Consider the following 97,532-nt stretch of genomic DNA (forward strand, 5'->3'; position numbering starts at 1 on the left):
GGTTCGCCGCCGCGGCGTACGCGACGAAGGAGCAAGCCGCGGTGCCTAACCGGCGGCCCCTCGGGGCCGCGACTCGAGCGCGCCAGCGCTCCAATAAACACAGCGTTCACAGCCCTGGCGTGTAAACACCGAACCAGCCTCTACGGCTTGGCCAAGCAGAAGGTCGTCTTCGGCTCCGGCACCGTCCGGAACTGGGTGGCGTCCGTATCGCACAGCAGCTCGTCGGTCTCCCCGTCGATCCGCTTGACCACCTTGAACGTCGCCTCCGGCGCCGTGCAGTCGATGGCGGTCGCCGGGCGCGCGCCCGCGTCGGCGTAGCAGCTGCCCTGGGCGAAGTTGGGCGCCAGGCACAGGCCGGTCTCGGTGGTGCCGACCGTGCCGTTGAAGGTCGCGTTGTCGGCGGCGCAGGTCAGCGGGGCGGCGCCGGTGCGCACGATCCGGTAGTTGGCGGTGGCCGACGAGCAGTCGCCGAGCGTCGCGGTCATCGCGTCGACCGCGTTGTCGGTGACCTCGACGCAGGACCCCACCGCGACCGTGTCGCCGGCGGCGGAATCATCCGTCGACGAGCACGCGACGACCGCCCCGACCAGCGCGACCGCTGCCACGGGGGCGAACACGAGCCGTGCCAGCAGTCGCTTTCCTGGGTACTTCACTGAAAACCTCACTCACCGAACAGTTCAGGCGAACATGACCGCCGGTGACGATACCCAAGTCCACATCGCTCGTGCTCGGACCGTCGCCTGGCTACCATCTACACCGATGACACTCGACGATGTCGCAGGCGAGCTGTACGGCCTCGACCCCGGCGTCTTCGTGTCGACCCGCACCGAACGGGCCGCCGCCGCCAGGGCCGAGGGCGACCGCGCGCTGGCCGAGGCCATCACCGCGTTGCGCAAGCCGACGATCGCGGCCTGGACGGTGAACCTGCTGGCCCGGCACGCGCCGAGCGAGATCGCGGCGCTGCTGGATCTGGGCGACGCGCTGCGTTCGGCGCAGCGCCAGCTCTCCGGCGACAAGTTGCGCACGCTGGGCAATCAACGTCAGCAGGTGGTCAACGCGATGACCAAGCGGGCGGGTGAGCTGGCCGCCGAACACGATCGACCGGCGAGTGAACAGGTGCTGCGCGAGGTCGGCCAGACCCTGACCGCCGCCCTCGCCGATCCCGAGGTCGCCGATCAGGTGCGCGCCGGTGTCCTGCCGACCGCACTGACCTATGACGGCTTCGGCCCGGCGGGACTGGTCGCCATCACCGGCGGCAAGACGAGCGCACCGGCCAAGCGGGCGAGCCGCCGCCCCGCTCCCTCGCCGGAGGACATCGTGGCCACCCGGCGTGCCGAGGCCCAGCAGGAACTCGCCGATGCCGAATCCGCCCTCGACGCCGCCCGTTCCGCCCGCGACGACGCCGAATCCGCAGCACGCCAGGCGAAGTCCGATCTCGACGAGATCGAGTCCCGCATCGCCGAATTGCGCACCGAACTCGAACATGCCGAACAGCAACGCCATTTCGCCCGCACCGCGGAGCATCGCGCACGTGGCGAATCCACCGCCGCCCGAAGCCAATTCGAGCGCATGCAGCGCTGGGCGGATCGGGCACGCGCCCGTCTCGACGAGGACTGACGCTCAGGGACGCAGGGTGCCGGGGAACAGGAAGTCCTCCCGTGGCGCGGTCGTGGTGTCGAGCCATTCGGCCAGGAAGTCGTTGAGCGGCAGGGAGGTTCGGCTCTGCAGGAACTCCCGGAACTCCGGCATCGAGGCATGGCCGTCGCGATGGTCGGCCACGAAATCGCGCAGGGCCGTGAAGAACACGTCCTCGCCGATGAGCTTGCGCAGCGCGTGCAGGAACAGCGGACCGCGGTAGTAGACGGAGGTGAACTCGTTGCCGACGCCGGGACTGGCGAGGGCGACATCCCAGAAGCCGTCCTCGTCACGGTATTTCGCGATCTGCTCGCGGTATTCGGTGTCGACATCGGCGCCCTCGACCCGCTCCGGCCAGAGGAAGTCGGCGGTGTAGCTCGCGAGGCATTCGTTGAGGCAGATGTCGGACCACTGCCGCACCGAGACGGTGTCACCCCACCACTGGTGGGCCAGTTCGTGCACCACGGTGTTGAGGTCGACCCACGGCGCGTAGACGGGGCGGGTCTGGGTTTCCAGGGAGAACGGGATCTTCGTGTCGACGTAGATGCCACCGGCGACGTCGAACGGGTAAGGCCCGTACAGGTTTTCGAGGAAGTCGAGGATCTCGGGCAAGCGCTGCTCGTCCTCGCGTTTGTCCTCCGCGCCCGGCGCGAAGGCGCTCAGTACCGGGGTGCCGTCGGCCCTGCGCTGTTCCAGGAAGGTGAAGTGGTCGATCGCGACGGTGGTCAGGTAGCCGATGACGGGCTGGCGGGTCTCCCATGTCGTGTGCAGGTGGCCCTCGCGCACCGCGTGCTCGGTGCGCTCGCCGGTGGACATCACCTCCCAGTCGGCGGGCACCCGCGCGTGCAGCGTGAAGGTCGCCTTGTCCAGCGGAGTGTCGTTGAGTGGGTACCAGGTGCTGGCGCTGTGCGGCTGACCGACCGCGAACGCGCCGCCGCTGGGCGCCCAGGTCCAGCCCTCGCCCTCGGTGTCGGCGGTCTGCCCGGCGTAGTCGACGACGATCCGCATCGGCAGGCCGGGCGGCAGCGGCAGCAGCGGGGTGACGACCAGTTCCTGCTCGCCGTCGCGGGTGAAGCCCGCGGGCTGGCCGTTGACGGTCACCATCAGCACCTCGGGCCCGCGGTAGTCGAGGTTGAACTGGGCCAGTGGCTGGGTGGCGGTGGCGTCGATGCGGGCGGTGCCGCGCAGGTGGTGGGTGGGCGGCTCGTAGTCGATCGTGAGGTCGTAGTGGAGCACGTCGTAGCCGCCGTTGCCGTCGGCCGGATAGTAGGGATCGCCGAGGCCGGAGGCGCCGATCAGCGCCGGATCCGCCACCGCGGGCGGGGCATTCAACGCCAGTGTCGCGAACACCGCGCACAGCACAGCCGACCAACGCATGTCGATGACACCTTTCGCCGGGACGGCCTCGCTGACCCGACCATCGTCGCAGTCGCGCGGCGGCGGCCTCAGCCCAGGTCGTCGGGCAGCTGCTGCGGGTCGAGCAGCAGGCGCTTGGTGGCCGTGCGGCGCACCCGGGTGGCCAGGGTGAGATTCTCGGTGAGCAGCCGCCATTCGATGTCGGTGATGGCGCCGCGGGCCCGCTCGATCACCGCGCTGTCGCGGGTGCCCCAGGCGATGGGCATCGCGGTCACCAGCTGCCAGCGTTCGCCGACCTGGCGCGGAGCGCGATCGGTGCGCACGGCGACGGCGGGCACGCGTTCGCCGCGTTGCGGCGCGTGGCCGGGCAGCGCGCGCACCCGGCGGGTGATCAGCGCCCAACTGCGGGTGGGCGCGGCGGGTTCGGCGATGTCGACCAGGGCGAGCAGGATGAAGCCGTCGGGCCCGGTGTCGGTGACCACGGCAGGCACCAGAGCGCCCTCGTGGTAGAGCTTTTCGATGCTGGAGCGATGCGGCGTCCACAGGGCGACCCACAGCGCGATGGCCGCGACGAGCACACAGACGACGGCCAGCAGATACCCCCACGCCTGGCCACTCCACAGCAGCGCGGCCGTGGCCGCGACAGCGAGCCCGGCCACGAGCAGGGCGACCACGCGCATCCGGCGCAACCCGGTGAACGTCTCGTTGACCGCGTGCGCGTGCTCACGGTCGACCACGAATTCGAAACGGCGCACGCTGTCCTTCCTAGCACAAGTTGCGGAGGGATTGCCTCCACTTATCTGCCGAGGGGTTCGCACATCGCACGCTACCCCCATTCGACCTGGCGATCAGTGCTACGCGCCGCTCACGCCCCCGTCGCCGATGGGCGGGCCGAGCAGATCGTCGGCATCGGTGATGCGGTAGGCGTACCCCTGCTCGGCGAGGAAGCGCTGACGATGCGCGGCGTACTCGGCGTCGAGGGTGTCGCGCGCGACCACCGAGTAGAAATGCGCCTGTCCCCCATCCTGTTTCGGGCGCAGGAGCCGGCCGAGGCGCTGGGCCTCCTCCTGCCGCGACCCGAAAGTGCCCGAAACCTGCACCGCCACCGAGGCTTCCGGCAGATCGATGGAGAAGTTGGCCACCTTGCTCACCACCAGCACCGGGATCTCCCCGGAACGGAACGCGTCGAACAGCGCCTCACGCTCCCGGTTCTTCGTGGCGCCGGTGATCACGGGGGCGTTCAGGTCGATGCCGAGTTCCTCGAGCTGGTCGAGGTAGGCACCGATCACCAGGGTCGGCGCGCCCGGGTGACGGGCCAGGATGGACTCGACCACCGGGATCTTGGTGCGCGCGGTGGAGCACAGTTTGTAGCGCTCCTCCGGCTCGGCGGTGGCGTAGGCCATGCGTTCGGCGTCGGTGAGCGTCACCCTGACCTCGACGCAGTCGGCGGGGGCGATCCAGCCCTGCGCCTCGATGTCCTTCCACGGCGCGTCGTAGCGCTTGGGACCGATCAGCGAGAACACGTCACCCTCGCGGCCGTCCTCGCGAACCAGGGTGGCGGTGAGGCCGAGGCGGCGACGGGACTGCAGATCGGCGGTCATCCGGAAGACCGGTGCGGGCAGCAGGTGCACCTCGTCGTAGATCACCAGGCCCCAGTCGCGGCTGTCGAACAGTTCGAGGTGCTTGTACTCACCCTTCGACTTGCGGGTGATCACCTGATAGGTGGCGATGGTGACCGGGCGGATCTCCTTGCGCTCGCCGGAGTACTCGCCGATCTCGTCCTCGGTCAGGGTGGTGCGCGCCAGCAGCTCGCGCCGCCACTGCCTGCCCGCCACCGTGTTGGTGACCAGGATCAGCGTGGTGGCCTTGGCCTTGGCCATCGCGGCGGCGCCGACCATCGTCTTGCCCGCGCCACACGGCAGCACCACCACGCCCGAACCGCCCGCCCAGAACGAGTCGGTGGCCATCTCCTGGTAGTCGCGCAGGTGCCATTTGCCCTCGGAGTAGTCCAGGCCGATGTCATGGGCCTCACCGTCGACGTAGCCGGCCAGGTCCTCGGCGGGCCAGCCGATCTTCAACAGCATCTGCTTGATGTGGCCGCGCTCGGACGGGTGCACGATCACCGTGTCGTCATCGATGCGGGCGCCAAGCATCGGCGCGATCTTCTTGTGCCGCAGCACTTCTTCGAGCACCGCGCGGTCCAGGCTCACCAGGCACAGGCCGTGCGCGGGATGCTTGACCAGCTGCAGGCGGCCGTAGCGGCCCATCGTGTCGACGATGTCGACCAGCAGCGGCTGCGGCACGGCGTAGCGAGAGAAGTTCACCAGCGCGTCGACGACCTGCTCGGCGTCATGGCCCGCCGCGCGGGCGTTCCACAGCGCGAGCGGGGTGATGCGGTAGGTGTGCACGTGCTCGGGCGCGCGCTCCAGCTCCGCGAACGGCGCGATGGCCTGGCGCGCGTTACCTGCCAGCTCGTGGTCGACCTCGAGCAGCAGGGTCTTGTCGCTCTGCACGATCAATGGACCGTCGGTCACACCTTGCTCCTGTATTTTTGGCGGCTGGCGCCGCGGGTTTTCGGCCTCGTAACCCCGAATCCGAGGGGCGATACTGCGGCTTCGCCGTTACGTCTCGCCCCTCGGATCCGGGGCGGCCGAAAACGTGGTTGGTGCGTTTTGCGGGGAGGGTGGCTGCTGTGGTTGCCCTTGGGGTTGGTGGGCGGCCTTGTTCGATTGTACGGATCGGGACCGACATGACCTGGGGGAAGAGGGAGTGGGCAAGCGATATCGGTCACTACCGGAGCTGGCGAGAATCCGCGGCGACCGCGTCGTCGAGGCAGCGTGGCTGGCGGCTGTAGCCGGTGGCGGTGGCTGTGGTGGCTGCGGCGACCGAGTCGGACGGGGGTCCAGCAGGTGTCGACTGGACCGCGACACGGTGTGGGTGGGCGGGGCAGGCTCGGTAGGTGCTTCAGACAACGGCGGTTCTCGGGGTTGGTGCGGCGGCGCTCGGCATGGTGCTGACGCCGGGGCCGAACATGATGTATCTGGTGTCTCGGACCGTCGCGCAGGGGCGTCGGGCCGGGATGGTGTCTCTCGCCGGGGTCGCGGCCGGGTTCGGGGTGTATCTCATGGCGGCGACCGTGGGGATCACGGCGGTGTTCGCGGTGGTGCCGGGGCTGTACACGGCGGTGAAGCTGGCGGGGGCGGCGTATCTGCTGTGGCTGGCCTGGCAGGCGATCCGGCCGGGCGGGATCTCGGTGTTCGCGCCTGCCGAACTGCCGCACGACCCGGCGCGGCGACTGTTCACCATGGGCTTCGTCACCAACCTGCTCAATCCCAAGATCGCGATCATGTACATGGCGCTGATCCCCCAGTTCGTCGACCCGGCGGTGGGCGCGCTCTGGTTGCAGAGCCTGTCGCTGGGAGCGGTCCAGATCGTGGTCGCCCTCACCGTCAACGCCCTCATCGTCCTCGGCGCCGCGGGCCTGGCCGCCTTCCTCACCGCCCGCCCCCTCTGGCTCCGCACCCAGCGCTACCTCATGGGCACCGCCCTCGGCACCATCGCCGTCCTGGTCGCCACCGACCGCACCCGCCCCGTCCCCGCCTGACCTGGACAGTCGATCACCAGGCTCTGGTGTGAGCATCGCCCGAGTGGCCTCCTGCACCACAGCCTGGTGATCATCCGTCCAGGTCGGCGAACGCCCGTGCGTGCCGCAGCAATACCCGCGCACCGTTTGAGTGCGTAGCGGAGCATGGGCTCGTGGCGGAGCGTGGGCTCGTCGTGGAGCCGCGAGGGAAGATCCCGCGGCGGGGCTCGACGCACACGGTGCCCGGCCGCTACCGGCGCCGCCATTGGCTGATCTGTCCACGCGATTCGGGGGTCGGCTGGCGCGGTGAGCGACGCGCGGTGTGGGTGTGGGACGGCAATGGGTTCGCATGTCACGCTGCATCGGGACTTCGGGCGACAAGGAGTGGGCCGTGAGTGGTGCGGTATTGATGGCGGTGGCCGCGGCTGGACCGTTGCTGGCGGGACTGGACACGACGGCGGTCGTGGCCGGGCCCTCGGTGGCGGGGCTGGAGTCGGCAGTGGCGGCGGTGCATCGCAGCGGGGAGTTGATGGGGGTGATCGCCTTCGCGGCCGCGGGGGCGCTGGCCGCGGTGCGCAAGCGGCTGGATTTGTTCGGGATGGCGGTGCTGGCGTGCGCGACGGCGCTCGGCGGGGGCATCGTGCGCGATCTGTTGATCGGGCGCACACCACCGGCGGCGTTCACGAATCTGACCTACCTGTACGCGGCATTGATCACCGCGCTCGTCCTCTATTTCATCGCGCCCTCGCGCCGCCTCACCAAAGGGCCGCTCGAGGTCGCCGACGCCATCGGGCTCGGCCTGTTCTGCGTCACCGGCACGGTGATCGCCTACAACGCCGGCCTCGCCGCCCCAACCGCAGCGCTGCTCGGCATGACCACCGCCATCGGCGGCGGCGTCCTGCGCGACGTCCTCACCGGCGAAGTGCCCTTCGTCCTGCGCCCCGATCAAGACCTCTACGCCATCCCCGCCCTCTTCGGCGCCGCCGCCACCGCCACCCTGCTCCACTTCGACCTGTACCGTGCCTGGACCGGCATGCTCGCCGCCGCGGGCGCCATCGGCTTCCGCCTCCTCGCCCGCCACTACCAGTGGCACGCCCCCCTCGCCCGCCACGCCCGCGACTGACGATCCGCTGCGCCGCCCTTTCGCCTCGCCGACCTCACCGCAGCGGCGGCCTGCGCGCTTCGGCGGCCGCGATTTCGGCCGCACCGGGTCGGCCAGGCGGTGTCAGTCGTTCACCGCCGCCGGCCCTGGGCGATTGATCGCCAACCACATTGATCGCCAACCACTGGGGACGTTGCTTCGCGGCCGGCACTTCCCTGAGCGCCTGGTGATCAGGCGTCCGAACAGGCGGGCGACATCGGGTCAGCGCACCGTGATTCCCGCGCGGAGGCGGCGGACGCCCTCGTCGATGGTTTCGTCGCGCTTGCTGAAGGTGAAGCGCACCAGGTGTTTCCAGTCGTCGGCGTGGTCGGCGAAGACGCTGACCGGTACCGCGGCGACACCGAGGCGGGCGGGGAGTTCGCGGCAGAACGCCATGCCGTCCTCGGCGCCGAGTGGGCGGATGTCGGCGCAGACGAAGTAGCCGCCGGAGCTGGCGGCGACGCCGAAACCGGTGTCTCGCAACGCGGATGAGAGGCGCAGGCGCTTGTCGGAGAGACTGGCGCGCAGGTCTCGAATCCAGTTGTGCTCGTGAGTGATCGCGTGGGCGACGGCGGGCTGGAATGGACCGCCGCCGACGAAGGTGAGGAACTGCTTGGCCGCGAGTACCCCGTCGAGCAGCGGGGCGGGCGCGCAAGCCCAGCCGATCTTCCAGCCGGTGACATTGAAAGTCTTTGCCGCACTGGACACTACGATGGTGCGCTCACGCATGCCGGGCAGCGTGGAGATGCTGATGTGTTCGGCGCCGTCGTAGACGAGGTGCTCGTACACCTCGTCGGCCAGCACCAGCAGATCGTGCTCACGAACGAGGTCGGCGATGGCGGTGAGATCGGCGCGATCGAGGACGGCGCCGGTGGGGTTGTGCGGTGAATTGAGCACCAGCATCCGGGTTTTCGGGGTGATGGCGGCGCGCAGACTGTCCAGGTCGAGTACGAAGCGATCATCGTCGGGCACCAGGCGCGCGGTACGCCGCTGCGCACCCGCGAGCGCGACGGCGGCGGCATAGGAGTCGTAGTACGGCTCGATGAGCACCACCTCCTGCCCCGGCTCGACCAGGCCGAGCAGGGTGGCGCTGATCGCCTCGGTGGCGCCGACGGTGACCAGTACCTCGGTGGCCGGGTCGTAGGCGGTGCCGTAGCGCCGGGCCCGGTCGTCGGCGATCGCCTGGCGCAGCGCGGGCACGCCGCGGCCGGGTGGGTACTGGTTGAAACCGTCGGCGATCGCCGCGCGGGCGACCTCGAGCATGCCCGCCGGTCCATCGGTATCGGGAAATCCCTGTCCCAGATTCACCGCGTCGTGGCGGACTGCCAGCTCGGTCATCTCGGCGAAGATGGTCGATCCGAACGGGCGCAGACGGGCGACGGTGGGCGGCACAGGCGACATCCCCGCAGCGTATCCCACTTTTCACCGACGTTGCCGAACGATAGCGAACACCTATGTTTCACAAACGTTTTGCCCAGTTGACCTGGGCTATTGTGCGGTGACCCAACCTCAGCTAGCCTCGCCGTGTTCTACCTCACACACCACAGCGTGGTGGTATCTCGAAAGGGGGGCTCTGTGGCCTCACCTCTGCTCGATTTCATCGCCCAACCGGCCGCGTCGGAGGTCGCCGGTTCGGCCCTGCGGTTCATCCAGGAACACCTGTTCGCCAACCCGATCGTCGACTACTTCACCGGTTCGGCGACACCGGACAACAACATGGGTTCCTCGACCGGCGATTTCGATCTGGGATCGTCGACCGGAAACCACAATTGGGGGTCCACCTACCCGTAGACCCCCAGCGCATCGGACCGGATCGCGCGGGTCCGGTCCGATGCGGGTCACCGCAACCGCGCGCCCGACAGTTTCAGCACATTGGCGAAATCGTAAGTCGCCCAGATCTTTCCGTCCTTGACCGCGAACCCGAGCACGCGCACCGGCCGCCCGAAGGGCGAATTCGGATCGGTGAGCACCAGCCCCGACTGCCCGTTGACCACCGCGAATCCCAGCTCCAGCGCCTGGTCCCGCTCGTGCGTACGCCACAGTCCCAGCGCCAGTCGCGCGATCTTCTCCGCTCCCGCAACGACATTGAGCGCGGTCTTGGTCGACCCGCCCGCGTCGGCGGTGAACGTGGCGTCCGGATGCAGGGTCGCCGCCACCGCGGCGACATCGCCGGTGGCCAGTGCCGCGAGGAATCGCCGGACCGCCGCGTCGTGCACCTCGTCGCCCACCGGTTCCGGCGCACGGGCCGCCGTCTTGCGGGCGCGCACGGCCAACTGGCGCGCGGCATCGGCGGTGACGCCGAGGATCTCGGCGATCTCGCCGAAGGGCACCGACAGTCCGTCGTGCAGGACCAGCGCGACCCGCTGCTGCGGGGTGAGCGCGTCGAGCACCACCATCGCCGCCATCCGGCTGTCCTGGTTGCGCACCACCACATCCAGCGGGTCGGGGGTGCGTGAGGGTGCGGCGGCGCTGACGATCGGCTCCGGAAGCCACTGCCCCACATAGGTTTCCCGGCGCACGGCCGCGCTGCGCAGATGGTCGAGGCAGATCCGGCCGACCACCGTGGTGAGCCAGGCGCGCAGGTCCTCGATCTCGGACTGGTGCACCCCGGCCATGCGCAGCCAGCTCTCCTGCACGGCGTCCTCGGCGTCGCCGACGCTTCCGGTGAGCCGGTAGGCGACCGAAAGCAAATGGGCTCGATGCGATTCGAACAGATCGGCGAGAAACGGGGAAACCATCGCCGCCGATCCTACGGACCGAAAAACCTGCTGAGAATCCGGGCGTCGACTGCCAGGATGGCCGGATGTACGAGCACACGCTCACCGACGGCACGGTCTGGCTCACCCGCCCGACCGGCGCCGACATCGACCGCATCGTCGAGTGCTGCCAGGACCCCGAGGTGCAGCGCTGGACGACCATCCCCGCGCCGTATCACCGGTCCGACGCCGAGGAGTTCCTCGACAAGGTGATGGCGCCGGGCTGGGCGAGCGGCTCGCCGACCTGGGCGATTCGCACGGTCGAGAACGGCCGGGTCGAGGGCATGATCGGCCTGACCGGGCGCGGCGCGGGCGCCGGCGAGATCGGCTTCTGGCTCACCCCCGACCATCGCGGCCGCGGCCTGATGTCGCGTGCCGTCGCGCTGGTCTGCGACTTCGGCTTCGCCGCCGACGGGCTCGCGCTGGACCGCATCGGCTGGCGCGCGATCGTCGGCAACCACCCCTCCGCCGCCGTCGTCCGCCGCAACGGCTTCCGGTACGAGGGTCTGGCCCGCTCCGGCGGCGTCCAGCGCGGCGTCCGCGTCGACGAATGGCACGCCGCCCGCCTCCCCACCGACCCGCCGGGACCGGTCGACTGGCCCGAACACCCAACCCATCCCTGAGCCGCCGGACACCAGCCCAACCAGAACACCCCTGACCCAGCCCGCCAACACCAGCCTCGGAACGCCCCAGACCTGGGCACGCCGACACCGACCTGGGCACGACGGTCCACACCCGGGCACGACGCGCTCCAAGCGACGACGACTGCTCGACCCGCCGCACGTCAGGTTGCCCCTGGACCCGACGGTGCGGTGCGACGATGGGCTGATGGGTGAGCGATCGGGTGCGCGAGGTGGGACCTCTCGCGCGAGAGGGGATGCCGCTGATGGCCGATGACGCGCGGTTCGATTGGCTGGCCGACCTCATGGGGGTGCGGCCGGGTGAGCAGGTGCTCGAGCTGGGACCGGGGACCAGTTCTTCGCTCGGACGAGTGGCGGGCCGCCTCGGGACCGGGCGCGTCGTCGGCCTCGACCGCTCCGCCGCGGCGCTGGCTCGTGCTCGCGCCCGATACGCCGACGAGATCGCCAGGGGCCGGGTCCGTCTCGTCGAAGGCGCGATCGGCTCGATCCGACCGGATCGGCTGCTGGCCGAACTCGATCGCAGCACCGATGGGTTCGACCTGATCTTCGCGGTGAACGTCAACGTCTTCTGGACCAAACCGGCCCACGCCGAATGGAACCTGATCCGCGACTGTCTCTCCCCCACCGGCCGCGTCTGGCTCGGCTACGGCTACGGCGCCCCCACCGCCCCCTCCACCAGCCCCAAACCCACCCCCGCCGAACTCACCCACCACCTCGCCACCGCCGGCTTCCGCCCCACCCTCACCGCCGCGGGCGACCTCATCGCCGCCCGCGCCGCCTAACGCCCGAAGATCCCCGCCTCGACCCGTCCGCCGATGAGCAGATCGGTGCCCGCGGGCACCTCGATCGCGTCGACGCGGGGTGCGGTGCACGGGCCGAACTCGACCCGGCCGGGCTGCTGGCGACCTGGACGTGCGATCACCAGGCAGTAGTGGCGTCGGCTACTCGGCTGATACTCACACCACAGCCTGGTGATCACCGGTCCAGTCGACTTGGACGAGTGATCACCACGCCGTGGTGGCGGGGGCTACTCGGGCGATCCTTGCACCAGAGCGTGGTGATCACTCGTCCAGCTGAGGGGATGGAGAGGGCGACCGGACGAGTGATCCGCTGCGATGGGGGTGGCGCCAGGGCGATGTGTGCGTCAGAGTCTGGTCGTCATTCGGCCAGCCAACCGCGGGCGGGAAGGCTGGCCGGGCGAACGGTTACAGCGGTGTGGTGGAGGTGGTTGCTCGGCGGTGCTTACGCCCCAGCGTGGTGATCATTTGTCCCGCTGGGCTCGGCGGGCGGTGCCTCGGTGGGGGACGACCGTGGTGGGGTCTTCGGGCCAGGCGTGTTTGGGGTAGCGGCCGCGGAGGTCGGCGCGGACCTGGGGCCAGCCGGTGCGCCAGAAGGAGGGGAGGTCGGCGGTGACGGCGACGGGGCGTTGGGCCGGGGAGAGCAGGTGCAGGACGAGGTGGGCGCGGCCGTCGGCGAGGGTGGGTGGCTCGGTCCAGCCGAGGATCTCCTGGACCTTGACGGCGAGGATCGGCTGGTCGGCGGAGTAGTCGAGGCGGATGCGGCTGCCTGAGGGCACCTCCAGGCGCTCGGGGGCGAGCTCGTCGAGGCGGGCGGCTTCGGGCCAGGGGAGCAGGCGGCGGAGTGCGGTGCCCGCGTCGACGCGGGCGAGGTCGGATCGGCGACGGGCGGTGGACAGTTCGGGGCCGAGCCAGGTGTCGAGATCGGCGAGCAGGGCGGTGTCATCGACGGCGGGCCATGGTGCGCCGAGGGTGCGGTGGAGGAAGTCGAGACGGTGCCGCAAGGTGCGGGCGTCGTCGTTCCAGCGCAGCAGATCCAGGCCGTCGGTGCGCAGCCCCTGCCGCACCGCGTCGGCGAGCAGTGCCCGATCCGGTTCGCGCAGTGGCTTTTCCGACAGCGTGATCGCACCGAATCGCTCCACCCGGCGGGCGACCACATCGCCACTGTCCCAACGCACCTCGTCGACCTGCGTCACCAACCCCGGCGCGACCTCCCTCGCCAGATCCTCATCGGCAATGGCAGCCAACCGGATTCGCCCCTCGGCCCGCCCCGGATCGCGATCCGCCACCGCCACCGCCAGCCATTCCGCCGCGGCCAGTCCGGAACCCGCGGGCAAGGTCACTGCGGTTCCCCCCGCCATGAGATAGGTCGACGACCCCGCCGCCCGCCTCCGCGCCAACCGCTCCGGCTGCGCTAAGCCGATCAACAGCGCGGCAGTGTCCCCCGCCGTACCCGCCCCTCCGGACCCCGCACCACGCGCCGCGGCGGCAGTGTCCGCGGTCGCACCTGGACCACGGTTCATGACGCCCGCGGCGGTATTCCCATCCGTATACAGACCTCGGTTCGTGGCGTCGTGTGGTGCGTTCGAAGGTTCGTGTTCCGGGGGCTTTGGGCGGCTGGGCGGTTGTGACGTAGTGGGGGTTGTCGATGCGAGGTGTTCGGTGACGAGGCGGGTCAGGCGTTGGACCTCCTTGGTCCAACGGGGTGGGCGTTCGGTGCGGAGGGTGCGGAGGGCGGATGTCGCGTCGGTGGCGGTGGTGAGGGAGTCGTCGTCCATCAGGACCACCATTTCGGCGGCGGCTTTCGGGCCGACGTGGGTGGCGCCGTCGAGGAGGGCACGGGCCAGGCGGGGGTGCAGGCCGAGGGCGGCCATGGCTCGGCCGCGAGGGGTGATGGCGCCGGTGGAGTCGAGGGCGCCGAGGGTGTGCAGGGTGGTGCGGGCGACGGTCAGCGGGCCTTCGGGTGGGGCGTCCCACCAGGCGAGGGCGGAACCGTCGGGGGTGCCCCAGCACGCCAATTCCAAGGCGAGGCGGGTCAATTCGGCGGTGCGGATCTCGGGTTCGGGATAGGCGGGCAGGGTGTGGTGTTCGTATTCGGGCCAGCAGCGCCAGGCCTGACCGGGGGCCTCACGGCCCGCGCGACCCGCGCGCTGTTCGGCGACCGCGGCCGAAACCCGCACTGTCGCAAGGCCGGAGAGGCCGCGACGGTGGTCGATGCGGGGCACCCGGGACAGGCCGGAGTCGACGACCGCGCGCACGCCGGGAACGGTCAGGCTGGATTCGGCCACCGCCGTGGACAATACGACGCGGCGGCGCGCACCGGGACGCAACGCCAGGTCCTGTGTGCCGCTGCCGAGCCTGCCGTGCAACACGACCACATCGACGTCGTCGAGATCACGGAGCAGCCCCGCGGTGCGGTTGATCTCGCCGACGCCCGGCAGAAAGACCAGCACGTCACCCTCCCCGGCCGACAGCGCGTGCCGAGTCGCCCGAGCCACCTGCCCTTCGATCCGCTCCCGTGGCAGCGCGGGCAGATACCCGATCTCCACCGGATAGGTCCGCCCGCGCACCTCGAGCACCGGCGCACGCTCCGAGCCCAGCCCCCCGGTCGCCACCACCACGGCCCCCTCACCGGAATCGGTTCGCACCACACCAGAGGATGATGAGACCTCCCCGGTCACGCCCACCTCGCCGCCAGTCGATGCGGCCACCGGCCCGCTCTCCGTCCCACCCGGCTTCCCGCCGGGCACTTCCGCCACCCGACCGGTCGCCGTCGTACCCGGTCCCGCACCCCGCGATGCCACCGCCCCCGCGTCCAGCCCCTCCCCGAACGACGCCGCGACCGGATCGGTCGCCGATCCCGCACCCAGCAGCTCCGCGAGGCGGTCCGCGGCGACCGTCGCCGAGGTGGCCAGGACGCGCAGGTCCGGGCGCAGGCCCGCGCGGGCGTCGAGGAGCAGTGCCAGCAGGAGGTCGGCGTCCAGGTGACGCTCGTGGCATTCGTCGAGCATGACGGTGTCGACCCCGGACAGCTCCGGGTCCTGCTGGAGCCGCCGGACCAGCAGGCCGGAGGTCACCACTTCGATCCGCGTGCGCGGACTCACCTTCCGGTCCCCGCGCACGGAGTACCCGACGGTCTCCCCGACCCGTTCGCCCAGCAGCGAGGCCATCCGCGCCGCCGCGGCCCGTGCGGCCAATCGCCGTGGCTCGGCCACCACGACCCGCCCCGCCGAACCGGCCGCCACCGCGAGCGGCACCAGCGTCGTCTTCCCCGTTCCCGGCGGCGCGACGAGCACCGCGACCCCGCGATCGTCCAGCGTGGCGACGATTTCGGCCAGTGCGGACCGGACCGGCAGATCAGGGAGTTCAGGCAGTTTCATCGCCCACCAGTGTGGCACCGGCCTCCGACGCACCCGCGTCGGTCCGACCCGCGGCTCTCGTCGGCCCGCCGGCTCGTCGTCGACCCGGGCCGCCTCCCGCTGAACCACGGGCGATCCTGCCCGGTCGCCACTGGGAGGTCCGCCACGAGCGCGCGGCACTGCGCCGCGAAGCGGTGTTGAGGAACGCGCGGTGCAGCGGCGGCGTGTGCAGATTCGCCGAGACCGCCAGTGCGGTCGCTCATCTGTGCGGAAGTCCCGGCTCATAGGCAATGCCGGGATCGGCGCGATCGAATGTCATCGATCAGTGCGGAAGTACCGGCGGGTCGCGAGGTCGGCGGGCAGATAGGCCTCGATGGCGATCTCGTCCAGTGCGGCGTCGAAGGCGGCGCCCAGCGTGGTGACCGTGTTGACGAAGCGAAGTTCGGCTTCGCGAAACGAGACCTGGATGACCAGAGCGGCCTCGGCGGGATCCGGCGGTCCCGGTGCCGGCTCGGGGCCGAACGCGACGAGCTCCTCGTACAGCGCGTGCAGCTGCGGATCACCGGTGCGCGCGGCCTGGTGCGCGAGCCTGGGCAGCAGATACGAACGGACCTGTGCCAGGTTGCGCAGCCGGGGTGCCATACCGTCCGGGTGCAGCCCCAACCGCATCATGTTGATCGGCGGCCGGACCAGTTCCGGATCCGCACCGTCGAGGAAGACCTCGACCGCCTGGTTGGCCAGGACCAGGTTCCAGCGACGATCCACCGCGAGCGCCGGATACGGTTCGTGCGCCAGCAACACCTGCTGGACGGTCTCGCGCGCCCGCGCCGAATCCGGCTCGTCCAGCGGTTGCCCGCCGAACACCGGCGCGTGCCCGGCGGCGACGAGCAGCCGGTTGCGTTCGCGCAGCGGCACCGCGAGCCGGTCGGCCAGGTGCAGGACCATCGCGCTGCTCGGCGTCGTCCGTCCCGTCTCGACGAAACTGAGGTGCCGGGCCGACACCTCCGCCGCGATCGCCAGATCCAGCTGACTCAGCCCGCTGCGCCGACGCCAGTCGCGCAGCAGTTCCCCGACGGGGCGATCGTGGCTCATTCCCCGAGTCTGCGCCGCGCGCACCCCGGCCGCCATTACGCGGCGGGTAATCGACAGCGCCGCCCGCATCCGCGACGGTCACCCCATGGAAACGACCAACAAGCAGCTCGTCCTCGACGGCTTCCGCCGCTTCGCCGCGGGCGAGATCGACGTACTCCGCACCCTCCTGCACGAGGACTTCCTCGAACACAGCCCCGGAAACCCCAGTGGGCGAGACGCTTTCCTCGACTTCATCGGCACCGCCCCGGTCACCGGAGCGCAGCTGGACCTCCGACGAATCATCGCCGAAGACGACCTCGTCGTCGTGCACTACCGGATGACCCCGCGCGACTCGACGGACAGCCTCGCCGTCGTCGACATCTGGCGGTTCGAGGACGGCCGGATCGTCGAGCACTGGGACGTCGTCCAGCCCGTCCCCGCCGCCGACCGGATTCCGCACGGCATGTTCTGAACCGAAAAACGCCCTGGAACACCAGGTTCCAGGGCGTGTCTCGAAGCAGATCAGGCGCGGCGCGCGGCCACCGCGTCGGCCAGGCGGTCGAGCTGGGTGGCGGTGGTTTCCCAGTCGATGCAGGCGTCGGTGATGGACTGGCCGTAGGTGAGTTCGTCGGACTTGCCGAGGGTGAGGTCCTGGCGGCCCGCGACGAGGAAGGACTCCAGCATCACGCCGACGACGCCCTGTTCGCCCGCGGCGAGGCGGTCGGCGATGTCGGTGACCACGTCGACCTGACGGTTGTGGTCCTTGTTGGAGTTGCCGTGGCTGGCGTCGACGACGACGCGCTGGGCCAGCGACGACTTCTCCAGGCGCAGCTTGGCCTCGGCGACCGAGGCGGCGTCGTAGTTGGTGCCGTTGCTGCCGCCGCGCAGGATGACGTGGCAGTCGGGGTTGCCCGAGGTGCGGATCAGCGCGGAGCGGCCGTCGAGGTCGGTGCCGGGGAAGACGTGGCTGGCGGCGGCGGCGCGCACACCGTCGACCGCGACCTGCACGTCACCGTCGGTGCCGTTCTTGATGCCGACCGGCATCGACAGCGCCGAGGACAGCTGGCGGTGCACCTGGCTGGCGGCGGTGCGGGCACCGATCGCACCGTAGGAGACCAGGTCCGCGATGTACTGCGGGGTGATCGGGTCGAGGAACTCACACGCCACGGGCAGGCCGAGGGCGGTGATGTCGACGAGCACCTTGCGGCCGATGCCGAGGCCGGTGTTGACGTCGAAGGAGCCGTCCAGGTGCGGATCGTTGATCAGGCCCTTCCAGCCCAGCGTGGTGCGCGGCTTCTCGAAGTACACGCGCATCACCACGTGCAGCCGGTCGCCCAGTTCCTCGGCCTTGGCGGCCAGCTTGCGGGCGTAGTCCAGCGCGGCGACCGGGTCGTGGACCGAGCACGGGCCGACGATCACCATGAGGCGGTCGTCGTCGCCGTTGAGCACGTCGACGGTGGCTTTGCGGCCGGAACGCACGGTCTCGGCGAGATCGTCGGTGATCTGGTGGACCAGGCGGACCTCGGCGGGCGAGCGCAGGGGGCTCACGCTGAGGGTGCGCTGATCATCGAGATCGGAATGCCGCGAGTCGACATCGGCTGCGGTGGTCATGTGTGGGTCCTTTTCGGTAGAAGGCCGACCCACGGAATTCGCTACCCGTCGAGCCGGTCAAGTAGTCCGGCTCGGGGTGGAGGAAGTCAGCGCGCAGGGTCGCAGACCGGCCCACCCAGGGCCGGGTCGCTAAACCAGAAATATGCGCGCTGCATGTCAGGGACTGTACCACCGGTGAATCGCCGCGGACCCTTGCTCCCTCGCCGGAAGTGCGGACCGTCACACCCGCGACCGGCGAGAACTTCTCGACCGGGCCCGCCCGTGGCACAGGTGCCCGGCCGCCCCGCACGCACCTTCGCGTACCGGGCGGCAGAACACGGGCACCTGTTCGCTCAGCCCCACTGACCAGGGACGTAGTCACCCGCTGGGGTCCGGGCGATGGCGTTGAGGCGGTTCCAGGCGTTGATCATCGCGATGGCACCGATCAGCGCGGCGATCTGGTCGTCGTCGTAGTGCTTGCGGACCCGGTCCCAGGTGTCGTCGCTGACGTGGCCGCCGTCGGCGGCGCGGGTGGCCTCCTCGGTGAGCGCGAGGGCGGCACGCTCGGCCTCGGTGTAGACCGTGGCCTCGTGCCAGGCGGCGACCAGGTTGATCCGCACCGCCGACTCACCCGCGTGGGCGGCGTCCTTGGTGTGCATGTCAGTGCAGTAGCCGCAGCCGTTGATCTGCGAGGCGCGGATCTTGACCAGCTCGTAGGTGGCCTTGGGCAGGGTCGAGTCCTCGAGCACCTTGCTCGCCATGACCAGCCGCTTGGTGAAGCTGGCGGAGACGGGGTTGGCGAAGAGGTTGAAGCGCGGTTCCATGATGGCTCCTTCGTCGTGGGTTCACCGAGACGACGAAGGAGCGCTCACGGGTGTGACATCAGATCAGGCCGCAGAGCTTTTCCGAGAGCTCCCACAGCTCACCGGCCAGGACACGGTCCTTCGAGGCGGCATTGCTGCCACTGCGCGTCGGGTAGCCGCGCAGGCCGAGGAAGCCGTCGGGCCCGTAGAACGCGCCCGGCTCGATATCGGCCGTGGCGGCGAACAGCGAGGGCAGCGCGCCCTGCTCGGCGCTCTGGGCGAACAGGCGGTTGCCCAGCCACATGAACTTGTCCTGGACGGTCTCGGTGTGCGACATGAGATCGGTGGCGGCGTAGCCGGGGTGCGCGGCGACCGAGACCACCGCCGAGCCCTCACCGGCCAGCCGGCGCTGTAGCTCGTAGGCGAAGCTCAGGTTGGCCAGCTTGGACTGACCGTAGGCCAGCCAGCGGTCATAGCGGCGACGCTCCCAGTTCGGATCGTCCAGGTTGATCTTGCCGATGCGGTGCGCGCCGCTGGCGACCGTCACCACGCGGTCGGTGATCCGGTCCAGCAGCAGGTTGGTCAGCGCGAAGTGGCCGAGGTAGTTGGTGCCGAATTGCATCTCGAAGCCGTCGGCGGTGCGCCCCAGCGGCAGCGCCATCACGCCCGCGTTGTTGATCAGCACGTCGACGCGATCGATCGAGTCGGCGAAGGCGCGCACGGAGTTCAGATTCGCCAGGTCGAGCGCGCGGACCTCGGTCTCGCCGGACAGGCTCGCGGCCACCTGCTCGGCCTTGGCGACATTGCGACAAGCCAGGATCACCCGCGCCCCCGCCGCGCTCAGCGCCCGCGCGGTGGCGGCGCCGAGTCCGCTGTTGGCACCGGTCACGATGATCGTGCGGCCGGTCTGGTCGGGCAGGTCAGCGGTAGTCCACTTGCTCACCGGGGAAAGTCTAACGAGCCCGGCGAAAAGCGCGAATCGGCAAGCGCCGGTGCGAGGTTCGCACCGGCGCCGCACCGATCACAGCGGCAGCAGGTGGTGCTTGCGCGGGTAACGCACAACCTTCTTGTCGCGCAACAGGTTCAGCGCGCGACGGATCTCGAGCCGGGTCGAGGAGGGCTCGATGACGCGGTCGATGTAGCCGCGCTCGGCGGCGATCCACGGGGTGGCGATGGTCGCGTTGTAGAAGTCGACCATCTGCTGGCGGACCGTGGCGCGCTGCTCCTCGGGGGTGGCGTCGAGGATCTTGCGCTGGGTCAGGCCGACGGCGCTCTCGGCGCCCATGACCGCGATGCGCGCGGTCGGCCAGGCGAGGTAGGCGTCGCAGCCCAGCGCCTTGGCGCCCATCACGGCCCAGCCGCCGCCGTAGGCCTTGCGGATCACCACGGTGACCTTCGGCACGGTGGCCTCCACGTAGGCGAACAGGAAGCGGCCGCCGCGCTTGATGACGCCCGCCTTCTCCTGCTCGACGCCGGGCAGGAAGCCGGGGGTGTCGACCACGAGGACCAGCGGGATCTCGAAGGCGTTGCAGATGTGGATGAAGTGCGAGGCCTTGTCGCTGGCCTTGGCGTCGAGCGCGCCGGCCAGCACGGTCGGCTGATTGGCGACCACGCCGACCGGACGGCCGTCCACGCGGGCGAAGCCGGTGATCAGGTTCTCGGTGGCGGCGGCGCCGACCTCGTGGAACTCGCCGTCGTCGAAGATCCGCAGCAGCACGTCGTGCATGTCGTAGACCATGTTGTCGGAGTCCGGGACGAGCTTGTCCAGCATCCGGTCGGAGTCGGTGAGTTCCGGCTCGAGCCCGGGGTTGACGACCGGCGGGAGCTCGGTGGAGCTCGACGGCAGGTAGCTCAGGTAGTTGCGGACCCAGTCGAAGGCCGAGGGCTCGTCCTTGGCGACGTGGTGGATGTTGCCGTAGGCGGCCTGGTTGTAGACCCCGCCCAGCTCCTCCATGTCGACCTTCTCGCCGATGGCCTCCTCGAGGATCTTCGGCCCGGTGACGAACATGTGCGCGCTCTCGGTGGCGACCACCACGTCGGTGCAGATCGGCTGGTACACCGCGCCCGCCGCGCAGTTGCCCAGGATCAGCGAGACCATCGGCACCGAGCCCGAGAGCGGTTCCATCATGGTCGCCAGCTCGCCGTACCAGCGCAGCGAGGAGACGGCCTCCTGCACGCGCGCGCCGCCGGAGTCGTTGATGCCGACCAGCGGGCAGCCCATCTTGCCCGCGAAGTCCATGATCGCGGCGACCTTGCGGCCGAACATCTCGCCGATGGTGCCGCCGTAGACGGTCTGATCGTGGGAGAACACGGCGACCGGACGTCCGTCGACGAGGCCGTGCCCGGTGACCACGCCGTCGCCGTAGAGGGACTTCTTGTCGGTGGGGTTGCGCACGAGGGCGCCGATCTCGACGAAGGTGCCGGGGTCCATCAGCATGTTGATGCGATCGCGGGCCGAGGGAATGCCCTTGCGCGCCCGCTTCGCGGCTCCGAGCTCACCGGCCGGTTCCTTGGCGAGTTCGAGTTTTTCGCGCAGGTCGGCAAGCTTTTCGGCAGTTGTGCTCATCAATACATCCAGGTCTCGCGGGCGGATCGGGCGGTACGTGTTCCGATGGACCTTGCCACAGTACCGGGGAGAGACGCAGCTCATAAGATAGGCTTGCCTAAGCTTATCCCCGTGGAGTGAGGCAGACGTGACGTCCACAGCAGCCACCGCAGCCCATCGACAGGGCTATGTTCCGTTCCCCGACGAAGCCGCCGAGCGGTATCGCGCGGCAGGCCACTGGACCGGACGCACCCTCGACGACCTGCTCCGCGACACCGCCCGCGCCCAGCCGCAGCATCCCGCCGTCCACACCGAGACCGGCACGCTGTCCTACGCCGAGCTCGACGCCGCCGCCGACCGGATGGCGCACGGCCTGCTCGCCCTCGGCATCGCCCCCGGCGACCGGGTGATCGTGCAGCTGCCCAACATCCCCGCATTCGCCACCGCCCTGTTCGGTCTGCTGCGGGCGGGCATCATTCCGGTGCTCACCCTGCCCGCCCACCGCCGCGCCGAGATCGAGCACCTGGCCGCGCTCGCCGGCGCCGTGGCCTACCTCATCCCCGACCGGCTCGGCGATTTCGACTACCGCGAACTCGCCGCCACCGTGCGCGAAGCAGTGCCGGGCCTGCGCCACGTGCTGGTCGCGGGCGAGCCGGGCGCGTTCACCGCGCTGGATTCGGTTCCCCGCGAAGGCACTTCGCTGCCCGAACTCGATCCGGCCGAGATCGCGCTGATGCTGGTCTCCGGCGGCACCACCGGGCTGCCCAAGCTGATCGCGCGCACCCACGACGACTACGTCTACAACGCCACCGCCAGCGCCGCGGTCTGCGAGCTCGGCCCCGACGACGTCTACCTCGCGACGCTGCCCGCCGCACACAACTTCCCGCTGGCCTGCCCCGGCATCCTCGGCACCGTCGCCACCGGCGGTTCGATCGCGTTCACCCTCGACCCGAGCCCGGAGTCGGCCTTCGCCGCCATCGAGCGGCACCGGGTCACGGTGACGGCCGTGGTCCCGCCGCTGGCCCAATTGTGGAGTGCCGCGGTGGAATGGGAGGAGGCCGACCTGAGCTCGCTGCGCCTGCTCCAGGTGGGTGGCGCGCGGCTGGCCGAGGTCAATGCCCGCGCGGTGGAACCGGCGCTGGGATGCCGGTTGCAGCAGGTGTTCGGGATGGCCGAAGGGCTGCTGAACTTCACCCGCCTCGACGACAGCGCCGAGCTGGTGTGCACCACCCAGGGCCGCCCGCTCTCCCCCGCCGACGAGATCCGCGTCGTCGACGGCAACGGCGACGACGTCGCACCGGGCGAGGAGGGTGAGCTGCTCACCCGCGGCCCCTACACGCTGCGCGGGTATTACCGTGCGCCCGAACACAATGCGCGCGCCTTCACCCCCGACGGCTATTACCGCAGCGGTGACCTGGTGCGGCAGCTGCCCAGTGGGCACCTGGTGGTGAGCGGCCGGATCAAGGACGTGATCAATCGCGGCGGCGAGAACATCTCCTGCGACGAGCTCGAGGAGCACCTGCTCGCCCACCCCGCCGTCCGCCACGCCGCCGCCGTCGGCCTGCCCGATCCCTCGCTGGGCGAGAAGGTCTGCGTGGTCCTGGTCGTCACCGGCGAGCTGCCGAGCCTGGGCGAGCTCAAGGCGTTCCTCACCGAGCGCGGGCTGGCCACCTACAAGCTGCCCGACCTTGTGCGCCAAGCGGATTCACTGCCGATCACCGCCGTTGGCAAGATCGACAAGAAGACGCTGCGCGCAACGACATAGCGCTCGGCACCGCGGTCTGCGCACCGGAGACAGAGTCGCACCCCGATCTGGACCATCGACCCCGGGCAGCACGCCGGGAGTCGCGGTCAGGCCTTCACGACGTAAGGCGCTATGCTGCCCAGCTTTTCGCAGGTCTCCTCGAACTCGCGCTCGGGTCGCGACTGGCCGACGATCCCGGCACCGGCGCGCAACCACGCGCCCTTGCCGTTCTGGTAGACCGCGCGCAGCACCAGCGTCGCCTCGAACGCGCCGGACGCCGAAACAGCGACCACCGCACCGGAATACAGTCCGCGCGGCTCGTCGTTGCGGAACACCGAATCGACCCCGGCGCGCTTGGGGATGCCGGAGGCGGTCACCGAGGGGAACAGCACCTCGAGCGCGTCCCAGCTGGAGCGGTCGAGCGCGAGCACACCGCGCACGGTGGAGGCCAGGTGCTGGACGCTGCCGCGTTCGCGCACCGCCATGAAATCGGAGACCGCGCAGGTGCCGGGCGCGGCGACCGCGGTGATCTCGGCGAAGGAGGTCTGCACCGAGATCGCGTGTTCCACGATCTCTTTCGGATCGGCGAGCAGTTCGGCGCGGGCCGCGCCGTCGGCGTCGACACCACGGCCGAAGGCGCGGGTGCCCGCCAGCGGCTCGGTGGTGACGATGCGATCGTCGTCGACCGAGGCCACCAGCTCGGGGCTGAACCCGGCCGCCTCCAGACCGCCGAGGCGCAGCAGGAACGAGCGGGCCGGCGTGTTGTGCGCGCGGCCGAGGCGATAGCTGGCGGGCAGGTCGACCGGAAAGGGCAGCTCGACCGTGCGCGACAGGATCACCTTCTGATAACCGCCGGAACGAATCTCGGCGATGGCGGTCGCGACCCGGTCCCGGTAGTTCGTCGGATCGGTCCGCACGTCGACCGGGGTGGCGACCGGCAGGGTCAGGCTCTGCGACTCGGCGATCAGATCGTGGATGTCGCACGTCTCGCTGGGCGTGGCACCGCTGATCGCGATGCCGCCCGCGTCGATGCGCACCTCGATCCGCGCGATCATCAGGTGTGCCAGCGGGGTGCGCTGGGTGAGGTAGTCGGTCGCGGCCAGCGCGTAGGCGCAGAACTCGAACCCGATCCAGCCGTAGGCGGTGCGGCCGTCGAGCGGCAGGTCGGCCAGCGCGGCGTCGATCACCTGGGCGGGGCTGCCGGTCCAGCCGCGCGCGGTGGTCTCACCAGCCCAGACGGTGCGCAGTTCGCCGACATCGAGTTCCACGCCGCCGAGCGGATCGGCGGCGAAGACCCAGACGCCGGGGCGCTCGTAGATCACGTATTCGCCGAATCGATCGGCGGCGGCCAGGTGCGCCATCGCTGCCGCGGGATCAGCCACATACTCCACCCGAACGGGCTGCTCCGTAGACGACAACGATCCTCCAAGGTAAAGCCGATCCAACGCGGAGTAAGGTTAGCATTACCTGGGTAATCTGGTGGGGCTCCGGAACACGGCGACGCGCCTGTCGACCAAGTCCGATGCGGGATGGCCGTACTCGGGCTTGAATGGAGGGATGACGGTTGACGGTGGGCGGCGCGGCCCGCGAACGAGACCAGCATCGGATTCGGTGGTCGCACTCGTCGACGCGGCCTCCGGCGTCGAACGCGAGGTGATCGGCGCCTGGATCGCCGAGGGCGGCCTGAGCCGCGAGATCGACTCGACCGCACCGGTGACCCAGCTCGACCTCGATGCCAAGGCCATCACCAAACGCCTGGTCGGCAGGCACGACGACCCGCTCGTCGTCCCGGTGCGGGTGCTGTGGCTGCCGCCCGAACGCGACGGCGTGCGCCGGGTGACCTTCGCCGATCTGGCGCTGCTCACCAACCCGCGCAAGCCCAACCGGCTGGTCCAGCGCAGACTGCTGCGCACCGAACCCGACCGCCACCAGGTGCTCGTCGGCGCGCCCGCCCGGCTCAGCGCGCTGCGCGCCAACAACCCCGAGGCGGCCGCCCTGCTGCGCGCGGGCACGGCCGATCCGTTCGCCCGCGCGGTGGTGCGCGCCGCCATCGTCGCGCTGGAACGGGCCGAGCGCACCGTCATCGGCGATCGCTACAAGGTCCCGCAGCTGGTTGCCGAGGAGATCCTCGACACCCCCGAATTCCAGCGCAAACTCGACTACATCGCCGACGAGACCGGCGTCGCCCCCGACCAGGTGTACCGCAACGCCGAGAAGGCGCTGCGCGAACTGGTGGCCGCGCAGAGCAGGCTGGTCTCGGACCTGTTCACCCAGGCCATGCGCCCGATCCACGCCTCGACCTGGAAGGTCGACACCGACCTGCGCGGCCTGGACGCGCTGCGCAAGCTCAACCGCAAGTACCCGCTGGTCTTCCTGCCCTCGCACCGCTCCTACGTCGACGCGTTCGTGCTCGGTGATGTGCTGGCGCGCAACGACTTCCCGCCCAATCACGTGATCGGCGGCGCGAATCTCAACTTCTGGCCGATGGGCCCGATCGCCCGGCGCACCGGCACGGTGTTCATCCGGCGCAGCTTCGGCGACGACGAGGTGTACAAGGCCGTCGTCGAGGAGTACTTCGCCTACCTGCTGGCCAAGCGCTTCAACATGGAGTGGTACTTCGAGGGGGGCCGGACGCGAACCGGCAAGCTCCGTCCGCCGCGCTACGGCCTGCTCAATTTCCTTGCCGCCGCGGTGCGTTCACGCCGGGTCGAGGACGTGCTGCTGGTCCCGGTCTCGATCACCTACGAGCGGCTCAACGAACTCGGCGCCATCGCCAGTGAGCAGTCCGGCGGCACCAAGAAGCCGGAGGGCCTGGCCTGGCTGGCCAGATATGTGCGCAGCCAGCAACATTCGGCCGGACACGTGTATGTGCGCTTCGGCGAACCGCTTTCGGCCCGCGAGCGCCTCGGCGTGCACGGCGATCCACTCGACCAGCGCCCGCTCACCATCCCGCTGCGCGACACCACCACCGGCACGACCAGCGTCCCCGACGAGTCGGCGCTGGGCGAGACCGAGCGTAAAGCCGTGCAGCGCCTGGCCTTCGACATCGCGGTCGGCATCAACGAGGTCACCCCGATCGCGGTGAACGCGCTGGTCACCCTCGCCCTGCTCGGCGTGCACGAGCGCGCGCTCACCCTCGGCCAGGTGCGCACCGTGCTCGACCCGGTGCTCGGCTACATCGCGCTGCGCGAGCTGCCCAGCGGCGAGCTGTCCACCCTGCGCGACGAACAGGGCCTGCGGGTGGTGCTCGAACAGCTCGCGCTGGCCGGGGTGGTCACCGTGTATCGCGGTGGGCTGGAACCGGTGTACGCGATCGAACCCGGCGCGCATCTCGAGGCGGCGTTCTACCGCAACAGCGCGGTGCACTGGTTCGTCAACCGCGCCATTCTCGAACTGGCCGCGCTGACCGCGGTGGAAGCCCCCGGGGACGACCCGCTGCGCTCGGCCTGGAAGGCGGCCTTCGCGCTGCGCGATCTGCTCAAGTTCGAGTTCTTCTTCCCCGAGCGCCAGGAGTTCGCCGACCAGATCATCAACGAGGTGCGCCTGATCGTGCCCGAATGGGACGAGCACACCCCCGACGACCGGCTCGACCGCCAATTCCTCGCCGCCCTCACCGATTCCGGCTTCGTGATGGCCCATCGCGTGCTCCGCTCGTTCTTCGACGCGCAGCTGGTGGTGGCCGAACGGCTGGCCGCGCGCTCGGCCGACGCCAAGATCGACCGCAAGGAGTTCATCGACGAGTGCGTGGCCGTCGGCAGGCAGATGCTGTTGCAGCAGCGGCTGCACAGTCCCGAATCGGTGTCCTCGGAATTGTTCACCAGCGCTTGGAAGCTCGCCGACAATCACGGCCTGATCGCCCCCGCCGCACCGGGCGAAGAAGCCGAGCTGATCGAGCGACGGCGCGAATTCGCCGAGCGCCTGCGCGATCTCGGCGAACGGATCGCCCGCGCCGCCTCGCTCGACCCGTCGAACCGGACCACGAACTGATGAGCACACTCGCCGAGGCCGTCGCCGCCATCCGCTCCGGACCGCAGGGACCACAGGTCGCCGCCGTCTTCGACTTCGGCGGCACCGTCGTCGACGGGCTGCCGCGGCGCGGCCTGCTCCGGCGGCTGACGCGTCGCGGTGACGCGCGCCGAGCCACACTGCTGGGCGGCATCCGCCGCGGTGGCGGAGACGGCGACTACGGCCGCTTCCTGCAAGCCGTCGAGCGGACCTGGGCGGGCGCCGGGGAGGACGAACTCGAGCAGCTCGGTCGCTCGGCCTTCGGTCGCGAGATCTACGGGCGGCTGTTCCCCGAGGCGTGGCAGCTCGTGCGTGAGCACCAGCTGGCCGGGCACACCGTGGTGCTGGTCAGCGAACTCACCCGGTTCCAGGTGCGGCCCGCCGCCGACAAACTCGGCATCGAGCACGTGCTGTGCACCCGGCTCGCGGTCGAGGACGGTGCACTGACCGGACACACCGACGGTGTTCCGCTGTGGCGCAACGGAAAAGCCGACGCCGTCCGCGCATTCGCCGCGGCCGACGGGCTGGAGATCGGCTACGTGTACGCCGACAGCGCGACCGACCAGGCCCTCCTTGAACTGGCCGACACCCCGACCGTGATCGATCCCGATCCCGCGCTCGCCGCACTGGCCGCCGACCAGGACTGGCCCACCCTCACCTTCCGGCCGCGCCGAGCACCGGGTCCGCTCGACTACCTGCGCACGGTGGCCGGCTTCGCCGCGCTGATCGGCGGCGCGCTCGTCGGCGTGCTGCGCAAGTCCTACACCGGCAGGCGCCAGGCGATGGCGGACGCGCTCATGCACGACGCCACGACGGCGACGCTGCGCTCCATCGGCGTCGAACTGCGCGTCGTCGGCGCCGAGAACGCTCGCGCCCCACGGCCCGCGGTGTTCCTGTTCAACCACCAGAGCCAGTTCGACGTGATCATCGTGCCGAAGGTGCTCGACGGCGCGGTGACCGGCATCGGCAAGAAGGAACTCGCCAAGCACCCCCTGTTCGGCCCGCTGATGCGGTTCGTCGGGGTCACCTTCATCGACCGCACCGACACCGCCAGCGCCAAAGCCGCGCTCGCACCGGTGGTCTCCACCCTGCGCGACGGCCTGTCCATCGGCATCGCCCCGGAGGGCACCCGCTCGCACACCCCCGGCCTCGGCCCGTTCAAGAAGGGCGCCTTCCACATGGCGATCAAGGCGGGCGTGCCGGTGATCCCGGTGGTGATCCGCAATGCCGGTGAGATCGCCTGGCGGGATTCGCCGATCGCGCGCTCGGGGGTGGTCGATGTGGCGGTGCTCGCGCCGATCGACGTCAGCGAGTGGGACCCGGCCGACCTGGACGGACACGTCGAGGAAGTGCGCCGGTTGTTCGAACACACCATCCTGAATTGGCCACAACCCGACTGAACCCCACGGCAGCGCGGGGCGCGACGGGACCGCACAGCCACGCGGATCGCGGCGGACCGGCACGGCAACGCGGGTCCCTGCGGGCTCCCCCGCCCGGCAGTCGACGGCGATGCCGCTGGGTCGGATGCCCCAGACGGAGCCCACTCGACGGCGATGCGCGACCCGGTCCGGCCGGGCGCGCGGCGGTGCCCGGCCGGATTCGGTCAGCTCTCGAACAACTGCTGCCCCAGGTACTCGCCCGGACCGGCGACGCCCGGTGGGATGGCGAAGACGGCCGAACCGACGGGCGTCGTCCACTCGTTCAGCGCGTCGACCTCCGCCAGCCGCTGCTGCACCGGCAGGAACTGGACGTCGATATCGCGCTGGTACGCGGCGAACAGCAGCCCCGAGTTCGACAGCTGCCCCGGACCCGGCGCGTCGTCGTAGTTGTACGCACGGCGCAGGAACCGTTCCCCATCATGGGTGTGCCTGGCCCGCGCCACGTGCGACGACGGCGGGATCACCGGGATCCCGAAGCGGTCGACCGCGGTCAGGTCGGGTTCGTCGAACTCGTCGACGCCGGTCAGCGGCGCACCCGAAGACACCCGGCGCCCGACGGTCAGTTCGCGACCGTCGGTGTCGAGCTCGTCCCAGGTGTCGAGGTCGATGGCGATGCGGCGCAGCACCAGCGAGGTGCCGCCCGCCAGCCACGGTGTCGACGCGCCCTCGTCCCACACCAGCCGATCGAAGTCGACCGAACCCGCCGCGATGTTGACCGTGCCGTCGACCTGACCCATCAGATTGCGCATGGTCCGGCCCTTCGGCTCGTCCCGGAACCCGCGCTGCACCCAGCGCACGGACACCAGCGAGCGGACGTGCTTGCACAGCACCCGCACCGCGTGCGCGACCGTGGTCGCCTCCTCGGCGCACACCTGCAGCAGCAGGTCCGCGCCGGTGTAGGCGGGTTCGAGCCGGTCGATCGGGAAGTCCGGCAGGGGCCGCAGCCAGGACGGCCGCAGCTGTGGCAGACCGGCGGCCGCGAACAGGCCGGGCCCGAACCCGACGGTGACGGTGAGCCGGGCCGGACGCGCCGCCAGCTCCGGTTCGGTGTCGGCGAGTGCGGGGGCACCCGTGGTGAGCCGGGCCGCGTCGTCGGTCCAGATCCGGAGCAGGCCGACGATGTCCGCGCGGTCCACGCCGGGGGCGAGATCGAATCCGACGAAGGCGACGTGCCCGGGCGGGGTGGTCTCGATGCCCGCCTGATGGGCACCGTGGAACGCGACGACGTCGAGCCCGTCGTCGCTGTCGAGCCGGGTGGCGCCCGCGGCGCCCCAGCCGATTCCGGCGGCACCCACCGCACCCGCCACCGCGGCTCCCCCGCCGAGCAATCGTCGCCGGGAGAGCCTGGGTAGTGGATCAGCCACCGTGCGCGGCGCTCTCGGGTTCGTAGTTCTCGTTCCCGCCCGCGAAATCGCGGACCTGCGCGGTGACGACGGTGCTCGAGCCGTCGGAGAAGGTCAGCGTGATCGAGGTTTCGGTGCCGGTGCGCAGCGGCTGCGTCAGACCCATGAACATCAGGTGCTCACCGCCGGGCTTCAGGGTCACCGCGCCGCGCGCCGGAATGACGATGCCGCCTGCCTTGGGGCGCATGGTCTTGGCGCCGGTGCTGTCGGGCACCACCTCGTGGATCTCCACCCGTTCCGAGGCCGGGCTGGCGGCGGCCACCAGGGTCACCGGCTCGTCACCGGCGTTGGCCAGCTCGCCGAAGGCGGCGGACATGCCGGAATCGGCCGCCTTGATCCACTGATCACTCATGCTCACCCGCTCACCCGCCGCGACCGGCGCGACGGATTCGGCGTCCGAACACGCGGTGGCGAAGACGGCGAGCACGGACAGGGCGGCCGAGGCGCCGAGGCGGCGCGCGAGCCGGGGTGAGCGCAGCTGGGTACGCGGGATCTGCGACATGGGAATACTCCGATCATCGGGTGTGGGGGAACCCGGACCGGCGGTGGACACGGCGAATCATCCGCCGGGACAGCGGAATTCGACGGCGTGCTGGTCAGGCCGGTGCGGGGTGGAACGTCTGCGCACCGCACCGGGGCGGTCCGCGCAGGCCGATCCCCGGCCGCAGGAGCAGTTGCCGCGCCACCGCGCGCTCCTCGGTGACCGGCAGTGCGACAAGACGATCGATCGGATTCGCGACGCCATCGAGCGCGTGCGCCCAGCGCCGCACGCTGGTGATCGCCCGGCGCAACCCCACCTCGGCGGCCCGGATCACGAGCGCGCCCGCCGGGATCGCCACCAGGTGGGCGAGCAGCATCGCGGCGGAGTAGGTGTACGTGTGCTGGGCATGGCCGAGCGAGAGCGCGGTGTGCCCGATGCCCTGGCCGAGCGCGAGCACCGCCATGGTCATCGCGGGCGTGTTTCCCCGCGGCAGGGCGGCGGCCACGACGCCGATCAGCGCGCAGGCGGCGAACAGCAGCGTCAGCGACGAACCGCCGGGGACGGCGTTCGCCCCGGCCAGCCCGTGCGCGAGGACGGCGACGGCACCGGAGGCAGCACCGATGGCGGCGCCGCGTAAGCGCGCGGTGTGATCCGTCGGTGAACGCACGCCGCCATGCTACGACGGCCTGTCGTATATCCGGCGACCAGGGACTGTGACCAGCGTCTCAGGAAAAGGTTGGGCCGGAACCGAATCCAGCGCTTGACCTAAATCATTGTTTAGGTTCGATGATGATCTCACCACCGAATGAGGGAGAACATCATGAGCACCATCACCGCATCCACCACCGCCCGTGCACTGCCCACGCTGACCCGGCCCGTCGCCGTACTGGGCGGCGTGGTCGCCGCCGTCGCGCTGAATCTGATCGTCTGGGGAATCGGCGCCGCCGCGGGCGGGTCGTTCACCGTCGTCGACGGGGAGACCGTCTCCGACGTGGCGCCCGGCGGCGTGATCCTGATGTCGGCCGTGCCGCTGCTGATCGGACTGACCATCGCGGTGCTGATCTCCTACAAGTGGACCGGTGTGCTGCGGGTGGCCGCGGTCGTCGGGTCGGTGCTGTCGATCCTGACCATCGGCGGAACGCTGTCCGCGGGCTTCGACACCGCCACCACCGTCGCCCTGTCGGTGATGCACGTGGTCCTGGTCCCGATCATGGTGATCGCACTGGAGGGCGTGCGGCGCAGCATCACCGCGCAGTGACCCCGGAAACGACCGAAGGCCCCGCCGGCATCCGGCGGGGCCTTCGTCGTGTCGTCCTAGACCGAGCGGCCGAACAGCAGCTTCCACGGCATCAGCGCCGACTCCAGCTGCACCTTCAGGCTCATCTTCGAGGCGCCCACGGTGCGCTCCTCGAAGCGGATCGGCACCTCGGCGATGGTGTAACCCCGCTTGATCGCGCGGTAGTTCATCTCCACCTGGAACGAGTAGCCGTTGCTGCGGATCGAGCCAACCTCGATCGCGCGCAGGGTGTCGGCCTTCCACGCCTTGAAACCGGCGGTCGCGTCCTTCACCCCGAGCCGCAGGATCAGGTTCACGTAGAAATTGGCCCAGGCCGAGAGCGCCTTGCGGTACCACTTCCACTCCTCGGCGGTCGAGCCACCGGGCACGTAGCGGGAGCCGAGCACCACGCCGACATCCTCGGAGCTGAGCTTGTCCAGCATCGCCGGGATCACCTCGGCCGGGTGCGAGAGGTCGGCGTCCATCTGGATCACCACGTCGGCGCCGTCTTCGAGGGCCTGGGTGATGCCCGCGATGTAGGCGCGACCGAGGCCGTCCTTCTCGGTGCGATGCAGGACACTCACCACGTTCGGCAGCTCGGCGGCCAGCTTGTCGGCCACCTCGCCCGTGCCGTCGGGTGAATTGTCGTCCACCACCAGCACGTGCAGATCGGACACCGGCAGTGCCGTCAGCCGCTCCACCGCCACCGGCAGATTTTCCCGCTCGTTGTAGGTCGGCACAACAACGGTAACCCTCAAGGGTCGCCCTCCCTGCTCACCTGGTAACGCCCGGCGTCCCACCATGTGGGCGCCGTGGCACGTCATCGATTCGTGATGACGGTACTCGATCCACCTGACGGGATCCTGAGCGGCCGGGCGGGCCACTCACCACAGGTCACCGCCGTGGACCAGCGCGTCCACCACGAGCACGACGCCGAACACCGCGAACAGCACCCGGATCGTCGGCGGACCGTAGCGGGTGACGCCCCGCACGAGCAGGCGATACACCCGGCGCGCCCGCGGGGTCTTGCGCAGGGCGAGCGCGAGCACGAGCAGCGGCACGAACAGGGCGATCGCGCAGTAGGCGGCCACGATCAACGGCCAGCCCACCGGCAGCGGCCGCTGCGCCGACAGCAATGCCAACGCCGCCAGATACGGCACCGAGGTCGGCATCTTCACCAGGCCGAGGGTGAACCCGACCACGCCCATCAGCCACGGATTCTCGCGCACCGGCCGCGTCCATCGACCACCGGTGGACACCGTCGTGTCGACCGGCAGCGCGGCGACCCCGAGCAGCACCAGCCCGATCAGCAGCTCACCCCAGTAGCGCAGGGTGGGCGTGAGCTCGAAGTCGAACAGCCGGACCAGGAAATCGATGCCGAGCACCGTGCAGATGCCGAAGGCGACGGAGACCACGAACACGCCCGCGAGCAGGCTGAGTCCACCGACCACCGGCGATCGCCGAGCCAGCCTGCTGTCCGCGACCACGGCGGTGGTGATCGCCACCAGCAGGACGTCGATCGCGTCCAACAGCGCGAAGCCGAACAGCGCGAGCAGCAGGGAACCCATGACCCGAGTGACCCTACCCGGCGGTCACCACAGCGGACCCCCGCGCGTCGGGTGCTCGGCGGCACCGGCGGCAGACATAGCGCAAGCCTATGGCCGCGACCGACCCGCACACCCGCTGGCCAGCGAAAAGTCCTGCTCTCCCCCACAACCGCGCCGTGATGGTTACGCTTTTCGTGCCGGGATTGTGGGCACCCGCGATCGTGAAGGGGAAGACATCATGGCAGAAATGTCATTCGACCCGTCAGCGCTCGACGCTTATCAGCGTGCGGCAGCAAGGGTTTCGGAACTACTCGGTACGGCGGCCATCGACACGACGACCGCGGCCGGGGTCGATCTGTCGGGGCTGGGCGTACTCGGACGCGAGTTCGCCGCGGCCTGGGCGCAGGCCGCGGGCGAGCACGCGTCGACATTGAGCACGGCGGGCAATCTCGTCACCGCCTACCAGGACATCCTGAACCGCTTCGGCGCCGACGTCACCGGGATCGACACCGGTGTCGCGGACGCGCTGGCCGCGGCCGAGAGCGAGGTGGCCTGATGGCCCGATCACTGGTCACCGAGACCACGCTGAGCACGATCACCCCGGCCGAGGCCGAGGCCAAGATCGCGCCGGTGGTCGCGCTGCTCGAGGTGCCCCTGCTGGAGCTGCGTAAATCGCTCGGCACCAACACCTCCGCCGATCCCGATCCCACGGTCGTGGCCGCGCTGACCTCGGCGTCGAACGCGACCACCGCGACCGAGGACCCGCACCGGCTCGGGCTGCACGCCCTCGAGTCGACCGAGACCGCCGCCCCCGCGACACCCGCCCTGCGCCGCACCGCCACCGAGGTGTCGGCGGCGGCCGATCGCGGCCAGCGGCTGAGCACCCTGCTCGGCCAAGCACATTCGACCCAGGCGAGCGCGGCCGCGAAGGTCGACGCGATCATCGCCGACTTCCGCGCCAAGGCCAAGGCCGCCGCACCCGCGGTGAACGGCAACAACCTGGACGCGATCGTGGCGCTGGCCGAGGAGGCCATCTCCGAGGCCGTCGGCGTGGTCGGCACCGCCAGCACCGACATGGACCAGTACACCCGCGACACCAGGGGCCTCACCAGCGATCTCGGCGGGACCAACGGCGTCACCGTGCCGCCAGGCGCCACCGAGGTCGCCCCGGGGGTCTACGTGCTCGGCCGGGGTGGCAGCGACACCTACAGCAACAACCTGAACACGACCACCACCACCGGCGATCCCGCCACCGACGCGCAGATCGCGCTGCAGAAGGCGCTGATCAGCGGTGGTGTCTCCCTCGGCACCGCCGCCATCGACGCCGGGGTCGAGTTCGGCACGCACCTGATCGACAAGATCGCCGAGGTCGCCATGCACGGCATCGACACCGGCGCCGACCTGGCCTCCACCGGGATCGACACGCTCGCCGCGGGTGTCACCGGCGCGGAGAACGGCGCGACCGCCCCGGCCGCGACCACACCCGGCACCACCACGCCACCGGCCACCAACGGCGGCGGACCCTTCGCCGGACTCGGTGGCCCGACCACCGGTGGCGGCGCCTCGCCCAAGCCGGAACCGGCGGCCCCATCGACCCCGTCGGCCCCGGCGAATCCGGCCCCGGCCGCCCAGGCGCCGAGAGTCGAACAGCCGCAACCGGCGCCGAGCGCGCCGTTCCAGGCACCCACCCAGCAGCAGCCGCCCGCGGTCCAGGGCGGGGTGATTCCCCCCGCGGCCCGCCCGCAGCAGGACCAGGAGACCGAGCGGCCGTCGACACCACCGCGGCACGGTCAACCGGGAGTCGTCCCGGCGAACGCGTAAGGCGGCGGAATGGACAATCCCTTCGGGGCCTATTTCTCGTCGCCGGACGACGCGTCACCGTCTCGCCGCCGCCCGAAGGGCAAGCGGCGCAGGCGGCGGCGCGAGGCCGAACCGCAGACGATCGGCACGAATCCGGAGGTCTGGCCGCCACCGGAACCGGAGCCCTTCGACAATCAGACCCGTCCGCTGCCCGCGCCTCCCCCGCCGGTCTACCGCAATCCCGACGACGACGGCTTCACCGGCGACTGGAACGACTGGAACGACGACACCCCGGTCGCCGAGCCGGCCACGCGCGGTGACGATGTCGACTGGAACGACTGGGCCACGGCCACCGCCACCGAGCAGAGCGGTGACCGCGTGGAGATGCCGGTGCTGCCGCGGCTCAAGGACTTCGGCGGCGGCGGGCCGATCGCGCGCAGGCCGCGCAAGACCTACGACGACGAGCGCTACGACGACCCGCACAGCCGGACCAAGTCCGCGGCCGCGGTGAAGGGCATCGTCGGCGCGCTCGTGTTCGTCGTCGCGCTCGGCCTGGCCGCCAACATCTTCCTCGGACCCGGCGACGAGGCCGTGGAGGCGAAGCAGGCCGTCGTACCCGGTTCCCGCACAACGGCTTCCATCACGCCCCCGCTGCCCGACCACGCCCTCACCGGCTGCGAGGAGTTCCGCGGCGACTCCATCACCATCAGCGCCGAACGCGGCGACACCGCGACCCCGCAGGGCGCCATCCTCGGCTTCGAATACAGCTACTACGTCGACCGCGACGCCGCCAAGGCCCGCACCTACGTCACCGACGACGCCCACGTCGGCGACGAAGCCGCCCTCGCCGCCGGCATCGAGACCTTCCCCCTCGGCGTCAAGTACTGCATCCACATCACCCGCGGCGACTCCGCCGACCCCTCCATCTGGCACGTCACCGTCCACCAGCAGTGGCCCGGCGACTCCGCCGTCGAGAAGATCCACCAGACCATGCGCACCGCCGAAGTCGTCGACGGCCGCTACCGCATCACCCGCATCGAGCACCGCTGACCCCGGAAACGCGAAAGCCCCCTCAACCGAACGGTGAGGGGACTTCCACTGTGCGACCCTGACGGGACTCGAACCCGCGACCTCCGCCGTGACAGGGCGGCGCGCTAACCAACTGCGCTACAGGGCCTTGCTGGGTGCTGGGCACCAGCACGCGAAAAGACCAGCCGAAAGGCTGGTCTTTTTGTGGTGGCCAGGGCCGGGATCGAACCGGCGACCTTCCGCTTTTCAGGCGGACGCTCGTACCAACTGAGCTACCTGGCCGCAGGCACCCGTACTGAATGCCATACGCGAAGCGCCGGATTGCTCCGGCGCTTACTTGCGACCCTGACGGGACTCGAACCCGCGACCTCCGCCGTGACAGGGCGGCGCGCTAACCAACTGCGCCACAGGGCCTTGCTGTACTGCTACACAGTCCGAAGACTGTACCCCCTACGGGATTCGAACCCGCGCTACCGCCTTGAAAGGGCGGCGTCCTAGGCCGCTAGACGAAGGGGGCTCGTCCCGGATCTCTCCGGACCGGCTTTCAACGTTTCCGTTGGGAGCTCGCATAGCTTATGACAGGTGTGCGCACTCTTCCAAATCGGCTGGTCACGCACCCAAACCGAGGTCATCGAGCTGGGCTTGGGCGCGCCAGCCGTCGGTGCGGAAGCTCTGGATCCACAGCGGCGTCGCCATCGCCTCCACGATCACCTCGAGCACCTCGGCGAAGCGGGCGCGCAGATCCGCGGCCGAGCCGTTGGCGATCGGGTCGACCAGATAGCGCTGACCCGCCAGCGCCGCCGACAGGGTGCGGGTGAAGCGGTCGGGATCGGCGTCGACGCGCAGCTGGCCGTGCTCGATCGCGCGCACCGCGAGCACGCGGGTGGCCCGGCCGACGATGCGCCCGCCGCCGTTGCCCGCGTCCCGATGGAAGTCGGGCTCGATCACCAGCCGGTACTCCGCCTGCACGATGGTGTCGTGCTCGAGCCGGAGCGCGATCTCATCGACCATCCCGTGCAGCACGTCGAGCGGACCGAGGTCGGTGCGCGCCAGCCAGCGTTCCGCGCAGAGGCGATAGCGCTCCACCGCGGTCTCGAGCACCGCGCGCGCCAGATCCTCCTTGGAATCGAAGTGGAAGTACATCGCCCCCTTGGTCGCGCGCGAGCCCTCCAGAATCCGGTTGAGCGATGCCGCGGCATATCCGCTCTTCCCGAACTCGACGGCCGCGGATTTGATGATCGCCGCGCGTGTCCGGCGCGCCCGCTCTTGTTGCCGTGCCATGCTCGAAACGCCTCCGAACCTTCTCGCCGCCATCGATCAACGACCGACCGGTGGCGCGAATAGTGGTTTCAACTGGGCCGGTACCCCACCGGCCGGTTGCCCTGCGAGAACCGCCTCCTCCTGCGGCGACTACCCCTTTGCCGAGAGTTCGCGCACCCTTCACGAGCACCCCGGCACTACGAACTCTCGATGAATTCCGCGACGCCGCACTCGGCACCGGTGCGTCGGAATGCGCAGCACCGGTGATTGTTCCGAAATTCACCAGGCGATCACCGTACCCGCATTCCAGACCCGACATGCGGCAAATGAAGCACCTATCCGAACATCCGGCGCGGTTATCCAATCCAGCAAACGGGGCGCAACCGAAATGGTTACATCGGCTACGAATTCCCCACTCGCACAGCCCGGTTGACCGGCCGGCGCGTCCCCCGCCGACGGCCGCCGAGGTTCGCCGAACGGTCGCGAGACCGGCGCCCGGATCGGACCACCTCATCTGCCACACATCCCTGCTCGTCGAAAGCTGTTGCAATACAACAGTATTCGATAGCACGCCGAAACGGGAAGCGTGAACACCGGTGGGCACCAGCTGTTTACCGGCAATCGTGGCCGCCACCGGCTTCGTTACCGGAGCTGCCAGGGTCCACCCACCCCGCGACAGCCCACGGTCGAGACCACTATTCGGCCCGGCGGGGAGGCGTCCGCTAGACTCCCCTCCGCGCCCCTTTAGCTCAGTTGGTAGAGCTGGTGACTTTTAATCACTAGGTCGTAGGTTCGAGTCCTACAGGGGGCACCGAGCAGGCCACGTGACCAGCCTCACGTGGCGACGCGCCACCGGCAGACGCAGCCGAAACCCCCGGATTCCGCATCGATTCACCTACCCTGAGCGCGACCCGGGCACTCACCGGGCATTACCTCTATCAGGTGGAGCCGATGACTTCCTTCGATGATTTGCTCTCCCAAGTGCCGATCGCCCAGATCGCCGACTCACTCGGCGTCGATCAGGCGACGGCCACCACCGCCGTGCAGGCCGCGCTGCCGACCCTGCTCGGCGGCCTGCAGGCCAACGCGGCCCAGCCGCAGGGCGCGGCCTCCCTGCTCGGCGCGCTCGACAACCACGGCGGTCTCGTCGAGGGCAGCGGCTCGGTCGATCTGGGCCAGGTGGACGTCGCCGACGGCGCGAAGATCGTCGACAACGTCTTCGGCGACGAGAAGAACACGGTGATCAGCGCTCTCGGCGCCACCGAGAGCACCGGCGGCAACGACCTGGTCGCCAAACTGCTGCCGATCCTGGCCCCGATCGTGCTCGCCTACCTGGCCAAGCAGCTCACCGGTGGCGGCGCCGCCGCACCCGCGCCGCAGGCCCAGCCGCAGTCCTCGGGCGGTCTCGGCGATCTGCTGGGCGGGCTGCTCGGCGGCAGCAGCAACAGCGGCGGCATCGGCGGCGCGATCGGCGAGGCACTGTCGAAGAACGCGGGCGGGGCGCTGGGCAGCGTCCTCGGCGGCCTGCTCGGCGGCAAGCGCTGAGAGTTTCCGCGCGTCACCGCTAACACCGCGCGGCCCGCAGCGATAGTCCCTACGCTGCGGGCCGAACGCCTAGACTCGTCAGCAAGACCTAGCGGCTTGTTCCGACGTTGTGGCGTTGCTCAACTTCGCCGGAAATCCGCTCCGTTGCGTTTCGCATCACACCTACGGTGCCGTAAGGTATGGCCGCATCGCGACGTACGACCGCAAGCACGACAGCGAAGGGTTTTTACATGGCAAGGGATCTGACTCAACTCGAACTACTCACCGAGTTGGAGCCGGTTGCCGAAGAAAACGTCAACCGGCACCTGTCACTGGCCAAGGAATGGCATCCGCACGACTACGTCCCGTGGGACGAGGGGCGTAACTTCGCCGCCATGGGCGGCATCGATTGGGATCCCGAGCAGTCCAAGCTCAACGAGGTCGCCAAGGCGGCCATGATCACCAATCTGCTCACCGAGGACAATCTGCCGTCCTACCACCGCGAGATCGCCGAGAATTTCTCCCAGGACGGCGCCTGGGGCACCTGGGTCGGTCGCTGGACCGCCGAGGAGAACCGGCACGGCATCGTGATGCGCGATTACCTGGTCGTCACCCGCGGCGTGGATCCGGTGGCGCTCGAAGAGGCGCGCATGATCCACATGACCAACGGGTTCGCCTCCCCCGCCGAGGTCGACGCGGGCTTCCTGCACTCGGTCGCGTACGTGACCTTCCAGGAGCTGGCCACCCGGGTCAGCCACCGCAACACCGGCAAGGTCTGCGACGACCCGATCGCCGATCGCATGCTGCAGCGCGTCGCCGCCGACGAGAACCTGCACATGATCTTCTACCGCAACCTCTGCGGCGCGGCGCTGGACCTGTCCCCCGATCAGGCGATCGAAGCCATCTCGCTGATCGTGGAGAACTTCCAGATGCCCGGCGCCGGAATGCCGAACTTCCGCCGCAACGGCGTGCTGATGGCCAAGCACGGCATCTACGATCTGCGCCAGCACCTCGAAGAGGTCGTGCAGCCGGTGCTCAAGAAGTGGAACGTCTTCGAGCGCACCGACTTCACCGCCCGCGGTGAGGCCACCCGCGAGCGGCTGGCCGGCTTCCTGGAGAAGCTGGGCCAGGACGTGCTCAAGTTCGAGGAGCAGCGCGACCGCAGCCTCGCCCGCGAGGCCAAGCGGCGCGAGATGGCCTCCGTCTAGTTCCGACGACCTCGTTCCGACGACAAAGCGCCGCCCACCGGATTCCGGTGGGCGGCGCTGTCGTCTGCGGGCTACTTGATCGGCAGCGCGCCCTCACCGTTGCCGACATCGGTGATCTTCCAGTCCTGGCCCGCGTCGACGGTGATGTTGTAGGTCACCGTGTTGCGCAGGCCGTCGGGGTTCTGCGCGTTGGTGGTGCTCACGTCGACGAACGCGGCCACCTGGTAGGCATCGCCCTCCTGCGACAGAACCTTCGCGGTGATCGGGGTCGCCGAGGAGGTCCACTTGAGCGGGATGATGATCTGCTCGAGCTTGGCGCCGGTGGCCTCGAACTTGGCCGAGAGCTCGGGCGAGGTGCCCGCCTTGAGCTCGGCCACCCAGGCGTTGACGTCCTGGTAGTTCAGCGTCGCCGAGCCGACCGCGTAGTCGAGGGCGATCTGCTCGGCCTTCGCGTTGTCGGCGGCCTGCGCCTCGGTGTCGGAGATCTGCCCGCGGGCCGAACCGAGCAGCACGCCGAGCACGATGGCGATGATCGCGAGTACCGCGATCGCGGCGCCGCCGATGAGCGACGAGACCCGCACCGCGACCGTGCCCTGCTGGGCGGTGGCCGGTGCGGCGGTGGTCTTCGTCAGGTCGGTGGCGTCGTCGTTGGGTTCGGCCATGGGTGGTCTTCTCCGATTACGTGGGGACAGCGCACCGCCGGAGGCGACGGTGCCAGCAGTCACAGGTTACTGAGCTGCGGACCCTCGTTCGCGCACCGCCGAGCGGATGCTGCGGCGTTGCTCACATTCCCCACCGCACAATGATGCTGTAACCATGCGAAACAGGTAGTGGGCGATATCGATCACATCTGATCGTCGAAGCGCTCGGCCAACCAGGACAGCAGGGGTTCGGCATCGGTGTGCAGCACGCCGAAGTGCGGGCTGATCGGATTGGGCGCGGTCTCCGGGTAGGTCACGTAGGTGATCCGGTCGGCGCCGTTGATCGCCCGCAGTTCGTCGACCAGCGCGGTCGTGCCCGCCGGGTTCACCCGCTGATCGTCGAGACCCTGCACGATCCGCACCGGCACCCCGATCGCCAGCGCGGGCTGGGTGGCCGCGAGCCGCTCGACGAGCTTGCGGAAGTCCGGCCCGGTGACGGCCTCGGGTCGCACGATCTCGGTGCCCTTGATGCCGCCCCACGAATCCGGCTCGCTCAACCCCACCCGGCAGCGCGACTCGGTGTCCCGCACATAGAGCTCGTAGGCCCGGTCGGTGAGGAAGGCGCGCGGATCGATGCTCGGATCGGCGCTCACCGCCCCGGTGACGAACAGCGGATGGAAGGCGAAGCCCTCGTGCGTCACCGGAGCCAGCAGACTCGCCTCGAACCCGGCCGCGATCTGGCTGGCCGGCGCGGTGGCCACCACGCCGGTCAATTCGAGCTCCGGCGTCCAGGTCGGGGCGTGGTGGGCGGCGAACAGCGCGGCCTGACCGCCCTGGGAGTGGCCGAAGGTCGCCACCCGCGCCGAGATCTCCGGATGCAGGGCGCGCGCGGCCCGCACGATGTCGAGAATGCCGCGGGCTTCGGACTCGCCGAGCAGATACGGGTGCGGACCCGGTGTGCCGAGGCCCTCGTAATCGGTCATCACCACGGCGTAGCCCGCGCGCAGCAGGGCGTTGAGGACCGGTTGCGGGTCGGCGTTGAACGGGTGCGCCGGCGAGTCGGCGGTGTCGCGCGAGGGCGCGCACAGATCGGCCGAACCCAGCGTGCCGTGCGCCCAGCTCACCACCGGGTAGCCGGTCGGTGGGGCGGGGGTCTTGGGCAGGGCGATGATGCCGGAAACAGCGGTCGGTTCGCCGTGGACGGTCTCGGAGAGATAGAGCACGCGCTCGTTCACACCCGCGTCGACCAGGGCGGCCACCCCGGTCAGCGGCGCCGACCAGATCGGGGCGCCGTGCTCGCCCGCGGGCAGCGGTTGCGGCGGAAGGTAGAACGCCTCGCCGGTCGGCGCGTCGCCCGCCGCGAACACCGTCGCCGCGGCGGCGACCGCTCCACGTGCGCTGGTCGAATCGCTCATCTGCGGCGTCCTCTTCTCTGTGTGACCGGTCGCACCCGGGTATTTTCGGCCGCGACCTCGTCGAATGAGACAATGGTGTGCGTGACCATCACGATGCCCCAGGCTCCCACGGCACTGCGGATCGGGCCGTACGCGGTCGATCCGCCGGTCGTGCTCGCACCCATGGCGGGCATCACCAATCAGGCCTTTCGGAAGCTGTGCCGGGAGTTCGGCAGCGCCACATCCATTTACGTCTGCGAGATGATCACCGCCCGCGCGGTGGTCGAGCGCAACGAGAAGACGCTGCACATGATGTCGTTCGACGCCGACGAGCACCCCCGCTCGATGCAGCTCTACGGTGTCGACCCCAAGACCCTCGGCGAGGCGGTGCGCATCATCGTCGGCGAGGGCTGGGCCGACCACATCGACCTCAACCTCGGCTGCCCGGTCCGCAAGGTGACCCGGCTCGGCGGCGGCTCCGCGCTGCCCTACAAGCGCAGGCTGTTCGCCAACATCGTCCGCGAGATGGTGTCCGCGGCCGAACCGGCCGGTGTTCCGGTGACCTTCAAGTTCCGCATCGGCATCGACGACGACCACCACACCTACCTCGACACCGGCCGCATCGCCGAGGCCGAGGGCGCGGCCGCCGTGGCGCTGCACGCGCGCACCGCGGCCCAGCTGTACTCGGGCGCGGCCGACTGGTCGGCCATCGCCCGGCTCAAGGAAGCCGTCACCACCATCCCCGTGCTCGGCAACGGTGACATCTTCACCGCCGACGACGCCCTGCGGATGATGACCGAGACCGGCTGCGACGGCGTCGTCGTCGGCCGCGGCTGCCTGGGCCGCCCCTGGCTGTTCGCCGAGCTCAGCGCCGCCCTGCGCGGCGAACCGATCCCCGACGGGCCGACGCTGGGCCGGGTCGGTGAGATCCTGCTGCGCCACGCCACCCTGCTCACCGAGCACGACGGCGAGGACAAGGCCATGCGCGACATCCGCAAGCACATGGCCTGGTACCTGATGGGCTTCCCGGTGGGCTCCCAGCTGCGCCGCAGCTTCGCCACGGTCTCGCGGCTGTCCCAGATCGAGGACCTCGTCGGCCAACTCGACCCGACCGTGCCCTTCCCCGTCGACGCCCTCGGCCCGCGCGGTCGCCAGGGCTCGCCGCAGACCAAGGTCGTGCTGCCCGAGGGCTGGCTCGACGATCCGGAGGACGACACCGTCCCCACCGCCGCCGATGTGATGCACAGCGGCGGCTGAGCCCGTCCACTGCGCCATCCGCCGCCTCGCCGACGGCGGACGTTTCGGTGCCGGTCAGAGCGTCGCAACGAGATCGTCAGCGAATCTACTGTGCACAGGAGTGGCCACTCGTGGCGGAATCGTTATCATTGCGGACATCGTTCGAGTCCGATTCGCGTCGGAGCCGGACGATGACGCGCATGCTGCGGCAGCTAGTAGAAGTGAGGTTCGTTGGTGGGTGACGATCGGCGCGGGCGTACGCCCCGGTCCGGAGGTCGCGCCCCCTGGGAGCGCTATCCGACGGCCGAGCCCACCGAGCAGCCGGAGACCGGATCACGGCGTTCCCGGCACGCGGACTCCGCACAGGACCCCAACGCCGCCCCGCTGACCGTGCAGGACCTCGTCGACCGGGTCGACAGCGAACGGATCAAACGCCCCCGCCGCGCCAAGAGCCCCGAGCCGGACGCAGGCTCCCGCGCTGGCCGCCGGGCCCGCGAGCAGGCCCCCCGTCCCACCCCGCGACCCGAGGTCGCCCCCTCCCCGGTCATCGACGACATCGCCGGCCGGGCCCCCTCCCCCGCCGACCGCACCGCGACCACCGCGCTGCCCGTCAGCGGCCACGATCCCGATCCGGTCACCGACATCCTGCCCGCGATCACCGACACCACCGCACCGCCCAAGCGCGCCAAGCCGGTCAAGACCGCGTCCGCCGCACCGCCTCGGCGTCCCGACGCCGACGGCCGCCGCCGCAAGCAGGCGCGGATGGTGGGCCGGGTCTCGCTCACCTTCATCGCGGTACTGGCGCTGGTCGTCACCGGTGGTGGTTGGAGTTATCTGCGCGCCACCGGCAATGCCTTCACCCAGGTCTCGGCCCTCGACGGCACCACCGAGGATGTCCTCGACGGCGACATGCAGCTCGGTGACGAGAACTACCTGATCGTCGGCACCGACACCAGGGCGGGCGCCAATGCCGAGGTGGGCGCCGGTTCCACCGACGACGCCGAGGGCGCGCGTGCCGACACTGTGATGTTGGTCCACATTCCGAAGAACCGCTCGCGCGTGGTCGTCGTGTCCTTCCCCCGCGATCTCGACGTCACCCGGCCGCAGTGTGCGGGCTGGGACAACGAGAAGGCCGCGTACACCGACCAGATGGTTCCCTCGTTCATCGGCGACAAACTCAACGCGGTGTACGCCAGCGGCGGCCCGCGATGCCTGGTCGACGTCGTCCGCAAGATGTCGGGCCTCAACATCGGCCACTTCATCGGCATCGACTTCGCCGGTTTCGAGGCGATGGTCGACCAGATCGGCGATGTCGAGGTGTGCTCGACCAAGCCGATCATCGACGGCGTGCTCGGCACCGTGCTGGAAACCTCGGGCAAGCAGCGGGTCAACGGCAAGACAGCGCTCAACTACGTGCGCGCCAGACATGTGGTCGGCGAGGAACGCAGTGACTACGACCGGATCAACCGGCAGCAGCGCTTCCTCGCCTCGCTGCTGCGCAGCACGCTGTCGAGCCGGGTGCTCTTCGATCCGGGCACGCTCAACGGCTTCATCCAGGAGTTCACCAAACACACCTTCGTCGACAAAGTGACCCCGCAGGACCTGCTGCTGCTCGGCCGTTCGCTGCAGAAGATGGACGCGGGCGCGGTCACCTTCCTGACCATCCCCACCGCGGGCACCACCAACTACGGCAACGAGATCCCCCGCGAGACCGACATCAAGGCCATCTTCCGCGCGGTCATCGACGATCAGCCGCTGCCCGGCGAGACCAAGGCCCCCGAGGTCACCAGCTCCAGCACGAGCCCGGCACCTGCGCCGCCCACGCAGTACGCGGTGTCGCCGAGCACGATGTCGCTGCTCGTCTCCAATGGCTCGATGCAGTCGGGCGCGGCCTACGCCGCGGCGACCCGGCTCGGCAACCAGGGCTTCCAGATCTACAGCACCGGCAATTACGCGGGCGGAACCTCCGAGTCGTCGAAGGTCCGCTTCGCGGCCGGTCACGAGGCCGAGGCCGCGACGGTGGCCAGCACCATCCGTGGCGCGCGCCTGGAGCAGGCCGACGAACTCGGCAGCATCGTCGAGGTGGTGCTCGGCACCGATTTCGACGGCGTCGTGCGCCCCGCGACCGAGATCGGCGAGCCGCTGCCGAACGTGCCGATCGGCGAACCGCACAGCGCCGGGCCCATCGCGCTGCCCTCCGACCTCGAGCACATGAACGCCGCGGACGACACCTGCCAGTAGCAACCGCCCTGAGCTGCCACGACACTGCCATGCGGCATTAACCCGGCGTTGGGTGACAGGGGTCGGGGTACCCACTAGGGTCTGCAATCATGCGTGTCATCTACAACGAGCAAATGGCCGATCTCGCCAACCTCCTGGGCGAGATGGCCGGTCTCGCTGGTCAGGCCATGGAACAGGCCACTCAGTCGCTGCTGCAGGCCGACCTCGCCCTGGCCGAGCAGGTCATCGGTGAGCAGGATCGGATCTCGGTGATGATCAGCGAGGCCGAGGAGAAGGCCTTCGCGCTGCTCGCGCTCCAGGCGCCCGTCGCGGGCGACCTGCGCCAGGTGGTGAGCGCGATCCAGATCGTCAACGACGTGAACCGGATGGGCGCGCTGGCCCTGCACGTCGCCAAGGTGACCCGCCGCCGCCATCCCGCCCACGCCCTGCCCGAGTCGGTGAACGGCTACTTCGCCGAGATGGGCCGGATCGCGGTGAGCATGGGCGCGGGCGCCAAGGAGGTGCTCGAGACCCGCGATCCCGAGCGCGCCGCCCAGCTCAACCAGGACGACGAGGCGATGGACGATCTCCACCGCCACCTGTTCACCCTCCTGATGGACCGCGACTGGCAGTACGGCGTGGCCCCCGCGGTCGACGTCACCCTGCTCGGCCGCTACTACGAACGCTTCGCCGACCACGCCGTCGAGATCGGCCGCCGGGTGATCTTCCTTGTCACCGGCGTCCTGCCCGGCGACGAAGATCTGGAGAACTGACGCACACACACAAAAAGGCCCGTGCATTGCACGGGCCTTTTGTCTGCTCGCTCACTGATCTCGCACGAACATGGGTAATCACCGGGTACGAGCGACCCCACCCACAGCCGCTGTCTTGCCGCCAACGCAAACCTCCCCGCGCCTCAGTCTGGCCTGAAGTCGCGGGGAGGCGGGACAGCTTCTTACCCGAAGCGGCCGGAGATGTAGTCCTCCGTGGCGCGCTGGGTGGGGTTGGAGAAGATCTTCTCGGTGTCGTCGATCTCGATCAGCTTGCCGGGCTTGCCCTGTGCCTCGAGATTGAAGAAACCGGTCTGGTCGCTCACGCGCGCGGCCTGCTGCATGTTGTGGGTGACGATGACGATCGTGAACTCTTTCTTGAGCTCGGTGATCAGGTCCTCGATCGCCAGGGTGGAGATCGGGTCGAGTGCCGAACAGGGCTCGTCCATCAGCAGCACGTCGGGCGAGACCGCGATGGCGCGGGCGATGCACAGACGCTGCTGCTGACCACCGGACAGACCGCCACCCGGCTTGTCGAGGCGGTCCTTGACCTCGTTCCAGAGGTTGGCGCCCTTGAGCGAGCGCTCGGCGACCTCGTCGAGTTCCTTCTTGTTGCGCACGCCCTGCAGCTTGAGCCCGGCCACCACGTTGTCCTTGATCGACATGGTGGGGAACGGGTTCGGGCGCTGGAACACCATGCCGATGGTGCGGCGCACGCCCACCGGGTCGATGGCCGCGCCGTAGATGTCCTCGCCGTCGAGCAGCACCGCGCCCTCGACGCGAGCGTTCGGGGTCACCTCGTGCATGCGGTTGAGCGAACGCAGCACGGTGGACTTACCGCAACCGGAGGGACCGATGAAGGCGGTGACACTGCGCGGCAGCACGGTCAGTTCCACGTTCGACACGGCATGGAAGCTGCCGTAATAGATGTTGAGATCTTTGACGTCGATCCGCTTGGCCATGGGAGTATTCCGTTCGCTTCTATCGGTTCCGGGTGAGCAGCTTGTTGACGCCGGCCGCGGCCAGGTACAGCAACGCGATGAGCAGGATCAGCGTGAGCGCCGCACCCCAGACTCGTTCGCGGCCTGCGGCTTCGGGGTTGGCCAGCTCCTGGTAGATCAGCAGCGGCAGCGAGGCCATGTTGCCGTCGAAGATGTTCTGGTTGATCGACTTGCTGTAGCCGACGAGCACCAGCACCGGTGCGGTCTCACCCATCACGCGGGCGACCGAGAGCAGGATGCCGCTGATCATGCCGGGCGCCGCGGTGGGGATCACGATGCGCAGGATGGTCTTCCACTTGGGCACGCCGAGCGCGTAGGAGGCCTCGCGCAACTCGTCGGGCACCAGTTTGAGCATTTCCTCGGTGCTGCGCACCACCACGGGCAGCATCAGCAGCACCAGCGCGAGGGAGACCGCGAAGGAGCTCTGCGGCATGCCGAAGGTGGCGATCCACAGCGCGAAGATGAACAGCGCGGCCACGATCGAGGGCACACCGGCGAGGATGTCGACCATGAAGGTGGTGACCTTGGCCAGCCGGCCGCGTCCGTATTCGACCAGGTAGACCGCGGCCATCACGCCCAGCGGCACCGCGATCACCGAGGCGACCAGCGCCTGCACGATGGTGCCGTAGATGGCGTGGTACACACCGCCACCGGTCTGCTCGGGCAGGATGCCCTTCTGCGAGTTGAACCACCAGTCGGCCGACACGATGGCCACGAAGCCCTTGCTGATCACCAGCCAGAGCACCCACACCAGCGGGATCAGCGCGATGGCGAAGCAGAGGGTGACCAACCCGGTGGCGATGTTGTTGCGAATGCGCCTGCCGGTGCTGACGTCGCGGAACGTCGGCGCCTTGACCGGCTTGTCGAGGGTCGTTGTGCTGGTCATCAGCCGTTCACCTTTCCGCCGGAGGCCAGGCGGGCCAGCGCGTTGACCACGAAGGTCAGCGCGAAGAGGACGAAGCCCGCGGCGATGTAGGCGCCGGTCGGCAGCGGCGAGCTGAATTCCGAGGCGGCCGAGGCGATCTTGGACGCGAAGGTGTAGCCACCGTCGAACAGCGACCACTCGCCCGCCACCGTCGCGGTGCGCAGCACGACGAGGACCGCGATGGTCTCACCGAGGGCGCGACCGAGCCCGAGCATCGACCCGGCGATGACACCGCTGCGGCCGTAGGGCAGCACGGTCATCCGCACGACCTCCCACTTGGTCGCGCCGAGCGCCTGCGCCGCCTCGATGTGCTCGCGCGGGGTGAGCGCGAACACCTCGCGGGCCACCGAGGTGATGATCGGCAGGATCATCACCGCCAGCACGACGCCCGCGGTGAAGATGGTGCCGCCGCCCGCGATCGAGACGTTGCCGTCGTCGAACAGGAAGAACCAGCCGAGCTTGTCGTTGAGGAACTGCTGCACCGGCGCGATCTGCGGCGCCAGCACCAGAAAGCCCCACAGGCCGAACACGATCGAGGGCACCGCGGCCAGCAGGTCGATCAGCATGGTGAACGGCTTGCCGAGGCGCGAGGGCGCGTAGTGGGTGAGGAACAGCGCGATGCCGACGCCGATCGGCACCGCGACGATGAGCGCGAACACCGAGCTCAGCACCGTGACCATGAACAGGTCCCTGATGCCGAAGCGCAGGTTGTCCGCGTCACCGGTGGAGAATTCGGTGCTGGTGAAGAAGTTGGCCTCGTTGGCCATGAGCGAGGGGACCGCGCGGATCAGCAGGAACAACGCGATCAACGCGATGGAGGCGACGATCGTCGCACCCGCCGCGGTGGCCAGCCACCGGAAGATCGTCTCGGCGTTCAGACGGCCGCCACGACCCGTCTCGGGGGTCTTGTCGGTTTTCGGTTCGGTCGGCATAGTCGCAGTATCTCCGGCCGCCCGCGGGCTCGTCGAATTCGACGAGCCCGCTGCGGTCACCTCGGGGTGCATGGTCATGGCCTTGGAGTCACTCGGCGATCAGGAGATGGCGTCGATCGCGGTGGTGAGCTTGGTCTTGAACGCCTCGGGCAGCGGCACGTAGCCTGCCTCGGTCAGACCTTCCTGGCCGTTGGTGACGGCCGAGGTCAGGAACGCCTTGACGGCCTTGCTGGTGTCGGCGTCGGCGTACTTCGAGCAGACGACCTCGTAGGTGGCCATGACGATCGGGTACGAACCCGCGGTGGTCGGGTTGTAGAACGAGCTGACGTCGAGGACCAGGTCGTTGCCCTCGCCCTTGACCTTCACACCGTCGATGGCCGCGGCGGCGGACTCGGCGGTCAGCTCGACGGCGTCGGGGCCCGCGGAGGTGATGATCTGCGCGATGGACAGGTTCTGCGCCTTGGCGAAGGACCACTCGTTGTAGGTGATCGAGTTCTTGGTGCTGGCGATCGCGGCCGAGGTGCCCTCGTTGCCCTTGGCACCCTCACCGACACCGCCGTTGAAGGACTTGCCGCCGCCCTTGCCCCAGGCGCCGTCGGAGGCCGCGTCGAGGTAGAGCTGGAAGTTGTCGGTGGTGCCCGACTCGTCGGAGCGGAAGATCACGGCGATCTTCTCGGCGGGCAGCGTGGCGTTCGGGTTGAGCGCCTTGATCTCCGGGGCGTCCCAGGTGGCGACGGAGCCGTTGAACACCTTGGCGGCGGTCGGGCCATCGAGGACCAGGTCGGTCACGCCGTCGATGTTGTAGGTGATGGCGATCGGGCCGAAGACGGTCGGCAGGTTCCAGGCCGGGGCGCCACAGCGGTCGGCGGCCTTGGTGGTCTCGCCCTTGGATTCGCTCAGCGGCGAGTCGGAGCCACCGAAATCGGTCTGGCTGCCGATGAACTCGTTGATGCCCGCGCCGGAGCCGCTCGAGGTGTAGTTCAGGGTGTAGCCGTCGCAGTTGTTCTCGTAGGCGGCGACGAAGCGCTCCACGGCGTTCTTCTGCGAGGAGGCGCCCGAGGCCTTGAGCGCCTTCTTGCCACCGCAGTCGACGCTGGTGTTGGCCGCGGTGCCCGCGCCGCCACTGGCGGTGTTGTCATCGCTGCCACAGGCGGCCAGGGTCATGGCGCCCGCGGCGAAGACGCCGACCAGGGCACTGGTGCGCTTGAAGTTCACTTTTCCTCCGACGAAACTGGGGGTGACTCGCTCGGTCCCTCACCGGCCCGGGCGAGTTGGGTGGTGCGCAGCGCGAGTCGACGCGTGCGCGCAGGCGGCGAGGAGTGCCGCCCAGAAGTAACGTAAGGTCGCCCGGTTGACAGTTGGCCCGACGTGGGTTAACGGAGAATGAACAGCCCGGCGCGATTGGGGCGGTGTATGTGACGTTTGCCCCAGTTTTACTCGAAAGTAGCCGGTCAGCGGCACACCGTTCAACGATGCCGGGCCGCGGGCGCGGGGTGTGAGGTGCCTCGCACCGGCACTCAGGGCAGCGCGTACGCCACGTCGATGTGGGCCGGGGCGAACCCCAGCCGGGTGTAGGTGTGTACCGCGGCCTTGTTGTCGGCCTCGGTGTAGAGCAACACCTCGGACAATCCGGTGTCGCGCAGGTACCGGAGGCCGGCCAGGGTCAGCAGTCGGCCCAGGCCACGACCCTGCGCCGCCGGATCGATGCCGACCACGTACACCTCGCCGGCCGGTGCGGCGTCGGGATGCGCCTTGGTCCAGTGAAAGCCCAGCAAGCGGGTCGGGTCGGCGGCGTCGAAGGCGAGGAAGAGCCCGTTCGGGTCGAACCAGGACTCCTCGCGGCGCGCCGCGATGTCGCGCTCGGTCCAGCCACCCTGTTCGGGATGCCAGGAGAAGGCGGCGTTGTTGACCCGCAGCAGTTCGGCGTCGTCGGCGGGGCCGGCGTAGGTGCGCAGGACCAGACCGTCGGGCACGGTCAGTTCCGGTAGCTCCGGGGTTGCCAGTGAGCGGCGCATCTGCCACAGCTCCCTGGCCGTGACCAGGCCGAGTCCCGCCGCGAGCGCCTTGGCGGCGGGCAGGTCGCCGTGGGCCCATACCCGGGCACCCGGTCCACCTTCTGCCAGCGCGGTCCGGACCAGCTCGGTGCCGACACCGGCACCCCTGACACCCGGATCGACGGCGACCTCGGCCATCGCGGGATGTTCCTCGTGCGCGGCGACGAGATTCGCGTACCCGACCAGCTCGCCCGCCTGTTCGGCGAGCAGATGCCTGGTCGACGGGTCGGCCTCGGCCAGCGAGAGCACCGCCTGCTCGGAGACCGGTGCGACGCCATCGGCGGCGCGGGCGCGGTCGAGCAGCGCGCGGACCTGCGCCGTTGCCGCCGGTTCGACCAGCTCGGTCCAGGTCAGGGTTGCTGCGTCCGGCATCAGCCGTCCTCCTCGATCCGCGCGCTCGTCGGCCGCGACTACTGCTGGGGTGCGGTGCCGTTGACCGGGGTCAGCGGCGCGTCCTCGCCGTCGGTCTCGTCGTCGGCGAAGGTCACCACCTCGCCCTTGGCCGCGGCCGTCCTGGCCGGGCGCACCGCCTTGTACCCCACATTGCGCACGGTGCCGATCAGCGATTCGTACTCGCTGCCCAGTTTGGCGCGCAGGCGCCGCACGTGCACGTCGACGGTGCGGGTGCCGCCGAAGAAGTCGTAGCCCCACACCTCCTGCAGCAGCTGGGCGCGGGTGAACACCCGGCCTGCGTGCTGGGCGAGGTACTTGAGCAGCTCGAATTCCTTGTAGGTGAGGTCGAGCGGGCGTCCGCGCAGCCGCGCGGTGTAGGTGCCCTCGTCGATCACCAGCTCACCCAGGGTGATCTTGCCCGTGTTCTCCGGGCTGGCCACGCCGCCGTTGCGGCCGACGAGCAGCCGCAGCCGGGCGTCCAGCTCGGCCGGGCCGGTGCCGGGCAGCAGGATGTCGTCCAGGCCCCAGTCCGCGTTCACCGCGACCAGACCGCCCTCGGTCAGCACGGCCACGACCGGCACCGAGGAACCGGTGCTGCCGAGCAGCCTGCACAGGCCGCGCGCGGCCGCCAGGTCGGTTCTGGCGTCGACCAGCGCGACATCCGCGCTGCCCGCCTCCAGCAGGGACGACACCTCGGTCGGCGCGGGCCGGACGTTGTGCGCGAGCAGCGACAACGACGGCAGCACCGAATCCGGGTTGGGGTCGGAGGTCAGTAGGAGCAGCTCCACCGGGCTCTCCTCCTATCTCGTGGCTCCGCGGACGACAGCAGCCGCGTAGCTACGTCGCCGAAACACAGGTAAGTCGTGTGCAACATTAGCCCCTAAGAAGGCATGACCTCGCAACATGGGGGTGTCACAATGCGTCTTTGTTGCGAATATTCCTCGGTGGCCGGACCTGGGGCCCGCGACCCGCGACCCACGGCGGCAGCCGCTAGTGTCTCAGCATGCGCAAGCTGATCATCGGGCTGTTGTGCCTGGCCGGTTTGGCGGTGGTCATCGATTTCGGCGCCGCCGCCTACACCGAATACCACGTCTCGCGGCAGTTGCGGGCCGGAGCCGAGCTGTCGGCCGACCCCGAGGTGACCTTCCACGGTTTCCCGTTCACCGCACAGGCGATGAGCGGCCGCTACGACGGCGTGACGATCCGGGCCCGCAGCATGCGCCCCGACATTCCCGGCGAGATCGGCATCGAGGCCTCCCTCAACGGCCTGCACGCCCCGGTGGGCGAGCTGCTCGACGGCACCGCGGGCAGCGTGCAGGTCGAACGGGTCGACGCCCGCATGCGGATCGAGCCCACCGAACTGGGCAGGCTCTTCGGCATCCCCGATCTGCAGGTGCACACCCGGCCCGCGGACAAGTCCGACGGCACCGGCGGTTCCGGCGGCTCCGGCATGACGACGGCGGGCGCGCTGGTGCTCACCGGCACCCTGTCGACCGCGGCGAACGGCCGCATCCTCGCCGCGGGCGCCATCCCGTCGAGCACCAGCAAGCGGATCCCCGTGCAGGTACAGGCCGACCTGATCCTCGACGGTGACCTGATCCGCATCCAGGCCACCGGCTTCTACCACGATCGCAACAGCGGCCCCACCGACGCGACGACGGCCAAGGAGTCCGAGGTCCCCGAGGTCGATCGGGAAGCGGTGCTCGCGCGATTCAGCCGTACCATCGACACCAAGGAGTTGCCGTTCGGTGTCACGCCGACCGAGGTGTCGGCGCTCGGCGGACACATCGTCGTCGAGGGCATCGGCCGCAACGTCACCATCGACCTGGACCGATTGCAGCAACCATGATCGAAGTCGTCATCCTCGCCGTCACCGTGCTGGCCGCGCTCGCGGTCGGCCTGCTGCTGCGGCGTAATCAGGGCCGGGTCCGCGAGGCCACCCTCGATCCGCAGACCGAACAGCGCGCCCGCCTGCTCGGCGCCGCCGGTGTCACCGGTGCCGCCCCCGCGGTGCTGCACTTCTCGGCCGACTGGTGCGGCCCGTGTGACGCGGTGCGCCGCGTGGTCGCCGGGGTCACCGCCGAACTGTCCGGCTCCCCGAATGCCCCGCGCGACATCGAGATCGACATCGACGCCGATCCCGCGCTGGCACGCGAGCTCAACGTCCTCTCGCTGCCGACGACCTTCGTCTTCGACGCCGAGGGCAAGGAACGCTTCCGCATCTCCGGCGTGCCGAAGGCGGGCGATCTGCGCACCGCGCTCGAGCCGCTGACAGTGTGATTTTCCCCCTGGTCGAGGGGGCTTGCCCATTTCCCTGGGAGACCGGGTAAACTGCTTCTCGTGCTATCCGACCACGAGCTGATGCTCACCCGACGCCGCACAGTTGACCTGTGTCGCCTCGGTGGTTGTTGCTGCCTGTGCCGCTGAACGGTCGGCATCTCTCCCGAGATTCCTGACGCCGACCTATGTCCGCCGCGCGAGTGATCGTCTCGATCCCCCGGCGAATCGGTAGATCCGAAGTCAACTGACTCATCTCAGCGCAGGAGTACGCACCATGACCACTTCTCCGAACACCCCTGATTCCGCGCCTCGCGTCGATGTCCGCGGGCCACGTTTCGTGGCCTGGGTGACCACCGGCGTGCTGGTCCTCGTGCTGGTCAGCGCCGCCTTCTCCGTCCTCGCCGCGGAGATCCTGATCGGCCTGCAGGCCGTGGTCTTCGCGATCGGCGCGCTCGGCGGCCCGGCCAAGCACCCCTACGGCCGGATCTACGCGGCGTTCGTGGCGCCGCGGCTGGGTCCGCCCACCGAGACCGAACCCGTGCCGCCGCTGCGTTTCGCGCAGCTGCTCGGCTTCGTGTTCGCGGCTCTGTCCCTGCTGGGCTTCGCGCTCGGCTCCTCGATCGTCGGCGCGGTGTTCGCCGGCTTCGCCCTGTTCGCGGCGTTCTTGAACGCGGCGTTCGGGATCTGCCTGGGCTGCCAGATCTACCCGCTGGTGGCCCGCTTCCGCCGGACCGAACCCGCCCCGGCACCGAACTGACCCTGCACGTCATCTCTGAAAGGAACAACATGGCTCGCTCCGATGTCCTGGTCCCCGTTGACTGGGCCGAAGAGAACCTCAACGCCCCCGGCGTCGTCTTCGTCGAGGTCGACGAGGACACCTCCGCCTACGAGGGTGGCCACATCGAAGGCGCCGTCCGCCTGGACTGGAAGACCGACCTGCAGGATCAGGTTCGTCGCGATTTCGTGAACCAGGAGCAGTTCTCCGACCTGCTGTCGGCTCGTGGCATCAGCAACGACGACACCGTCGTGCTCTACGGCGGCAACAACAACTGGTTCGCCGCCTACGCCTACTGGTACTTCAAGCTGTACGGCCACAACGATGTCAAGCTGCTCGACGGCGGCCGCAAGAAGTGGGAGCTCGACGGTCGTCCGCTCTCGCGTGACGCGGTGACCCGTCCGGCCACCCAGTACAAGGCCGCGGCGCCCGACACCTCGATCCGTGCCTTCCGCGACGAGGTCATCGCCGCCATCGGCACCAAGAACCTGGTCGACGTGCGCTCGCCCGACGAGTTCACCGGCAAGATCCTGGCCCCCGCGCACCTCCCGCAGGAGCAGAGCCAGCGTCCCGGCCACATCCCCGGCGCCATCAACGTGCCGTGGAGCAAGGCGGCCAACGAGGACGGCACCTTCCGCAGCGACGCCGAGCTGGCCGAGCTGTACAAGGAAGCCGGCCTGGACGGCGAGAAGGAGACCATCGCCTACTGCCGCATCGGTGAGCGTTCCTCGCACACCTGGTTCGTGCTGCAGGAGCTGCTCGGCCACCAGAACGTCAAGAACTACGACGGCAGCTGGACCGAGTACGGTTCGCTCGTCGGTGCCCCTATCGAGTTGGGAGAGTAATTCATATGTGCGCAGCACCTACCCAGGGTCAGGCCATTCCGGCGGGCGTCGATGTGGAGAAGGAGACGGTCATCACCGGCCGCGTCCTGAGCACCGATGGTCAGCCGGTCGGCGGCGCGTTCGTGCGCCTGCTCGACGGCAACGGTGATTTCACCGCCGAGGTCGTGGCCTCGGGCACCGGTGACTTCCGCTTCTTCGCCGCGCCGGGTTCGTGGACCCTGCGCGCGCTGTCGGCCTCGGGCAACGGCTCGGCCGAGGTCAGCCCCGAGGGCGCCGGCATCCACTCGGTGGACGTCGCCGTCGCGAAGTAATACCTCACAACGGCCCTGGTAGTTCCTGTGCGGGAACCGCCGGGGCCGTTGTCGTATCCCATCCGCCGAGTAGTTAGAATTCGACTGTGGTCCTCTTCTTCGAGATTCTCCTCATCGCCGTGTCGATCCTCATCGGCTGGTTCGGCCTCTACGTCTTCTACCGCCTGTTCACCGAGTCATGAGCGGGCTCGCGAGCGAGGGTTCTGATCCGGCCGAGCGAGCGAGTGAAGTAGCAGACGCTCCGGCCGAGCGTCGCAGCGGTGACGAGGCGGTCAACGTCGCCGCCGAACGAGCCAAAGAGACCGGCGTCCGAAACATTTCGGTCCTGCCGGATCTTCCGCTGCCCCCCGACACCGCGAATCTGCGCGAGGGTCCGGATCTGAACCACGCCATGCTGGCCCTGCTGCCGCTGGTCGGCGTGTGGCGCGGCGAGGGCGAGGGCAACCACCCCACCGAGGGCGACTACCACTTCGGTCAGCAGATCATCGTCTCCCACGACGGCGGCGACTACCTGGCCTGGCAATCGCAGACCTGGAAACTCGACTCCGGGGGCAACTACACCGGCCCCGACCTGCGCGAGAGCGGCTTCTGGCGAGTAGGCACCGACGGCGACGCCGAGATGCTCGAATTCCTGCTCACCCACAGCTCCGGCATCGTCGAACTGTTCTACGGCACCGCCCGCACCCAGTCCTCCTGGGAACTGGCCACCGACGTGGTGATCCGCAGCCAGTCCGGCTCCGTCGTCGGCGGCGCCAAGCGCCTCTACGGCATCGTAGAAGGCGGCGACCTCGCCTACGTCGAAGAACGAGTCAACCCCGACGGCGCCCTCGAACCCCGCCTATCCGCCCGCCTCCAGCGCTACATCGGCTGAGCTGTTCGGACGCTAGTTCTCGAGGTCGGTCAGATCGAGATCGATCGGAAACGGGACACCGATGGTCAGCCGATCATGAAAAATGCCGACGGGCACATACCGGCTGGTGACCGGGTCGAGCTCATAGGCATAGGCGATGACATGATCGGCGTCGCCCCGCTCGACCCGCCAGAAATGGCGAATTCCCGCCTTGGCGTACTTGAACGGCTTCGTGTCGCGGTCGCGCTCCTCGGAGTCCGGCGAAACCACCTCGACAACAAGTGCGACATCGGCTGCCTCGTAATAGCTTTGAGGGTCATCGCGGCCGAATGCTTCCGCGCTCACGATCAACACATCGGGTTCGGGCATCTGCCGCAATCCGAGCCGCACTGTCATCTCACGATCCGCTCGCCATTCGTCCGGCGCTTGAGAACGCAGCTGCCCGCGAATCATCGAGATCACCCGACGGTGCCACTTGCGCTGCGGACTCACGAAGACCAATCCCCCATCGATCAACTCGGTGTGCTTCGGCAATCCGCGCATCGCAAGGAACTTCTCGGCTGTGTACCCCCCGGCAGGCGCCAACCACTCAGGTGGCGCATCCACCTCGTCCACCTCGTCAGGCAGTGGCTCTGCGTTCATCCTCACATCGTAGCGGCACCTCACCGCCGCGAGAAGCAGGTTTTCCTCCGGACATGGAGCGACCCCCGAGCCATGTCGTCACGTTCCGGGGAACGTGGCGGTCCCGGTTGGATCGTCCGGGGGCTCGGGGGTCGGGTGACTGCTTGGGATTCGCTCAGCGCACCGCTGGGGAAATCCCGCAGGGTGTGCTGCTAGCGGGCAGCCACCTCACGCATCCGTTGAACATACATTCTTCAGACCACCTCCTCTCTTGTGTACTGATGAATCTAGTGGGGTGGGGCCAGGGCGGCAATTGATTTAATTGTGGGTCTGACCTGGGCGAGTTCTTCCGGTGTACTTCAGCGGGGATGACCGCGCGATCCGCGGGCATGGTGGTCGACTCGCCGGGTCAGGTGGTCGAGGCGCGGGGGTGGGTAACTCGGCACGCACCGGTGGGGTCGATCGTGACAACCGTGTCGGCATGGTGGTCAGCAGGGAGTTGGTGGGTGACCACGACGACGATGCGGTCGGGGGCGACGAGGCCGCTGTCGGCGTCGAGGAGGGCGCGCAGGAGTTGCTCGCCCTCGGCGGCGGGCAGGTGCTCAGTGGGTTCGTCGAGGAGGAGGGTGTGGGCGGGGGCGAGGAGGGCGCGGGCGAGGAGGATGCGGCGGCGCTGACCGCCCGAGACGGCGGCGGCGCCCGCGGTGAGGCCGGTGTGTACGCCGTTCGGGAGAGTATCCAGCCACGGGCCGAGACCGACTGCGCGCAGGGCATTTTCGGCTTCGGCGTCGGTGATGTCGCCGCGGGCGACGCGTAGGTTCTCCAGGATCGATGTGCCGAACAGATGCGCGTCCTCGGCGAAGAAGGTGACACCATCGCGAGGGGTGCCGAACAATCCCGCCCACGCCATCAGCAGGGTCGTTTTCCCAGCTCCGCTGGGTCCGACCACGGCCACCCGCCGCCCCTCCGGCAGTTCGATCCCCTGGGCTGTGCACGCTGTCGCCGCAGTGCCTCCGGCTGCCGCGGTCAGCTCGCACCCGGTCCCAGCTGTTGCCGCGTGCCTCGCGGCGGCCATGCCACCAGCTGTCGTGCTCTCGGCTGCGCCGTCAGGTGCTGGCGTGTAGCCAGCGGCCGCGGCACGCCCGGCTGCTGCTACGTGCCCGACATCCGGGGTGGCTCGATCGTCTGTGGCGGTTGATGGATCGCCCGACGTTCGCCCAGCCATCGGCCCGTTCCCGGCGAAGCGGTCCAATCCCGGTGCCGCGCTGCGCAGGCGGTGGAGGGCGGCGCGGGAGGTGGTCAGGGTGGTCGCGGCGGCGGGGAGCGCGCCGACGGCTTCGAAGGCGGAGAGGGGGACGAGGACCAGGATGGTGAGGGCCATCGGGGTCATCCCGCCGGGGAGTCCGCCGGTGGGGCCGTAGGCGGCGATGCCGACCAGGAGGGCGCCGAACGCGCTGACGCCGATCGAGAGTGGGGTCGCCGCGGCGGCCCAGGCACTTCGTGAAGCTGCGGCATCCTCAGCGGCGACGGCACGTCGAGAAGCCTTGTCCGCCTGCGCGAGTGCCGCGTCGAGCCTGCCCGCGACCCGCAGTTCGGCCGCATGATCGAGCACCGTCATCGCCTCGGCGGTGAACTCAGCCCGATCGGCTCGCACCGCCCGCTCGGCCTCCTGCGCCGCCTTCCCCGACAACCACGGCGCGAGAATCCCCGAAACCGCCAGCGCGCCGGCGAGAATCACCGCCGCGGTCACCGAGATCCACGCCATCAACCCCACCGCAGCGAGCGACAACACCACCGCGACAGCCACCGGCACGAACACCCGGACGACCACGGCCCCCAGATCATCGATATCGGCACCCACCCGAACGAGCACGTCCCCACGCCGCAGTTCCCGCGCGGTACCGCTTCCGGTACCCGCCCGCTCTGCCGCATCGACCTTCGCGCGTACGGTATTCCCGGCCACCGACTGATCCGATGCGGACGCCTCCGCACCACTGTTGCCCCCCGAGACGGCGGAGTTCCCCCGCTCCTGCCACCACCAGATATCCGATTGCGCCAGCGTGCGATACACGGTGGTCCGCGCCGACGTCATCGCCCGCAACGCCACATCGTGGGTGGCGAGCCGCTCCAGATACCGGCACAACCCGCGCGAGATCCCCAGCGCCCGCACGGCGGTCACCGCCACGCTCAGATACAGCACCGGCGGCATCTGCCAGGCCCGCGCGATCAACCACGCCGCCAGCGCCGCCAGCGCGAGCCCACTCCCCAGCGCCAGCACCCCCCACCCGATCGCCACCGCGACCCGCCACGGGGACAACGCGAGCAGTCCCCACATCTCCCGCACATCCCCCACCACCGTTCCCGGCCGGGCCGCCCTCACGAGACCCACACCCCAGCACCACCACGGGCGGTCGCGTCACCACTTCGCGCCCGCACCGCACCACCGTGGATCGCGCTCTCGGAAGGCTCCCCGGTCAGCTGTTCGCCTATCGAGGCGGGACCGGCGGAGCTCCCGGAATCAGCTTTCGGCGGGTCGCTCGCCGATGAGCCTTCGTCGGCTGGCGGATCGTCGTGGTCCGGGTCGAATCGTGCGGCGACCTCGATGACCACATCGGCGGCAGCCAAGACAGTCGGGCGGTGGCCGATGACGACGACGGTGGCGCCTTCGGCGGCGAGGGTGCGGAGGGTGGTGAGCACGCGGTGCTCGCTCTCTGCGTCGAGGTGGGCGGTGGGTTCGTCGAGCAGGAGGACGGGGCGGTGGGCGGCCAGGACTCGGGTGAGGGCCAGGCGTTGGCGTTGACCGAGGGACAGGCCGGTGCCGCCCTGGCCGACCACGGTGTCCCAGCGGTCAGGTAGTTCGCCGAGCACTTCGTCGAATCCGGTTGCAGCACTGATCTGTTCGATGCGATCGACCAGTTCCGCACCGGGCGATTCGATGTCGGCCGCTCGGGCGCCGAGCAGTTCCACGTTCTCGCGCAGCGTCCCCGGCACCAGGACCGGCCGCTGCGGCAACCAGGCGACATGACCCCACCAGGCATCCTGATCGAGATCGCGCACATCGACACCGTCGACCAGCACCGCACCCGCATCAGGCTCGATTAGTCCCAGAATCGCTTGCAGCGTGGTCGATTTCCCACAACCGTTGGGACCGGTCAGCACGGTCACCAACCCGGGCTCGAGGTCAGCGGTCAGCCGATCGGGCGCCGCACCGGTTCGCGCGCCCACGGTCAATCCGCGCAACGCGATACGCACGCCTCGCACCACCAGTGGGGTCCCGCGCACATCCCGCGCCACCGGCGGAGTGCTGCGGGCGTCTCGCACCATCGGTGCCGCGCCGCGCACATCTCGCAGTACAGGCCGGGCCCCGCGCCCACTATGCGCCGACGCAACGTCACCCAAGCGCGAGTCGGCATCATGGGCGGGTCCTATCCCCACCACATCGGCGCCCCGCACCTGGCCGCCGCGTTCCGCACCGAGATCAGAACCCGCGCCCTGCCCAGGATTCACCATGGCCCCTCGGCCGTCCGACGCACCCGAATCCCGACCACCCCCGGCCACCACACCCCATACCCCCGAGACATCGGCCCGCGCCGCCGAGGCCCCATCCGCGAGCCGCTGATCGCCCTCCGCAGCAACAGGTTCCACACGCGCCGGTTCCAACACCGCGAACGCCTTCTCCGCCGCCGCCATCCCATCCTGCGCCGCGTGGAACTTCTCCCCCACCTGCCGCAACGGCCAGTACACCTCCGGCGCGAGGATCAATGCCACGAGCCCGGCGTACAGCGTCATCTCGCCGTAGACCAACCGCAACCCGATCGCCACCGCGATCAACGCGACGCTCAGCGTCGCAAGACTTTCCAGCACCATCGAGGACAGGAACGCGATGCGCAGCGCGCGCATGGTCCGGCGCCGCAGCGAATCCCCCAGTGCCCGCACCTGATCGGCCATCCCCGGCCGGTCGCCACCTTCGCGTCCGAGTGCGCGCAGGGTCGGCATGCCGGCGAACAGGTCGAGGATCTGATCGGACAAACGGGTCGTCGCGGCCAGGGTGGCCTCGGCCCGTCCCTGGGTGAGCAGCCCGATGAGCACCATGAACAGCGGGATCAGCGGCACGGTGATCACCGCGATCAGTGCCGAGGTCCGATCGTGCAGGGCGATGACGACCAGCACGACCGGCGGCACGAGACAGGCCAGCAGCAGCGCGGGCAGATAGCCGGTGAACCAGCCGCGTAATCCGTTGAGCCCGTTGCCGACCACCACGGCGATCTCCGTGCGGCGCGCGTCGAGTTCCCGCGGGGTCAGTTCGGCGCCGGAGCGCAGCACCGCGTTCTCCAGCTCCGCGACCACCACGCTCCCGGCTCGATGCGCGAGCCGCGCCTGCCACCAGCTGGCCAGCGCCCGCACCGCGACCGCGATTGCCAGCGCCACCAGTTCGGCGGTCCAGACACCGAATTCGCGCTTGTCCGGATCGGTGATGACCCCGGCGAGGACCCGGCCGAGCATCAACGCGATGACCACGATCGTCATCGTGATCACCAGTGCGAGCAGCACGGCGACCACCAGATGTGGCCGGGCGGCCCGCGCGTACCGCCACAGGCGAGGGTCGACGGGTCGCCGCCCGGCAGCCGAACGCTCCTTCGCCGACACCACCGCGTCAGTCCTTGCTCAGCGGCAGCCCGATGGGCGCGGGGATCTGTTCGACCCGGATGCGCTGGCGGAACACCCAGTAGGTCCACCCCTGGTAGATCAGCACCACGGGTGTGGCGATGACGGCCGCCCAGCTCATCACCTTCAGCGTGTACGGCGTCGAGGACGCGTTGTCGATGGTGAGGTGGAAGGCGGGATCGATGGTGGAGGGCAACACGTTCGGGTACATCGAGCCGACGATGAGCACGGTCGCGGCGATGACGGTGAGCGTGGTGCCGACGAAGGCCCATCCGTCGCGACCCACCATGTTCGCCGATCCGGCGACGACAAGCCCGAGTACGGCGGCGCCGAGCGCGGCCCAGGTCCAGCCGGTGCCGTAGGCGAGCTGGGTCCACAGGCCGAACGCACCGACGATCAGCACGGTCGGGATCAGTAGCAGGTGCGCGGTGCGCTGGGCGTCGTCGCGGACCTCGCCTGCGGTCTTGAGCACGAGGAAGATCGCGCCGTGCAGCGCGAACAGCACACCGGTCGCCAGCCCGCCGAGCAGCGCGTAGGGACTGAGCAGATCCCACACCGACCCGACGATCTGCTTCTTCTCGTTCAGCGGCACCCCGCGCACCATGTTCGCGAAGACCCATCCCCAGGCCAGGGCCGGAATCCACGACCCGATCCCGATGCCGATATCGCACCAGGCCCGCCACTTGGGATCGTTGATCTTGCCGCGGTATTCGATGGCGCAGATCCGCAGGATCAACGCCACCAGCAACAGCAGCAGCGCCAGATAGAACCCGGAGAACAGGCTGGCGTACCACTCGGGAAACGCCGCGAACAGCGCCCCACCGGCGGTGATCAGCCAGACCTCGTTGCCGTCCCACACCGGCCCGATGGTGTTGAGCACCACGCGTCGCCGCTTGTCGGACCCCTTCCCGAGAATCGGCATGAGCATGCCCACCCCGAAATCGAAGCCCTCGAGCACGAAGTAGCCGGTGAACAGCACACCGATCAGCACGAACCAGAACAGTTGCAGAGTCATCGCAGGCTCCTAGTACGCGAACGACAGTTGTTCGACGGGCTCTTCCGGTTTGCCAGGTTTGCCGGGGCCGTCGGGGCCCTCGGGTTCTTCGGTCCGCTCCGGGGCGGGCGCGTCGGGTCCGGCGATGACATACCGCCGGATCAGGTAGAACCACACCACCGCGAGTGCACCGTAGAGCAGCGTGAACACCGCCAGCGAGAACAACACGGTCCCGGGCGCGTGATCGGAGACGGCCTGCTGCACCGTCATCCTGATGTTCGGATCCCCGGTCGGATTGGGCACCACCGCCCACGGCTGACGCCCCATCTCGGTGAACACCCAGCCCGAACTGTTGGCCAGGAACGGGGTGGGGATGGCGAGCAGGCTCAGCCACGAGAACCAGCGCTGATCCGGCACCCGGCCGCCGCGCGTCACCCACAGACCGGCGAGCAACAGCAGCACCGAGCCCGCGGCCAGACCGATCATGGCGCGGAAGGACCAGTACGTGACGAACAGGTTCGGCCGGTAGTCGCCCGGCCCGTACAGCACGTTGTAGGTCTCCTGCAGGTCCTGCACGCCGTCGAGGGTCACCCCGGAGAACTCGCCCTTGGCGAGATACGGCAGCACATAGGGCACCTTCAGCACGTGAGTGACGCTGTCGCAGTTGTTGTGCGTGCCGACCGTGAGAATCGAGAAATCGGGGTCGGTCTCGGTGTGGCACAACGATTCCGCCGAGGCCATCTTCATCGGCTGCTGTTCGAACATCAGCTTGCCCTGGATGTCGCCGGTGAAGATCAGCGCGGCGCCGGAGAGCGCGACCACCACCAGCGAGGCCCGCCCCACCGGCCGCCACATCGTGCGCGCCTCGTCGAGTTTCGCGGCGTCACCGCTGCGCGCGTTGCGCACCATGTACCAGCCCGCGATCCCGGCGACGAAGGTGCCCGCGGTCAGGAACGCGCCCGCCACGACATGCGGGAACGCCGCCAGCGTCGTGTTGTTGGTGAGCAGCGCCCAAATGCTTTCCAGCTCAGCGCGTCCGGTCTCGGGGTTGTAGCGCGCGCCGACCGGGTGCTGCATGAACGAGTTCGCGGCGACGATGAAATAGGCCGAGGCGTTCACGCCGATGGCGACCATCCAGATCGTGGCCAGGTGAACGAGTTTGGGCAATCGCGTCCAGCCGAAGATCCACAGGCCGATGAACGTCGACTCCATGAAGAAGGCGATGAGCGCTTCCAGCGCCAGTGGCGCGCCGAAGACGTCGCCGATGAAGCGGGAGTATTCGCTCCAGTTCATGCCGAACTGGAATTCCTGCACGATGCCGGTCGCGACGCCGAGGGCGAAGTTGATCAGGAACAATTTCCCGAAGAACTTGGTGAGCCGGTACCAGCGTTCGTTACCGGTGACCACCCACGCGGTCTGCATCATGGCGATCAGCGGCGCCAGACCGATGGTCAGCGGGACGAAGATGAAGTGGTAGACGGTCGTGATCCCGAACTGCCACCGGGAGACGTCCAGCGTGTCCATCCGACCCTCCAGCCACTACTACGACAACTTGTAGTAGATCGTACGCCGAGAAGTACGGGCGACAAGCGTGACAACCGCCACGACACGCCGGAAATTTGCTCGAATTCCCCGCAGGGGCACGCCCACCCGTGCCCCGCGCACGGTTCACCAGTCGCCGATGGCGCCCGGTCGTTCGATCCCCTTGTCCACGAGATCGATGATCTCCTGCACGTTGTCGGGCGCTGACATGCGCACACCGTCGAGCTGGTTCACCCGCGCGGCCAACGTGATGCTCGACAGCAGCCAGATGCTGTCGCAGTCGAACAGGTCAGCGGTGAACAGCGTCTGGTACTTGCACTCCCAGCCCGCCTTCTCCGCGACCGCGTACAGCGAACGCTGAGTAACCCCCGGCAGCACACCGCTTTTCGCCGGCGGGGTGATCAGTTCCTTGCCGCGAGCGATCACCACCGACGAGCGCGGCCCCTCCAGCACCTTGTGTTCGGTGCTGTGGAAGATGACGTCCTCGGCGCCCATCCGCCGGGCGAATCGCAGCGCCGCCATGTTGGTCGCGTAGGACAGCGTCTTCGCGCCGAGCAGCTGCCACGGCGCGGCCTGGGCCAGGTCGACCGAGATGCCGCGTGCCAGCGACATCACCTTCACGCCCTCGGCGCGTGCGGTGGCCACCCGCGCCGGAACCGGGGAGACGAGCACGAACGCGGTGGGCTGCGGGTCCTCCGGCGCCAGCTCCGAGCGCGGTGCGTCGAATTCGGAGTCGCGGCCGCGGGTGTAGATCAGCCGCAGCATGCCCTCCTCGTCGGCACCCCATTCCTTGACGGCGCGTTCGACCGCGGCGCGCCATTTCGACAGTTCGGGCTCCGGCAGTTCCAGCGCTTGCGCCGAGCGCCGGAGTCTGGCCAGATGAAATTCCAGCGCGGTCGCCGTACCGCCGCGCACCAAGATGGTTTCGAAGACTCCGTCGCCGCGGAGTGCGCCGATATCGTCGGCATAAAGCAACGGCGCGTCCGCATCAGCGAGCGCGCCGTCGAGTGTCACAAGTACCCGTTCTCCCATGTGACGAGCGTAGGCGTTATAGCTCCGTTATGCCTACGGCTGCCACGAATCCGACGCCCGCCTGCGGCACATGTCGGCGCGGCGGCCTACAGTGGTTGATGTGTCGGTGGTCGTCGCCCCCAGTCCTGTTCTCCTAACTCCGGGTGCCGTCGCGGGCGCACCGGGCTCCCCGGACGCCGCGGTCGCCTGGCATTACGGCGATCCGTTCGGCGAGCAGAAGGCCGCCGCGCAACGGGTCGCGGTCGTGGATCGCTCCCATCGCAGCGTCGCCCGGATCACCGGCGCCGAGCGTCTGAGCTGGCTGCACACCATCACCAGCCAGCATCTCACCGCGCTGGGCGATGGCCGCAGCGCCGAGAATCTCGACCTCGATCTCAACGGCCGCGTGCAGCACCACTTCGTGCTCACCGACCTCGACGGCACCGTCTGGCTCGACACCGAGGCCGACCGCGGCCCCGAGCTGTTGTCGTTCCTGCAGAAGATGGTCTTCTGGGCCGATGCCAAGCCCGAAGCCGCCGACGATCACGCCGTACTGAGCCTGCTCGGCCCGCAGGCGCACCGGCTGCTCGACGCACTCGGCATCACCGAACTCCCCGAGGTCTACGCCGCCGTGGCCGTGCCGGGCGGTTTCCTGCGGCGGATGCCGTGGCCCGGCCCGGAATCGTTCGACCTGATCATCCCGCGCGCCGAACTCGGCGCCTGGTGGAGCAAGCTCACCGCCGCGGGCGCGGAACCGGCGGGGATGTGGGCCTTCGAGGCGCTGCGGGTCGCCGATCTGCGGCCCCGGATCGGCGTGGACACCGACGAGCGCACCATCCCGCACGAGGCCCGCTGGATCGGCGGCCCCGAGGAACGCGGCGCCGTGCACCTGGACAAGGGGTGCTACCGCGGGCAGGAGACCGTCGCCCGGGTGCACAACCTGGGCAAGCCGCCGCGCAATCTGGTGCTGCTGCACCTGGACGGCTCGGCCGACGAGCGCCCCGCGGTCGGCGACGACGTCACCGCCGGTGGCCGCACGGTCGGCAGGCTCGGCACGGTCGTCGACCACTTCGAACTCGGCCCGATCGCACTGGCGCTGGTGAAGCGGTCGGTGCCCGCGACCACCGAACTGGTGGTCGGCACGATGGCCGCCGCCATCGACCCGGACTCGATCCCCGCCGAGAACACCATCCAGGCGGGCCGGGCCGCCGTCGACCGGCTGCGCGGGCGATGAACCGTCCGACCATGCGCGTCGGTGACACCGGCCGGGTCGAGGCCGTGTGCGTCGTGCACGCGGACATCGAGGTGCGCGGCCGCGTGGGCCGCAGTGCCATCGACAAGCGGCCCGTCGAGGGTCGCGTCGAGGTCCGCGCGCTGGGCCTGGCCGGTGACCACGTCTGCGACACCGTCAATCACGGCGGCCTCGACCAGGCCGTGTACGCCTACGCCGCGGAGGACGCCGCTCGCTGGGCCGGCGAACTCGACCGCGAACTCCCCGCGGGCTGGTTCGGTGAGAACCTGCGTCTGAGCGGCCTGCCCGCCAGCGACGCCGTGCTCGGCGCGCACTGGGCGATCGGCGACACCCTGCTCGAGGTCAGCGCGCCCCGCGTCCCGTGCGCGACCTTCCAGCAGTGGTCCGGCGAACGCCAGTGGGTCAAGCGCTTCGCCCTGCGGTCCGACACCGGCTGCTACTTCCGGGTGCTCACCGAGGGCACGATCGGCGCGGGCGACGAGGTCCGCGTGGTGTACGTCCCCGAGCACGGCATCACCGTGCGCGACCTGTTCACCGGCGCCGACCCCGCGCTGCTCGAACGACTGCGCACCGAGGAGCCGACGATCTCGGCGGACGTGCGCATGCAGATCGACCGGCACACCCGCGCCGGACGCCGGGTGGAGGCCAGGTCGTGATCGCGGCCGAGGCGCGACGGGAGGGCACCGCATGAGTGTGGACCTGGTCGAGGTCGTGCGTTCCGGCTTCCGTGAGTGCGTGCACCGCGGGTCGGTCGTCGTGCTCGACGCCGACGGCACACCCACCCTGGAGCTCGGCGAGGTGCACGGCCCGATCTTCCCCCGCTCGACCAACAAGCCGATGCAGGCGCTGGCCCTGCTGCGCAACGGCTTCGACCCGGTCGACGACGCCGAACTCGCCATCACCACCGCCTCACACTTCGGCGAGCCCGACCATCTGGTCCTGGTCCGCAGGTTGCTCGACCGTTTCGGCTTCACCCCCGCCGACCTGGCCTGCCCGCCCGACCTGCCCTTCGCCGAGATCGCCCGCGCCGCCGCGCTCACCGGCGCGGGTGCCAGCCCGCTGTACATGAACTGCTCGGGCAAACACGCGGCGATGCTGGCGACCTGCGCGATCAACGACTGGCCGCGCACCGGATATCTCGACCTCGAACACCCGCTCCAGCAGGCGGTCCTCGCCACCATCGCCGACGTCACCGGCGAACCGGAGACCGACCTGGGCATCGACGGCTGCGGCCTGCCGATCGTGCCCGTCTCGCTGATCAATCTCGCGCGCGCCTTCGCCGGGTTCACCACGGCCGAACCCGGCACCGCGCCGCGCCGGATCGCCGATGCCGTTCGGGCGAATCCGCGAGTGATTTCGGGCACGAGCGGCCCGGATCTGCTGGCCATGTCGAGCACTCCCGGACTGTTCTGCAAGATCGGCGCCGACGGTGTGCACGCGGGTGCGCTGCCCGACGGAAGGGCCTTCGCGTACAAGATCGACGACGGTCACGACCGGGCCCGGATGCCGCTGACGCTGGCGATTCTGCGCAGACTCGGAGTGGACTGGACCGACCAGCACACCGAGCTCGCGGCCACCGCCGTGCTCGGTGGCGATGCCAGAGTCGGTGTGATCCGCGCGATTCCGGGGGTGCTCTGAGACCAGGCGGTCTCGGCGAAGTAGGGGCAAACGGCACCGGTTCGGCAGTTCTTCACCGACTCCTGGGAGCGCGACTGCCTGACACACGCTAAAGTGTCTGTCAGGAAGAGTATTAATTCGAACGGGGCCGCCAACAAACCCCAGGCCGCCCCGCAGTGACGCGAGGGGGTCAGCCATGGGCCGTGGCCGGGCTAAGGCAAAGCAGACCAAAGTCGCACGTGAGCTCAAGTACAGCTCCGCGCCGACCGACTTCGCGAGCCTTCAGCGCGAGCTGTCGGATAGCACTCCGCTCCACTCTCAACCAAGGAGTGGCGGAGTGATTTCCGATGAGCACGACGCAGACGAGTCGCCGTCCCGTTGGAACAACGAGGACGACGACTACGACAGCTGGCGCCGCTGACCGAACGCCGGTGAAGGGGGAGGCCTGGGTGGCCTCCCCCTTCAGCCGTTGTTCGGTACAGCGTCGCCAGGCTCGCTATGGAGTAGTGCGGCGAACATCCGAATACACGAACGAGCGTCCTGTGCACACACAGGACGCTCGTCGTGTTCGCCGCCTCGAGGCCCCGACCTCCCCGAGCCGGCCACCTCTACCGGGTAGCCGAACCGGCGCCGGGGCAAACCCCACAGACACGTGAGCCGGGTCGCGAAAACGCGACCCGGCTCAGTGGTGGATTCGGCGTGTCAGAACCTGGGGTGATCGCCCAGCAACACCGCGCGCGGTGCGTCGGCGTCGGCGGCCTTCTTGACCTGGCCCAGCGTCCAGCAGTCGATGTGGCGCGCGGTGAGCACGGCCAGCGCGCGGTCGGCGTCCTCGGGGGCGACGATCGCGACCATGCCGACGCCCATGTTGAACGTCTTCTCCATCTCGAGCCGCTCGACCCGCCCGCGCTGGGCGATCAGCTTGAACACCGGCGCGGGGTTCCAGGTGCCACGATCCAGCTCGGCGACGAGGCCTGCGGGCAGCACGCGCGCCAGGTTGGCGGCGAGGCCACCACCGGTGACGTGGGAGAAGGTGCGCACATCGGTCTCGGCGATCAGCGCCAGGCAGTCCTTGGCGTAGATGCGGGTCGGCTCGAGCAGTTCCTCACCGAGGGTGCGGCCGAATTCCTCGACGTAGCCGGTGAGCGACATGCGGTCGATGTCGAGCAGCACCTTGCGGGCCAGGCTGTAGCCGTTGGAGTGCAGGCCCGAGGAGCCCATCGCGATGACGACGTCGCCGGGGCGCACGCGGTCGGGGCCGAGCACGGAGTCGGCCTCCACGACACCGACGCCGGTGGCGGACAGGTCGTAGTCGTCGGGGTCCATCAGACCGGGGTGTTCGGCCGTCTCGCCGCCCAGCAGCGCGCAGCCTGCCTTGATGCAGCCCTCGGCGATGCCGGAGACCAGCTCGGCGACCTTCTCCGGGACGACCTTGCCGATGGCGATGTAGTCCTGCAGGAACAGCGGCTCGGCGCCACAGACGACCAGGTCGTCGACGACCATGGCCACCAGGTCCAGGCCCACGGTGTCGTGCTTGTCGAGCGCCTGCGCGACCGCGATCTTGGTGCCGACGCCGTCGGTGGAGGCCGCGAGCAGGGGCTCGCGGTAGCCGCCCTTGAGCGCGAACAGACCAGCGAACCCGCCGATGCCGCCCTGCACCTCGGGTCGGCTGGCCTTCTTCGCCAATGGTCCGAACAATTCGACGGCGCGGTCACCGGCTTCGATGCTCACGCCTGCCGCGGCGTAGGAAGCGCCTGCACCGCTGGGGGTCTGTTCAGTCATTGTGGGGGAAAGCTCCAAACCGAATCGGCGGATAGATGCCTGATAACTCTAAGTGATCCGCCTGTCCAGCTGTCGTGCGGCTCCTAGCTCATTGTTCCAGCTCGGTGGCGAATGTGGCGCCGATCTCGGCCCGGCGCCTGCGCTGTTCGACCGGGTCGGGGACCGGAACGGCGGCGACAAGGCGGCGGGTGTACTCGTGCCGTGGGTCGCGCAGGATCTGCTCGTTGTCGCCTTCCTCGACGCAGGTGCCCTCGCGCAGCACCATGATCCGGTCGGCGAGCTGGTCGACGACGGCCAGGTCGTGGCTGATGAACAGACACGCCCAGCCGCAGCCGCGCTGCAGTTCGGCGAACAGTTCGAGCACCGCCGCCTGCACCGAGACGTCCAGCGCGCTGGTCGGCTCGTCGGCGACGAGCAGGTCCGGATCGAGTACCAGCGCCCTGGCCAGGCTGGCGCGCTGGCGCTGGCCGCCGGACAGTTCGTGCGGATAGCGGTTCTCCGTGCCCGCGGGCAGCTGGACGTCGTCGAGCATGTGCCGGACCCGCTCGCGGATGGCCGTCCGCTCACCGATGCCGTGCACGACGAGCGGCTCGGCCACACACTCCCCGACGGTCAGGCGCGGGTTGAGCGAGCCCGCCGGGTCCTGGAACACGAACCCGAACCGGCGCCGGATCGGGCGCAGCTTGCGCTGGGACAGCTCGGCGATGTCCTGGCCGCGGATGAGCACGTGCCCCGCGCTCGGGCGTTGCAGTGCGGCCACGCAGCGCCCGATGGTCGACTTGCCCGAGCCGGACTCGCCGACCAGCCCGAGCGTCTCCCCCGCCCTGATCTCCAGGCTCACCCCGTCGACCGCGCGGAATGCCGGTCGACCGAACGGCCCGGGAAACGTGACGACCAGATCGCGCACCTCGAGCACCGGTTCCGCGCTCCGGTCGATCGCGGGCCGTTCGATGGTCGCCGCTCCCAGATGTGGGACCGCGGCCAGCAGCGCGCGGGTGTACTCGGCCTTCGGGCTGGCGAACAGCTCGTGCACCGGCGCCTGTTCGACCACCTCCCCCGCGCGCATCACCACCACCCGGTCGGCCAGGTCGGCGACGACGCCCATGTTGTGGGTGATCAGCACGATGGCGCTGCCGAGCCGGTCGCGCAGGTCGCGCAGCAGTTCCAGGATCTCGGCCTGCACGGTGACGTCGAGCGCGGTGGTCGGCTCGTCGGCGATGATCACCTTGGGTTCGCAGGCGATGGCGATCGCGATCATCACGCGCTGCTTCTGCCCGCCGGAGAGCTGGTGCGGGTAGTAGTCGACCCGATGCTGCGGATCGGGCAGCCCGACCGTGCGCAGCAGCTCGATCGCCTTGGCCCGCGCCGCTTTCCGACTCATCCCGCTGTGCGCGCGCAGCGCCTCACAGAGCTGGAATCCGACGGTGAACAGCGGATCGAGCGCGCGGGCCGGTTCCTGGAACACCATCGAGACCTCGCCGCCGCGCAGGGCGGTGAGCTGACGTTCGGTCATCGCGGTGATCGCCCGGTCCCCGAGGGTGACCAGCCCGCGCACATGGGCGGTGTGCGGCAGCAGTCCGATGGCGGTCCGCGAACTCACCGATTTGCCCGACCCGGACTCGCCGACGATGGCCAGCACCTCGCCGGGGAACACCTCGTAGGACACATCGCGGACGGCGTTCACCGGTCCGCTGTCGGTCGAGAAGGTGACCGACAGGCCCGAGACCGACAGCGCGGCCGTGCGTTCAGTCATCGACGGTCTCCTTGTCCGGCGCCGAGGTGACGGCGCGGCGGGTGCGCAGCAGCGGGTTCATCGTCTCGTCGAGGCTCTCGCCGACCAGCGTCATCCCGAGCACGACCAACACGATGGCAACGCCGGGGAAGATCGAGGTCCACCAGATGCCGTTGGACACATCGTTGAGCGCCTTGTTCAGGTCGTAGCCCCACTCGGCGGCCTGGGTCGGCTCGATGCCGAACCCGAGGAAGCCGAGCGCGGCCAGCGTGAGGATGGCGTCGGCGGCGTTGATGGTGATGATCACCGGCAGCGAACCGGTGACGTTGGACAGGATGTGCCGGAACATGATTCGCGTCGTCGACGCACCGGTGACCCGGGCCGCGTCCACATACGGTTCGGTCTTCACCGCGACCGTCGCGTTGCGCACCACCCGAAAGTATTGCGGCACATACACCGCCGTGATCGCGATCGCCGCCGACAGCACGCCACCGAGACTGCTCGACGTACCACCGGCGACCACGATCGAGACCACGATGGCCAGCAGCAGCGAGGGGAACGCGTACACGGCGTCCATCACCAGCACGAGCACCCGGTCGACCCACCGGCCGACATAGCCCGACAGCAGACCCAGCGGTACCCCGATCAGCAGCGACAGCACCACCGCGATCGCGATCACCATCAGCGCGGTGCGCGCGCCGTACACCACGCGCGAGAACACGTCCTCGCTGCGCACCGAGGTGCCGAACCAGTGCTCGGCCGAGGGCGGCTGCTGCGGCACGAAAGCCACGCCGTCGGCGGAGTTCTGGGCCAGATCGTAGGGCGCGAGGAAGGGTGCGAACACCGCGACGAACACGAACACGCCGACCAGCACCAGACCCACGATGAGCGTGATCCGTTGCAGCCCCGAGGTCATCGTGAACAGTCCGGCGCCGGGCAGGCGCCGTCGCTTGATTGCCGGTGCGCTCATCAGAACCTCACCCTCGGATCGATCAGCGCGACAACGGTGTCCACGAGGAAACTCATCACCGCGACCACCAGTGCGATGAACGCCACGATGCCCTGCACGGCCATGAAGTCGCGCGCCCGCAGATAGTCGGCGAGCTGGTAGCCGAGGCCCTTCCATTCGAAGGTGGTCTCGGTGAGCACCGCGCCGCCGAGCATCATCGCGATGCACATGCCCATCACGGTGATGATCGGGATGAGCGCGTTGCGCACCGCGTGCCGTCCGGTCACCACGCGCGCCGAGAGTCCGCGCGCCCGTGCCGCCTCGACGTAGTCGCTGCGCAGGGTCTGGATGAGGTTCACCCGCACCAGCCGCAGGAAGATGCCCGCGGTGAGCAGACCGAGCGCAACCGCAGGCAGCACAGCGTGTTTCAGCACATCGAGGATGTAGGAGGCGTCACCATAGAGGATGGCGTCGATGAGCAGGATGTTCGTCTTCGGCGAGACGTGGCGCAGGGCCAGCTCCACATCGGTACTCGCCCGCCCGCCGACCGGGAACCAGCCCAGCCACACCGAGAACACCAGCTTCAACAGCATGCCGACGAAGAACACCGGCGCGGCGTAGGCGAGCACCGCCGACAGGCGCAGCATCGCGTCGCCCGCCGAATCACGGTGCGTGGCAGCGTATCTGCCCAGCGGCACGCCGACGGCGAAGGCGACGAGCAGGCCCCAGAACACCAGTTCCACGGTTGCGGCACCATAGGTGACCACCACGTGGCTGATCTCCTGATTGTCCTGCGTGCGCCCGAAATCGCCGCGCAGCAGGCCGGTGAGGTACTCCCAATACTGGGTCAGGATCGGCCGATTGAGCCCGGCCGCCTCCTTGCGCACCTCGATCTGGTCCTGGGTCAGCCGACCACCCATGGCCGCGCTGATCGGGTCACCGATCACCCGCATCAGGAAGAACACCACCGTCACCAGCAGCCAGGCGGTCGGCAGGATCAGCAGCAGCCGCACGAGCAGATAGCGCAGCAGCGCCAACCGACGGGAATCGCCGCCACCACGCGCACGTCCGAAACGCCGCGTCCGGATCGGTGATCCGGACGCGGCGGGTCCGTAACTCACTTGCTCAGTACCGTGAACCGGAACTTGAAGGAGCCGTCGAGGGTGTCCTCGACGCCGGACAGGCCCGGCGTCGACACCGCGACCTGCTTACCCGAGAGCAGCGGCAGCGTGGGCAGGAAGTTCTGCGCCAGATCGGTCTGGATCTTCTCGATCAGCTCGACCCGCTTGGCCGGATCGGCCTCGGTGGTCTCGGCGGTCAGCTGCGCGTTGATGCCGGGATTCTCGAAGTGCGACTGCAGGAAGTTGTTCGGGCCGAAGAAGGGCGTGAGGTAGTTGTCGGCGTCCGGGAAGTCGGGGAACCAGCCGAACTGGTACATCGGGTAGCCGTCGGAGGCGCGTTCCTTCTGGTAGGTCACCCACTCGGTGGACTGCAGGTTCACCTTGAACAGCCCGGAGCCCTCGAGCTGGGACTTGATCGCCGCGTACTCCTCCGAGGAGCTCGAGCCGTAGTGGTCGGGGTTGTACTGCAGGTTCAGCGTCACCGGCAGGGCCACACCCGCGTCGGCGAGGAACTTCTCCGCCTTCGCCTTGTCCGGCTTGGCGCCGTAGAGCTCCTTGAGCGGCTCGGCCGCACCCGTCATCCCTTGCGGCACATAGCCGTACGCGGGCTGATAGGTGCCCTTGTACACACCGGCGGCCAGCGCCTCGCGGTCGATCGAGGACGCCAGTGCCTTGCGCACGGCCAGCTTCTGCTCGGGGCTGGTGCCCGGCATGGTGTTCATGTTGAACACGATGTAGCGCAGCTCGCCGCCGGGGCCGTCGGTGACCTTCACCTTGCTGTCGCCGCGCAGGGTGTCGATGTCGGTCGGGGTGAACGAGCGGTAGCCGACGTCGACGGCGCCGTTCTGGATGTCGAGCTTGAGGTTGTCGGAGGTGGCGTAGTACTTGGTGGAGACCGAGCTGTTCTTCGGGGTGCCGAGGATGCCCTGGTAGTCCGGGTTGGCGCGGTATTCGACCAGCTTGTTCTTGTCGTAGCTGCTGATCGTGTACGGGCCCGAGTAGCCCTTGCCCGCGACGACCTCGTCGTCGGTGGCGACCTTGTCGGCCGGGAACACCGCCTCGTCGACGATCGGACCGGCCTGGGTGGGCAGGATCGTCGGGAAGGTCTGGTCATCGGCGACCTTGAGCGTGAACGCGACGGTGAGATCGTCGACCACATCGGTCTTGTCGAGATTGCCCAGCAGCGAGGCGGGGCCGTGCGGATCGTTGATCGCGATCATCCGGTCGAAGGAGAACTTGACGCTCTTGGCGGTCAACGGATTCCCGCTGGCGAACTTCAGGCCAGGCTTGATCGTGCAGGTGTAGACGGTCGACGTGGTGAACTCGCACTTCTCGGCCGCATCGGGCTTGGGCGTCGGATCGCCCGGCGCGAAATTCAGCAGATACGAATAGATCTGGTTCTCCACCATCAGGGACCCGTTGTCGTAGGCCGCCGCCGGATCGAGCGAGAAGATCTTGTCGGTGGTGCCGACCACGATCCCCGCCCCCGACCCGGCCTCGTCGGTCCGCCCCGAGCCACACCCGGCCAGCGCGACCCCGACCACGGCCGCAACACCCACCGCGACAACTTGTTTCGCACGATTCTTCAACATCAGGTTCCATTCTCGAACACTGCGCGGCCACGGCACCCGGATCACGGATGCGCCGACAACGCGTTGAGCCAGCGATATTGCGGGGAACCGTACAGGCGAACCATTACCGCCCAGTTTCGAATTCAACGAAAGATTGCCGTGATGTTATGAACTAATCTTACGAAATACCCACTCCCTGAAATTAATTACCTAAATATCCCCAACCACCCGAAAACGTTTATCCTGACCCACCACCCACTGGTCGAGTCCTCGGGGTGCGCGCCTCACGACGACGACAAAAACAGCCCCGGATCCTGGGATCCGGGGCTGTTCGCTGAGAATCGGGTTACGGGCGGCTCAGGGCGTCCACGTTGACGTTCTCGCCGAGGAGTTTCGCCTCCGGCTTGCCCGAGAGCATGCCCTCGAGGACGTTCTTGCCGATGGCGGCTTCCTGGGGCAGGGCGATCGGGTAATCGCCGGTGAAGCAGGCGGTGCACAGGCGGGAGCGGGGTTGTTCGGTGGCGGCGATCATGCCGTCGGTGGAGATGTAGCCGAGGCTGTCGGCGCCGATCGAGCGGCGGACGTTCTCGACCATGTCCGCGTAGCTGTCGTCGGAGCCGGTGCCGTTGGCGATCAGTTCCGCGCGGGAGGCGAAGTCGATGCCGTAGAAGCAGGGCCACTTCACCGGCGGTGAGGCGATGCGCACGTGGATCTCGAGCGCGCCGGACTCGCGCAGCATGCGGATCAGCGCGCGCTGGGTGTTGCCGCGCACGATGGAGTCGTCGACGACGATCAGGCGCTTGCCGCGGATCACCTCACGCAGCGGGTTCAGCTTCAGCCGGATACCCAGCTGACGGATGGTCTGGCTGGGCTGGATGAAGGTACGGCCCACATAGGCGTTCTTCATCAGGCCCTGGCCGTAGGGAATGCCGGAACCCTGCGCGTACCCGACCGCGGCGGGCGTCCCCGACTCGGGCACGGGGATCACCAGGTCGGCGTCGATCGGATGTTCCTTGGCCAGCTTGCGGCCGATCTCCACGCGGGTGGAGTGCACCGAGCGACCGGCGATCGTCGTATCGGGACGCGCCAGGTACACGTACTCGAAGACGCAGCCCTTGGGCTCGGGATTGGCGAACCGCATCGAACGCACGCCGTCGGCATCGATCGCGAGCAGCTCGCCCGGCTCGATCTCGCGCACGAACGAGGCGCCGACGATGTCGAGCGCGGCGGTCTCGGAGGCGACCACCCAGCCGCGGTCGAGCCGACCCAGCACCAGCGGGCGCACGCCGTGCGGGTCGCGCGCGGCGTAGAGGGTGTGCTCGTCCATGAAGGTCAGGCAGAACGCGCCGCGCAGCTGGGGCAGCAACTCCATCGCGGCCTGTTCGATGCTGGAGTCCGCGGCGGCGTGGGCCAGCAGCGCGGTGACGATGTCGGAATCGGAGGTGGCGCCGGTCATCTGCGGGCGGCCGTTGACCACGCCCGCCCCGATGAGACCGAGTTCGCGTGCGCGCCCGGCCAATTCGGCGGTGTTCACCAGGTTGCCGTTGTGGCCCAGGGCCAGGCCGGAGCCGACGGCGGTGGTGCGGAAGATCGGCTGGGCGTTCTCCCAGGTCACCCCACCGGTGGTGGAGTAGCGACAGTGACCGACGGCGATGTGCCCCGGCATGGCGCCGAGGGTCTGCTCGTCGAACACCTGGCTGACCAGGCCGAGATCCTTGAAGACCAGGATCTGGGAGCCGTCGGAGACCGCGATGCCCGCCGCCTCCTGACCGCGATGCTGCAGCGCGTAGAGGCCGTAGTAGGAGAGTTTGGCGACGTCCTCGTCCGGAGCCCAGACGCCGAAGACGCCACACTCCTCACGGGGCTCGTTCTCGGGCTCGTCCAGAAGTGCGGATGTGCTGTCGATCGTCGGATCGGCGTCGGTCACCGTTTGCTCCCTGTTCGGGCGGGCTGGGGGCACCCGTCATTCTACGGGTGATTCGGGTCTCGACGTGCACCACGGCGCAAACCCGGCGCAATCGACCGCAGTGATCACGCGAATTCCGGAGTCACAGCTGTTACCGTGCCGATCGTGACCACCGATGACAGTGCGCACGAACCTGCTGATTCCCCAGCGTCTCCCGTGAACAACGCCGCATCGGTGCCGAAGGATTCCGATCCGGCACCGCGGACGGAAGCGACGTTGGACACACCCCGGATTCCACCTCGGCGCTGGGTCCGGATCGTGCTCGCGCCGACCATCGTCCTCTCCATCGTGTTGTCCCTGCTCGGAGTCATGTATCTGGCCTACATCTCCGATCCGGAGGGAAATCTGCACGATTTCCCGATCGCGCTGGTCAACCAGGACGTCGGTGACACCATCGACACCGGCACCGGGACCGAGCAGGTCAACTTCGGCAAGCAGGTAGCCGACGCGCTGGTGGCGGGAATGCCCGCGGACCAGGTCGACCTGAAGGTCGTCGGGATCAGCGAGTCCGAGCGGCTGATGCGCACCGCCCAGATCTACGGCGCCATCATCATCCCCAGCGACTTCAGCAAACGGCTGGGCATTCTCGGGGTGGGCAGCGTGGTCGGCGGCGAGATCGAGCGCCCGATCATCACCGTGCAGACCAATCCCGGGATGGGCCCGTACTCCGCGGGCATCGTGACCCGCATCGGCGCGCGGGCGATGACCGAGGTGAACGCGCAGGTCGGGCAGCAACTGACCGCCCAGGTCCGCGACACGCTCGCCGCGACCCCGGAGGGCGCGCCGGAGCCGCAGATCTCCGGCGCCGCCCAGCTGACGCTGACCCAACCGATCCACGTGGTCGAGCAGGACTGGCGACCGCTGAGCCAGGGCGCGGGCCTCGGCCTGACCGCCTTCTTCTACGCGCTGCTGATCCTGATGGCGGGCGTGGTCGGCGCGATGGTCATCCACACCATGGTCGATGCGCAACTGGGCTTCCAGCCCACCGAGTACGGCCCCTGGTACGTGCACTATCCGCCGACGCCGATCTCGCGCTTCCACACCCTGCTGATCAAGTGGGGCGTGATGATCATCGTGGCCGTCGTGATCTCCCTGCTCTATCTGATCGTGGCGAAGGCCTTGGGTGTGGAAGGCAACCAGCCCATGCAGCTGTACCTGTTCTCGGTACTGGCGCTGATCGCGGTCGGCCTGACCTGTATGGCCTCACTCGCCGCCTTCGGCACCGCGGGCCTGCTGATCAACCTGGCCGTCTTCGTCATCCTCGGCCTGCCTTCCTCGAGCGGCACCGTGCCGATCCAGGCGACCCCGAAATACATCGCCTGGCTGGCCGATTTCGAGCCGATGCACCAGGTCTACCTGGGCATGCGCTCGATCCTGTACTTCGAGTCCGACTACACCGCGGGCCTTGGCCGTGGCATCTGGATGTCGCTGCTCGGCCTGCTGCTCGCCCTGGTCGGCGGCGTCGTCATCACCAAGTACTACGACTACAAGGGCCTGCACCGGGAGAACCTGATCGACAAGAAGGCCGCCGCCTGACCTACCCGCCGGCCGGATCCCCGGCCGCGCGCAGCGCCACGATCGGCAGCCAGGCCGCGATCTCACCCGCCCGCGACCCCGACACCGACAGCGCACCGGTCTCGACCGCGTCATCGAAATCCAGGAGCCCGGTCGCCAGCAACAGCCAGGTCCGCGGGTCCGTCTCGACCACATTCGGCGGTGTCCCCCTGGTGTGCCGCGGCCCCGCGACACACTGCACCGCCACGAACGGCGGCACCCGCACCTCCACCGAATGCCCCGGCGCACTCCCCGCGAGCGCCCGCGCCGTCCCCCGCACCGCCGCCCCCAAATCCGTCCGCCCCGGCGCCGGAGCACTCGCATCACGCAGCCAGTCCCCCACCGCGATCACCGCTGCCCGAACCTCCGCCGGATCCACCACACCTCGAGCCACGAATCGACCCTACCCACCCCGCCCTCTCGCGAACGCCACCATCCGAATGCCCGATTCGTCTACTCGATTAGACTTGTTTTCGTCAAATAAACTAGACTATATTGGTGATTGCATCGGAACCCACGCGCACCACCCTGAAGCGCCTCGTTGCAGCCGGATTCACCAGCCGCCGAGGCAAAGGCAGCCACACCATGTGGATCTGCAAACACAGAATTGTCACGGTGACTGTGGCTTCCGGGCACAATTCACAGTCACCAGGCGTGGTCCGCACCGTCAACAAGGCGATCGCCCAGTGCCAGGCTCAATGCACGGAGGAACAATGACCACCTACCGGATCGATGTGTCCCGAGACGATCGCTGGTGGATGATCCGGATCCCCCAGCTGGATGGCGTCAACGGCAACATCGAAGGCCTGACCCAGGCGCGGCGCTACGCCGACATCATCAAGGAAGCCACGGACTACATCTGCACGGTTGCCGACGTCGCTCCTTCGACCGTCGAACTCGACGTCACCGCGCACGTGGGCGAAACCGATGTCACAGCAGCGGCCGACGAAGTCGCTCGAGCACGTGCCGAGGCGGCCCGGCAGGAGGCGCACGCCATGCGAGTCGCGACCGCGACCGCTCGGCAGCTGGCTGCCGAGGGCGTACCGGTCCGCGACATCGGCGCCGTACTCGGCGTGACGTTTCAACGGGCATCCCAACTGGCCAACTCCTGAGACTCGGCCGCGGCGAATCCGGCACGCGCACGCGTCGAGTACAGCTCAGTCCAGTGGGCGGATGGTGAGGGTTTGCTGGGCTACGCCGACGGGGCCTCGGGTGTCGTGGAGGACGGTGCTGGTGAGGCCGTGGCCGGTGTGGCCGAAGGTGACGGTGGTGTCGAGGCCGGTCCAGGGGGATTCGGGGGTGCGGTGGAGGTGGATGGTGAGGTCGACGTTGGGGAACATCCACTTGGTGGGTTCCTGGCGGACGGCGATGCCGTTGGCGGTGTCGACGAGGGCGATGAAGGCGGCCAGTGGGTCGACGGGTTCGTCGGCGACGAGGTCGAGCGGAGTGCGGACCCAGGCGGTGGTGCGGCCGGGCTGGGGTGTGCCGACGGGGCGGGTGTCGAGAGATCGGATGTAGCCGCCGGGCCAGACCGAGGTGAGCGGCCAGGAGTCCAGTGATTCGGGCGCGGGGAGCCGATCGGGTGCGCCACCGGCCACGCTGTCGGTGTCCTGGGTGCTCAGGAACCAGGCGCGGGCGCTCACCACATCGCGTCCGGCGATGGTGACCGTGGCCTCGACCAGCTCGATGGTGCGACCGGGCCGCACGGTGCGCACCTCGATGTCGAACTCCTCGACGCCGATCCGCCCCAGGATGTCGAAGCTGATCCGGCTCATCGCGAGCCCGGGACGCTGTTCGCGCGAACGCAGGATCTCGTGCACGACCAGGCCGCCGAGCGGGCTGAAGTGCTGCTCGTCGGCAGCCCAGGCCCCGCCCGCGTGGACCGTCGGCACGAATCGGTGCGGACCGACCCGGCGGAAGTAGCTGGTCGCTGGCGCGTTCATCTCCGTCACGTTTATCAACCTACGGGTCGAATTTCATTCTCGCCAGTCGATCAGACTTCTGGGAGGTCGAGACAGCGACCGACCTGGCTATGATCGGCTGATGACCACGGACGAGGCCGTCGCGCCGCCAGGGCGCGCCGCGCGGCGCCGCGATCGCCGCAAGGCGGAGATGATCGAGGCCGCGCTGCGGATCCTGTCCGCCAGTGGCTATCAGGGCATGCGGTTCGAGGACGTGGCCGAACGCTCCGACATCGCGAAAGCCACGCTGTACCACTACTTTCCGAGTAAGGACGCGCTGGTATCCGCGGCACTGGAGAAGCTGACCTCCGATGTCCTGCTCCACCTCGGCGCCGCCCTCGAAACCGCGGCCGACCGCTCGCCCACCGATCGACTCCGCGCCCTGATCGCCGAGCAACTGCGCGTGCTCACCGTGCTGTATCCCGAAGTGGGCAAACTCTTCTCGTTCCCCGCGCCGTGGCCCGACGAGCACAGCGAGGCCATCAAGACCATGCGCCGCCGCCACGACCGCATCTTCCGCGAAGTCGTCGACCTCGGGGTCACCTCGGGCGAGTTCGACTGCCCCGACCCCTCGGTGGCCCTGCACTGCCTGCACGGCATCCTGAACCACGCCTCCATCTGGCTGCGCCCGGACGCCGATCCCGACGGCCGGACCCGCGATGCCGTCGTCGAGGAGGCACTGCGCCTGTTCGTCCGCTGACCGAAACCGCGTGGCGCGACCGTGGCGAACCCGCGAGGATGGAGCGATGTCCAATCGGGAACTCCTCGTGCTGGGCACGGCTGGAGCTGTGCCCACGCGCCGCCGCAATCACAACGGATATCTGCTGCGGTGGGACGGGAAGGGGGTGCTGTTCGATCCCGGGGAGGGGATTCAGCGGCAGATGTCGCATGCGGGGGCTTCGGCGACGGAGTTGCATTGGCTGTGTGTGACACATTTTCACGGAGATCATTCGCTCGGCGTGCCCGGGATCATTCAGCGGCTGGGGCGGGATGGGGTTCCGCATGATGTGCACGCGGTGTTTCCCGCCGACGGTGCCGAGTATTGGCAGCGGTTGAAGTACGCGACGAGTTATTTCGGGGAACCCTCGCTGGTGGAGCATCCCGTCGACGGGGCGGGCGAGACGCTGGCGGGCGACGGGTTCACGATCACCGCGCTGCCGCTCGACCACAGCATCCCCACCTACGGTTACCGCCTCGCCGAGCCGGACGGGCGGACGTTTCTGCCCGAACAGCTACGGGCACACGGGATCTCCGGGGCGGCGGTGCGGGAGTTGTCGGGTGAGCTGCTGGCGGAGTGCACGGCGCCCAAGCCGGGGCAGAAGGTGGCGTTCGTGATGGATACGCGACTGTGCGACAACGTCTTCGCGCTCGCCGACGGCGTGGACATGCTCATCATCGAGTCGACCTTCCTCGACTCCGAGACCGACCACGCGCACGAACGAGGACACCTCACCGCACGTCAGGCAGGCGAGGTCGCACGCAGCTGCGGTGTGAAAACCCTTGTCCTGACACATTTCTCCGAGCGATACGTCGAATCCCACGACCCCCTGTTCCTGGAACAGGCCGACTTCCCCGGCGCCGTCCTCGCCCACGACCTCGATCGCATCCCCCTCCCACCACGCCGCCCGACGCCGTGATTCCCGAACCACACACCACAGCGAAACGGCGCTCGACCAGCTCGTCGCGACCGCGCTGGTCACAACCGGGTCGACCCCGACTTCGACCACCCCGCTCCACCCGGTATCGCAGAAGTCGTACATTCATCCCATGTCGAGTTTCACGGATCCCCTCGAACCGACGACCCTGCGGTTGCGCGGTGTCGACGGACTCACGCTCGTCGCCGACAGCTTCGGCCCCACCGACGGCCAGTTGGTCGTGATGTTGCACGGTGGCGGTCAGACCCGGCACTCGTGGAAGCGGACGGGGCGGGCGCTGGCCGCGCAGGGGATGCGGGTGGTCGCGGTGGACGCGCGTGGGCACGGTGACAGTGACTGGTCGCCGACGCGCGACTACTCCCGCGACACCATGGTCGCCGACCTCGACGCCATCCTCGCCCAGCTCGGGGCGACGGCGGAGGCCGGCGCGGTGGTGGTCGGGGCGAGCATGGGCGGGATCACCGGCCTGATGGCCACCGCGACGCCGGGCGGTGCCGCGATCCGCGCGCTCGTGCTGGTCGACATCGTGCCGCGCTCGGAGACCGCGGGGGTGGCGCGCGTGATGGACTTCCTCGGCAGGCACCGCGACGGCTTCGACACCCTCGACCAGGTGGCGGACGCCGTCGCCGCGTACATGCCGCACCGCCCGCGTCCCGACAGTGCCGACGGACTGCTGCGCAACCTGCGTCAGCGCGAAGGACGCTGGTACTGGCACTGGGACCCGGACCTCATCACCGACGTCGACGCCAACCCCGAGGGCCGGATCGAGGAGATGGAGGCCGCCGCGGCCGCCCTGACCATCCCGGTCCTGCTCGTGCGCGGCGGCAAGTCCGACGTGGTCAGCGACGAGGGCGCCGCGGCCTTCCTCGCCCTGGCGCCCCACGCCCGCCTCGCCGAGATCGGCACCGCCGCCCACACCGCGGCCGGCGACGACAACGACGCCTTCACCGACGCCGTCGCGGGCTTCGTCGCTACCGCCTGAGCTCGATCCACCGCGCCGCGATGGGTGCGAGCGCTCCCCCGGCGTTGACCGCCAGGTGCAGGAGGGCGGGCGCGGTGGCGCTGCCCGAGCGGCGGCGGAGTTCGCCGAAGATCAGTCCGGCGATGGTGGTGGCCAGCACGGTCACCGCGACCGGTTCGCCCGCGGTCCTGGCGGGTTGGATGTGCCACAGGCCGAAGTCGAGTGCGCTGATCGCGGGGGCCGACGACCCGAGCGACTCGTCGAGCAGCGGGTCGAGAGTGCCGCGGAAGACAGCCTCCTCGGCCAGCACCGTGCCCACCGGAATGTGCAGGGCGATCCACTCCAGCGTCGAGGTCTCCGGCACCCGCTCGGCGACCTCGAGCGGGAACCGCCGCAGCGCCGGAATCGACAGCGCGACAGCGAAACCGGTGAGCACCACCGCCGAACTGCCGATCCCCCACCGAAACCCGCTCGCCGAGAACCAGTTCGGGCGGCCACGGAACACCGCCGTATATCCCGCCGCGAACAACACATTCGCCGCGGTACGACCTCGCAGCGGGAGCTCGAGAGCCGGGAGCGCCCGATTGCTCCACAGCAACGGGATAGCCAGTGCTACAGCACCTTTCAAATGCTGCACCCGTCTACGGAAGCGGCTCACTTCACCACCCGCTCGTAGACCTCCGACAACTCCAGCGACATCCGGATCCGCTCCACGACCTCCGGGCTCACCCCCGGCGGCGCGGCGACCGCCAGCCAGCCGTCGAGCACCAGCGTCCCGTATCGATGCCCGTGCCCGTCGACGACGCCCTGCGCGTTGGTGAGGTCGGCGGTGACCTGCCAGAACGTCACGAACGGGGCCCAGCGCATCTGGGTCGACACATCGGAACCGCGCGGTTCGCGCAGCCAGTCGGGGCGGGTGAAGATCAGGTCCGCCGACCACCACACGATGGGGTCGGAGGGGTGTTGCAGGTAGGCGATGCGGGGCGGCAGCCAGGTGTCGGCGGGTCCGAGATCGCTTGCGTCGTCGGCGAATCGGACGACGAGGCCGTCGGCGTACACCGGCGTCACCTCCGGTGAGCCGGGATCACGCCGGTCGACGAACTGGCTCCACAACCGATTCGAGTTCGGCGGACCGACCCACAGCGCGCCGTCGACCTTCTCGCGCAGATCGGCGAGCCCTTCGAAGGCCTCCTCCGAGCCTTGCGACCCCAGGCTCTCGCCGTAGACGAACAGCTTCGGCCGGTGCCCCTCCGGTTCGGCCAGCCACCGCTGGTGCACCGCGTCGAACAGCTCCCGGCTGGCCGCGGCCGCCTTCTCCCGGTCCGACAGGAACGAGAGCACGCTGGGCAGATACGAGAACTGGGTGGCGACGATGGCCGTGTCGCCGCCGTAGAGGTACTCCACCGCGCCCGCGGCCATGCCGTTGACCCACCCGGTGCCGGTGGTGGTGACCACCACCATGGCCTCGCGTTCGAAGGCCTTGGTCCGTTCCAGCTCGGCGACGGCCAGCTGCGCCGCCGTCTGCCCACTGGCCATCGATTCGAGCCCCACATAGGCCCGGATCGGTTCCTGCGCCGGTTTTCCCGTCACCGCGGCGATCTGTTCGGCGCCGGGCCCTTTGGAGACGAACCAGCGCCCCTCGAAGCCGAGGGAATCCCACTCGGCGAGGGAGGCGGGACTGCCCGATCGCTCGGGCTTGGACGGCTGCACCGCGTATTCGGAGGTGTGGTCGTTGCGCACGCTGAACGCGGAGTTGGCGACGGCGAAGAACGCCCGCGAGGCGACACCGTTGAAGATCGTCACCGTGAACACCACCAGCACGAGCAGCCCGGCCGCGGGCGCGAGTTCGCGCGGTACCCGCACCCAGCGATTGAGCTGGCGGGCCAGCACCAGCACCGCCACCCGCACGGTCCGGTAGGCCGCGACGACCGCCACCCCGACCGCGGCACTGAGCAGACCGGTCCGCAGGTAGGCCGAGGTCGTCGTGCCCTCCATGCCCATCAGCGAGGTGATCTCGCGCTGCCAGCGCGCCGACTGCACCAGCATCAGCGCCGCGGTGAGCGCGCAGGCCCCCACCAGCGTGGCCTTGATCGCGTACCGCACCCGCCCCTGCGGTCCGGCCATCGGGATCCGGTCCCGCACCCACCGCCGGAACAGCCACTCCAGCAGACAGCCGAGCCCGTACCCGATGGCGGCGTTGATGCCGCTGATCAGGCCCTGGAAAAGCCAGTCGCGGGGCACCAGCGACGGGGTCACCGACAGCGCGAAGAACAGCGTCGCCAGCAGCAGGCCCGGGTAGTTGAGATCGATGACATCCTCGAGGCGGCGCACGAGGACACCGCCGCGCGCACGCAGCGTCGCCACCCTCGAACCGTCTCCGGACATCGTCCCAGTATGGCGGCCGGGTCGGACAAACCACGGGTTCGGGGCCGTGAATCCCCGTAACGAGTACCGATAACACCTAGCCGAACTCGAGTAGTTGTACCCGTCTGCGGCGGCCGCGAGGTCCGCACACTGAGACCATGAGCACACCCAATGCCAAGCCGAAGAACACCTCGGCCTACATGGCCCAGGCCGCGATCGCGTTCGCCGTCAGCCTGTTCGGGACCGGCGCCGGAATCGCCTACCTGCCGTTGGACGGCTGGCAGCGCGCGTTCCTGGCGATGTCGGGCCTGTTCCTGGTGACCAGCTGCTTCACCCTCGCCAAGGTGGTACGCGACCAACAGGAGACCCAGTCACTGATCGGGCGGATCGACGAGGCGCGGCTGGAACAGCTGATCGCCGAACACAATCCGTTCAAGTCGGTGTCGTGAGGGAGCCGGGCCTGCCACGATCGAGGGGTTCGTGGCAGGCCCGATCTCACTTCAGCTGCCGTTCGGTGGCCATCGATTCGATCAGATACGCCTTGATCCGCTCCGCCAATTCCGGTGTGTAGTCGGCCGGTTGGGCCACCGCGGCCCACGCGTCGGGCACCAGGTTGCCGTAGTTGTGACCGTGACCGTCCGAAACCGTCTGCGCGCGTGGCAGATCCGCCGCGACCTGCCAGAACGTGACGATCGGATACCACGACATCGACGGCGACACATCGGGTCCGCGCGGTTCGCGCAGCCAGTCGGGCTGGTTGAACAGCAGGTCCGGTGACCACCACACCACTGGGTCGGAGGCGTGCTGCAGGTAGACGATGCGCGGTGCGGCCCAGTTCGGCGACGGTTTCTCGAGCTGATCGGCATCGGCGGCGAACCGCACCGACAGTCCGTCGGCGAAGATCGGGGTGATCTCCTCGGTGCCGGGATCGCGGCGGCGCACGAACTCCGACCAGAGCCGGTTGGAATTGGGCGGGCCGACCCAGAGCACGCCGTCGGTGCGGTTGCGGATGTCGGCCAGCCCGGAGAACGCGCCCTCCGAACCCTGCGAACCGAGGCTCTCGCCGTAGACCAGCAGTTTGGGCCGGTTGTCCTCGGGCAGCGCCGCCCAGCGCTCGTAGACCTTGTCGAACAGCAAGCGGCCCATCGACATCGACTTGTCCCGGTCGGACAGGAACGACAGCGCGCTGGGCAGATACGAGTACTGGGTCGCCACCAGCGCGGTGTCACCGTTGAACATCAGCTCGACAGCCTCGGCGCTGGTCGTGTCGACCCAGCCGGTGCCGGTGGTGCTGATCACCACGAGCACCTCGCGTTCGAAGGCCTTGGTGCGGTCGAGTTCGGCGACGGCCAGGTCGGTCTGCGCCTCGAAACCGTCGGCCGATTCCAGCCCGGTGTACACCCGGATCGGTTCGCGGGCAGGCTTTCCGGTGACCTGCTCGATCGCCAGCGGCGTCGGCGCGTTGGCGACGAACCACCGGCCCTCCGAGCCGAGGGTGTCCCAGGCCGCGAGTGAGGCCGGACTACCGGAACGTTCGGGCAGGGTCGGCTGGATCGCGTGCGCGGAGGTATGACTGTTGCGCGCGCTGAACGCCGAATTGGCCACCGTGAAAAAGGCTTTCGCCAGCACACCGTTGAACAGCAGCACCGCGACCACGCCGACGATGAGAATGCCGAGCGGCCGGGCGATCGAGGTGGGAATGCGCACCCACTGGTTCAGTCCGCGAGTCACCGTGCGGACCAGGCGAACCACGGCGCGCGAGATCCAGATCAGCAGGCTCACCACCACCGCGCCGACCAGCGTCGTGCGCAGATAGCCCGCCAGTGATTCCGAGACCGGCTCCATGCCCATGAGATCGGTGATCTCGCGCTGCCAGCGTGCCGACTGCAGGGTGATCAGGATCGCGAACACCAGGCACACGGTCACGATCGCGGTCTTCACCGCGAGCGTGGTCCAGCTCGGCCGCTGCGCCCAGACCTCTTTCGCCCGGTCCGGCCAGGAGATTCGCGGCCAGACCCAGCGGCGCCAGGCCCACGCCAGCGCGCAGCCGAGGCCGTAGCCGATGGTGGCGTTGATGCCGCTGACCAGGCCCTGGAAGAACCAGCCGCGCGGCAGCAGCGAGGGTGTCATCGACCAGCCGAAGAACATGGTGGCCACGACGAGGCCGGTGTAGTTCGGGTGGAAGAACCGCTCCACCAGGTGGATTACGCGGAGCTTGCCGGAAGTCGGGGCCGCCGGGGCAGGTGCGGCGGCGGCCGGAGGGGGAGCCGAGCTCGCATCATCGATGGTCAAGCTCGACTCCTCATCCGTTGACTAGGTGTGCGCTCCGAACAGCTTAGGCAGCGTGCCTTCGAACGCCGAACGCAATTCGTCGAGTGTCACCGAGAACTGGCCCTGCACCTCGACCGAATCCGAGCCCTGATCGACCACGCCGATGCGCACCCACGGCAGCTGGCGCGCGTCGCACATCTTGGTGAAGCGGGTCTCCTCCGAGCGCGGCACCGCGACGAGCACCCGGCCCGCCGATTCGGAGAACAGCTGCACGAACGGGTCCGAACCCTCGGGAAGCACGATGCGGCAACCGGTTTCACCGGCCAGCGCGGCCTCGATGACGGTCTGCGCCAGGCCACCTTCGGACAGGTCGTGCGCGGCGGAGATCATGCCGTCGCGCGAACCCGAGGTGAGCACCTCCGAGAGCAGCTGCTCGCGGGCGAAGTCGACCTTGGGCGGCACGCCACCGAGGTGGTCGTGCACGACCTGCGACCAGATCGAGCCGTCCAGCTCGTCGCGGGTCTCGCCGAGCAGGATCAGCGACTCGCCGGGCTCGAGGCCGAGGCCGGTGGGGATGCGACGGTGCACGTCGTCGATCACGCCGAGCACGCCGACCACCGGGGTGGGCAGGATCGCGTCCTTGCCGGTCTGGTTGTAGAAGCTGACGTTGCCGCCGGTCACCGGGATGCCGAGGGCCGCACAGCCATCCGCCAGACCACGCACGGCCTGCTGGAACTGCCACATCACGCCCGGGTCCTCCGGCGAACCGAAGTTGAGGCAGTTGGTGACGGCCTTCGGGGTGGCGCCGGTGGTGGCGACATTGCGGAAGGCCTCGGCCAGCGCCAGCTGCGCGCCGGTGTAGGGGTCGAGCTTGGTGTAGCGGCCCGAGGCGTCGGTGGCAAGGGCGATACCGCGGCCCGAGGACTCGTCGATGCGCACGACGCCCGCGTCGGCGTGCTCGGCGAGCACGGTGTTGCCGCGCACGTAGCGGTCGTACTGCTCGGTGATCCACTTGCGGCTGCACAGCTGCGGGCTGGCGATCAGCGTCAGCAGCGTCTCGCGCAGTTCGTCGGCGGTCTTGGGGCGGGGCAGGTTCGCGGTGGTGTCGGCGATCAGCGCGTCCTGGGAATCGGGACGCTGCACCGGGCGCTCGTAGACCGGGCCCTCGTGGGCGACGGTGCGCGGCGGCACATCCACCACGGTCTCGCCGTGCCAGGTGATGACGAGGTGATCGCCGTCGGTGACCTCACCGATGTCGGTGGCCAGCACATCCCACTTCTTGCAGACGGCCATGAAGGCGTCCACGTTCTCGGGGGTGACCACCGCGCACATGCGCTCCTGCGATTCGCTCGACAGGATCTCGGCGGGGGTCATGTGCTTGGCGCGCAGCGGGACCTTGGTCAGGTCGATGTGCATGCCGCCGTCACCGGCCGCGGCCAGCTCGGAGGTGGCGCAGGACAGCCCGGCGCCGCCGAGGTCCTGGATGCCGACGACCAGCCCGGCCGCGTACAGGTCCAGGCAACACTCGATGAGCACCTTCTCGGTGAACGGGTCACCGACCTGCACGGCGGGCAGCTTCTTGCGGCCGGTGCCGGTCTCCTCACCGGAGAAGGAGTCCGAGGCGAGCACGGAGACGCCGCCGATCCCGTCGAGGCCGGTGCGCGCGCCGAACAGGATGATCCGGTTGCCGTTGCCCGAGGCGAAGGCCAGGTGCAGGTCTTCCACGCGCATCGCGCCCGCGCACAGCGCGTTCACCAGCGGGTTGCCCTGGTAGGAGGGATCGAAGACGGTCTCGCCGCCGACATTGGGCAGGCCGAGCGAGTTGCCGTAACCGCCGACGCCGCGCACCACACCGTCGACCACGCGACGGGTGTCGGGGGCATCCGCGGCGCCGAAGCGCAGCTGGTCCATCACCGCGATCGGACGGGCGCCCATCGCCATGATGTCGCGCACGATGCCGCCGACGCCGGTGGCCGCGCCCTGGTAGGGCTCCACGTAGGACGGGTGGTTGTGGCTCTCCACCTTGAAGGTGACGGCCCAGCCGTCGCCGATGTCGACCACGCCGGCGTTCTCGCCGATCCCGGCCAGCATCGAGGCCTTCATCTCGTCGGTGGTGGTCTCACCGAAGTAGCGCAGATGCACCTTGGAGGACTTGTAGGAGCAGTGCTCGCTCCACATCACCGAGTACATCGCCAGCTCGGCGTCGGTGGGGCGGCGGCCCAGAATCTCCTTGATGCGGGCGTACTCGTCGTCTTTGAGACCGAGTTCCTTGTACGGCTGCGGAGCATCCGGGGTGGCTGCGGCGGTGGCGACGGTGTCGACCTGCAGTGTCACGGGAGACCAGGGTCCTTTCGGCCGGGGAGGAACTTCAGGTCATGAGTCTAATGCTGGCCCGATCACACCCGCGCTTCGGCTGGGTCGGCACCCGTTAGTCTTGGCCCCGTGAACGAAAGTCCGGGGGTTGCCGAGCAGGTCGCGCAGCCTGTTCCCGCGCATGACGCGGCACCGAGTACTACTCCTTCCGGACCTCCGGCCCACCCGCCGAACGCCCGGCAGATGCGCTGGTTGGCGGCCGCGATCGGGTTGTTCGCCGTCTCGGCGCTCGTCGCCGTGCTCGCGCACTGGTGGAGCGGGTACATCGACCTGCAGGTATACCGCAACGGCGCCCGCGTGTGGCTCGACGGCGGCGACCTGTACGGCCCGATGCCCCCGGTCTACGGGCTCGGCCTGCCGTTCACCTACCCGCCGCTGGCCGCCGCGTTCTTCGTACCGCTGGCGCTGATGCCGCTGGCGGTGGCCGAACTCGTCGTGCTCGCCAGCTCGGTGGTGAGCCTCGGTATCGCGCTGTGGCTGGTGCTGGCGCGGGTGCGTCCCGAGCTCGACCGCATGACGGTGCTGACCGTGATCATCGCCGGCATCGGCTTCGCCCAGTTCCTCGAGCCGGTTCGCCAGACCTTCAACTTCGGCCAGATCAACCTGGTGCTGATGGCCGTGATCGTCATCGACGTGCTGGTCCGCAAACCGTTCTGGCCGCGCGGGATGCTGATCGGCATCGCGGTGTCGATCAAGCTGATCCCGGCCGGCTACCTGCTGTACTTCCTGCTGCGCCGGGACTGGAAAGCCGCGGCGACGCTGGTGGTCTCGGCGGCGGGCGCGGTGGGTGTCGGGTTCCTGCTGTTCCCGCGCGACTCGATCGAGTACTGGTTCCACACCGTCTCCGACACCGGCCGCATCGGCACGCCGTACTTCGCGGGCAACCAGTCGATCAAGGGCACGCTGTTCCGGCTCGGCATCGACGAGTCGCTGGCGACCGGCCTGTGGATCGCGCTGTCGCTGCTGACCGTGGCGCTGGCCGCGGTGTGGATGTACCGGCTGATCGAGGCGGGCAACGAGGTGGCGGCGCTGCTGGTCAACGCCGCCGCGATCCTGCTGGTCTCGCCGGTGTCGTGGTCGCACCACTGGGTGTGGGTGGCGCCCGCGCTGGTCGTGGCCGTCGACCTGGTCGTGCGCGGACGCTCCCGCGGATTCACCGCCATGGTGGCGGTGTTCACCCTCATGTTCCTCGTCGGCCCGCAGTGGGTTCTGCCGCATTCGGAGGGCAAGGAACTCGACTGGACCTGGTGGCAGCAGATCGTGGGCAGCAGTTACGTGTGGGCCACGTTCGCGGTCATCGTGTACGCGGTGGTCACCTACCGGCCCGCCAAGAAGCCCTCGGCCGAACCGGAACTCGCCGCGGCCTGAGCACTCAGTCCTCGGCCGGGGTCAGGAAGGCGGCGAGGGCGGCAGCGTAGGCGGGGACGTCGGCGGCGCCCATGAGTTCGCGGCACGAGTGCATGGCGAGTTGGGGTGCGCCGACGTCGACGGTCGAGATGCCGGTGCGGGCGGCGGTCATCGGTCCGATGGTCGACCCGCACGGCAGGTCCGCGCGGTGGACATACCGCTGCAACGGCACCCCCGCCTGCGCACACGCCAGCGCGAAAGCCCCCGCACCCGCCGCGTCGGTGGCATAGCGCAGATTCTGGTTGACCTTGAGCACCGGCCCGCCGCCGACCTCGATGCGATGCGCGGGTTCGTGTCGCTCGGGGTAGTTCGGGTGCGTGGCGTGCGCCATGTCGCCGGAGACGACGATCGAACCGGCCAACGCGGCGAGGTAGTCCGCGCGACCGCCGCCGCGGGCGAGCACGATCCGTTCCAGCACGGCGGGCAGCAGATCGGACTGGGCGCCGCGATCGGACTGGCTGCCGACCTCCTCGTGGTCGAACATCACCAGCACCGGCGTCGCCGTGCCCGGTTCGTCGACCGCGGCCAGGAAGGCTTGCAGTCCGGCGTAGCAGGTGCCCTGGTTGTCGAGGCGGGGCGCGCTGACCAGATCGTTGTCGCGGCCGACCAGGGTGCTCGGGGCGAGATCGTGGGTCATCAGTTCCCAGCCGAGCACATCGGCACCGGCGACCCCGGCCCGCTCGGCGACGAAGTCGAGGAACGAGACCGGTGTGTCACCGATCCCCCAGATCGCGTTCACGTGCCGCTGCGGATCCAGGGTGACCCCGCGCCGATCCTCGGACAGGTGGATGGCCAGCTGCGGCACCCGCAGGATGGGCTCGTCGATGCGGACCAGCACATCGTTCAGCCGCGCGCCCTCGCGCACGCTCAATCGTCCCGACAGCCCGAGTTCGCGGTCGAGCCAGGAGTTCAGCCACGCCCCGCCGTACGGCTCGAGCCCGACGAGCTGCCAGCCCGCCGACGCCAGGTCGGGATGCTGCTTCACGCGCAGATTCGGGCTGTCGGTGTGCGCGCCGACCACGCGGAACGGCTCGGCGGGCGTGTCCGCGATATCGGACCACGCGATCAGCGAACCACCGCGCACCACATAGTGTTTGCCACTGGCCTGCTCCCACGCCTGCGCCTCGGTCAGGGGCGTGAAACCGTTGGCGTCGAGTTCGGCCGCCACCGTCGCGCACACATGGAACGGCGAGGGTGACGCATCGATGAAGGCACACAGTCCGCTGGCCGTGGCCGCTGTCAGAGATACCGGCATGACGGCGATCCTAGGCGCCGGAGGCGGCGGGCTCAGTCCTCGAGTTCGGCGATGACCGACAGGGCGGCGACCAGATCGGTGTAGCGGCGCGCGCCCAACCGGCCCCGGAGCTCCTCTTCGGCGCACTGTTCCTGCGCGCGAATCCGGCCGACCAGCTTGGCGCCGAGGCTGCTCAGGCCGATCAGGATGCGCCTGCGGTCATCGGTGGCCGCGACCCGGAAGATCAGGCCGCGTTCGGCGAGATGGTCGGCGTGGCGGGTGGCCGAGGACGGGGCCAGGCGCGCGTGGGCGGCCAGTTCCGACATGGTCACCCCGTCGTCGGTGGACAACTGCGACAGAATCGCCCAGTGATCCGCCGTGAGATTGTCCGCTGTCAACGCGGATTCGAGTTGACCGACCCAATTACGCTCCGCCGAGCGCAGGGCGCCGTGCAGCGTGGAATAACCACTGATGATGGACACCGACGACATTCCCACCTCTCGCACTAGGCGATAGGGTACAGAATGCCCACGTTCGACGAGAGCCGGGACGAAACGATCGAGATTCTCTCGATCGTGCCCACCCAGGGGCCGGGTGGCATCATCGCACCGTCGTGCACCGCCGCCATTTCCCTGGCCGTCGATGAAATCAACAGCGGCACAGGAATTCTCGGTCGTGAAATTCGGCTGACAACCATCGACGGCGGGCGGAAACCGAACGAGGTGGCCGCCGAGGTCGAGGCACTGATGGCCACCGGAATGGTCGGCGCGATCACCGGATGGCACACCTCCGCCGTGCGCCGCGCGGTCGCCGTCGCCGCCGACGGCCGGGTCCCCTACCTGTACGCGACCGGCCACGAGGGCCTGTCCGACGAACGCCCCGGTGTGCTCCTGGTCGGCGAACATCCCGACCAGCAGATCGTCCCCGCCGCCGCCTGGTTGTCGCGCGAACTCGGCGTGCGCCGCTGGGCGGTGATCGGCAACGACTACATCTGGCCCCGTCAGACCGCCCGCGCCCTGCGCCGAGCCCTCCCCGCCCCCGGCGACATCGTCGTCGAGCGCTACGTCCCCCTCGGCACCACCGATTTCCGCGCCTTCCTGCACGATCCGGTACTGCTGCTGGCCGACGCCGTCCTGGTCCTCATGGTCGGCGCCGACACGGCCCGCTTCAACCGCCAGTTCACCACCGCGGGCCTGCCCCCGATCCTTCCCCGCCTCAGCCCCGCCGTCGACGAGAACGTCCTGCTCAGCGGCGGCCCGTCGGCGAACACCAACCTGTACGTGGCATCCAGCTTCTTCGTCGACGACCACCTCACCGACGGCCGCGCCCGCCGAGATCGCTACCGCGAACACCAGGGCACCTTCGCCCCCGCCCTGACCACCTTCAGCAACGCCACCTACGAGTCGATGCACATCCTGCGCGCCCTGGCCGACACCGTAGGCACCCTCGACGTCACCACGATCTCAGCCCGCCTGGCCGACGGCATCACCCTCGACGGCCCCACCTCCCGCCGCGGCTTCCGAGGCAACCAGGCCACCGGCCCCACCTTCCTCGCCGAAGCCGACGGCGTCGACTTCACCATCATCGACGAGCTGATCTGAACCGTTCGAAGATCGTTGCGAGACAGCTAATGTCATCGCGTGGAAGCCGCACAGGTTCAGAAGAAGCTCGAACTCTCCGCCGATGAGGACTTCATCCTGACGGCATGGCAGTACCGGATGATGCAGCGCGACATCGCCGCGTCGAAGGGCAAGCACCTCGCGGGCAAGCGCGAGGCCCGCAATGTATTTCGCACCGGCGTGGTCGATGCCATCGGACAGCGCGAGGACGAGGACTGGTCATCGGCGGTCGCCGCGGCGGTCCGGCAGATCGCCGCCGATGGCGCGGCGCCGGATCTCGAGGTCCTCGAATCCGCTGGGCCGCAGCTGTCCTCGCTGGTGGCGCGGAGGTCGCGCGCCCTGCTGCTGCTCATCGACCTGTACGGCTTCGAACCGTGGGTCGAGGGCAAGTGGGACAAGGGTGTGCGCGCCGAGACGCTGGGCGAGGCGCATCGGTCGATGGATCAACTGCATCCCGAAGACCTCGACGCAGTCGAAACCGCCTATCGAGACGCGATCAAGACCCTGTCGAAGACGGGTTCCTGGACCAAGTACGCGCTGCTCGCCGGAGCCGGGCTCGGACTCGGCGTCCTCACCGGCGGCCTCGCCGCACCGGCCATCGCCGGTGCGTACGGAGCACTCGTGCTCGGCTATTCGGGCGCGGTCGCCACGACCGCGGGCATGGCCGCGCTGGGCGGTGGATCGATCGCCGCCGGTGGCTTCGGCATGGCCGGTGGCGCCGCCCTCATCACCGGACTCAGCGGCGCGGCCGGGGCCGGTGCGGTCACGTTCGCCGGTAAGGCCGCCGGGTTCACCGCCGCTCGCGTCGCTGCCGACGCCATCCGGCTCCACGTGGTAACCCAGCTCGTCCTGCGCGATGTCGACGGCAACGAGGAGGCGGCCAAGGCCGTCATCGTCAGCCTCCGCGAGCGGGTCACCAACCTCGGCAGGACCGTCGCGACCCTGGCCGAACGCATCGAGATCCTGCGCGCGCAGCTCGAGACCAAGCAGGCGGAGGTGAACGCGGAACGGGAGCAGCGGGTGGCGGCCGAAGACCGCGTCGCCCGCTTCCGCGCCGTCGCCGACCGGCTCAAGGAGCGCGTCGCCGGCCCCGAGGACGCGGAACTGCAAGCCCTGCTCGCCGAACTGGAAGAACTCGAAGGCGAGAAGAAGACCACCGAGACCCTCGCCGAAGGGGTCACCGCCCTGGCCGACGACCTCGAGGAAGCCGCGTGAGCACCGACGACCGGACCCCACCGGTCGACGCCGACTTCCTCGGCAACCTCGACGCCCTCACCCGCGACCTCGACGACATCGAAGCCCTCGCCGCCGCGGCCCTGTCGGACGAGCCGATCGACCAGGCGACGACGCAGCGCCTCGCGCACGCGCCGACCGGCCTCCGCTACGACGAACTCACAGCCCACAATCAGCGACGCCGCGAGGTCGAAGCGTGGGGCGAGCCCGAGATCGCCGACATCCTTGACCCCGTCGCGCTGGCACAGCTCGAGGCATGGCGGGCAGCGGCGCGACACCCGTGGGAGGGCGGCGACTTCGTGGTCGTCGGTGCCGCCGGGCTCATCGGCGCACTCGCCGCCCTCTACGACACCCGGGTCGACGCCACCGTGCTCAAAGGCCTGAGCTCGTTGAAGAACAGCGACCTGCTGCGCCGGTGGGAAAAGGACTCAGCCCGGCTCCCCATCGACTACACCGGCCCGAAATTCGGCGGCCCCGCACACCGCGTCCGATCGGCGGGCCACGACATCGGCCGCTTCTTCACCGCACTGAACCAGGTCCGCACCGGCACTTTCGAGGGAACATGGTGGGACGACGGTCAGCGACTCGTCACCCGGGTCACGACCACCCGATCCGGCCTACCGTTCGCCCAGGCCCCCGAACTGCACCACGCCATCGCCCTCCTGATGAAGCACTGGGCCGCCGACTTCGTCACCCCCATGAGCCTGCCGCTACCCGGCTGGACCCTGCTAGGCGACATGCCGATCCGCGACCTACGCAAATTCGCCGACGCCGCCTACGCGGGAACCAACACCGGCGACGGCCTGAACCTGCGCTCAGGCCTGCTCACCCCCGGCCTCGGAATGCTGGCCACAGAACTCGTCATCCGAACCCACACCCACCTGACCGCCTACAACTCGACCGGCACCCCCCGCCTGGAACCGTCCGCAGCGGCCAAACGCACAGAAATGCTGCTCGCCGCACACACCGCGGCCGGCGCGATCAGCCTGTCGAAAACCGCAGCCGCCGCCATCACCGGCGAGACAGCAATCGCCGCCCGCCACCTCAACGTCCCCGTCCTCCTACGAGTCGGCACCCTCGCCCTCCAGGTCCGCTCCGACACCACCACCCGAGCACAAGCCGGCACCCCATCATGGACACAACTACTCACCGACGAAGCCACAACCTGGACCCTCCCCGAAGCAATCACCCTCGCAGACCTACTGACCGACGCCTGAACCCGCCAGCTCCCGCACCCCCGGCCACATCACCAAACCCGAAGTCAGCCACCTACCGGGCTCCAAGCCACACACCAAACCCGAAGTCGGCCACCTGCCGCACTCCCAGCCACATCTCGCCACTTAAGTCCGCCATGACCGCACTCCCAGCCCCGCACCCGCGACCCCGAGGAGCGGCGGCCACGCAGTGGCCGGTCGCGGCCGGGCCGCCGGTTAGGCGCCGCGGCGTACGCGACGAAG

Annotated in this window: 87 protein-coding genes and 5 tRNA genes; 40 read left to right on the forward strand and 52 right to left on the reverse strand. The window is 69.2% G+C overall.

Translation table 11 applies throughout. The annotated features are described in order from the left end of the window. Positions 1–140: 140 nt before the first annotated feature. Complete coding sequence (locus tag ACFVVM_RS33090; RefSeq protein WP_387626396.1) at positions 141–653, reverse strand: hypothetical protein; 513 nt, start codon at positions 651–653, stop codon at positions 141–143. Between the two features lie 106 nt (positions 654–759). Between ACFVVM_RS33090 and ACFVVM_RS33095 the strand changes: the two genes are divergently transcribed. Further along, positions 760–1,617 carry a hypothetical protein gene (locus ACFVVM_RS33095; protein WP_387626399.1) on the forward strand — a complete coding sequence of 286 codons (858 nt, stop codon included), beginning with the start codon at positions 760–762 and terminating at the stop codon, positions 1,615–1,617. Positions 1,618–1,620: 3 nt separating this feature from the next. Here ACFVVM_RS33095 and ACFVVM_RS33100 read toward each other — a convergent pair whose 3' ends face one another. The 3 genes from ACFVVM_RS33100 to ACFVVM_RS33110 all read right to left on the reverse strand — a co-directional run bounded on the left by ACFVVM_RS33100 (position 1,621) and on the right by ACFVVM_RS33110 (position 5,525). Continuing rightward, complete coding sequence (locus tag ACFVVM_RS33100; RefSeq protein WP_387626401.1) at positions 1,621–3,012, reverse strand: M1 family metallopeptidase; 1,392 nt, start codon at positions 3,010–3,012, stop codon at positions 1,621–1,623. 68 nt (positions 3,013–3,080) lie between these two features. Then, positions 3,081–3,746: a DUF3239 domain-containing protein gene (locus ACFVVM_RS33105; RefSeq protein ID WP_387626403.1), complete on the reverse strand. Its 666-nt coding sequence runs from the start codon at positions 3,744–3,746 to the stop codon at positions 3,081–3,083. A gap of 99 nt (positions 3,747–3,845) precedes the next feature. Then, a complete protein-coding gene (locus tag ACFVVM_RS33110; RefSeq protein WP_387626404.1) occupies positions 3,846–5,525 on the reverse strand; it encodes a DNA repair helicase XPB in 1,680 nt (559 codons plus the stop codon). Positions 5,526–5,998: 473 nt separating this feature from the next. Here ACFVVM_RS33110 and ACFVVM_RS33115 point away from each other — a divergent pair, with 473 nt between their 5' ends. Both ACFVVM_RS33115 and ACFVVM_RS33120 read left to right on the forward strand, forming a co-directional pair. Further along, positions 5,999–6,595, forward strand: a complete 597-nt coding sequence (locus ACFVVM_RS33115; protein WP_387626553.1) for a LysE family translocator — start codon at positions 5,999–6,001, stop codon at positions 6,593–6,595. Positions 6,596–7,103: 508 nt separating this feature from the next. After that, positions 7,104–7,697, forward strand: a complete 594-nt coding sequence (locus tag ACFVVM_RS33120; protein WP_387626555.1) for a trimeric intracellular cation channel family protein — start codon at positions 7,104–7,106, stop codon at positions 7,695–7,697. A gap of 240 nt (positions 7,698–7,937) precedes the next feature. On the opposite strand, the gene ACFVVM_RS33125 is transcribed toward ACFVVM_RS33120, so the two are convergent. Further along, complete coding sequence (locus ACFVVM_RS33125) at positions 7,938–9,116, reverse strand: pyridoxal phosphate-dependent aminotransferase (RefSeq protein WP_387626406.1); 1,179 nt, start codon at positions 9,114–9,116, stop codon at positions 7,938–7,940. 174 nt (positions 9,117–9,290) lie between these two features. On the opposite strand from ACFVVM_RS33125, the gene ACFVVM_RS33130 reads away from it, so the two are divergent. Further along, positions 9,291–9,506, forward strand: coding sequence for a hypothetical protein (locus ACFVVM_RS33130; RefSeq protein ID WP_387626408.1), 216 nt, complete (start codon positions 9,291–9,293; stop codon positions 9,504–9,506). 47 nt (positions 9,507–9,553) lie between these two features. Here the strand turns inward: ACFVVM_RS33130 and sigJ are convergent, their stop codons facing one another. Continuing rightward, positions 9,554–10,453: an RNA polymerase sigma factor SigJ gene (gene sigJ, locus ACFVVM_RS33135; RefSeq protein WP_387626410.1), complete on the reverse strand. Its 900-nt coding sequence runs from the start codon at positions 10,451–10,453 to the stop codon at positions 9,554–9,556. A gap of 65 nt (positions 10,454–10,518) precedes the next feature. On the opposite strand from sigJ, the gene ACFVVM_RS33140 reads away from it, so the two are divergent. Both ACFVVM_RS33140 and ACFVVM_RS33145 read left to right on the forward strand, forming a co-directional pair. Next, positions 10,519–11,094, forward strand: a complete 576-nt coding sequence (locus tag ACFVVM_RS33140) for a GNAT family N-acetyltransferase (RefSeq protein ID WP_387626412.1) — start codon at positions 10,519–10,521, stop codon at positions 11,092–11,094. 263 nt (positions 11,095–11,357) lie between these two features. After that, on the forward strand, positions 11,358–11,894 hold the full coding sequence (locus ACFVVM_RS33145; protein ID WP_387626414.1) for a class I SAM-dependent methyltransferase: 537 nt from the start codon (positions 11,358–11,360) through the stop codon (positions 11,892–11,894). Here ACFVVM_RS33145 and ACFVVM_RS33150 read toward each other — a convergent pair. The 3 genes from ACFVVM_RS33150 to ACFVVM_RS33160 form a co-directional block, all read right to left on the reverse strand. Further along, complete coding sequence (locus ACFVVM_RS33150; protein ID WP_387626416.1) at positions 11,891–12,034, reverse strand: hypothetical protein; 144 nt, start codon at positions 12,032–12,034, stop codon at positions 11,891–11,893. The two genes, ACFVVM_RS33145 and ACFVVM_RS33150, sit on opposite strands and share 4 nt — an antisense overlap. Before the next feature lie 339 nt (positions 12,035–12,373). Further along, entirely contained in the window at positions 12,374–15,289 is a 2,916-nt protein-coding gene (locus ACFVVM_RS33155) for an ATP-dependent RNA helicase (RefSeq protein WP_387626418.1), read from the reverse strand. A 294-nt stretch (positions 15,290–15,583) separates the two neighbouring features. Further along, positions 15,584–16,360 (reverse strand): helix-turn-helix domain-containing protein, encoded by a 777-nt coding sequence (locus ACFVVM_RS33160; RefSeq protein ID WP_387626420.1) that lies wholly within the window; start codon positions 16,358–16,360, stop codon positions 15,584–15,586. Between the two features lie 85 nt (positions 16,361–16,445). On the opposite strand from ACFVVM_RS33160, the gene ACFVVM_RS33165 reads away from it, so the two are divergent. Beyond that, positions 16,446–16,811 (forward strand): nuclear transport factor 2 family protein, encoded by a 366-nt coding sequence (locus tag ACFVVM_RS33165; RefSeq protein ID WP_387626422.1) that lies wholly within the window; start codon positions 16,446–16,448, stop codon positions 16,809–16,811. Between the two features lie 50 nt (positions 16,812–16,861). Here ACFVVM_RS33165 and ACFVVM_RS33170 read toward each other — a convergent pair whose 3' ends face one another. From ACFVVM_RS33170 to ACFVVM_RS33185, 4 genes are all read right to left on the reverse strand, one after another. Continuing rightward, positions 16,862–17,950 carry a 3-deoxy-7-phosphoheptulonate synthase gene (locus tag ACFVVM_RS33170; RefSeq protein WP_387626424.1) on the reverse strand — a complete coding sequence of 363 codons (1,089 nt, stop codon included), beginning with the start codon at positions 17,948–17,950 and terminating at the stop codon, positions 16,862–16,864. Between the two features lie 332 nt (positions 17,951–18,282). Beyond that, the gene (locus ACFVVM_RS33175; protein WP_387626426.1) at positions 18,283–18,753 is read right to left on the reverse strand and encodes a carboxymuconolactone decarboxylase family protein; all 471 of its coding nucleotides are present in this window, start codon (positions 18,751–18,753) and stop codon (positions 18,283–18,285) included. A gap of 58 nt (positions 18,754–18,811) precedes the next feature. Further along, positions 18,812–19,675 carry an oxidoreductase gene (locus ACFVVM_RS33180; RefSeq protein ID WP_387626428.1) on the reverse strand — a complete coding sequence of 288 codons (864 nt, stop codon included), beginning with the start codon at positions 19,673–19,675 and terminating at the stop codon, positions 18,812–18,814. Positions 19,676–19,753: 78 nt separating this feature from the next. Continuing rightward, a complete protein-coding gene (locus ACFVVM_RS33185; RefSeq protein ID WP_387626430.1) occupies positions 19,754–21,298 on the reverse strand; it encodes an acyl-CoA carboxylase subunit beta in 1,545 nt (514 codons plus the stop codon). A 127-nt stretch (positions 21,299–21,425) separates the two neighbouring features. Between ACFVVM_RS33185 and ACFVVM_RS33190 the strand changes: the two genes are divergently transcribed. Then, positions 21,426–23,042 (forward strand): (2,3-dihydroxybenzoyl)adenylate synthase, encoded by a 1,617-nt coding sequence (locus ACFVVM_RS33190; RefSeq protein ID WP_387626432.1) that lies wholly within the window; start codon positions 21,426–21,428, stop codon positions 23,040–23,042. An 86-nt stretch (positions 23,043–23,128) separates the two neighbouring features. On the opposite strand, the gene ACFVVM_RS33195 is transcribed toward ACFVVM_RS33190, so the two are convergent. Continuing rightward, positions 23,129–24,412: a salicylate synthase gene (locus tag ACFVVM_RS33195; protein ID WP_387626434.1), complete on the reverse strand. Its 1,284-nt coding sequence runs from the start codon at positions 24,410–24,412 to the stop codon at positions 23,129–23,131. A gap of 166 nt (positions 24,413–24,578) precedes the next feature. Between ACFVVM_RS33195 and ACFVVM_RS33200 the strand changes: the two genes are divergently transcribed. Together ACFVVM_RS33200 and ACFVVM_RS33205 are read left to right on the forward strand one after the other, a co-directional pair. Next, positions 24,579–27,008 carry a glycerol-3-phosphate 1-O-acyltransferase gene (locus ACFVVM_RS33200; RefSeq protein WP_387626436.1) on the forward strand — a complete coding sequence of 810 codons (2,430 nt, stop codon included), beginning with the start codon at positions 24,579–24,581 and terminating at the stop codon, positions 27,006–27,008. Next, positions 27,008–28,426, forward strand: a complete 1,419-nt coding sequence (locus ACFVVM_RS33205; protein ID WP_387626438.1) for a 1-acylglycerol-3-phosphate O-acyltransferase — start codon at positions 27,008–27,010, stop codon at positions 28,424–28,426. Before ACFVVM_RS33200 ends, ACFVVM_RS33205 begins: the two co-directional genes overlap by 1 nt. 203 nt (positions 28,427–28,629) lie before the next feature. On the opposite strand, the gene ACFVVM_RS33210 is transcribed toward ACFVVM_RS33205, so the two are convergent. From ACFVVM_RS33210 to ACFVVM_RS33220, 3 genes are all read right to left on the reverse strand, one after another. Further along, positions 28,630–29,829, reverse strand: coding sequence for a Dyp-type peroxidase (locus tag ACFVVM_RS33210; RefSeq protein ID WP_387626440.1), 1,200 nt, complete (start codon positions 29,827–29,829; stop codon positions 28,630–28,632). Then, on the reverse strand, positions 29,822–30,370 hold the full coding sequence (locus ACFVVM_RS33215) for a copper chaperone PCu(A)C (RefSeq protein ID WP_387626442.1): 549 nt from the start codon (positions 30,368–30,370) through the stop codon (positions 29,822–29,824). Before ACFVVM_RS33215 ends, ACFVVM_RS33210 begins: the two co-directional genes overlap by 8 nt. A gap of 94 nt (positions 30,371–30,464) precedes the next feature. After that, positions 30,465–31,016 (reverse strand): hypothetical protein, encoded by a 552-nt coding sequence (locus ACFVVM_RS33220; protein ID WP_387626444.1) that lies wholly within the window; start codon positions 31,014–31,016, stop codon positions 30,465–30,467. Between the two features lie 153 nt (positions 31,017–31,169). On the opposite strand from ACFVVM_RS33220, the gene ACFVVM_RS33225 reads away from it, so the two are divergent. Next, entirely contained in the window at positions 31,170–31,607 is a 438-nt protein-coding gene (locus tag ACFVVM_RS33225) for a DUF6069 family protein (protein WP_387626446.1), read from the forward strand. A gap of 56 nt (positions 31,608–31,663) precedes the next feature. Here ACFVVM_RS33225 and ACFVVM_RS33230 read toward each other — a convergent pair whose 3' ends face one another. Both ACFVVM_RS33230 and ACFVVM_RS33235 read right to left on the reverse strand, forming a co-directional pair. Then, on the reverse strand, positions 31,664–32,428 hold the full coding sequence (locus ACFVVM_RS33230) for a polyprenol monophosphomannose synthase (protein WP_387626448.1): 765 nt from the start codon (positions 32,426–32,428) through the stop codon (positions 31,664–31,666). Between the two features lie 81 nt (positions 32,429–32,509). Beyond that, on the reverse strand, positions 32,510–33,193 hold the full coding sequence (locus tag ACFVVM_RS33235) for a GAP family protein (protein ID WP_387626450.1): 684 nt from the start codon (positions 33,191–33,193) through the stop codon (positions 32,510–32,512). A 217-nt stretch (positions 33,194–33,410) separates the two neighbouring features. Between ACFVVM_RS33235 and ACFVVM_RS33240 the strand changes: the two genes are divergently transcribed. Genes ACFVVM_RS33240 through ACFVVM_RS33250 form a run of 3 tightly spaced genes read left to right on the forward strand, consistent with a single transcriptional unit; the run spans position 33,411 to position 36,022 of the window. Beyond that, on the forward strand, positions 33,411–33,728 hold the full coding sequence (locus ACFVVM_RS33240) for a hypothetical protein (protein WP_387626452.1): 318 nt from the start codon (positions 33,411–33,413) through the stop codon (positions 33,726–33,728). Then, on the forward strand, positions 33,728–34,993 hold the full coding sequence (locus ACFVVM_RS33245) for a hypothetical protein (protein WP_387626454.1): 1,266 nt from the start codon (positions 33,728–33,730) through the stop codon (positions 34,991–34,993). Before ACFVVM_RS33240 ends, ACFVVM_RS33245 begins: the two co-directional genes overlap by 1 nt. A 9-nt stretch (positions 34,994–35,002) precedes the next feature. Beyond that, entirely contained in the window at positions 35,003–36,022 is a 1,020-nt protein-coding gene (locus tag ACFVVM_RS33250) for a hypothetical protein (protein WP_387626456.1), read from the forward strand. A 53-nt stretch (positions 36,023–36,075) separates the two neighbouring features. On the opposite strand, the gene ACFVVM_RS33255 is transcribed toward ACFVVM_RS33250, so the two are convergent. The 5 genes from ACFVVM_RS33255 to ACFVVM_RS33275 all read right to left on the reverse strand — a co-directional run bounded on the left by ACFVVM_RS33255 (position 36,076) and on the right by ACFVVM_RS33275 (position 37,282). Beyond that, positions 36,076–36,149: transfer RNA gene (locus ACFVVM_RS33255), tRNA-Asp, on the reverse strand. A gap of 57 nt (positions 36,150–36,206) precedes the next feature. After that, positions 36,207–36,283 (reverse strand) — tRNA-Phe (locus tag ACFVVM_RS33260). 58 nt (positions 36,284–36,341) lie between these two features. Further along, positions 36,342–36,415 (reverse strand) — tRNA-Asp (locus ACFVVM_RS33265). Between the two features lie 30 nt (positions 36,416–36,445). Next, a tRNA-Glu gene (locus ACFVVM_RS33270) sits at positions 36,446–36,518 on the reverse strand. A gap of 92 nt (positions 36,519–36,610) precedes the next feature. Continuing rightward, positions 36,611–37,282, reverse strand: a complete 672-nt coding sequence (locus tag ACFVVM_RS33275; protein WP_387626458.1) for a TetR family transcriptional regulator — start codon at positions 37,280–37,282, stop codon at positions 36,611–36,613. A gap of 717 nt (positions 37,283–37,999) precedes the next feature. Between ACFVVM_RS33275 and ACFVVM_RS33280 the strand changes: the two genes are divergently transcribed. The 3 genes from ACFVVM_RS33280 to ACFVVM_RS33290 all read left to right on the forward strand — a co-directional run bounded on the left by ACFVVM_RS33280 (position 38,000) and on the right by ACFVVM_RS33290 (position 39,993). Continuing rightward, positions 38,000–38,072, forward strand: a tRNA-Lys gene (locus ACFVVM_RS33280). Between the two features lie 140 nt (positions 38,073–38,212). Then, the gene (locus ACFVVM_RS33285) at positions 38,213–38,806 is read left to right on the forward strand and encodes a DUF937 domain-containing protein (RefSeq protein ID WP_387626460.1); all 594 of its coding nucleotides are present in this window, start codon (positions 38,213–38,215) and stop codon (positions 38,804–38,806) included. A gap of 230 nt (positions 38,807–39,036) precedes the next feature. Next, complete coding sequence (locus tag ACFVVM_RS33290; RefSeq protein WP_387626462.1) at positions 39,037–39,993, forward strand: acyl-ACP desaturase; 957 nt, start codon at positions 39,037–39,039, stop codon at positions 39,991–39,993. Positions 39,994–40,064: 71 nt separating this feature from the next. Here the strand turns inward: ACFVVM_RS33290 and ACFVVM_RS33295 are convergent, their stop codons facing one another. After that, complete coding sequence (locus ACFVVM_RS33295) at positions 40,065–40,655, reverse strand: hypothetical protein (protein WP_387626464.1); 591 nt, start codon at positions 40,653–40,655, stop codon at positions 40,065–40,067. A 182-nt stretch (positions 40,656–40,837) separates the two neighbouring features. Beyond that, positions 40,838–42,049, reverse strand: coding sequence for a lipase family protein (locus tag ACFVVM_RS33300; protein ID WP_387626465.1), 1,212 nt, complete (start codon positions 42,047–42,049; stop codon positions 40,838–40,840). A gap of 72 nt (positions 42,050–42,121) precedes the next feature. Here ACFVVM_RS33300 and dusB point away from each other — a divergent pair, with 72 nt between their 5' ends. The 3 genes from dusB to phoU all read left to right on the forward strand — a co-directional run bounded on the left by dusB (position 42,122) and on the right by phoU (position 46,257). Then, complete coding sequence (gene dusB / locus ACFVVM_RS33305; protein WP_387626467.1) at positions 42,122–43,285, forward strand: tRNA dihydrouridine synthase DusB; 1,164 nt, start codon at positions 42,122–42,124, stop codon at positions 43,283–43,285. Positions 43,286–43,498: 213 nt separating this feature from the next. Then, a complete protein-coding gene (locus ACFVVM_RS33310) occupies positions 43,499–45,505 on the forward strand; it encodes an LCP family protein (RefSeq protein WP_387626469.1) in 2,007 nt (668 codons plus the stop codon). Between the two features lie 89 nt (positions 45,506–45,594). Continuing rightward, positions 45,595–46,257, forward strand: coding sequence for a phosphate signaling complex protein PhoU (phoU, locus tag ACFVVM_RS33315; protein ID WP_387626471.1), 663 nt, complete (start codon positions 45,595–45,597; stop codon positions 46,255–46,257). A 182-nt stretch (positions 46,258–46,439) separates the two neighbouring features. Here phoU and pstB read toward each other — a convergent pair whose 3' ends face one another. The 6 genes from pstB to ACFVVM_RS33345 form a co-directional block, all read right to left on the reverse strand. Then, a complete protein-coding gene (gene pstB, locus ACFVVM_RS33320) occupies positions 46,440–47,216 on the reverse strand; it encodes a phosphate ABC transporter ATP-binding protein PstB (protein WP_387626473.1) in 777 nt (258 codons plus the stop codon). Between the two features lie 19 nt (positions 47,217–47,235). Next, positions 47,236–48,141, reverse strand: a complete 906-nt coding sequence (gene pstA, locus ACFVVM_RS33325; protein ID WP_387626475.1) for a phosphate ABC transporter permease PstA — start codon at positions 48,139–48,141, stop codon at positions 47,236–47,238. Further along, positions 48,141–49,112: a phosphate ABC transporter permease subunit PstC gene (pstC, locus tag ACFVVM_RS33330; protein WP_387626477.1), complete on the reverse strand. Its 972-nt coding sequence runs from the start codon at positions 49,110–49,112 to the stop codon at positions 48,141–48,143. Before pstC ends, pstA begins: the two co-directional genes overlap by 1 nt. A gap of 99 nt (positions 49,113–49,211) precedes the next feature. Further along, positions 49,212–50,327: a phosphate ABC transporter substrate-binding protein PstS gene (pstS, locus tag ACFVVM_RS33335; protein ID WP_387626479.1), complete on the reverse strand. Its 1,116-nt coding sequence runs from the start codon at positions 50,325–50,327 to the stop codon at positions 49,212–49,214. 302 nt (positions 50,328–50,629) lie between these two features. Continuing rightward, positions 50,630–51,538: a mycothiol synthase gene (mshD, locus tag ACFVVM_RS33340; protein WP_387626481.1), complete on the reverse strand. Its 909-nt coding sequence runs from the start codon at positions 51,536–51,538 to the stop codon at positions 50,630–50,632. 38 nt (positions 51,539–51,576) lie between these two features. Next, the gene (locus ACFVVM_RS33345) at positions 51,577–52,347 is read right to left on the reverse strand and encodes a winged-helix domain-containing protein (protein ID WP_387626483.1); all 771 of its coding nucleotides are present in this window, start codon (positions 52,345–52,347) and stop codon (positions 51,577–51,579) included. A 215-nt stretch (positions 52,348–52,562) separates the two neighbouring features. Here ACFVVM_RS33345 and ACFVVM_RS33350 point away from each other — a divergent pair, with 215 nt between their 5' ends. The 6 genes from ACFVVM_RS33350 to ACFVVM_RS33375 all read left to right on the forward strand — a co-directional run bounded on the left by ACFVVM_RS33350 (position 52,563) and on the right by ACFVVM_RS33375 (position 56,641). Next, entirely contained in the window at positions 52,563–53,408 is an 846-nt protein-coding gene (locus ACFVVM_RS33350; RefSeq protein ID WP_387626485.1) for an LmeA family phospholipid-binding protein, read from the forward strand. Continuing rightward, a complete protein-coding gene (locus ACFVVM_RS33355; protein ID WP_387626487.1) occupies positions 53,405–53,839 on the forward strand; it encodes a thioredoxin family protein in 435 nt (144 codons plus the stop codon). Before ACFVVM_RS33350 ends, ACFVVM_RS33355 begins: the two co-directional genes overlap by 4 nt. Before the next feature lie 274 nt (positions 53,840–54,113). Further along, positions 54,114–54,596: a DUF4395 domain-containing protein gene (locus ACFVVM_RS33360; protein WP_387626489.1), complete on the forward strand. Its 483-nt coding sequence runs from the start codon at positions 54,114–54,116 to the stop codon at positions 54,594–54,596. Positions 54,597–54,625: 29 nt separating this feature from the next. Continuing rightward, the gene (locus tag ACFVVM_RS33365; protein ID WP_387626491.1) at positions 54,626–55,459 is read left to right on the forward strand and encodes a sulfurtransferase; all 834 of its coding nucleotides are present in this window, start codon (positions 54,626–54,628) and stop codon (positions 55,457–55,459) included. Positions 55,460–55,464: 5 nt separating this feature from the next. Continuing rightward, a complete protein-coding gene (locus ACFVVM_RS33370) occupies positions 55,465–55,770 on the forward strand; it encodes a DUF1416 domain-containing protein (RefSeq protein ID WP_302875307.1) in 306 nt (101 codons plus the stop codon). Positions 55,771–55,948: 178 nt separating this feature from the next. Further along, complete coding sequence (locus tag ACFVVM_RS33375) at positions 55,949–56,641, forward strand: FABP family protein (RefSeq protein ID WP_387626493.1); 693 nt, start codon at positions 55,949–55,951, stop codon at positions 56,639–56,641. Between the two features lie 12 nt (positions 56,642–56,653). Here ACFVVM_RS33375 and ACFVVM_RS33380 read toward each other — a convergent pair whose 3' ends face one another. The 6 genes from ACFVVM_RS33380 to ACFVVM_RS33405 form a co-directional block, all read right to left on the reverse strand. Further along, positions 56,654–57,262, reverse strand: coding sequence for a Uma2 family endonuclease (locus ACFVVM_RS33380; RefSeq protein WP_387626495.1), 609 nt, complete (start codon positions 57,260–57,262; stop codon positions 56,654–56,656). 388 nt (positions 57,263–57,650) lie between these two features. Beyond that, positions 57,651–59,576: a thiol reductant ABC exporter subunit CydC gene (gene cydC / locus ACFVVM_RS33385; protein ID WP_387626557.1), complete on the reverse strand. Its 1,926-nt coding sequence runs from the start codon at positions 59,574–59,576 to the stop codon at positions 57,651–57,653. Between the two features lie 41 nt (positions 59,577–59,617). Continuing rightward, positions 59,618–61,891 carry an ABC transporter ATP-binding protein/permease gene (locus tag ACFVVM_RS33390; protein ID WP_387626497.1) on the reverse strand — a complete coding sequence of 758 codons (2,274 nt, stop codon included), beginning with the start codon at positions 61,889–61,891 and terminating at the stop codon, positions 59,618–59,620. A 4-nt stretch (positions 61,892–61,895) separates the two neighbouring features. Next, entirely contained in the window at positions 61,896–62,921 is a 1,026-nt protein-coding gene (gene cydB, locus ACFVVM_RS33395; RefSeq protein WP_387626499.1) for a cytochrome d ubiquinol oxidase subunit II, read from the reverse strand. 9 nt (positions 62,922–62,930) lie between these two features. After that, on the reverse strand, positions 62,931–64,424 hold the full coding sequence (locus ACFVVM_RS33400) for a cytochrome ubiquinol oxidase subunit I (protein WP_387626501.1): 1,494 nt from the start codon (positions 64,422–64,424) through the stop codon (positions 62,931–62,933). Positions 64,425–64,568: 144 nt separating this feature from the next. Further along, entirely contained in the window at positions 64,569–65,474 is a 906-nt protein-coding gene (locus tag ACFVVM_RS33405; RefSeq protein WP_387626503.1) for an aminodeoxychorismate lyase, read from the reverse strand. A gap of 70 nt (positions 65,475–65,544) precedes the next feature. Here ACFVVM_RS33405 and ACFVVM_RS33410 point away from each other — a divergent pair, with 70 nt between their 5' ends. The 4 genes from ACFVVM_RS33410 to ACFVVM_RS33425 all read left to right on the forward strand — a co-directional run bounded on the left by ACFVVM_RS33410 (position 65,545) and on the right by ACFVVM_RS33425 (position 68,743). Further along, positions 65,545–66,687 (forward strand): YgfZ/GcvT domain-containing protein, encoded by a 1,143-nt coding sequence (locus ACFVVM_RS33410; protein WP_387626505.1) that lies wholly within the window; start codon positions 65,545–65,547, stop codon positions 66,685–66,687. 11 nt (positions 66,688–66,698) lie between these two features. Further along, positions 66,699–67,361 carry an MOSC domain-containing protein gene (locus tag ACFVVM_RS33415; protein ID WP_387626507.1) on the forward strand — a complete coding sequence of 221 codons (663 nt, stop codon included), beginning with the start codon at positions 66,699–66,701 and terminating at the stop codon, positions 67,359–67,361. A gap of 31 nt (positions 67,362–67,392) precedes the next feature. Then, the gene (locus tag ACFVVM_RS33420; RefSeq protein WP_387626509.1) at positions 67,393–68,343 is read left to right on the forward strand and encodes an asparaginase; all 951 of its coding nucleotides are present in this window, start codon (positions 67,393–67,395) and stop codon (positions 68,341–68,343) included. A gap of 175 nt (positions 68,344–68,518) precedes the next feature. Then, entirely contained in the window at positions 68,519–68,743 is a 225-nt protein-coding gene (locus tag ACFVVM_RS33425; RefSeq protein ID WP_071926185.1) for a DUF3073 domain-containing protein, read from the forward strand. A gap of 281 nt (positions 68,744–69,024) precedes the next feature. On the opposite strand, the gene purM is transcribed toward ACFVVM_RS33425, so the two are convergent. The 6 genes from purM to purF all read right to left on the reverse strand — a co-directional run bounded on the left by purM (position 69,025) and on the right by purF (position 77,404). Further along, positions 69,025–70,104 (reverse strand): phosphoribosylformylglycinamidine cyclo-ligase, encoded by a 1,080-nt coding sequence (gene purM / locus ACFVVM_RS33430; RefSeq protein WP_387626511.1) that lies wholly within the window; start codon positions 70,102–70,104, stop codon positions 69,025–69,027. Positions 70,105–70,192: 88 nt separating this feature from the next. Further along, positions 70,193–71,857 (reverse strand): ABC transporter ATP-binding protein, encoded by a 1,665-nt coding sequence (locus tag ACFVVM_RS33435; protein WP_387626513.1) that lies wholly within the window; start codon positions 71,855–71,857, stop codon positions 70,193–70,195. Continuing rightward, the gene (locus tag ACFVVM_RS33440) at positions 71,850–72,806 is read right to left on the reverse strand and encodes an ABC transporter permease (protein WP_387626515.1); all 957 of its coding nucleotides are present in this window, start codon (positions 72,804–72,806) and stop codon (positions 71,850–71,852) included. Before ACFVVM_RS33440 ends, ACFVVM_RS33435 begins: the two co-directional genes overlap by 8 nt. Continuing rightward, positions 72,806–73,816, reverse strand: coding sequence for an ABC transporter permease (locus ACFVVM_RS33445; RefSeq protein ID WP_387626559.1), 1,011 nt, complete (start codon positions 73,814–73,816; stop codon positions 72,806–72,808). Before ACFVVM_RS33445 ends, ACFVVM_RS33440 begins: the two co-directional genes overlap by 1 nt. A gap of 86 nt (positions 73,817–73,902) precedes the next feature. Beyond that, positions 73,903–75,498: an ABC transporter substrate-binding protein gene (locus tag ACFVVM_RS33450; RefSeq protein ID WP_387626517.1), complete on the reverse strand. Its 1,596-nt coding sequence runs from the start codon at positions 75,496–75,498 to the stop codon at positions 73,903–73,905. Between the two features lie 325 nt (positions 75,499–75,823). Beyond that, positions 75,824–77,404 (reverse strand): amidophosphoribosyltransferase, encoded by a 1,581-nt coding sequence (purF, locus tag ACFVVM_RS33455; RefSeq protein ID WP_387626519.1) that lies wholly within the window; start codon positions 77,402–77,404, stop codon positions 75,824–75,826. Between the two features lie 255 nt (positions 77,405–77,659). Between purF and ACFVVM_RS33460 the strand changes: the two genes are divergently transcribed. After that, positions 77,660–78,979 carry a YhgE/Pip domain-containing protein gene (locus tag ACFVVM_RS33460; RefSeq protein ID WP_387626521.1) on the forward strand — a complete coding sequence of 440 codons (1,320 nt, stop codon included), beginning with the start codon at positions 77,660–77,662 and terminating at the stop codon, positions 78,977–78,979. A gap of 1 nt (position 78,980) precedes the next feature. Here ACFVVM_RS33460 and ACFVVM_RS33465 read toward each other — a convergent pair whose 3' ends face one another. Further along, positions 78,981–79,391, reverse strand: a complete 411-nt coding sequence (locus ACFVVM_RS33465) for a sterol carrier family protein (RefSeq protein WP_387626523.1) — start codon at positions 79,389–79,391, stop codon at positions 78,981–78,983. A 319-nt stretch (positions 79,392–79,710) separates the two neighbouring features. Here ACFVVM_RS33465 and ACFVVM_RS33470 point away from each other — a divergent pair, with 319 nt between their 5' ends. Next, entirely contained in the window at positions 79,711–80,109 is a 399-nt protein-coding gene (locus ACFVVM_RS33470; protein ID WP_387626525.1) for a HicB family toxin-antitoxin system, read from the forward strand. A gap of 45 nt (positions 80,110–80,154) precedes the next feature. Here ACFVVM_RS33470 and ACFVVM_RS33475 read toward each other — a convergent pair whose 3' ends face one another. Beyond that, complete coding sequence (locus ACFVVM_RS33475; RefSeq protein ID WP_387626527.1) at positions 80,155–80,940, reverse strand: thioesterase family protein; 786 nt, start codon at positions 80,938–80,940, stop codon at positions 80,155–80,157. 100 nt (positions 80,941–81,040) lie between these two features. Between ACFVVM_RS33475 and ACFVVM_RS33480 the strand changes: the two genes are divergently transcribed. The 3 genes from ACFVVM_RS33480 to ACFVVM_RS33490 are packed head-to-tail and all read left to right on the forward strand — an operon-like array spanning position 81,041 to position 83,595. Beyond that, positions 81,041–81,658: a TetR/AcrR family transcriptional regulator gene (locus tag ACFVVM_RS33480; RefSeq protein ID WP_387626529.1), complete on the forward strand. Its 618-nt coding sequence runs from the start codon at positions 81,041–81,043 to the stop codon at positions 81,656–81,658. A 46-nt stretch (positions 81,659–81,704) separates the two neighbouring features. Further along, positions 81,705–82,595, forward strand: coding sequence for a ribonuclease Z (locus ACFVVM_RS33485; protein WP_387626531.1), 891 nt, complete (start codon positions 81,705–81,707; stop codon positions 82,593–82,595). Then, complete coding sequence (locus tag ACFVVM_RS33490; RefSeq protein WP_387626561.1) at positions 82,558–83,595, forward strand: alpha/beta fold hydrolase; 1,038 nt, start codon at positions 82,558–82,560, stop codon at positions 83,593–83,595. The genes ACFVVM_RS33485 and ACFVVM_RS33490 overlap by 38 nt, the downstream gene beginning before the upstream one ends. Here ACFVVM_RS33490 and ACFVVM_RS33495 read toward each other — a convergent pair. Beyond that, positions 83,585–84,106, reverse strand: coding sequence for a CPBP family intramembrane glutamic endopeptidase (locus ACFVVM_RS33495; RefSeq protein ID WP_387626533.1), 522 nt, complete (start codon positions 84,104–84,106; stop codon positions 83,585–83,587). The genes ACFVVM_RS33490 and ACFVVM_RS33495 overlap by 11 nt on opposite strands. 122 nt (positions 84,107–84,228) lie before the next feature. Then, entirely contained in the window at positions 84,229–85,959 is a 1,731-nt protein-coding gene (locus tag ACFVVM_RS33500) for an alpha/beta hydrolase (RefSeq protein ID WP_387626535.1), read from the reverse strand. Positions 85,960–86,096: 137 nt separating this feature from the next. Here ACFVVM_RS33500 and ACFVVM_RS33505 point away from each other — a divergent pair, with 137 nt between their 5' ends. Further along, positions 86,097–86,387 (forward strand): YiaA/YiaB family inner membrane protein, encoded by a 291-nt coding sequence (locus tag ACFVVM_RS33505; RefSeq protein WP_336086490.1) that lies wholly within the window; start codon positions 86,097–86,099, stop codon positions 86,385–86,387. A gap of 46 nt (positions 86,388–86,433) precedes the next feature. Here the strand turns inward: ACFVVM_RS33505 and ACFVVM_RS33510 are convergent, their stop codons facing one another. Further along, entirely contained in the window at positions 86,434–88,230 is a 1,797-nt protein-coding gene (locus tag ACFVVM_RS33510; protein WP_387626537.1) for an alpha/beta hydrolase, read from the reverse strand. A 21-nt stretch (positions 88,231–88,251) separates the two neighbouring features. Next, positions 88,252–90,543: a phosphoribosylformylglycinamidine synthase subunit PurL gene (purL, locus tag ACFVVM_RS33515; protein WP_387626539.1), complete on the reverse strand. Its 2,292-nt coding sequence runs from the start codon at positions 90,541–90,543 to the stop codon at positions 88,252–88,254. A 108-nt stretch (positions 90,544–90,651) separates the two neighbouring features. Between purL and ACFVVM_RS33520 the strand changes: the two genes are divergently transcribed. Then, entirely contained in the window at positions 90,652–91,950 is a 1,299-nt protein-coding gene (locus tag ACFVVM_RS33520; RefSeq protein WP_387626541.1) for a glycosyltransferase 87 family protein, read from the forward strand. A 4-nt stretch (positions 91,951–91,954) separates the two neighbouring features. Here the strand turns inward: ACFVVM_RS33520 and ACFVVM_RS33525 are convergent, their stop codons facing one another. Further along, positions 91,955–93,244 (reverse strand): M18 family aminopeptidase, encoded by a 1,290-nt coding sequence (locus ACFVVM_RS33525; protein ID WP_387626543.1) that lies wholly within the window; start codon positions 93,242–93,244, stop codon positions 91,955–91,957. Positions 93,245–93,276: 32 nt separating this feature from the next. Further along, positions 93,277–93,714 carry a MarR family winged helix-turn-helix transcriptional regulator gene (locus ACFVVM_RS33530; protein WP_387626545.1) on the reverse strand — a complete coding sequence of 146 codons (438 nt, stop codon included), beginning with the start codon at positions 93,712–93,714 and terminating at the stop codon, positions 93,277–93,279. A 33-nt stretch (positions 93,715–93,747) separates the two neighbouring features. On the opposite strand from ACFVVM_RS33530, the gene ACFVVM_RS33535 reads away from it, so the two are divergent. Genes ACFVVM_RS33535 through ACFVVM_RS33545 form a run of 3 tightly spaced genes read left to right on the forward strand, consistent with a single transcriptional unit; the run spans position 93,748 to position 97,292 of the window. Then, the gene (locus ACFVVM_RS33535) at positions 93,748–94,824 is read left to right on the forward strand and encodes a substrate-binding domain-containing protein (protein ID WP_387626547.1); all 1,077 of its coding nucleotides are present in this window, start codon (positions 93,748–93,750) and stop codon (positions 94,822–94,824) included. A gap of 39 nt (positions 94,825–94,863) precedes the next feature. Continuing rightward, positions 94,864–96,057, forward strand: coding sequence for a hypothetical protein (locus tag ACFVVM_RS33540; protein WP_387626549.1), 1,194 nt, complete (start codon positions 94,864–94,866; stop codon positions 96,055–96,057). After that, positions 96,054–97,292: a hypothetical protein gene (locus tag ACFVVM_RS33545; RefSeq protein WP_387626551.1), complete on the forward strand. Its 1,239-nt coding sequence runs from the start codon at positions 96,054–96,056 to the stop codon at positions 97,290–97,292. Before ACFVVM_RS33540 ends, ACFVVM_RS33545 begins: the two co-directional genes overlap by 4 nt. Positions 97,293–97,532 lie beyond the last annotated feature (240 nt).

Source organism: Nocardia sp. NPDC058176, from assembly GCF_042883805.1.
In the GTDB taxonomy this organism is placed as follows: Bacteria; Actinomycetota; Actinomycetes; order Mycobacteriales; family Mycobacteriaceae; genus Nocardia.

What these genes read in the sequence shown, in the direction of transcription:
- ACFVVM_RS33375 (WP_387626493.1), top strand. Translation starts at nt 55,949, where the DNA reads ATGAGCGGGCTCGCGAGCGAGGGTTCTGATCCGGCCGAGCGAGCGAGT.
- pstA (WP_387626475.1), bottom strand. Translation starts at nt 48,141, where the DNA reads ATGACCAGCACAACGACCCTCGACAAGCCGGTCAAGGCGCCGACGTTC.
- cydB (WP_387626499.1), bottom strand. Translation starts at nt 62,921, where the DNA reads ATGACTCTGCAACTGTTCTGGTTCGTGCTGATCGGTGTGCTGTTCACC.
- ACFVVM_RS33470 (WP_387626525.1), top strand. Translation starts at nt 79,711, where the DNA reads ATGACCACCTACCGGATCGATGTGTCCCGAGACGATCGCTGGTGGATG.
- ACFVVM_RS33170 (WP_387626424.1), bottom strand. Translation starts at nt 17,950, where the DNA reads ATGACCACCGCAGCCGATGTCGACTCGCGGCATTCCGATCTCGATGAT.
- ACFVVM_RS33475 (WP_387626527.1), bottom strand. Translation starts at nt 80,940, where the DNA reads ATGAACGCGCCAGCGACCAGCTACTTCCGCCGGGTCGGTCCGCACCGA.
- ACFVVM_RS33420 (WP_387626509.1), top strand. Translation starts at nt 67,393, where the DNA reads ATGAGTGTGGACCTGGTCGAGGTCGTGCGTTCCGGCTTCCGTGAGTGC.
- ACFVVM_RS33145 (WP_387626414.1), top strand. Translation starts at nt 11,358, where the DNA reads ATGGCCGATGACGCGCGGTTCGATTGGCTGGCCGACCTCATGGGGGTG.
- ACFVVM_RS33355 (WP_387626487.1), top strand. Translation starts at nt 53,405, where the DNA reads ATGATCGAAGTCGTCATCCTCGCCGTCACCGTGCTGGCCGCGCTCGCG.
- ACFVVM_RS33485 (WP_387626531.1), top strand. Translation starts at nt 81,705, where the DNA reads ATGTCCAATCGGGAACTCCTCGTGCTGGGCACGGCTGGAGCTGTGCCC.
- ACFVVM_RS33535 (WP_387626547.1), top strand. Translation starts at nt 93,748, where the DNA reads ATGCCCACGTTCGACGAGAGCCGGGACGAAACGATCGAGATTCTCTCG.
- ACFVVM_RS33530 (WP_387626545.1), bottom strand. Translation starts at nt 93,714, where the DNA reads ATGTCGTCGGTGTCCATCATCAGTGGTTATTCCACGCTGCACGGCGCC.
- ACFVVM_RS33440 (WP_387626515.1), bottom strand. Translation starts at nt 72,806, where the DNA reads ATGAGCGCACCGGCAATCAAGCGACGGCGCCTGCCCGGCGCCGGACTG.
- ACFVVM_RS33400 (WP_387626501.1), bottom strand. Translation starts at nt 64,424, where the DNA reads ATGGACACGCTGGACGTCTCCCGGTGGCAGTTCGGGATCACGACCGTC.
- phoU (WP_387626471.1), top strand. Translation starts at nt 45,595, where the DNA reads ATGCGTGTCATCTACAACGAGCAAATGGCCGATCTCGCCAACCTCCTG.
- cydC (WP_387626557.1), bottom strand. Translation starts at nt 59,576, where the DNA reads ATGTGGGGACTGCTCGCGTTGTCCCCGTGGCGGGTCGCGGTGGCGATC.
- ACFVVM_RS33175 (WP_387626426.1), bottom strand. Translation starts at nt 18,753, where the DNA reads ATGGAACCGCGCTTCAACCTCTTCGCCAACCCCGTCTCCGCCAGCTTC.
- ACFVVM_RS33350 (WP_387626485.1), top strand. Translation starts at nt 52,563, where the DNA reads ATGCGCAAGCTGATCATCGGGCTGTTGTGCCTGGCCGGTTTGGCGGTG.
- ACFVVM_RS33200 (WP_387626436.1), top strand. Translation starts at nt 24,579, where the DNA reads ATGACGGTTGACGGTGGGCGGCGCGGCCCGCGAACGAGACCAGCATCG.
- ACFVVM_RS33425 (WP_071926185.1), top strand. Translation starts at nt 68,519, where the DNA reads ATGGGCCGTGGCCGGGCTAAGGCAAAGCAGACCAAAGTCGCACGTGAG.
- ACFVVM_RS33215 (WP_387626442.1), bottom strand. Translation starts at nt 30,370, where the DNA reads ATGTCGCAGATCCCGCGTACCCAGCTGCGCTCACCCCGGCTCGCGCGC.
- ACFVVM_RS33230 (WP_387626448.1), bottom strand. Translation starts at nt 32,428, where the DNA reads ATGGTGGGACGCCGGGCGTTACCAGGTGAGCAGGGAGGGCGACCCTTG.
- ACFVVM_RS33095 (WP_387626399.1), top strand. Translation starts at nt 760, where the DNA reads ATGACACTCGACGATGTCGCAGGCGAGCTGTACGGCCTCGACCCCGGC.
- ACFVVM_RS33415 (WP_387626507.1), top strand. Translation starts at nt 66,699, where the DNA reads ATGCGCGTCGGTGACACCGGCCGGGTCGAGGCCGTGTGCGTCGTGCAC.
- ACFVVM_RS33365 (WP_387626491.1), top strand. Translation starts at nt 54,626, where the DNA reads ATGGCTCGCTCCGATGTCCTGGTCCCCGTTGACTGGGCCGAAGAGAAC.
- pstB (WP_387626473.1), bottom strand. Translation starts at nt 47,216, where the DNA reads ATGGCCAAGCGGATCGACGTCAAAGATCTCAACATCTATTACGGCAGC.
- mshD (WP_387626481.1), bottom strand. Translation starts at nt 51,538, where the DNA reads ATGCCGGACGCAGCAACCCTGACCTGGACCGAGCTGGTCGAACCGGCG.
- sigJ (WP_387626410.1), bottom strand. Translation starts at nt 10,453, where the DNA reads ATGGTTTCCCCGTTTCTCGCCGATCTGTTCGAATCGCATCGAGCCCAT.
- dusB (WP_387626467.1), top strand. Translation starts at nt 42,122, where the DNA reads ATGGTGTGCGTGACCATCACGATGCCCCAGGCTCCCACGGCACTGCGG.
- ACFVVM_RS33155 (WP_387626418.1), bottom strand. Translation starts at nt 15,289, where the DNA reads ATGAAACTGCCTGAACTCCCTGATCTGCCGGTCCGGTCCGCACTGGCC.
- ACFVVM_RS33245 (WP_387626454.1), top strand. Translation starts at nt 33,728, where the DNA reads ATGGCCCGATCACTGGTCACCGAGACCACGCTGAGCACGATCACCCCG.
- ACFVVM_RS33165 (WP_387626422.1), top strand. Translation starts at nt 16,446, where the DNA reads ATGGAAACGACCAACAAGCAGCTCGTCCTCGACGGCTTCCGCCGCTTC.
- ACFVVM_RS33225 (WP_387626446.1), top strand. Translation starts at nt 31,170, where the DNA reads ATGAGCACCATCACCGCATCCACCACCGCCCGTGCACTGCCCACGCTG.
- ACFVVM_RS33435 (WP_387626513.1), bottom strand. Translation starts at nt 71,857, where the DNA reads ATGACTGAACGCACGGCCGCGCTGTCGGTCTCGGGCCTGTCGGTCACC.
- ACFVVM_RS33235 (WP_387626450.1), bottom strand. Translation starts at nt 33,193, where the DNA reads ATGGGTTCCCTGCTGCTCGCGCTGTTCGGCTTCGCGCTGTTGGACGCG.
- ACFVVM_RS33290 (WP_387626462.1), top strand. Translation starts at nt 39,037, where the DNA reads ATGGCAAGGGATCTGACTCAACTCGAACTACTCACCGAGTTGGAGCCG.
- ACFVVM_RS33380 (WP_387626495.1), bottom strand. Translation starts at nt 57,262, where the DNA reads ATGAACGCAGAGCCACTGCCTGACGAGGTGGACGAGGTGGATGCGCCA.
- ACFVVM_RS33300 (WP_387626465.1), bottom strand. Translation starts at nt 42,049, where the DNA reads ATGAGCGATTCGACCAGCGCACGTGGAGCGGTCGCCGCCGCGGCGACG.
- ACFVVM_RS33450 (WP_387626517.1), bottom strand. Translation starts at nt 75,498, where the DNA reads ATGTTGAAGAATCGTGCGAAACAAGTTGTCGCGGTGGGTGTTGCGGCC.
- ACFVVM_RS33405 (WP_387626503.1), bottom strand. Translation starts at nt 65,474, where the DNA reads ATGGGAGAACGGGTACTTGTGACACTCGACGGCGCGCTCGCTGATGCG.
- ACFVVM_RS33410 (WP_387626505.1), top strand. Translation starts at nt 65,545, where the DNA reads ATGTCGGCGCGGCGGCCTACAGTGGTTGATGTGTCGGTGGTCGTCGCC.
- ACFVVM_RS33185 (WP_387626430.1), bottom strand. Translation starts at nt 21,298, where the DNA reads ATGAGCACAACTGCCGAAAAGCTTGCCGACCTGCGCGAAAAACTCGAA.
- ACFVVM_RS33480 (WP_387626529.1), top strand. Translation starts at nt 81,041, where the DNA reads ATGACCACGGACGAGGCCGTCGCGCCGCCAGGGCGCGCCGCGCGGCGC.
- ACFVVM_RS33360 (WP_387626489.1), top strand. Translation starts at nt 54,114, where the DNA reads ATGACCACTTCTCCGAACACCCCTGATTCCGCGCCTCGCGTCGATGTC.
- ACFVVM_RS33115 (WP_387626553.1), top strand. Translation starts at nt 5,999, where the DNA reads ATGGTGCTGACGCCGGGGCCGAACATGATGTATCTGGTGTCTCGGACC.
- ACFVVM_RS33120 (WP_387626555.1), top strand. Translation starts at nt 7,104, where the DNA reads ATGGGGGTGATCGCCTTCGCGGCCGCGGGGGCGCTGGCCGCGGTGCGC.
- ACFVVM_RS33125 (WP_387626406.1), bottom strand. Translation starts at nt 9,116, where the DNA reads ATGTCGCCTGTGCCGCCCACCGTCGCCCGTCTGCGCCCGTTCGGATCG.
- ACFVVM_RS33160 (WP_387626420.1), bottom strand. Translation starts at nt 16,360, where the DNA reads ATGAGCCACGATCGCCCCGTCGGGGAACTGCTGCGCGACTGGCGTCGG.
- ACFVVM_RS33505 (WP_336086490.1), top strand. Translation starts at nt 86,097, where the DNA reads ATGAGCACACCCAATGCCAAGCCGAAGAACACCTCGGCCTACATGGCC.
- ACFVVM_RS33500 (WP_387626535.1), bottom strand. Translation starts at nt 85,959, where the DNA reads ATGTCCGGAGACGGTTCGAGGGTGGCGACGCTGCGTGCGCGCGGCGGT.
- ACFVVM_RS33285 (WP_387626460.1), top strand. Translation starts at nt 38,213, where the DNA reads ATGACTTCCTTCGATGATTTGCTCTCCCAAGTGCCGATCGCCCAGATC.
- ACFVVM_RS33250 (WP_387626456.1), top strand. Translation starts at nt 35,003, where the DNA reads ATGGACAATCCCTTCGGGGCCTATTTCTCGTCGCCGGACGACGCGTCA.
- ACFVVM_RS33370 (WP_302875307.1), top strand. Translation starts at nt 55,465, where the DNA reads ATGTGCGCAGCACCTACCCAGGGTCAGGCCATTCCGGCGGGCGTCGAT.
- ACFVVM_RS33140 (WP_387626412.1), top strand. Translation starts at nt 10,519, where the DNA reads ATGTACGAGCACACGCTCACCGACGGCACGGTCTGGCTCACCCGCCCG.
- ACFVVM_RS33240 (WP_387626452.1), top strand. Translation starts at nt 33,411, where the DNA reads ATGGCAGAAATGTCATTCGACCCGTCAGCGCTCGACGCTTATCAGCGT.
- ACFVVM_RS33100 (WP_387626401.1), bottom strand. Translation starts at nt 3,012, where the DNA reads ATGCGTTGGTCGGCTGTGCTGTGCGCGGTGTTCGCGACACTGGCGTTG.
- ACFVVM_RS33275 (WP_387626458.1), bottom strand. Translation starts at nt 37,282, where the DNA reads ATGGCACGGCAACAAGAGCGGGCGCGCCGGACACGCGCGGCGATCATC.
- ACFVVM_RS33525 (WP_387626543.1), bottom strand. Translation starts at nt 93,244, where the DNA reads ATGCCGGTATCTCTGACAGCGGCCACGGCCAGCGGACTGTGTGCCTTC.
- purM (WP_387626511.1), bottom strand. Translation starts at nt 70,104, where the DNA reads ATGACTGAACAGACCCCCAGCGGTGCAGGCGCTTCCTACGCCGCGGCA.
- pstC (WP_387626477.1), bottom strand. Translation starts at nt 49,112, where the DNA reads ATGCCGACCGAACCGAAAACCGACAAGACCCCCGAGACGGGTCGTGGC.
- ACFVVM_RS33205 (WP_387626438.1), top strand. Translation starts at nt 27,008, where the DNA reads ATGAGCACACTCGCCGAGGCCGTCGCCGCCATCCGCTCCGGACCGCAG.
- ACFVVM_RS33295 (WP_387626464.1), bottom strand. Translation starts at nt 40,655, where the DNA reads ATGGCCGAACCCAACGACGACGCCACCGACCTGACGAAGACCACCGCC.